Raw genomic sequence first — 113,707 nt, 5'->3', positions numbered from 1 at the left:
GTGGGGGAGCGGCGGCAAGAAGCCATAAATATAAGGAACAGGCAGAAAAAGAAGCTCTTGCTTGGTGTAATCAAGTAACTACAGATTGTAGAGTTTATTATTCAGATTGTTCTCGAGATCCACGTTATGTGGTAACAGATTAACGATAGATAGATTTTTCAGACGGCCTAAAGGCCGTCTGAAAATACATTGGGCTAAAGTTTTAAAAATAGTTATGAAATAAGCAATATAAAAAATGAGCAATATTATGATTGGAAAAATTTTATCATTTGTATGGTTTGCATTTGTTTCTGCTCTTTTATATGCGGCTCCATTGGGCGGAGATCCGACACAGGGTTATTGTCAAACGGTAGATGGTAGTGCGTGTGGTTGGGGGGTAACCAACCTAAAAAGGTAATCAATATCCCCAGCCGTTATGGGGCGGTGGCTTATGATTCCAGCAAAATAATTGTCGGTGCGACGGACAATAATCTGAAAAGTCTTCGTGCGGCCAAAAAAGAAGCGGTGCAAAGATGCATCGGGTATGGCGGCAGCAAGTCTTCATGCAAAGTGGTTGCGGCGACACGGAATGGTTGTAATGCCCTTGCTCTAGGGGGGGCAAAACTGGAGGTGGGATATATGTCGGCAAGGTTGGTCTGCTTCAGCAAGAAGCCGAGGACTTGGCTATGCAGAGATGTCGAGAAATGGGTGGGCAGAAATGCTTTATCGCCTATTCCAAATGCTCCCGCGATCCGCGCTATCAAGTAGACAGAGCTATTATGGAATAAGATGGAAGTTTTTCAGACGGCCTAAAGGCCGTCTGAAAATATATTTGGCCAAAGCTGCACAGGCGCGGTGCGCGAGTGGCTGAACGGGAATATCAAAGATAATATCGCGCGGATGATTTCGGGCAGCGAATACGGCTCACCCGAAGCGATGGTAGATGCTTCGCTGATGATGATGCACATGGTAACGGCGATGTTCGGCGGGCTGCATACGGCGGTGGGTACCGAAAGCGGCGGAGCCAGCGCAATGACAACATTTATCACTATGAGCGGAGTGGGGCAGGGCGCACCGGCGGTGGTGGCGGGTTCGCTACTGCTGCTCAACCAGATTGCAATTTCGTTGTGTATCCTGACAGCACCGGCATTTATTTTGTGTCTGCTGTACGAGCCGACAAAGCAGTATTTCCAAGGCTGGCTGAAATTCTTTTTGGGCGCGCTGCTGACGCTGGGCGTGCTGTCGGCGATGGTAGTGATCGGATTGAAAGTAACGCTGGCCTATGGTGCGGGGGTATTGGCACAATATGCCACATCGCAGGCGTTGGGATCGGGCGGCAGCGGTATAGCGCAAACGGCGATGACGCAGGGCGGATTGGGTTTGATGATGAGCACGCTGATGATAACGGCGCCGATGATGGTTGGGCAGTTGGTGAGCAGTTCTTTGGGTTTCAATGCGTATTCTCCGTTTAATCCAAATGCAGGAGCGAGAAGTGCGGACGGTACACCGCAGGGCGGGAATACTTATGTGAATCAGCAGAATGCACATAATGAGAGAGAGGTAACTAGTGCTTTATCAAGCTCAAATAACACAGCTGTAATTGCTAAACAACAAGTGGTTAACAATGAAAATGTAGTAAAACGAATCGGTGAATCGCAGCATGGAGCTGCTTCATAAAGAAATTTTCCTTAAGAAGGAGTTTTGGCGTGAAAAAAATGCTATTGATCATGTGTTCGATATTTATTTCTTCTGTAATATATGCTTCCCCATTAGGAGGAGATCCAACTCAAGGTTATTGTCAAACCGTTGATGGTAGTGCGTGTGGTTGGGGAGGAGGTTCGAATCAACCAAGGAAAATTATCAATATACCAAGCCGTTATGGATCAATTGCACTTGATAAAGAAAAATTAATTTTAGGTGCTTCGGAGCATAATTTAAAGAGTATGCGTGCCGCAAAAAAAGAGGCGGTACAAAGTTGTATAAATATGGGAGGCAGCAAGAATTCATGTAAAGTACTTGTATCTACCCGAAACGGATGTCTTGCATTGGCGCTGGGTAGTAAGGGTTCTGGGTCAATAATTTCTAGTTCTGCAAGAGATACTTTACAACAAGCAGAAAATGAAGTTATGCACACATGCAGGGAAAATGGTGGAAAAAAATGCCATATTGCCTATTCCAAATGCTCCCGAGATCCGCGCTATCAGGTAGGCAGGTAGTTTGGAATAAGAGGGAAGTTTTCAGACGGCCTAAAGGCCGTCTGAAAGTATATTTGGCCAAAGCTGCACAGGCACGGTGCGCGAGTGGCTGAACGGGAATATCAAAGATAATATCGCGCGGATGATTTCGGGCAGCGAATACGGCTCACCCGAAGCGATGGTAGATGCTTCGCTGATGATGATGCACATGGTAACGGCGATGTTCGGCGGGCTGCATACGGCGGTGGGTACCGAAAGCGGCGGAGCCAGCGCAATGACAACATTTATCACTATGAGCGGAGTGGGGCAGGGCGCGCCGGCGGTGGTGGCGGGTTCGCTACTGCTGCTCAACCAGATTGCAATTTCGCTGTGTATCCTGACAGCACCGGCATTTATTTTGTGTCTGCTGTACGAGCCGACGAAGCAGTATTTCCAAGGCTGGCTGAAATTCTTTTTGGGCGCGCTGCTGACGCTGGGCGTGCTGTCGGCGATGGTAGTGATCGGATTGAAAGTAACGCTGGCCTATGGTGCGGGGGTATTGGCACAATATGCCACATCGCAGGCGTTGGGATCGGGCGGCAGCGGTATAGCGCAAACGGCGATGACGCAGGGCGGATTGGGTTTGATGATGAGTACGCTGATGATAACGGCGCCGATGATGGTTGGGAATATGATAGGTGCTTCGTTGGGTGGATTCAGCGGCTTCAATATGTTTAGCAGGACTGAGACACCGCGTGATGCGAATGGGAATGTGATGCCGCAGACCCGGACACAACAAAATATTACTCAGGGCGCAGATAGCTCTTTAGTAAATCCGGGTAATCAATCTCTGACAACCAAGCAATCATTAATTTCAAATGGTAATTTTGTTAAACAGGCAGGGGAATCTCAGCGTGGAGTTGCTTCTTAAATTTGTATGGAAAGGAGTATATTATGCAAAAAAGATTCATGAAAAGAGTTGTTTGGATATTCGTTTGGCTTGTATGTACGCAAGTGAATGCGGGGGAGTTGAATGCAGCTAATAATCCAGCAATGAATCCGTGTATTCAACGTCCGGAGTTATCCGGTTGTGGTGCTAATGGTAACGGGCAAGCTATTACTAATATTATAAATATCCCAAGTCATTATGGTGCAATTGCTCTTGATGGAAGCAAGATGATTCTTGGGTCATCTGAAAATAATCTGAAGAGCCTTCGTGCAGCAAAAAAGGAAGCAGTACAAGACTGTATCAATCTCGGTGGTACTAAAACCTCTTGTAAAGTAATTTCATTTACCAGAAATGGTTGTATTGCTTTGGCATTGGGAGGTAAAGGTGCAGGAACACAGTCTTTCAGCTCTTCAAGAGCTACAGCCCAAGAAGCCGAGAGTGCTGCATTACAAGGGTGTCGCAGAGATGGAGGGCAGAAGTGTTATATAGCCTATTCCAAATGCTCCCGCGATCCGCGCTATCAGGTAGACAGAGCTGTTATGGAATAAGATGGAAGTTTTTCAGACGGCCTAAAGGCCGTCTGATTCGGATTGGAAGTGCAACTTTTCACAATAGAAAAAGGCCGGTATGGAGTGGTATACCGGCCTTTCCTGATAAGAAAGATTGGTATGAGCTACACGCAACCTAACCCAAGATGAATGATACCACATCCAATGTTTCTACCGTCACCATGCCATCATCGAAGTTACAAAACAGCGTAACCACCACCAAAGCACTATCAGTCGCGAAATGTCAGACGACATTTCGCCCAAGGGCTGTAATACAACGCTGAAAATGCCCAATGGGTTCAAGATGAGCTGAACCACCGGCTAAGAAAAACACTTGGCTGTGAAATACCAAGTGTTTTATTCTTACAATCTGTCCCAACCGTTACAGCTTGAGTGTTGTACTTGAAATTCCAATCTAAGGCCGTCTGAAAATATAGTGAATTCAAATAAAAACTCCGAAATGAAATAACTGCATTCAAACTTGCAATTGGGCGATATGCTAAAGAATCGTTTTACCCTACTTCGGCATTCTTATTTTAATCCACTATATTTAAATGAGTTGTTAACGTGTTAAGATTTTGGAAATTAGGGATTTTTAGAAGTAAAGGGATTTTAAGAAATGGTATAATAGTGCGAACTGGTTGGATTTTGAGTTTTGAAATGCTGTAACTATATCGTTTGTTGGTTAATTTAACCGTTGGGTAAAATGGTTTCTTCTGTAGCTGGAATGGTAATATAATGGTCGACACTTATTTCTTATGCATTTTGCATTTTATTAATTGGGTGGCCTGAAATTTAGTTATGCCTGTTACAGAGGTGATTTGAAGATGTCGAAATGGTTTTTAGGAGTTTTTAAATGATGGGCAGAAGAAGTGGGAAATATTGCATGCTCCGTATAGTTGGTTTATTTGCCGGAGGTGTTTTTATTTTGGCTGGTTGTAACTCTACCCCTAAGCCGAAAGATTTTCCGTCAAACTGGCAGGCTGTGAATCAGCTTTCTGATGATATACAGGCGATTCCTTTGTTTAAAAGGTATACATATACGGTTATGCCGATTGATGGAACTTTGAAAAACCTGCTTACCCGTTGGGCAGCTGATAGTAAGTTGAAACTCCAATACAATCACTGTTTGGATTTTACTTTGTCGAAAGGAGCTGCAAAAATTAAAACAGTAAATTTGGATCAGGCGCTTATGGATTTGAATGAGCTATATATGAATCAGAATATAGCGATTGTAAGATCAGGAAATTTACTGATTGCAGAAAGCGGCTATGTGAGAACTCAAGATAACCAAATGATTTGTAGTTGATTTTTATTATAGCGAGAATGTTTATGTTCAAAAAGAAAGAAAAAACGCCCAAAGTTGCGGAGAGTGTGGCAAAAGCTAGAAGCTTTGAACTTTCTGTTTCGGAGGCAGCTAAAAAAAGCGAAAAGCGTGCATGGGTAATCACAGTATTTAGTTTGGTACTTACGCTGATTTTCGGTGCGGCCATTATGCTGATGCTGCCGCTAAAGCAAGAAGTTCCTTATGTTGTTTATGTTGATCACACATCGGGAACAAGCACGGTATCACGTCTTCAGGGTGATTTTAAAAATAATAAGATAACAGGTAGTGAGGCGGTGAATAGGAGTAATATTGCCCAATTTGTAATGGCCAGGGAATCATATGATTGGGATCTCACTAATATCAGTAGTTGGAATAAAGTCTTGGCTATGTCTGCCGGTAATGTAGGCTTGGCGTATCGGAATCAATTTGCGGAAAATAATCCCAATAATCCTAATAAGATTTATGGTAAAAATTTATCTATACGGACCAAAATCAGGAATATTATTTTAGTGCACGGTAATGGTAATCAACAAGATCCTACTGGTGCAACGGTATATTTTGACAGATACGTTTACAATAAAGAAAAGCATACTTTGCAGCCGTTAGACAAACAAGTTGCAACGATGACTTTTGCTTATCAGCCTAATCTGAAAATGGCTGAGCAATATCGTTATGATAATCCTTTAGGTTTCCAAGTTACCCATTATCAAGTGGATACTGATATTATCGGTAAACCAGCAGAAGAGCCTGCCGGTAATTTCCCAATCGTCTCGCAGCCTGAAGCACAAGTGGGACAAATTGAGAGTACGCAGGAAGAGCAACAGGTTGAAAATGTAGATGAAGGGGCAGCAGCTAGTACGCCCAGTCAGTAACAAGTGGGTTTAATGACAATATATCTCGGGATGTTAATAATGAAAATTAATTATCACAGGTTGCAATTGTGGTCAGTAATCGGTATGGCTGTATTCTCTTCCGGCACGTTGAATGCCCAAACGATTACTGAATATACTTATGGTGCTGATAAAGTTTATCCTGTAAGAACAGGATTGGGCTTGGTTACCCAAATTGAAATTAGTCCCTTAGAGGATATTAAAGATTACAGCACAGGTTTGAGTAGTGGTTGGGATTTGGCTAGAAGAGGTAATGTTTTTTATATCAGGCCAAAGGGTGAAAAAGTCGATACCAATATGACGATTAGAACCTCTGTTCATAACTATCTATTTGATTTGAAAGTTGTTAGTAAAAATTGGAAGTCTTTAACAGCAGCCAAGCAGCAAGGTGTGCAATATAAGATTAAGTTTAATTATCCACAAGGAACTTCTTTTTCGGCACAGTCGGTTAGAAATTCTGATAGTGGTATGAGTACCGTTTTAAACGGGCATGTTGGTTATTTCACCAATTATGATTATGCTGCGGATAGGCGCTCAAATTGGCTTGTTCCTATCAAGGTTTATGACGATGGTAATTTTACTTATATACATTTGAAAAACAATAGGTTTATGACTACTGGTAATTTTCCAACTGTAACTGCGCGTAAAACCCGTGACGGTGAGGAGCTTATTCTTAATACGAATGTGCAAGGAAATATAATTATCGTTAATGGAACATATCCGTTTTTAGTATTGCGTCATGATAACGATGTGGTTGGAATAAGAAGGAACTATCAATGAGTGAAGATCAAAAAAACCAATTACTTGACGAAACCGTTAAAGATTCCGAAACAAAATTGCCTGGTGATCATTCATCTTTACCTTTGGAGGAAGATATTGGCAGTGTTTACCAGCGAAAAGGGGTTGAAGATGTTAACTTGGAAAAAGATATACCTGATTTAAATTCAGGTATAGGCCAGCGGATCAATCGTAAAGCTATGGTATTTATACTGTTATGTGCGGGACTTGCTGTGGCTTTCTTGGCTTATGCTTTTTCCTTTTTTTCTGCGGGAAAAAAAGAGGCAGCGGAGGAAACTTCACGCGAGCAGGTGGTAGAAATTCCAAGTTCCCCCATACCAGCAGCACCTGTTGTATCTGCGGAGGCGGCAGTACAGCAACAAGCACAGCCTATTAATATGGCAAGCCAGCCCGGCTTGCCTAAGGCTCCGGAATTAACGGTTCCCGAAGTCCCGGCGATTGCTAGTATGCCGGTTCAATCTCTTTCAGATGCCACTACTTCAGCTCCTGCGGTTGATGATTTGGTTGCCAGCAGAACAGGTGACGGAGGCGGTAATTTCATTACGTCTGAAGATGAGAAACAGGCTGCATCCGGTGCTGTAGGTGGTGTTGACAGATTAAAGGCACAGAAAGTGCTTAATCCGGATTTTTTGCTTATCCAGGGTACTTACATCCGTTGTGTTTTGTCATCTCGGATTGTTAGTGACATTCCGGGCAATGCTTCGTGTGTTGTTACGGAGCCTGTTTATTCTAGTTCTGGAACCAAGTTATTGATACCTAAGGGTTCTAAGGTGCTTGGGAATTATGCATCGGGTAGTAGTGTCGGTAATCGAATTGGTGTTATTTGGAGCCGCATTATTACACCTGATCAGGTTGATATCAGAATGCAAAGTCAAGGTACTGATTCAATGGGCGGTGCAGGCCATCCCGGGCATTACAGAAGTCATTGGCAATCAAGACTGGGTACAGCTCTTTTGATCAGTTTGATTGGTGATGGTGTTGACTATGCGGGACAAAAGAGTATGCCTGAAACTGTTGTTTCGACAAGTACAAGTACAACAATTACACCGACAGAGACCCGTACTGCCAGAACTTTAGAGAGGGTAGCAACAGAAGAACTGAACCGTTTGGGTATGAGACAGCCTACTGTAACGATTAATCAAGGCCAGATTCTGAATATTTTTGTATCTCAGGATATTGATTTTGAGGATGTTATAAAGAACTAATATGAATAATTTGGTAGATGAGCCGGTTTCGGATATTTCTGTAGATTTTCTAGAATATCAGTATAAGGTGTTAGGTATTGATCAGTTTTTGAAACGGAAAGATGTAACGGAAATCTGTATCAATAAACCGGGTCAGATTTATCTGGAAACTAGAAATGGGTGGGAATTAATTCAAGTTGATTCCCTTACCTATGATAGGGCTAGGCAATTTTGTACTGCGATTGTGAATGAAAGTAATACGGGTCAGCGGATTACGGATAAGGAGCCAATGGTTTCTTTAACTTTTCCGACTGGGCAGCGTGCACAATTTGTCATTCCACCAGCTTGTGATGCAGGAAATATTTCCATTACAATCCGATTGCCTTCCACATATACGAAAACGCTGGAGGAATATGAGAAAGATGGTTTTTTCAATGATATTATCTTAGATAGCAGGCAGTTAACGCCCCATGATATTGAATTAAAAGAACTCCTTTCATCTAAAAATTATGGACTGTTTTTTCAAAAAGCAGTTTCATTTAAAAAAAATATTGTGGTGGCTGGAGCTACAGGCAGTGGTAAAACGACTTTTATGAAGTCGCTAGTTAACCATATTCCTGATAATGAGCGCTTAATTACTATTGAGGATGCACGGGAGCTATTCATTTCACAGCCGAACGTTGTTCATCTCTTGTATTCTAAAGGTGGGCAAAGTGCAGCTAATATTACGGCAAAAACCTGTATGGAAGCTTGTTTAAGGATGAAGCCGGATAGAATTATTTTGGCGGAGCTGCGTGGCGATGAATCTTTTTATTTTATCCGTAATTGTGCATCCGGGCACCCAGGATCTATTACAAGCTGCCATGCCGGAAGTACAGCACAAGCTTGGGATCAATTGGCATTAATGATTAAAGCTTCGCCGGAGGGGTCAGGTTTAGAGTTTGAAGTAATTAAACGGTTATTGATGCTTACTATTGATATAGTAGTGCATATTCAAGCACATGCGGGTAAACGTTATATTACAGGAATAGATTTTAACCCAGAAAGAAGAGTTTCATTGCAATAAATAAATCCAATTTGGATATTTGTGGTAATAAATTAATATTATAAATATAGCCGTCTGAATAATTATCGGGCGGCTTTTTTATAAATTTGTAAAGCTTAGGATTTTACATCTTTGTTATTTAAATAGAATTTTATATGGGAACATTTTTAAGATATGAGTTGACGTCATCACAGTTGGAAGTCCTGAAATGGATAGCAGTAGTAACTATGACGTTAGACCACGTAGGTGTTTTTTTTCTTGATGGAAATATATTATTTACTCCATTCAGAATCATAGGAAGAATGGCATTCCCTATCTTTGCATTTTTAGTAGCTTACCACCTTTATTATTATTCATTAAACAAAATGAGTAATTATATTAAAAGAATGTTTTGGTTCGCTGTTATTTCTCAAGTTGCTTTTATATTTGCATACGGAGTAAAAGGGTTTCCCATTTTACTCAATATTCTTTTCCAATTTCTTGCATTTTCGGTTTTAATTTATTGTATTCGTTCTGCAAACAATATGAAACAGGCGCAAGATAAACAACATAAGTGGAGGTGGTTAGGGATTTTTACCGGTTTGTTTTTAATATTTATTATTTCTTCTGCGGCTGAGTATGGTTTGGGCGGGATCATTTTATGCAGCACATGTTACGCATATTTTTATCTTGCCGAATCTTTTAAAAAAATTGGAAAGATAATAGGTGCGTTATTGATTTTGCTGTCTTCCATAGCTGTAAATTTCGGTATCGTTTTTTATGGAGCCAATGCCTTTTGGAGTATGTTGGTTACACTTGTTTTTACAGTTGTAGTACTAGTTTTTATGCCATCGGTCAAATTGAAAATACAGATAAAGCGCATGCCCAAATATTTTTTTTATATTTATTACCCTGTACATCTGATATTGCTTTCAATGTCGGCAAAAGTGATTAATTAGAATATCTGGATTTATATTGAACCGATTCGAAAATACATTGTCTTAAAACACAATGCTGATAATTATTAGGAGCAACATAAATGGAACTTTCATTCGGGCGTTCCCAAAGCCTGAGCCAAGAGCAGCAATTACAGCAGCAGATGGAGCGGCAGCTGCAGCGGGAGCAGGAAATAGAGCAAAGCATACCGAAGCTGAAGCAGGAAGCGGCAGGGCTATTTAAAAGCAACGAAGAAGTCCGCAGCGCAGTTTCCCGCTATACGCCCGAACAGCAGGAAGCACTGAGCAGCGCGGTTGGAGAGGCTGCGGCCAGGGCGGGTGCCCGCAACCCCCATATCACCGGCATACGGGTAGACGAAGACAACAACATCGTTGGTAGGGTAAACAAGCATTTTCCATTTAAAACCAATATCGACAGCGTTATTGAATCCAGCCGCAGCAAAACCATGTCGGAGTATACGGATTTGCGCGTTCTACGCCCCGGTATCGATACTCCTGCGGAATACACTATTCGAAAAGGCGACAGCCTTTCGCGCATAGGCCACCATTTTTCCCCAAACGACAAAGAATTGGCCTCGGCTGTTTCTATGTTTGCCTACCACGAGCTGCACGGGCAGAAAAATGCCCGTTACCATCGAGGGGAAAACCGCGTTGTTCTCACGCCGGGCGACAAATTTACAGTGGATCTCTCCGATTTGAGCCAAGACCAAATCAAACAATTGGCACGTGCTTTTAATCGTTATCAAACCCAAGAACATAAAACGGACATAGCACGTGAACAACAGGAGCAGGCACGGCAGGCAGCCGCTGCGGCAAGGCGGGAGCAGGCCGGTCGGGAACAGGCCGCGCTTCATGGAGAAAGCGGACAGGCAGCCCGGCAGCATCCGCAGTTTGCCCCGTTTTTGAACGGCACGCTGGGGCGGTACGACTTCGGGCAAAGCCGCCATAGTGGGCAGATACAGGTGCCTTACCGGCCTGGTGCAGAGCCGCAGCAGAAGCGCACCGAGTCCGGAGAGGCGGCTGAGCAGGCTTTGAAAGTATTGCGGAACGCCGATTTAAGCCCCCTATCGGAAGCACGCAGGAGCAACCGAGAATATTGGGACGAAGTTGCCGACAACGGAGTGAAAGAGCAGAACCCCGCCAAATATTTTGCAGGCAGGATAATGGGCGGCATAGGTCAAGGGGTTTACGGTGCACTGGAAACCGGCCGAGGCATGGCCGATCACCCAGAAGCAGCGTTACGGGGTGCGGCCAAAGGCGTGGGTAATTTGGTTTCCGATATCCCCAACACGGTCGTTAATCTGGCCAAAACCAGTGCCGACGGCTATACGCATCTGGCGGAGAGCCTGCCGGGCGTAAAGCGCGGGGCGTTTGAAGATTTCCGCCGCAGCACCCCATTTAATTTCGAGCGGCCTTTTCCATATCGCGACAATGCAGAAGAGGGTGGGGCGGCATTGAGCCAGACGCTGGCCACGATGGGTGCAGCGGCGGGCGGGCGCAAAATTGCGGATGCGGCGGTTGATTTGCAGAGGGGATTGGAAAGCGCCCAAGCTCTGCACCGCAGCCGCGCGCAGATTAACCGGCTGGCAGAAGAAGCAGCGGAGACCAACCGCGAACTCTACCGCAGCCGTGCCTTGTCGCGCGACGAACCGTATATCGCCCCTGTGCACCGTGAAATGGCTGGGGAGTTTCAGACGCATGGGATTGAATTGGAACGGGTTCCTAAGCATATCCGAAATAATATGTATGATAATTTCAGCCAACAGAAATATGCAAAAGAAGCAATTAAGTCCGGTGACGATATGCCGATTCCGCGCATGATGAATCCGGATGAGAAGCTGTATAAGCTGGTGGACAATTTGGAAAACGATGCGGTAGTCAGCCCTTATACACCGTACTGGATTGATGAAACACAGTTAAAGACCATCAGAAACAATCCCGAATTGGCCAACAGTATTTTAGGATTGCCTGAAAGTTCCCAAAGTACGCGTTTTAAGGTTTTTGAAATACAGGCAAAAACGGGAGAACACCCGACAGTTTACCAATCCACAATAGCAACGGTTTCCAACAAACTGCCCGACGGAACGGTAACGGTGGACGTGGGTAAAGGCCAACAGATATTGGTACCGCAAAGGGGATTGTGGACCGAACCGAAAGAAATCGGGGAAATTTTCATTGAAGAAAGGAAGCGGTAATGGCGCAGCAGGAATATGAATTTAATTTGGATTTGGATGCCATTGCCGAAGCGGCGGCGGCATTGGAAAAACAACTCATTGCCCGGAGAGACTATTACAAAGAAATCGGGCGGAACAGAAGGGCAGAAATGTTCGACTGGATAATCTATGTTCTCGAGCCTGTAATCAAAGTGTGCAAGGATCGGGAAATAGACCAGCCATTTGAGTTGGTAGGTTTTTTTATTAGTAGAACGGGAATAGCGGCCTCCGATATTATTTGGGATCCAAGAGAGGGGACTGATAAACTATATGTCAAATTATCCGAGTTGTTACAAGGTGGAATCCCTTTCAGAGAATTTGATGAAACCCCATATGCCCGAAGCGATAGTTATCCCGAAAAACTTCTCCCTCTGCTGAAAGCCCAAGCAGCCAAGGAAAGGCAGGAGCGCGAGCAGCGTGCCAAAGAACAGGCACAACAACCGGAAGCGGGAACGCAGCCGCAGGAAAAAGCAGTCGAAAGTACATTTATCCCCAATCCTGATTATTCAGACCCCAAGCAAAACATTTATATGCAGAATTCGGATCTGTTTCAGCCAAACAAAGAGCCGCTGGCCTTCAGAATCGGCCAATGGCTTGCCCGTCTGTTGGGCAGGTAGATCGGCATTGGAAGGCCGTCTGAAAGGTTTTCAGACGGCCTTTGCTAAATGCAGGTGTCGGAAACCATGCGGGCAAGGAATAAATAATGATGGAAACTAAAACATACGAATTTAATTTGGATTTGGATGCCATTGCCGAGGCGGCTGCAGCATTGGAAAAACAGTTGCAGATTAGACGGGACTATTATAAAGATAGGGGTTCTGACTGGATGAGCGGTATGTTCGACTGGCTGATTTATACCCATACCCCCATTTTTACCGTTTGTAAAAATAAGGAAATCGACCAGCCTTTTAATTTAGATGGCTTTTTAGTCAGGCGTTCTAGAGTTGCCGCTTCGGAAATTATGATGGATCCGAATGAAGGAACTGAAGAATTATTTTCCCGTTTAGCTGATTTGTTACAAGGTGGAATCCCTTTCAGAGAATTTGATGAAACCCCATATGCCCGAAGCGATAGTTATCCCGAAAAACTTCTCCCTCTGCTGAAAGCCCAAGCAGCCAAGGAAAGGCAGGAGCGCGAGCAGCGTGCGAAAGAACAGGCGCAGCAACAGGAAGCAGGAACGCAGCCGCAGGAAAAAGCAGTCGAAAGTACATTTATCCCCAATCCCGATTATTCAGACCCCAAGCAAAACATTTATATGCAGAATTCGGATCTGTTTCAGCCAAACAAAGAGCCGCTGGCCTTCAGAATCGGCCAATGGCTTGCCCGTCTGTTGGGTAGGTAGATCGGCATTGGAAGGCCGTCTGAAAGGTTTTGTTTCGCATAAACCTGCTTTGCTTGCTTTCAGACGATATTCACTGCCTGCGGCGGACATACGGTGCGGCCGTTTGAACACAAAGCGTATAAATCCATTTGACACCGCCTGCCGAACTACCTAAAATTCAACTCCGACAAACACCTTGTCATTCTTTCTGCCGCATCGGCAATCGAATCCCTAAAATATCTTTAGCATTCAGACGGCATGCCGCCGCCTGCCTGATTTTCCGTTCTTACCCATCCACTTAACAAACTATCCTATTATTTATGCACGTTTCCGAACTACAAACCCAACACATTTCCCAACTGGTGGAAATGGCCGAACAGCACGGCATTGAGAATGCCAACCGCTTCCGCAAACAAGACCTGGTTTTTGCCATTGTGCGCCAGATGATGAAGCAGGGCGAATCGTTTACCTGCTCCGGCACGCTCGAAATCCTGCCCGACGGTTTCGGCTTTTTGCGCAGCGCCGACACTTCTTATCTGGCCGGACCCGACGATATTTATGTGTCGCCCAGCCAAATCCGCCGCTTCAACCTGCACACCGGCGACACCATCGAAGGCAGCGTGCGCGTGCCGAAAGACAACGAGCGCTATTTCGCGCTGGTGCGTTTGGACAGCATCAACGGCGATAACCCCGAAGCGTGCAAACACAAAATCCTGTTTGAAAACCTCACCCCGCTTTTTCCCACCAAACAATTCAAACTCGAGCGCGACATCAAGGCCGAAGAAAACATCACCGGCCGCGCCATCGATTTGGTTTCGCCCATCGGCTTCGGCCAGCGGGCGCTGTTGGTGGCACCGCCGAAAACCGGTAAAACCGTGATGCTGCAAAACATCGCCCATGCCATCACCGCCAATTATCCCGAGGTGGAGCTGATTGTTTTGCTGATTGACGAGCGCCCCGAAGAAGTAACCGAAATGTCGCGCAGCGTGCGCGGCGAAGTGGTGGCTTCCACCTTCGACGAACCGGCGCAGCGCCATGTGCAGGTGGCCGAAATGGTGATTGAGAAAGCCAAGCGCATGGTTGAGCACAAAAAAGACGTGGTGATTCTGCTCGATTCCATCACCCGTCTGGCGCGTGCCTACAACACTGTGGTGCCGGCCTCGGGAAAAATCCTCACCGGCGGCGTGGACGCCAACGCGCTGCACCGCCCCAAACGCTTTTTCGGCGCGGCGCGCAATGTGGAAGAGGGAGGTTCGCTCACCATTATCGCCACCGCGCTGGTGGACACCGGCAGCCGCATGGACGACGTGATTTTTGAAGAATTCAAAGGCACGGGCAATATGGAGCTTAACCTCGACCGCCGCATCGCTGAAAAACGCGTGTTCCCCGCCATCAACATCAACAAATCCGGCACGCGCCGCGAAGAGCTGCTGGTGCCCAACGACCAGCTCCAGCGTATGTGGCTGCTGCGCAAGTTCCTGCACCCGATGGACGAAATCGAAGCCACCGAATTTTTGGTGGGCAAGCTCAAAGATTCCAAAGACAACAACGAGTTTTTCGAATTGATGCGCGGCAAATGATATACAGGCCGTCTGAAAACTTTCAGACGGCCTTCTGACAACAAAGGCTCGATGGTTTATGCAAAAAATGAACTGGCAGCAACTGCTTTCCACCCAACGCTTCCGTTTGAAAGACGGTGAAATCGTGCCCACGGTTACGCCCTCTACCCAAGAAGGCGCCGACGCGCTGCGCACCGATTTCCATATCGACTACGACCGCGTGGTGTTTTCGGGCGCGTTCCGACGTTTGGGGCGCAAAACGCAGGTGCATCCGTTTGCCGAACACGACCACACCCACAACCGCCTCACCCACAGCGTGGAAGTGGCAAGCGTGGGCCGCAGCTTGGGCAACCGTGTCGGCGTGATGTTGCAGGCCGGCGGTTTTCTGCCGCAGGGCAACACCCCGGGCGACATCGGCGCGGTGGTGCAGGTGGCGTGTCTGGCACACGATTTGGGCAACCCGCCGTTCGGCCACACCGGCGAAGACGCGCTGCGCGACTGGTTCCGCCACCCCGCCCACAGCCGTTATCTCGACACTTTGAGCGAAGCCGAGCGCAATGATGTGCAAACTTATGAAGGCAATGCCCACAGCCTGCGGATTCTGGCGAGTTTGGAAATGTATCGCGGCAAAGGCGGTATGCGGCTGACGGCGGCCACCATCGGCGCGCTGCTGAAATACCCGTGGACCACGCTCGACCCCAACGGCCGCAAAAAATTCAATATCTACCAAACCGAGCTGCCGTTTATCCGCCGCGTGGCCGACGAATTGGGATTAATCGGGCAGGGCGGCGACCGCTGGGCGCGCCATCCGCTGTCTTACCTGATGGAAGCCGCCGACGACATCTGCTATGCCTTGCTTGATTTGGAAGACGCGGTCGAAATCGGCCTGCTCGGCGATGCCGAAGTGGAAAGCATTTTGGCCGAACTCACCTTCACCGAAACCGCCGGCGCATGGCAGGCGCAAAGCAGCCTGCAACGCTGCGCCATGCTGCGCGGCATGGCCATCGGGCGGGCGATTGAAGACGTGGCGCAAACCTTTATGACGCACCAGCAGGATTTGCTGTCCAACCGTTTCCAAGGCAGGGATTTGCTCGCCCTGTGCAGCCCCGAAGTGCAGAATACGCTCGAAAAAGCCAAAGAGTTGGCGCGCACACGCATTTTCCGCCACCAAAGCAAGCTGATGACCGAAATCGCCGCCTTCCCCTGTTTAGGCTCGATTCTCGACCTGCTCGTGCCCGCCGCTTATGCGCTGATTACGCAGGGGCAGGTGAGCGCGCGCCAGTCGCTCGCGTTGGAGCTGCTGAAAAACGGCGACCCGGTTACCCGCAACGACAGCCTTTATGAAGCCTATATGAAGATTCTCGATTTCGTCGGCGGGATGACCGACAACGCCGCAGCCAAAATGGCGCGGGAAGTGTCGGGCATCGGCATGGTGTAGCGTGTTTTCAGACGGCCTTAGTTAATCAGCTTGATATAAAGTACACACGTCATACCCGGGCTTGGCCCGGGTATCTTTTTGAGACCTTTGCAAGTTGTTTAGGCACCTTAAAACACTTGCGTCATGCTCGGGCTTGAACCGAGCATCTTTTTGTTTTATAGTGGATTAAAATAAGAATGCCGAAGTAGGGTAAAACGATTCTTTAGCATATCGCCCAATTGCAAGTTTGAATGCAGTTATTTCATTTCGGAGTTTTTATTTGAATTCACTATAGAAGAAAAAGAGATACCCGGGTCAAGCCCGGGTATGACGGAATCGTTGCTAAGTAAGCAGTCTGACTATATTCAGGCCAATACGCCCAAAATCACGCTGCCGGCTTTGAATATCGCGGTTGCTTTTTGGCCGGGGCGCAGATCGAGCTGCTCGGTGCTCTGCATGGTGATGCCCGCCGTTATCAGCGTGCCGCCGCCCACGTCGAGCGTTACCACCGAGTTCACCGCGCCGCGTTCGATATCGCTGATGATGCCGTTTAACTGGTTGCGGGCGGAAAGTTTGATGTGGTCCAAACCGGTGGCGATAACGATGTGGGTGGATTTAATCAAGGCGATTACGGGGCTGCCTGCCGCCAGGCTCAGGTTGTCGCAGCTGCTGCGGGTGATGGCGGCCACCAGTTCCTGCCCGCCGGGCAGGGTGATGGTTACTTCGCTGTTTACCGTGTTTTGTTTGATGGCTTTAACGGTGCCGGCGAATTGGTTTCTTGCGCTGGTTTTCATTAACGGTTTCCTTTTTTCAGACGGCCTTTGCCGTTTGAAACGCATTTCAGGCTAGATTTTGATTTTGGCATAAGTGGTACGGACCATATCACGCGTATCAACGGTGATCTGTATGCCTGTTTCATTGCCCAAAGCCTGCCGCACGGCATCGCATAAGGCTTGGCCGAGCGCGTGTTTCACCGCTTCGCTGCGGCCGTCGAGCAGAAACAGGGTAAGGTGGACGAAGCCTTCGGCCGCCGAGCCGCCGGTGAGATAATCATCATATCGGCGGGCGCGCACTTTGATGTGGTCTTCTTCGAACTGGCCGCTGGCCAGCAGCACGCCGTGCAGGGTGTGTAAAAGGGGCTGCGCGGGCAGGTTGAGGTTGTTGCTGTATTCTACAATCAGGTGCGGCATGGCGGTTCCTTTCTCGAGGCCGTCTGAAAAACACGATTTTAAAGCAAAGCAAAAGCTGCGCCGAGTGCGGCCGCTGCCGACGCCAACAGCCAAGCGGGCACTCTGCCCGACATCAGTATGGCAAATGCCGTGATGGCAAATGCGGCATCAGACCATTGGTGCACGGCATCGGTAAACACAGGGCGGTATAAAGCCGCCAGCAGAATGCCGACCACTGCGGCATTAACGCCGGCCAACATGGCACGGGCGCGCGGGCGGCGGGCGATATCCGACCAAAACGGCAGCAGGCCGAACACCATCAAAAACGAAGGCAGAAACACGGCGGCAGTGGCAACAGCGCCCCACAACCAAGCCTGCTGAGGGTTTGCCGCCGCGCCGAGAAACGCCGCCAGCGTAAACAGCGGGCCGGGCACGGCCTGCGCCGCACCGTATCCGGCCAGAAAAGTGTGGTTGTCGAGCCAGAGCGGAACGGTTTGCGACTGCAACACGGGCAGCACCACATGGCCGCCGCCGAACACCAGCGCACCGGTGCGGTAGAGCGCGTCGGCCAGCGCGGCCAAGCCTGCGGGGCTGCCTGCCGCCAGCCACGGCAACACGGCAAACAGGGCGGCAAACAGCGCGATCCAAGCCAGGCCGGCCTTGCGTCCCGGTATGTTGGGCAGCGCATCGCGGTTTGCGGCAGCCGCATCTTTATCCATCCACACCGCACCGGCCGCCGCGGCCGCCAGCATCACCATGATTTGCGGGGCGATGCCGTGAAACAGCAGCGTAACCGCGCCAGCGGCAAACATCAGTATCCAGCCTGCCGCATAACGGCAAAACTGCCTGCCCATCTGCCACACCGCCTGCGCCACCACCGCCACCGCCGCAATTTTGAGGCCGTGCACCGCGCCGTTTAATACGCTGCCCTGCCATTGCGCCAAACCGAGCGCAAATAAAACCATCAGGCAGGCGGAAGGCAGGGTAAACCCCAACCATGCCGCCAGCGCACCGGCGTAACCGCCGCGCAGCAGGCCGACCGACAAACCGACCTGGCTGCTGGCCGGGCCGGGCATAAACTGGCATAAGGCGATTAAATCGGCGTATTGCTGCTCGGTGAGCCACTTGCGTTCGTTCACGAAGGCTTGGCGGAAGTAGCCCAAATGGGCGGCCGGCCCGCCGAACGAAGTGCAGCCGAGATAAAGAAAAACCAAAAACAGGCGCAGGTTGGCGCGCAGGGAAGTTTCAGGCATCGCGGTTGATTTCGGTTTCCAGACGGATAAAAGCCTCGATCATGGCGCGCCAAACGGCCTCGGCCACATCGGGCGACAAACCAGCCGCAGCGGCCTGCTCGCGGCGGGTGTGGATTACCTGCGCCACCCGTTCGGTCGCAGCCACGGCGCGGGCGTCGTTTTTCGGTTTCAGACGGCCTGCCTGCTCCACCAAAACCTGCCTGCGGGCGAGCAGGCCGATTAATTGGCGGTCGATGCCGTCGATGGCCAGGCGTACTTCGGTTAAATCCATATTTGCTTTCCTGTGCTGTTTATAGCGAAACAAAATAAAAGGGGGCAAGGCGGGCAACGCCGCATCATTTTTATTTTGTTTTGCTGTATTCGGGTATCAGCCGCCTGCCGAAGATATGCAGCAGCAGGCCGCAGACAACCGTTATGATACCCAACCAGTGCCAAATGCCCAAACGTTCGTCGAGCACCACATAGCCGGCCAACAGGGCAACCACGGGAACCAGCAGCGCAAACGGGGTGATTTTGCCCGCCGGATGCCGCGAGAGCAGCGCGCCCCAGCCGCTGTAACCGATCAGGCTGGCTGCGTAGGCCAGAAACAAAATACCGCTGATGCCTTGCCAGCTCAGGTTGGCAAGGTGTTGCCGCACACCGCCGAAGCCGTATAGTGCGAACGAAACCGCCGTAAAAGCGAGTAGCGCCGAAAAACTGCCCCAAATCACGAGCGACAAGGCGTTCACGTTTCCGATGCGTTTTACCACAATATTGCCGCAGGCCCACGAAGCCGCCGCACCGAACACCGGCAACAAAGCACTAAACGGCAGCGTGCCCTGATAATGGCCGATGCCGATCAGCGCCAAACCCGCCGCCGCCGTAAACATCCCCCACAAGTGGTTGGCCAACACCGGCTCGCGCAACAGCACGCCCGCAATCAGCACGGTGAAAAACACTTGGGTTTGCAGCATCAGCGCGGCCAGGCCGGTGGGCAGGCCCAAATCCAGCGCGGTAAACATCAGCCCGAACTGGCCGAAACTGATGGTTAGGCCGTATAAAGCGAGCAGATGCCACGGCACGGCAGGCCGTTTGAAAAACAACACCGCCGGAAAAATCACGCACAAAAAGCGCAGCATGCCCAAAACCATGGGCGGCACTTCGTTAAGGGCGATTCTCATAAACAGAAAGTTTACGCCCCAGATGGCGATAACCAGAAAAATCAGGCAGAAGTCTTTAGCGTTCATAAGCGTTGTGCGGCAAACGGGCGGATTTCCGTTTCAGACGGCCGGTGTAGGATATTGTATTGTAGTTTGATGAAACCGATTGTGTATAAAAAACTTTTTTCAGACGGCCTGTTACAGGTTAACGGTTTCAAACTATGGATTATTCCCGCGATTAATGGTATTTTCGCCTTAACTTTGCCGCAGCAGCCGCAGCAGAGCACAATGAGAAAAAAATTTTAGGAGAATCCAATATGGCATACAACTACACCCGCGCCGCCGGTTTGCAGGTAGACAACCATCTTCACCAGTTTGTAGAAGAAGTGCTGGCCAAGCATCCGAATGTGGAATCAGCCGCATTCTGGCAGGGTCTTACCGATTTGGTGCGGCAATTCGCCCCGCGCAACCGCGCCCTTTTGGAAAAGCGCGACCGCATTCAGGCCGAAATCGACGCTTGGCACAAACAAAACCCCGGTGCCGTGAAAGACGAAGCGGCCTACCGGGCATTTTTGAAAGGCTTGGGTTATCTGGTTGACGCGCCCGCAGAATTCAAAATCGCCACCGCCAATGTCGACCGCGAGCTTTCCGAACAGGCCGGGCCGCAGCTGGTGGTGCCGATTAACAACGCCCGCTACGCACTCAACGCCGCCAACGCCCGCTGGGGCAGCCTTTACGACGCGCTTTACGGCACCGACGCCATCGATCAGAGCGGCGATTTGGCGCCCGGCAAAGGCTACAACCCCAAACGCGGCGATGCCGTGATTGCGTTTGCCCGCGAATTTCTCGACAGCAGCATTCCGCTGGCGCAAGGCAGCCATAAAGACGTTGCGGCCTACACCGTTTCGGAAGGCCGTCTGAAAGCCAAATTAAACAACGGCAGCGAGAGCGGTTTGGCCTCGCCCGAACTCTTCGCAGGCTACAACGGCAGCGCCGATGCACCTTCTTCGCTGCTGTTTCTGCACAACGGCCTGCACATCGACATTCTCATCGACAAAAACAGCCCCATCGGCAGCCAAGACCCCGCCGGCGTGAAAGACATCGTGCTCGAAGCGGCCTTGAGCACCATCATGGACTGCGAAGACTCGGTGGCTGCGGTTGACGGCGAAGACAAAGCGCTGGTGTATGCCAACTGGCTCGGCCTGATGACCGGTACGCTCACCGAAGAAGTGGAAAAAGGCGGCAAAACCTTCACCCGCAGCCTCAATGCCGACCGCGCCTACACCAAGCCCGACGGCAGCGGCAGCTTCAAACTGCCCGGCCGCTCGCTTTTGTTTATCCGCAACGTCGGCCATCTGATGACCACTCCCGCCGTACTCGATGAAGAAGGCAACGAAATCCCCGAAGGCATACTCGATGGCGTGATGACCGCCCTGATCGCCCCTTTCGACCTGAACCGCAGCGAAAACAAAAACAGCCGCTCCGGCTCGGTGTATATCGTGAAGCCGAAAATGCACGGCCCCGAAGAAGTGGCGTTTGCCAACGAATTGTTCGCGGCCTTTGAAGATTTGACCAAACTGCCGCGCAACACCCTGAAAATGGGCATTATGGACGAAGAACGCCGCACCTCCGCCAACCTTGCCGCCTGCATTCAGGCCGCCAAAGAGCGCGTGGTGTTCATCAACACGGGTTTCCTCGACCGCACCGGCGACGAAATGCACACCTCCATGCAGGGCGGCGCATTTATCCGCAAAGGCGATATGAAGTCGAGCAAATGGATTAACGCCTACGAATTAAACAACGTTCAAACCGGCCTGCAATGCGGCCTGCCGGGCAAAGCGCAAATCGGCAAAGGCATGTGGGCGATGCCCGATTTGATGGCCGAAATGCTCAAACAGAAAATTGGCCACCCCAAATCCGGCGCCACCACCGCTTGGGTGCCGTCGCCCACCGCCGCCACCCTGCACGCCCTGCATTACCATCAGGTGAACGTGTTCGACGTGCAGAAAACGCTGCTCGCGCAACCGCCGCAAAACCATACCGACGATTTGCTCACCATTCCGTTTGCCGCAGAACGCAACTGGTCTGCCGCCGACATCCAGCAGGAACTCGACAATAACTGCCAGGGCATACTCGGTTATGTGGTGCGCTGGGTGGAGCAGGGTGTGGGCTGCTCGAAAGTGCCCGACATCCACAACGTCGGACTGATGGAAGACCGCGCCACCCTGCGCATTTCCAGCCAGCACATCGCCAACTGGCTGCTGCACGGCGTGGTGAGCGAAGCGCAGGTGCGCGAAACGCTGGAGCGCATGGCCGGCGTGGTGGACAAGCAAAACGAAGGCGACGCCGCCTACACGCCGATGGTCGGCCGTTTCGCCACCTCGCCCGCTTTCCTCGCCGCCTGCGATTTGGTGTTTAAAGGCACAGAACAGCCCAACGGCTACACCGAGCCGCTGCTGCACCACTGGCGCCGCGTAGCCAAAGCAGGCTGAGCCGTTTAACGGTTTTGATATAGCCGGCAGGCCGTCTGAATGCTTTTTCAGACGGCCTGAGACCTTTGCAAAATTCAAATTGCTATCTAAAAAATCTGAACTCCGTCATTCCCGCGTAGGCGGGAATCCAGACGCTTGGCATTCAAGTATTTGTTTAATCAATGCTTCAATATTTCCATCTGGATTCCCGCCTACGCGGGAATGACGGTATTTAAGCATTTCAGACGGCCTTAAGGGTATTTTTGCAAAGGTCTCGGCCTGTTTCTTTTTCAAGAAGGCAATGCTATGATATTCAAATAATAATATAAGAGATAATAACATGAGTATCAAACAATGGCCTGAAGGGGAAAGGCCGCGTGAAAAACTGCTGGCGCGCGGCGCGGGGGCATTAAGCGATGCCGAGCTGCTCGCCGTTTTATTGCGGGTGGGCACGCGCGGCATGAGCGCGGTGGATTTGGCCCGCCATCTGCTCAACGAGTTCGGCAGTTTGGGGAAGTTGCTGAGTGCCGATGCCAAAACCCTGTCGGCACATAAAGGCATGGGTTTGGCGGGCTACACACAGTTTGCGGTGGTGCGCGAAATCGGCCGGCGCGTGTTGGGCGAAGAGTTGCAGGAAAACACCGTTTTCAACCGCCCGCAAGACGTAGCCGACCTGCTGCGCCTGCATCTGGGGCACGAGCGGGTGGAAGTGAGCGTGGCGCTGCTGCTTAACCGCCGCAACCAACTGATTGCCCTGCACGAACTGTCGCGCGGCACGGTGGCGGAAAACACGGTGTATGTGCGCGAAATCGTGAAGCTCTCGCTCGAACATTACGCCGCCGCCGTGATTATCGCCCACAACCATCCCGGCGGTTCGCCCGAGCCTTCGCAGGCCGACGTCGCCTTCACACGCCGCCTGGCACAGGCATTGGATCTGGTGGACGTGGTTTTGCTCGACCATTTCATTGTTACGGCACGGCAGGCGGTGTCGCTGCATGAGCGCGGTTTGATGGGTGGTAAATGAGACAGTATCTATAAGTAAATATTAAGTCCGGTGGTTAGTGGGGGCTTGTTAAAACATTATTAGGCCGTCTGAAGACCTTGAATTATCTAATAAATTTCAGACGCTGTAGTAAATCACTTCAAATGGCCTGAATCTATTTGATGTTGGAAATAGCCGCGTTGTTTACACAACGGGGTGGGGGAAAATGGGTTTACAACACCTCGAAAGGTATCCTCTTTACAGACTGCCATACGATTTGAGCGTGTTGTAATAATTAACAAGGGGCTTAGGAAGCAAAATTCATTTTAAAGGGTCTTCCCGCAACATTTTCAATAGCACTTTATACAAATCGGGACCTTTGCGAAATACCGGTTACCCCATACAAACGGTTACTTGATTGTTCAGGTAACCGTTTGTATGGGGTAACCGGTATTTCGCAAAGGTCTCAGCCTGTACCTGAAGTTGCGCCGGCGCTTAGCTGGCGAATGCGAACAGCACACGCCTTTCTACGGCATCGTAGAATTGGACGAATCCTATTTCGGTGCAAAGCACACCCGAGTAAACGCGGGTGTGGAGCGGGTGGTAAAACCATCGCTTTCGGTATCCTCAAACGAGGTGACAAGGTTTATACCGAAATCGTTCCCGATGCTTCCAAAGCAATGCTGCAAAAGGTTATCAGAGGCCGTATCACGGTCGAGAGTGTGATTCAATACCGATGGCTGGCGGGGCTATCATGGATTGGTCGACATGGGTTTGCGAAATATTTCAGAGTGCATCACGGCGACAATGAGTTTGTTCGAGGTATGCAACATATCAACGGTATCGAATCCTTTTGGAGCTATGCCAAGTATCGCTTGGTACAGTTTAACGGAGTGTCGAAGCATACCTTTTACCTGCATTTAAAAGAAACCGAGTTTCGCTTCAACCGCCGACATGATGATCTGTATAAATCACTATTGAAAATGTTGAGAGAAGGCTTTTTAAAATGTAGGAAATGATCGGGTTGTTTACACAACAGGTTGGGAATGAAGCCTGTAAAACCTCAAAAGGGGGGTCGCCTTTCAGGCTCTTGTGGGGCTTGACGGTGTTATAAAAGTTAACAAAACGACATAACTCTTTTTGCCGGAGCGCCGAATCCTTAAACGGATGCTTGTCATGCCACATTTCCATTAAGGTACGGATAACCCGCTCGGCTTTACCATTGGTTTGCGGCCGGGCAACACGGGTGAATTTTTGGCTTATGTTGTTTTGCACACAGGCAATGCCAAACGGGTGCTCCGCATTGCCACGATTTCCACACCGTTGTCGGAATAGGCGCATTCGATGGTATAGGGACAACAATCTATCACATCGCGCAAAAGAAATTTGGCTGCGCTGGCTGCTGTACGGTCCGGCAATATTGCAGCATACAGCTCGCGGGAAAAATCATCAATGGCAACAAACAGATAATCCCGAGGGTCGGTTGCTTTTTGGTTTTGTAGCAAAGGCAGCCGTTTGGTATCGAAATGAACCATTTCGCCGGGATAGGATTGGTTGTAACGCTTTGCCTGTTTTTTGAGTTTCTCTTCGATTTCCCGCTCAACTTTAGCCAGGCGTTTCATGCCGTATTTGGCTTGTTTAAAGCGGTTGTTGGTGCTTTTTTGCGGGGTGAGCAGCCGCAACCGGGCTGCTTTGAGTATGCGGTAAATCGTTACTCTGCTGACACGGTATTGTTGTGCCAACGAAGTTACACTGATTTTGTCTTGTGTATAAGCGCGCCAAATGGCCTGGCGGTTATGCGGGGTTAGCCGGGTATTTTTATGGATGTTCATGCAGTATTGTCTTTCAAATACTGTAAACAACGCTAGCTTTTCCTACACCTAATAATACTAATGCGATTAGGAGTTTGGTGGTTTCTTTGGGAATGGGAGCCGTTATCCTGTCAAAGACTAACTGTGAGGAACAGCTGCTTTTGACCGCTATCTGTACCGTTACCGACATTTGGTAGAAAACCGCTTTTTGAATTTCAAACGTTGGCGGTGCATTACCACGAGGTATGCGAAGAGATTGGCTTCATTGGTTGCGGTAATAGAAATCCGGATTATTGCGATGTGGTTGAAAATATTGTGACTACACTATCTAAGTTGACTCAACGTTTTTTTACACAGCAAAAATATTCGTTTTGGTTCATTTATTGATTGAAAAAGAAAATAAACCGGCGGTTTTGAATCTGAATTTTTCTATAAAGAACAAAACAGGCGCAAATTATGCGCGGAAGTGTTGCAGGCAGATTCAGGGCAATTTGCCAGCGGCACGGTTTGCTGATAGGATTTTGCATTAAGCAATGGATATTGCGGCGCAGTCCGAATGCCGCCCGAATATGGGCGGTTTGCCGCTAAAGTGTTAATATATTAATGACTTAGGCCGGCGGCGTGCAGGCGTTGCAGGTTACCCGCGTGTTTGCTCTGTTCAACCGCAAATACAGGGTTTTCATAAACGAAAACGGAAAGGCCGTCTGAAAAGGCCTGTTCTTACACTCAACAGAAGGGATAAATATGTCCACCCAAATTCAAGATGTTGACCCGATTGAAACCCAGGAATGGCTGGATGCGTTAAGCTCGGTGCTGGAAAGCGAGGGCGAAGAGCGCGCGCATTTCCTGCTGGAGCAGCTGGTCAAATACACCCGCCGCCGCAGCGTGCATATGCCGTTCGACGCCACCACCGCTTATTTGAACACCATTCCCGTGGGAAAAGAGCAGAAGTCGCCGGGCAATCACGAGCTGGAGCACCGCATCCGCTCGATTATCCGCTGGAATGCAGCGGCAATGGTGCTGCGGGCGGGTAAAAAGGATTTGGAATTGGGCGGCCACATCGCTTCGTTCCAGTCTGCCGCCACTTTGTATGACGTGGGTTTCAACCACTTCTGGCGCGCCAAGGGCGAGGGCGAAGAGGGCGATATGGTGTTTATCCAAGGCCACTCGGCGCCTGGTATTTATGCCCGCGCTTTTGTGGAAGGCCGTTTGACCGAAGAGCAGCTCGATAATTTCCGCCAAGAAGTCGAAGGTAAGGGCTTGTCTTCTTACCCCCACCCGCACCTGATGCCCGATTTCTGGCAGTTTCCCACCGTTTCTATGGGCTTGGGCCCGCTGATGGCGATTTATCAGGCGCGTTTCCTGAAATACCTCGAATCGCGTGGTTTGGCCAAAACCAAAGGCCGTAAAGTTTGGTGTTTCTGCGGCGACGGCGAAATGGACGAGCCGGAAAGCCAGGGCGCGATTTCCCTTGCCGCCCGCGAAGGCTTGGACAACCTGATTTTCGTGATCAACTGCAACCTGCAACGTCTTGACGGCCCGGTTCGCGGCAACGGCAAAATCATTCAGGAGCTGGAAGGCAACTTCCGCGGCGCAGGTTGGAACGTATTGAAAGTGATTTGGGGCGGCCGTTGGGACAACCTGTTGGCGGCCGACACCACCAACGCCCTGAAGCAGCGCATGAACGAAGTGGTCGACGGCGACTACCAAACCTATAAATCGAAAGACGGCGCCTATGTGCGCGAACATTTCTTCAATACGCCCGAATTGAAGGCCATGGTCGCCAGCATGACCGATGCCGAAATTTTCGCGCTCAACCGCGGCGGCCACGACCCGCACAAAGTGTATGCGGCTTATTATGAAGCGGTAAACAACCCGCAAGGCCGCCCGACCCTGATTTTGGCGAAAACCATCAAAGGCTACGGCATGGGCGCATCGGGCGAAGGCCAGAACATCGCCCACCAAGCCAAGAAAATGGACGTGGAATCGCTGAAAAAATTCCGCACCCGTTTCGGCATTCCCGTAACCGACGAACAAATCGACAGCGGCAACCCGCCTTATTACCGCTTCCCCGAAGACAGCGAAGAAATGCGCTACCTGCGCGAACGCCGCAAGGCTTTGGGCGGTTATCTGCCGCAGCGCAACCCCAACACCGAAGCCATTCCCGTGCCGACCTTGGAAGCGTTCGATGCGCAGCTGCAATCGAGCGGCGAGCGCGAATTCTCCACCACCATGGCGTTTGTACGCATTCTTTCCACCCTGTTGAAAGACAAACAAATCGGCAAACGCATCGTGCCCATCGTGCCCGACGAGAGCCGTACTTTCGGCATGGAAGGCCTGTTCCGCCAATACGGCATCTGGAACCCCAAAGGCCAGCAATACACCCCGCAGGATAAAGACCAGCTGATGTTCTACAAAGAATCGGTCGACGGCCAGGTTTTGCAGGAAGGCATCAACGAGCCGGGCGCGATGGCCGACTGGATTGCCGCCGCAACCAGCTACGCCAACAACCGTTTCCCCATGATTCCGTTCTACATCTACTACTCGATGTTCGGCTTCCAACGCGTGGGCGATCTGGCTTGGGCAGCGGGCGACATGCACGCGCGCGGTTTCTTGGTGGGCGGTACCGCAGGCCGCACCACGCTCAACGGCGAAGGCTTGCAGCACGAAGACGGCCACAGCCACATTCAGGCCGACCTGATTCCCAACTGCCTCTCTTACGACCCCACTTTCCAATACGAGCTGGCGGTGATTATTTCAGACGGCCTGCGCCGCATGTATGTGGAGCAGGAAGACGTGTTCTATTACTTGACCGTAATGAACGAAAACTATGCCCACCCGGCCATGCCGCAGCGTAAAGGCATCGAAGAAGAAATCATAAAAGGCATGTATCTGTTCCGCGAGGGCGGCAAAGGCGGCAAGAAAGTACAGCTGATGGGTTCGGGCGTGATTCTGAACGAAGTAATCAAGGCTGCCGATATGCTCAAAGCCGATTTCGGTGTGGAAGCCGATATTTGGTCTTGCCCGTCGTTCAACCTGCTGCACCGCGACGCCATCGAAGTAGAGCGCTACAACCGCCTGCACCCACTGGAAGAAAACAAAGTGCCTTTCGTAACCAGCCAACTGCAAGGCCGCGAAGGCCCGGTGATTGCTTCTACCGACTATATCCGCAGCTTTGCCGACCGTATCCGCGCCTATATCCCCAACGATTACCACGTTTTGGGCACCGACGGTTTCGGCCGCAGCGACAGCCGCGCCAACCTGCGCGACTTCTTCGAGGTCGACAGCCGCCACGTTGCCGTAGCCGCCCTGAGCGCGCTGGCCGACCAAGGTAAAGTTGAAAAAGCCGTGGTGCAGCAAGCCATTGAAAAATACGGCATTAAAACCGACACCGCACCGAGCTGGAAACGCTGATGCCGCTTTTCAGACGGCCTGTTGTTAAGGCCGTCTGAAAAACAGGCAGACATTTGAAACATTCAAGCCGCAGCGATCAAACTGCGGTTGATAAAGGAATATCACGATGAGTCAGATCGTAGAAATCAAAGTACCCGACATCGGCGGCCACAGCGATGTGGACGTGATTGCCGTTGAAGTGAAAGCGGGCGACACCATCGCCGTCGACGACACGCTGATCACGCTGGAAACCGACAAGGCCACCATGGACGTGCCGGCCGATGCCGCAGGCGTGGTGAAAGAAGTGAAAGTGAAAGTGGGCGACAAAGTGTCGGAAGGCAGCGTTATCGTGCTGGTGGAAGCCGCCGGTGCCGCAGCCGCACCCGCTCCGGCAGAAAAAGCGCCTGAGGCTGCCCCCGCCGCAGCCGCTGCCCCCGCAGCCGCCCAAACGGCCGCTCCCGCCCCTGCCGCACAAGCAGGCGGCGCAACCGTTAAAGTGGAAGTGCCCGACATCGGCGGCCACGATAATGTGGACGTGATTGCCGTGGAAGTGAAAGTGGGCGATACCGTAGCCACCGACGACACGCTGATTACATTGGAAACCGACAAGGCCACCATGGACGTGCCCAGCACCGCCGCCGGCGTAGTAAAAGCCGTTTATGTGAAAGTGGGCGACAAAGTTTCGCAAGGCACGCAGATTATCGAAGTAGAAACCGCCGGCCAAGCCGCAGCCGCCCCCGCGCCTGCCGCTCCCGCCGCAGAAGCGCCTAAAGCCGCGCCCGCTCCGCAGGCACCTGCCGCAGCGAAACCCGCAGCCGCCCCCGCCGCATCTGCCGCGCCCGTGGCCGCATTCGGCAACACGCCGATTAACGAAGCCGCGTTCGCCAAGGCGCATGCCGGCCCTTCCGCACGCAAACTGGCGCGCGAACTGGGCGTGGATTTGGGCTTGGTAAAAGGCAGCGGCGAAAAAGGCCGTATCGTCGGCGACGACATCAAAGCCTTTGTAAAAGCAGCCATGCAGGGAGGGGCAGGCAAAGCCGCGCCCGTTGCGGCTAGCGCACCGTCGCTCGGCGGCGGCCTCGACCTGTTGCCGTGGCCGAAAATCGATTTCAGCAAATTCGGCGAAATCGAAACCGTGCCGCTGTCGCGCATCAAGAAAATTTCCGGCCAGAATCTTTCGCGCAACTGGGTGATGATTCCCCACGTTACCGTGAACGACGAAGCCGACATGACCGATTTGGAAACCTTCCGCCAGCAGCTCAACAAAGAGTGGGAGCGCGAAGGCCTGAAACTGTCGCCGCTGGCATTTGTGATCAAAGCATCGGTGGTGGCGCTCAAAGCCTTCCCCGAGTTCAATTCTTCGCTCGACGGCGATAATCTGGTGCTGAAAAAGTTCTACAACATCGGTTTCGCCGCCGACACCCCCAACGGTTTGGTGGTGCCGGTGATTAAAGACGCCGATAAGAAAGGCCTGAAAGAAATTTCGCAAGAGCTGACCGAATTGAGCAAAAAAGCCCGCGAAGGCAAGCTCAAGCCCAACGAAATGCAAGGCGCAACCTTTACCATTTCTAGCTTGGGCGGCATCGGCGGCACCAGCTTCACCCCGATTGTGAACGCTCCCGAAGTGGCCATTTTGGGCGTGTGCAAATCGCAGATGAAACCCGTTTGGAACGGCAAAGAATTCCAGCCGCGCTTAATGTGCCCGCTGAGCCTGTCGTTCGACCACCGCGTAATCGACGGTGCGGCCGGTATGCGCTTTACCGTGTATATCGCCAACCTGCTGAAAGATTTCCGCCGCGTGGCGCTGTAAGGTTTTCAGACGGCCTTCAGATATTCGAGGCCGTCTGAAAAGAAACATTCAAAGGCCGCAGCAGGCGCCATGCCTGGTCTGCCGCATGATTTTTCAGACGGCCTGCCTTGAATCAGGCCGTTTTTGAAAGAAAGGTTCAAAATGAGCTTAATCGAATTAAAAGTGCCCGATATCGGCGGCCACGAAAACGTGGACATCATCGCCGTAGAAATCAAAGCGGGCGACACCGTGGCGGTTGAAGACACGCTGGTTACGCTGGAAACCGACAAAGCCACCATGGATGTGCCGGCCGAAGCCGCCGGCGTGGTGAAAGAAGTGAAAGTGAAAGTGGGCGACAAAATTTCGGAAGGCGGCGTGATTGCGGTGATTGAAGCTGCCGCAACAGAAGCGCCCAAAGCCGAACCCAAGGCCGATGCGCCGAAAGCCGAAGCAGCACCCGCACAACAGGAAGCATCTCCTAAAGCCGCTGCGCCGCAGGCCGCGCCATTCAGCGGCAAGGCAGATGCCGAATACGACGTTGTGGTGCTGGGCGGCGGCCCCGGCGGTTATTCCGCCGCGTTTGCCGCAGCCGACGAAGGCTTGAAGGTCGCCATCGTCGAGCGTTACGCCACCTTGGGCGGCGTGTGCCTGAACGTGGGCTGCATCCCCTCCAAAGCCCTGCTGCACAACGCCAACGTAATCGACGAAGTGCGCCATCTGGCCGCCAACGGCATCAAATATCCCGAACCCGAGCTGGATATCGATATGCTGCGCACCTACAAAGAAAAAGTGATCGGCAAACTCACCGGCGGTTTGGCCGGCATGGCGAAAATGCGCAAAGTCGACGTGATTCGCGGCAACGGCAAATTCGTCGGCCCCAACCACATGGAAGTGGCGCTGACCACCGGCAGCGGCAAAGACGAAACCGGCGAAAAACAAACCGTTGCGTTTAAAAACGCCATCATCGCCGCCGGCAGCCGCGTGGTGAACCTGCCGTTTATTCCCGAAGACCCGCGCATCATCGACTCAACCGGCGCACTCGCCCTCAAATCGGTGCCGGGCAAAATGCTGATTATCGGCGGCGGCATCATCGGCCTCGAAATGGGTACAGTGTACAGCACGCTGGGCACGCGCCTCGACGTGGTCGAAATGATGGACGGCTTGATGCAGGGCGCCGACCGCGACTTGGTGAAAGTGTGGCAGAAGCAGAACGAATACCGCTTCGGCAACATTATGGTCAACACCAAAACCGTGGCGGTGGAGCCGAAAGAAGACGGCGTTTACGTTACCTTCGAAGGCGCCAACGCCCCCAAAGAGCCGCAACGCTACGACGTGGTGTTGGTGGCAGCAGGCCGTGCGCCCAACGGCAAATTAATCGGTGCCGAAAACGCCGGCGTGGCCGTTACCGAGCGCGGCTTCATCGAAGTGGACAAACAGATGCGTACCAACGTGCCGCACATCTACGCCATCGGCGACATCGTCGGCCAGCCCATGCTGGCGCATAAAGCCGTGCACGAAGGCCACGTTGCCGCCGAAAACTGCGCCGGCCACAAAGCCTATTTCGACGCCCGCGTGATTCCCGGCGTGGCCTACACCGCTCCCGAAGTTGCGTGGGTGGGCGTAACCGAAACCGCCGCCAAAGAGCAGGGCATCAAAATCACCAAAGCCAACTTCCCGTGGGCAGCTTCCGGCCGCGCCATCGCCAACGGCTGCGACCAGGGTTTTACCAAGCTGATTTTCGACGCCGAAACCGGCCGCATCATCGGCGGCGGCATCGTCGGCCCCAATGGCGGCGACATGATCGGCGAAATTTGTCTGGCCATCGAAATGGGCTGCGATGCAACCGATATCGGCAAAACCATCCACCCGCATCCGACCTTGGGCGAAACCATCGGTCTTGCCGCCGAAGTGGCGCTGGGCGTGTGCACCGATTTGCCGCCGCAACGTAAGAAATAAAGCGGTTGCTGCTGTTGTGTTAACAGGCCGTCTGAAAGTTTTCAGACGGCCTGTCGTTATTGGAAAAGGCCGGATTGTTTGTTACGCCAAAATAAACGGTACGGTGTCGGCCTGCCTTATTTCGGTTTCCGGATTGAGGCGGCTGTTTTGGGGTGCTTTTGAAGAAATATACGGGCATCTTCCAAACCGCCCAAGTTTTTCACATCGGTATAGCCCATCGAAAGCAGCGTTTGGCGCGCACTTTCGGCGCGGTTGCCGCTGCGGCAATAGATATAAACCGTTTCCGCTTTATCGAGGGCAGCGGCGGAAATGCTGTTTTTCACCGTATCTACGGGCATAAGAACCGCATTTTTGATATGGGATCGGGCGTATTCTTCGGGCGAGCGCACGTCGATAAGTACGTCGGCAAAGGCTGCCTGCATCATTGCCATACCTATAGTGGATTAAAATAAGAATGCCGAAGTAGGGTAAAACGATTCTTTAGCATATCGCCCAATTGCAAGTTTGAATGCAGTTATTTCATTTCGGAGTTTTTATTTGAATTCACTATAAAATAAACGGAAGCAATTTGGTTTGCATCGGATTTTCTCTGTTTGAAGCCGGTAGATTTTCAATCCGTGCCGCGCGCGCGGTTTTCGTGGAACTGCGCCTGCCAATCGGCAAACCTGCCCTGTTCGATGGCTTCGCGCATTTCTGCCATGATCACCTGATAAAAATGCAGGTTGTGGATGGTGTTCAGTTGCGCGCCGAGGATTTCGCCGGCTTTGTGCAGATGATAAAGATAGGCGCGGCTGAAGTTTTTGCAGGCGTAGCAAGTGCAGGTTTCATCGAGCGGGCGCGTGTCGTGTTTGTGTTTGGCGTTTTTGATCTTGATGTCGCCGAAGCGGGTGAACAGCCAGCCGTTGCGGGCGTTGCGGGTGGGCATCACGCAGTCGAACATATCCACGCCGTGCGCCACGCCGTACACCAAATCTTCGGGCGTGCCCACGCCCATCAGGTAATGCGGTTTGTGCGCGGGCAGCATCGGGCCGACGGCGCGCAGCATACGGTACATTTCGGGCTTGGGTTCGCCCACGGAAAGGCCGCCGATGGCCAGCCCGGGAAAGTCGAACTGCTCCAACCCGCGCAGCGATTCTTCGCGCAGGTCTTCATACATCGCGCCTTGCACGATGCCGAAGAGGGCATTGGGGTTGTTCAAATCTTCAAACGCTTTTTTGCTGCGCTCCGCCCAGCGCAGGCTCATTTGCAGCGATTTTTTCGCCTGCTCGTGCGAGGCTTCGCCGGGCGTGCATTCATCGAGCTGCATCACGATGTCGGAATTGAGTACGGTTTGGATTTTCATCGAGATTTCGGGCGATAGAAACAGTTTGTCGCCGTTAATCGGGCTTTTGAAGGTGCAGCCCTCTTCGGTGAGTTTGCGCATATCGGAGAGCGAAAACACTTGGAAGCCGCCCGAATCGGTAAGAATCGGTTTGTCCCAGCCGATGAATTGGTGCAGGCCGCCGAATTGTTCGATCACTTCCAGTCCGGGGCGCAGCCATAAATGGTAGGTGTTGCCGAGGATAATCTGCGCGTTGATGTCGTGCAGGTTTTGCGGCGTCATCGCTTTGACCGAGCCGTAGGTGCCGACGGGCATGAATACGGGGGTTTCGATGGTGCCGTGGTTGAGTTCGAGCGTGCCGCGGCGGGCGTGGCCGTCGGTTGTGTGGAGCGTGAATTTGAGCATGGCAAAGCGGAAAAAATATAGTCAGGCCGCGATTATATAGCCTATCGCTTGGTGCGGTAAGGCCGTCTGAAACATTTCGGGCGGCCTTTCTTATATAATGGCACGGTTCGTTCACACCGTTTACGGAGCAGTTTATGCAAACCTGGCACGACGCCCTCGGCGCGGAGAAGCAGCAGCCTTATTTCCAACACATTCTGAGCACCGTTAAAGCCGAGCGCGCAAGCGGGCAGACGGTGTATCCGCCGGCGGCCGATGTGTTTAATGCGTTCAAAGCCACCGAGTTTTGCCAAGTGAAGGTGGTGATTTTGGGGCAAGACCCTTACCACGGTGCGGGGCAGGCGCACGGGCTGGCGTTTTCGGTGCGCCCCGAAGTGGATATTCCGCCGTCGCTGGCGAATATTTATAAAGAGCTGGCAACCGATATCGAGGGCTTTCACATTCCCAATCACGGTTATCTGCAACATTGGGCGGATCAGGGCGTGCTGCTGCTCAACACCGTGCTCACCGTGCGCGCGCATCAGGCGCATTCCCATGCCGCGCTGGGCTGGGAGCAGTTTACCGACCGTGTGATTGCGCAATTGAACGAACACCGCCGCAACGTGGTGTTTATGCTGTGGGGCAGCCACGCGCAGAAGAAAGGCGCATTTATCGACCGCAGCCGCCATCTGGTGTTGAGCGCGCCGCATCCATCGCCGCTATCGGCCTACCGCGGCTTTTTCGGCTGCCGCCATTTTTCGCAGGCCAACGCTTATTTGCAGCAGCACGGGTTGGGCGCGGTGGATTGGCAGGTGTAATGAAAACACTATCGCGGCCGTCTGAAACCGCAGCGGCATTTTCAGACGGCCTTAATCTTACAGCATGTATGATTGGCCGGATTCAAAAGGAAATTTATGAAAATCTTATTTATCGCCGACCCGTTGGCAACGTTCAAAACCTATAAAGACACCACCTACGCCATGATGCGCGAAATGGCCGCGCGCGGCTGGGCGCTGTTCCACACCCTGAGCAGCGAGCTTTCGGTGCAAAACGGCATCGTGGCCGCGCAGGCCGCACCGTTTGAGTTTGCCGGGGCGAAAAGCGATTACGATCACGAATGGTTCAGGGCAGAAGAAAAAATTCAGACGGCCTTGAAAGATTTCGATGCCGTGATTATGCGCACCGACCCGCCTTTCGATATGCAGTATCTCTACGCTACCCAACTGCTCACGCTGGCCGAAGGGCAGGGTGCGAAAGTGTTCAACAGCGGGCAGGCCATGCGCGACTTCAACGAAAAGCTGGCGATTCTGAATTTCGGCCGCTTTACCGCGCCCACGCTGGTGAGCACCCGCGCCGCCGATGTGCGCGCCTTTCTGCAAGAACACGGCGACATCATCGTGAAACCGCTCGACGGCATGGGCGGCATGGGCATCTTCCGTCTCACCGAAGCCGACCCCAACATCGGCAGCATACTCGAAACCCTGATGCAGCTCGACACGCGCACCATTATGGCGCAGCGCTATATCCCCGAAATCGTGCACGGCGACAAGCGCGTGTTGGTGATTGGCGGCGAAGTGGTGCCGTTTGCGCTGGCGCGTATCCCGCAAAACGGCGAAACGCGCGGCAACCTGGCCGCCGGCGGGCGCGGCGTGGCGCAGGAGCTTTCCGCGCGCGACCGTGAAATCGCCGAAACCCTCGCGCCCGAATTGAAACGCCGCGGCATTTTGCTGGCAGGCTTAGACGTAATCGGCGACTGCCTCACCGAAGTCAACGTAACCAGCCCCACCGGTTTTCAGGAAATCATGAAGCAGAAAGGCTTCGATGTGGCCGCCATGTTCGCCGATGCCGTTGCGGCATGGTCGAAACCGTAAGGCCGTCTGAAAGGATACCGTCATGACCGACCGAACCTATGCAGAAAAAATGAAAGGCAAGCGCGGTATCGCGCGCATTATCAACGCTGCGGGCTACTCGCGCGACGGCCTCGGCGCGGCTTACCGCCACGAAAGCGCGTTCCGCCAGTTGGTTTGGCTTAACATCATATTGGTTGCGCTGGCCTTTATTCTCGACTTCGGCCCCGCCACCCGCATGATGCTGATATTCGCATCGTTTTTGTCCTTAATCGTCGAGCTGTTCAACACCGCCATCGAAGCCGCCGTCGACCACACTTCCACCGCACGGCACGAGCTGGCCAAGCGCGCCAAAGACGCAGGTTCCGCCGCGCAGATGCTGGCGCTGCTGCTGCTGGCGCTGCTGTGGTTTATGTCGCTCTGGCGCGAATACGGCCTCAATCTTTTTTAAGCCGGTTTAGGGAGTGCCGTCGACCGCTTGCCCGGCATCTGCGGATTTTCCCTCAAAAAACCGCTTCGCAAGCCTTCTGACGACACTCCCTGACCCTAATCAAGTTTTCAGACGGCCTGTGCAAGCATAATGCGGCAAAAGCTTTTTTGATTTTTAACGGCAATCAATAAGGAGCAAACCATGAAAAAACTGTTAGGTGCGCTGATGCTGGCCGCTTTCTGCCAGAGCGCGGCGGCCGCCGGCATCACGGTAGGGCAACCGTGGGCGCGCGCCACCGTAGAAGGCATGAGCATGGGCGGTGCATTTATGAACATTAAAAACGATACCGCCAAAGACGATTTCCTGCTCGGCGGCAGCAGTCCTGTGGCCGATAAGGTGGAAGTGCACTCCCACGTGAACGACAACGGCGTGATGCGTATGCGCGAAGTGGCGGGCGGCATACCGCTGAAAGCCGGCCAAACCACCGAGCTGAAGCCCGGCAGCTACCACATTATGTTTATGGGTTTGAAAAAACAGTTGAAACAAGGCGATAAAGTGCCGGTTACTTTGCAGTTCAAACACGCCAAGCCGCAAACCGTTACCGTTGACGTGAACACTGCGCCGAAAGCCGGCGGCAACGCCCATAACCACGGTGTGAAACACGCGCATTAGGCAGAGGTTTTCGCAGCTTCTTTGCTTGGAAGCTGAAGCCGCAGGCCGTCTGAAAATATTTTCAGACGGCCTGCGGTTTTTGTATAAAAGCCCATATAGTTAATCAGCCTGAGACCTTTGCAAAATTAAAAAAACCATCACAAAAAATTTATTTCCCGTCATTCCCGCGTAGGCGGGAATCCAGATGGAAATATTAAAGTATCAATTAAACAAATACTTGAATACCGAACGCCTGGATTCCCGCCTACGCGGGAATGACGGGGTTTAAGCATTTCAGACGGTCTTAAGGTATTTTTGTAAAGGTCTCGGTTGGTTAAAATACGCTAAGCCCCCTCCCTAACCTTTTCCCACGGGAGAGGGGATGAGCGGCTGATGAAATAGCTTTTCAGACGGTAAAGCAGGTGCTTCGGCAAAACAATATCCGAAACACTTTGCCAAGACGGATATGACGAAACATAAATAAATTAAGGATTAAAAAGGATTTTTGCAAAAAGCCTCAACCTTTGCGCCAACGCTTTTTCAGCGATGCCGCCGTGTCTTTCAACCAGCCGAACCAGCTTAAACCGTTGCGGTATTTCGGCAGCAGCGCGCTGTTGTGCGGGTTGGCGAGAAAGCCACTTAAGGCGGCCTCGAAATGGGGCAGGTCGGCTTGGTATTGCGGCCATTTCAGGAAACGGGCGGCGTAGTAGTGGGCAATCAGGTCGGCCTGCTGTTCCATATTCAGATCGGCGATGCTGCGTATGCACACGGGGGGCGGGTAGGCGTAGCAGCAGCGTTGGCGGTAGCCGCCTTTCACGGCCAGCATCAGGCCGCCGAGCCAGGTGCGGTAGCCGTGTTGGTGCTGCCAAACATGGGTCAGCTCGTGTATCAGCCACACGGCGTAATGCGTTCCCGTGCAGGTAAAATCGTCGGGGCAGTTGCGGCGGGGGAAATAAATATGGCCGTTGGGTGCGACTGCCGTGTTGATGTTGGGCAGAAACGGTATGCCGCGGTAGATTTTGATGCGCGTGTAGTCGAGGCCGTCTGAAAAAACCAGTCGGGCCAATTCGGTTTCCTGCGCGGTTAAGCGCCGCCAGCGTGCCTCAGCCACGGCCGGCCTTCCGTTTCTGCCACAGGCGGGCGGTGCGCAGCCGCCAAAGGGCGAGTACGGCGATGTAGCCTGCTGCGGCCAAAACCGAACCCAAAACGGGCACGCCCACCAAGAGCGGTTTGCCCGCGCCCACCAGCCACGCCCATGATTCGGAAAGAAACTGCCCGCTGCCCCAAGAGGGGAATTCGAGCGTTGCAGCCGCTTCCACGCCTAACAGGCGGCTGCCGATTTTGTAGGCGGTGTAGTAGAGCGGCATATAGGTAACGGGGTTGGTGTAGAGGGTGGTGAACACGGCTACGGGCAGGTTGGTGCGCAAAAAGTAGGCCACAATCAGCGCAGTCATCATCTGGGTGGGGCCGGGCATCAGGCCGCAGAACATTCCCACGGCCACGGATACGGCTGCCTGACGGCGGTTGAGCGTCCAGAAATAGGGTTTGTCGAACAGCGGGGCAAAGGGCTTGCTCCAGCGGGCGGCGAAAATCTGTTCGCGTTTGGGCAGTTTGCTGCGCCAAGATGTGCGTTTGGTGTCGGTCATGCGGGTAGAGATTGGGGGTAATACGGCGGTTTCAACGGATGGGTTCGGGTTTGTTTCGGGAGTTGGGATTTGATGATTGCAGGGTAAAAAAAGTTTCAGGCCGTCTGAAAACATGAACCGTTCCGATGTGCGGGTTGGTGTTTCAATATGTTTTCAGACGGCCTGCGGGTGCGGTCAATCGGGGTTTATTCCGATTCGCCTTCGCCGTTTTTCTCTTTTTTGGGTGCCGGTTTTTTGGCGGCCAAGCCCAGCGATTTCTGCCATTGGGCGGGCTGTTTCACCAATTCGAGCGCTTTTCTCAACTGGTCGTCTTTGGCGGGGTTGGGAATGCGGCGCGAAGAGAGGTCTTCGTCTTTCTCTTTTTTGCTCTTGGTTTTCGGCTCTTCTTTCACGGTTTCAGACGGCACATATTCGCTGCCGTTCACTTCTTTGCCGCCCAGCGGGTTGCCGATGTGGCCGGCGAGGTCGGCTTCGCGGCTTTCAAACAGGCGGTCTTTGTCTTTTACTTCCACGTCGGGCACGATGCCCTGCGCCTGAATCGAGCGGTCTTTCGGGGTGTAGTAGAGCGCGGTGGTCAGTTTGACGGCGCTGCCGTTGGAAAGCGGCAGCACGGTCTGCACCGAGCCTTTGCCGAAGCTTTGCGTGCCCACCACCACGGCGCGGCGGTGGTCTTGCAGCGCGCCGGCCACGATTTCGGAAGCGGAGGCGGAGCCCGAATTGATCAACACGGTAACGGGTATGGTTTTCAGCTCGGCGGGCAGGCCGGAAAGCGGGTCTTTGCCGGACGAGAGAATATAGTCTTCGGGCACGGCTTTCAGGCTCATGCCGCCTTTGCCGTCGCGGCCTTTGGTGCTGACTACGGTGGCGTTGGCGGGCAGGAAGGCGGCGGACACGCCCACCGCGCCGTTAAGCAGGCCGCCGGGGTCGTCGCGCAAATCGAGCACCAGGCCTTTGAGCGGGCCTTTGTTTTGTTTCACCAGTGCTTGCGCCGATTCGTTGAGTGCGGGCACGGTGCGCTCTTGGAACTGGCTGATGCGGATATAGCCGTAGCCGGGTTCGAGCAGGTGGTGGCGCACGCTTTTCACTTTGATGATGGCGCGGGTGATTTTAACGGTGATGGGTTTGGCGGCGTCTTTGCGCGAGAGGGTGAGCACGATGTCGGTGCCGGGTTTGCCGCGCATTTTTTTCACGGCTTCGTTCACCGTCATGCCGCGGGTGGATACGCCGTTGATTTTCACGATAAAGTCGCCGCTTTTCACGCCGGCGCGCTCGGCGGGCGTGTCTTCAATCGGGGCAATCACTTTCACGAAGCCGTCTTCCGCGCCCACTTCCATGCCCAAGCCGCCAAATTCGCCGCTGGTGTTTTCTTTCAGGTCGGCATAATCTTTTTTGGTCATGTATTCGGAATGGGGGTCGAGGCCGGCCACCATGCCTTTCATGGCGCCTTCGATCAGGGCGTCGTCGGATTTGTCTTGGTAGTAATTGGCTTTAATCTGGCCGTACACTTCGGCCATTGTGCGGATAGACTGAACGGGCAGCGCTTCGTTTTTCTTTTCGCCGGCGGCAAAACTCTGCACGCTCAGGCTTAAGGCCACGCCGCTGAATGCGCCTAGTGTGTAGAGGGCGACTTTCTTTAAAGTGGAATTAGACATTGCCAAGCTTTCTCTTTCTTCTTGAGCGCAGGCTTTCAGACGGCCTGCACGGATAACGGTGGAACTTTATGTGATTTATCGTTTGCGGGCAACCGTATAGGGGTAAAAAAATGCTAAATAGGGCGGGTTTTGCAACGCTTGGCCGCCCGTTGCGGAAACAGGCCGTCTGAAAAGCGGGCGGGTGCGGTGTTTGCTTGAACGGCCCCGGCCTTAACGTGTGGCGTTTGCTGCCAACCGGTATCCGGCGGTAAACCGAGCCGGAAGCGCTTGCGCGGTTAGCGTATCCACGAAAGCGGGTTCATCGGCTGGCGGCGGTAACGGATTTCGAGATAAAGCCCCTGTTCGCCCGTGGGCAGGCTGCCGCTGGTGCCGATGGTGCGGCCCGCAGCCACGCTACTGCCCCCGCCCACCGACACGCTGCTTAAGCCGGAATACACGCTCACATAGCCGTCGCCGTGGTCGAGCACCACCATATTGCCGTAGCCGCTCAAAGGGCCGGCATAGGCAACGGTGCCGGCGGCGATGCTTTGCACGGGGGCGCCGGCGGTTGAGAAAAACACGCCTTTCCAAGTGCCGCCGCTGGGGCGCGCCTGGCCGAAGCGGCCGCTGATGGTGCCGCCGACGGGGCGGACGAGGCGGCCCTGCATACGGCTGAAGCTGTTTTTATATTCGGTGCTTTGGTCGGGAGCCTGCAAAGCGCGGTCTTCGGCGGTGAGGGTGGAGCGCGGGGTTTGCGGCTTGGGCGCGGGTGTTTTGGCGGTTTGCGCGGGTTTGCCGTCTTTTTGTTGTGCGGGTTTGGCTTTGCCTTTGGTTTTTTCTTTTTCGGCGCGCGCTTTTTCGGCGGCGGCCAGCCGTGCCTGGGCGGCTTTTTTGCGTGCTTCGGCTTCTTTGCGGCGGTTTTCGGCGTTGCGTTTGGCAATGTCGGCCAACAGCGCGTTGAGGCGCTGTTCGTTTTCACGCAGGTTGGCGATGCGTTGGGTTTGGCTGTCGATTTGGGCGGAAAGCTGGCGGCTTTCGGTTTGGGCGGCGGTGTTGGCGTGGCCGAGCTTACTCATGGCAGCCTGCCGTTGCGCCTTGATTTTGTTGAGGCGCGCCAGCTCGGCGTTGATGGCGGCTTCCTGTTTTTCCAGATCGGCCTGCTGGCGCACCAGGTCGTTCATCACTTTTTGGTTGGCTTCGTTGATGTAGCGGCTGTATTGCAGATAGCGTGCTTTCTGCCCGGGTTCGGCGTTTTTCAGAAACAGCACCACGGCGTTGGGCTGGCGGTTTTTGTATTGGCCGGAAAGCAGGCGCGCCACTTGGGCCTTGGTGCCGGTTACTTCGGTTTTCAGACGGCCCAGCTCGTTTTGCAGCGTTTGCATTTTCGCCCAAGCGTCGCGCTGCTGTTTGTTGACGGCGGCGAGTTCCTGCTGCGCTCTGGCCAGCGCGGCGCGGGTGCGCTCGAGCGTGGCGCGGGCGTTTTGCTGCGCGGCCTGTTTGCGTTTGAGGTCGGCCTGGGCGGCGCTGATGGCCTGGCGGATTTCCCGCAAATCGCTGCCGGCTTCGGCGGCATTGGCAGGCGCGGGTTCGGGTGCGGCAAAGGCGGTGGCGGAGCAGCAGAGCAGGGCGGTGAGCAGCAGCGGTTTGAACGGCATGGCGGTTAGGGCGGTTAGATTTATGAAAAGGCGATTATAACGGATAGGCAGGCCGTCTGAAAATCTGCGGGGCGGTGCGGGAAAAGACAAGTGCGGGGCGGGCGGTTATAATCCGCCCCGTTTCCATCTGTTTGCGGAGCCGTTTCAGACGGACTTTATCTGTTTATGCTTTATCTGATTGCCAGTATTCTTTGCAGCGTGGCCGTGTCGGTGCTGCTCAAACTCGCCCGCTCCCGAAAAATCGACATCGAACAGGCGGTGGCGGTGAACTATATTGTTGCCGTTACTTTGTGTATGCTGGTGTTGAAGCCGGATTTGGCTGCGTGGAAGTCTTATCTGCCCACCTGGTGGCTGTTTGCCGCGCTCGGGGTGCTGCTGCCTGCCGTGTTTGTGATTATGGGCAGGGCGGTGGAGCGGGCGGGAATTGTGAAATCCGATGCGGCGCAGCGCCTGTCGCTGTTTCTGCCGGTGCTGGCTTCGTTTGCCCTGTTCGGCGAGCAGCTCTCGCAGGGGCGTTTAATCGGGCTGGCGCTGGCGTTTACGGCTTTGTTCTGCCTGTTGTGGAAATCGGAGGGCGGCAAAAAGTCGGGCGGTTTCGCCGCTAATGCGGGCCTGTTGCTCGGTGTGTGGGCGGGCTACGGTGTGATTGATATTCTGTTCAAACAGGTGGCCAAAAGCGGCACGGCGTTTGCGGGCAACCTGCTGGTGGCGTTTTGCTTGGCGGCGGTGCTGATGTTCGGCTATCTGTTTTCAAAGTCGGTTAAATGGACGGCGGCGGGCATACTCGGCGGGCTGGTGCTGGGCTGCCTGAATTTCGCTAATATTTTCACTTATGTGCGCGCCCACCAAATCATGAGCAGCAACCCCACGCTGGTGTTTGCGGGCATGAACATCGGCGTGATTGTGCTCGGCACGCTGGTGGGGGCGCTGGCGTTTAAGGAAAAAATCAGCGCCGTTAATGCGGCGGGGATTGTGGTGGCGGTGTGCGCCATCGGCTGTTTGTTTTATTGGAACACGCTGGCAGGCTGGCTGGGGTTGTGAAGGGCTGCGCCGGCGCTGTTTTCTCGAATACCCGGGTTATGCCCGGGGATTTGGTTTGAGGCCATCTGAAAAGGTTTCAGACGGCCTTTTTAGTTTTGATTGATGGTTGGTGTGTTGGCAAAGCTTATTTCACGCGCCGAATGCTGCTGTTTAAACGGTATGAGCCATGAGCCAATAGTCCGTTTAAAAACTGCTCCAGTTCAATCAGGTTTTCTGTTACATAAACAATCGAATAGCAAATATCGCCGCTGGTTTTGTCCACGCTTTCCACATTCGGGTTTTGAATCAGCCAATGCTCGAAGGCTTGGAAATCCGTGTGCTTCATCATCACGCCGATGAAATGGCGCGACCGGTTTTCGCGTATGGTAAAACCATTGATGATGCCGTTTTCCTGCATTTGTTTCACGCGTTCGGCGGCCGCTTGCCCGCTCAAATGCACGGTTTTGCCTAATTCTTGCCAGCTGATGCGGCTGTTGCTGCGCAAAGTGTGCAAAATGGCGCGGCTGATTTTGTCGTCAAATTTTTTCATTTCTTACAATTTCTCTGTTTGGCGCAGTGATTTCGTGGATTTTACGCTGTAAACCAGCGATTGGCACGGCTAAAATTTTGTTTTTAAAATCAATCAGGAAACCGAAAAATGAAATTTGCACCAATCGCTTTTTCCGCTGTTTTGCTGTCTGGCAGCTTGAATGTGTGGGCCGACAGCTACCAACACATCCGCAACGCCACCGCCAAAGTGGAATATGCGGGACAAACCTTTTTGATCGACCCGTTTTTCGCCAAGAAAGGCGCGATGGCGGGGTTTGCCGGCACATTTAACAGCCACCTGCGCCAACCGCTCGTGGACTTACCCATGTCGGAGCGTGAAATCTTAAAAGGTGTGGATGCGGTAATTGTAACCCATACCCACGAAGACCATTGGGACAAAGCCGCGCAAAACGCCATTCCCAAGCACCTGCCGATTTTCACGCAGCATGAAGACGACGCGCAGTTAATCCGTTCACAAGGTTTTAAAAACGTGCAAGTCATCAACGGCAAAGCGGTGTTTAACGGTGTGGAATTACATAAAACGGGCGGCTCGCACGGCACGGCAGATATGTATGCCAATCCGGCTTTGGCCAAGTTGCTGGGTGAAGCAATGGGCGTGGTGATGAAAAAAGAAGGCCATGCCACCGCTTATGTAATGGGCGACACGGTTTGGACTGCCGAAGTCAACAAAGCCTTGCACAGATTCAATCCTGATTATTTGATTATGAATACGGGCTATGCGCGCATCAACGGCATCGCCGAAAGCATCATCATGGGCTTGCCGGATGTGTTGAAAGCCGCGCAAGTTGCGCCTAAAGCGAAAATCATCACGGTGCATATGGACACAGTGAATCACGGCGGCGTAACGCGTGATGATATGCAGAAATTTGTGTTGGGCGAGAAACTTTCGGAAAAAGTCATCATTCCGAAAGATGGTGAAACGGTGCTGCTCAAATAAAGAGCTTGGCTAGGTATGGCGTAATGAAAAGGCCGTCTGAAAGTTTCAGACGGCCTTTTTGATGATTCAAGCGAAAGCAGGATTATTCCGCAGCGGTTTGGTTTTCAGCAGTTTCCGTTTCCGCAGCAGCGGCTTCCGGTGCGGCTTCGCCTTGCTCGGCGGCTTTAGCGGCTCGGCGTTCTGCTTGCGTGGCCAGTGCCTGTTGCACGGCGGGGTGCTGTTGGGCGATGGCCTGCTCTTCGGGGCTGACTTCGCCTTTGAAGCGGTTGTTCAAATCGAAGCGTTTGCCGCCGCGGGCGAGCGCTTTAAGGTAGCGCGGGCGGCGGCAGTGGTTGGCCAAAACGCGCGCAATCAGGGCGGGGTCGAACTGGGGCAGTTCGGCAACCAAATCTTGGTCGATGCCTACGGCCAGCGGTTTGAAGCGTTTGAACACATCGTATTTGTTGTAGATGTGGTCGGCAATCATGTCGGTCTGTTTCTTTTTGCTCATGGTTTGCACGGCGGATTTCAACGCTGCGCCCAAAGCGGTTTCCTTCGTCATGTTTGTGTTCCTAAAAAGCTTATCTGAGTGGAGTAAAGTTCGCGGCATTTTAGTATAAAGCCTGTGTTTTGGCTAAGGCTTTGTGGTTTTATTCAAGGCCGTCTGAAAAAAACGTTGCCCGATTGCGGCGGTTTGTGTTTTCAGACGGCCTGATTGCGGGCGTTACCGCCGCTCAATATCGGGCGTATCCACCTTTATATCGGCATTCTGCGCGCGGTGGCGCAGGGCGTGATCCATCAGCACCAAGGCCAGCATGGCTTCGGCAATCGGCGCGGCGCGCAGGCCGACGCAGGGGTCGTGGCGGCCGTGGGTGGCGATTTCCACGGGATTGCCGTCGATGTCGATGGATTGACGCGGCGTGGCGATGGAGCTGGTGGGTTTGATAGCGAAATTGGCGGTAACGGTCTGCCCTGTGGAAATGCCGCCGAGTATGCCGCCGGCGTGGTTGGATTTGAAGCCTTGCGGCGTGAGTTCGTCGCCGTGGTAGCTGCCGCGTTGCGCCGCCACGCCGAAGCCGTCGCCGATTTCCACGCCTTTGACGGCGTTGATGCCCATCAGCGCGTGGGCAATGTCGGCATCGAGGCGGTCGAACACGGGTTCGCCCAAGCCCACGGGTACGTTGCGCGCTTCGATGTGCAGTTTCGCGCCCACGGAATCGAGCGATTTGCGCACGCTGTCCATATAGGCTTCAAGTTCGGCGATTTGGCTTTGATTGGCGGCGAAAAACGGGTTTTGTCCGATAAATTGTTCACCCTCAAAGGCGATTTCGACTTCGCCCACTTGGCTTACCCAACAGATGATTTCGGTGTTGAATTTTTCTTTCAGCCATTTTTTGGCCACCGCGCCTGCCGCCACGCGCGCGGCGGTTTCGCGGGCGGAAGAGCGGCCGCCGCCGCGGTAGTCACGCGTGCCGTATTTGTGCCAGTAGGTGTAGTCGGCGTGGCCGGGGCGGAATTGGCGGGCGATGTTGCCGTAGTCTTTGCTGCGCTGGTCGGTGTTGCGGATAAGGAGCGCGATGGGTGTGCCGGTGGTTTTGCCTTCGAACACGCCCGATAAGATTTCCACTTCGTCGGCTTCGCGGCGTTGGGTAACGTGGCGGCTGGTGCCGGGTTTGCGGCGGTCGAGGTCGGCTTGAATGTCGGCTTCGTCCAACTCCAGCCCGGGCGGGCAGCCGTCGATGATGCAGCCTAAGGCCGCGCCGTGGCTTTCGCCGAAGGTGGTTACGGTGAAGAGTTGTCCGAAAGTATTGCCTGCCATGGTGTTGTGCTTTGGAAAGGAGTTGGGGGAACGGGCGGCCAGTTTAGCATAAAGGCCGTTTGAAAGGCTTGGGGAATTTTATAGTGGCTTAAATTCAACACGTACAGCGTTGCCTCGCCTTAGCTCAAAGAGAACGATTTTGTAAGCCGCTGAAGCGGCAACAGAATCGGTTCCGTACTATCTGTACTGTCTGCGGCTCGGCGCCTTGTCCTATTTCGAATTTAAGCCACTATATTTATTTTTGAAACGGGCGGCGTTCAGAACGGCGGTGCCGAGAATCAGCGTGATGCCGAGATATTGCCAGCCGTTTAACTGTTCGTTTAAAAACAGCGCGGCCAGCACCACGGCGGTGAGCGGTTCGAACACGGTAAATATCGAAGCTTTGGCGGCGGGCATTTTTTGCAGCCCTTTCACAAACAGGCCGTAGGCGGCGATGGTGCCGACGCAGGCCAATGCCAGCGCCGAGAGCCAGGCAACGGCACTTTGCTGCGGCAGTTTGGCGAAAGCCGAATGGGTGTGGGGCATCAGCAGCAGCAACAGCGCGGAAAAGGCGATCGAGGTGAAAAACACCAGCATCGGCGGGTTGCCCTGCATGGCGCGTTTGCCGAGCACGCCGTAGAGCGCGTAGCAGATGCCCGAACCCAGACCGAACAGGATGCCGGCGGCGTTGGCCGTGCCGCCGCCCGCCATGGTCAGCCCCACGCCGGCGGCGGCAATCACGGTTAACAGGGCGGATTTGGGCGTGATGCCTTCACCCAGCAGAATGCGGGCGAAAATCAGGCTCCACACCGGCGCGGTGTAGAGCAGGGCAACCGCCAGCGACGAGCCGATGTGGGCGATGGCGGCGAAATAACACAGGCTCATGCCCAGCATACCGAGCAGGGATTGCAGCGCCAGCCCCGGCAGTTTGCGTATTTGCAGTTGTTTCAAATCGTTGAGGAACAGGGGCAGGGCGATTAATAAGATGCAGGCGGCGATCACGATACGCAGCGCCGCCACTTCGTTGCCGCCGAAGCCTACGCGGTTGAGCGTTGCGCCCAACAGGCCGAGCGAACCCCAGCAGAATGCGCCGGCGATGATTTGTAGGGTGCCTGTGGTTTGCGGGGTCATGGTGCGGGTGTTCGGAAAATTGTTAACAAAGGCGCTGTTGCAAAGGTCTCAAGCTGAAGCCGTTGTATCGCCACGCCACTTTAAAATTCACTGAGGCCGTCTGAAAGTTTCAGACGGCCTTTATGATCAAACCGGCATCATCAGCCCAAAGCTTTGCGCGCGCCGGCAAACAGGCGGTACCAGCCGGAAAGTTCGCTGTTTTTCCATTCTTCAGGGTGCCAGCTCATTTGTGCGGTGCGGTACACGCGCTCGGGGTGCGGCATCATGATGGTTACGCGGCCGTCGGCATTGGTAACGCCGGCGATGCCTTGCGGCGAGCCGTTGGGGTTGAGCGGATAGGTTTGGGTAACTGCGCCCAAGCCGTCGATATATTGCAGGGCGATGTTGAGGCCGTCTGAAACATTGCGGCTGCCTAAATGGCTAAAGTCGGCGCGGCCTTCGCCGTGGCTGACAATCACGGGCAGGCTCGAACCCTGCATTTCTGCCAGAATCAGCGAGGGTGATTTGGCCACTTGCACCATGCTCAAACGCGCCTCGAACTGCTCGCTTTGGTTGCGCTTGAATTTAGGCCAGCCTTGCGTGCCGGGGATGATTTCGGCCAGATTGCTCACCATCTGGCAGCCGTTGCACACGCCCAAAGTGAGGGTGTTTGGGTTGGCGAAGAAGGCGGCGAACTGGTCGCGCAGTTCGGGGTGGAACAGAATCGATTTCGCCCAGCCTTCGCCCGCGCCCAGCACGTCGCCGTAGCTGAAACCGCCGCAGGCGGCGAGCATGTTAAAGTCGGCCAGTTTGACGCGGCCGGCCATCAGGTCGGACATATGCACGTCGTACGCGTCGAATCCGGCGCGGGTGAAGGCGGCGGCCATTTCCACCTGCCCGTTCACGCCTTGCTCGCGCAACACGGCGATTTTGGGTTGGGCGCCTGTGTTGATAAACGGCGCGGCGATGTCTTCTTTCAGGTCGAATTTCAGGTCGGCAAACAGCGCGCTGCGTTGGTTGTCGGCGAGCAGGGCGAATTCGCTGTCGGCGCATTCGGGGTTGTCGCGCAGACGTTGGATATGGTAGGAGGTTTGCTGCCAAGTTTTTTGCAGCTCGAGAATGTCATTGTCGAACAATACGGTTTGATTATCACGGATAAGCAACTGATTGCTGCCGGATACGACACAGATTTCTTGTGCTATGACGTCTAATTTATGTTGGAAGACTAATTTGTGTTGGAAGAACAAATTAATGACATCACCGACATCCTCTTTGCGAACTTGAATCACTGCGCCCAGTTCTTCATTAAATAAAGTCCGAATCAGAGCATCTTGCCATTCAGGAGACTGTTTGACAGCTTCGGGAGTTTGTTCTGCTAAGTTTCGGTAGAGGGTAATAAAAGTGCTGGCAGTGAGTAGCCCTACATCAACATCCAAACCGCATCTTGCCGCAAACGCCATTTCCGCCAGCGTGGCAAACAAACCGCCGTCGCTTCTATCGTGATAGGCCAACAGTTTGTCTTCGGCCACCAGTTGCTGAATCGCTTCGTAAAACGCTTTCAGACGGCCTGTATCAATATCCGGTGCTTCGCCGCTTAAATCGTTATACACCTGGCTCAAAGCCGAGCCGCCCATGCGGGCGCGGCCAAAGCCCAAATCAACAAACAGCAGCACGCTGTCGGCCACGTTTTTCAATTCGGGGGTAACGGTTTTGCGCACATCCTGAACCGGTGCGAAGCCGGTGATAATCAGGCTTAAGGGAGAAACCACGGCTTTTTGTTCGCCGTTTTCCTGCCACACGGTTTTCATCGAAAGCGAATCTTTGCCCACCGGAATGCTGATGCCCAATTCTTGGCAGGCTTGCGACACGGCTTCGACGGTGCGGTAGAGCTTTTCGTCTTCGCCCGCATTGCCGCAGGCGGCCATCCAGTTGGCCGAGAGCTTGATGTTGCCGATTTTGCCGATGTTGACGGCGGCCAGGTTGGTAAGGGTTTCGCCGATGGCTATGCGGCCGGAGGCGGGGGCGTCGAACAGCGCCACGGCGGGTTTTTCGCCCATCGCCATCGCTTCGCCCTTATAGGTGTTGAAGCCCATCATGGTAACGGCGGCATCGGCCACGGGGGTTTGGTAACGGCCGACCATTTGGTCGCGGTGGGTCATGCCGCCGACCGAGCGGTCGCCGATGGTGATCAAAAAGTTTTTGGCGGCCACGGTGGGCAGGCTCAATACGCGGTAGGCGGCTTCTTTAATATCGATATGGCTACCTGAAAACGCTTTTTCAGACGGCCTTATGGCGTTATCGCTGCGGGTGGTTTTGGGCGGTTTGCCGAGCAATACGTTGAGCGGCAGATCAACCGGATTGTTGCCGTAGAGATCGTCGCGCACTTGCAGATGGCCGTCGTCGGTGGCGGTGCCGACCACGGCAAACGGGCAGCGTTCGCGCTCGCAGATTCGGCGGAACAAATCCAAATGTTCGGGCAGAATCGAGAGCACATAACGCTCTTGCGCTTCGTTACACCAAATCTGCATCGGGCTTAAGCCGTGTTCTTCCAGCGGCACGTCGCGCAGTTTGAACACCGCGCCGCGGCCGGCATCGTTCACCAACTCGGGGAAGGCGTTCGACAGGCCGCCCGCGCCCACGTCGTGAATGGCGATAATCGGGTTGCCGCCGCCAAGCTGCCAGCAGCGGTCGATCACTTCCTGCGCGCGCCGCTCGATTTCGGGGTTGCCGCGCTGCACGGAATTGAAGTCCAGATCGGCGGCGTTGCTGCCGGTGTCCATCGAAGAAGCCGCGCCGCCGCCCAAGCCGATCAACATGCCCGGGCCGCCGAGCTGGATTAAGAGCGCGCCTTCGGGAATGCGGTCTTTATGGGTTTGCTGCGCCTGAATATTGCCGAGGCCGCCGGCAATCATAATCGGCTTGTGGTAGCCGCGCACCGTGCCTTCGTGCGCCTGCTCGAAAGTGCGGAAATAGCCCAACAGGTTGGGGCGGCCGAATTCGTTGTTGAACGCCGCGCCGCCGATGGGGCCTTCGATCATGATGTCGAGCGCGGAAGCGGTGTGGCCGGGTTTGCCATAGGGTTGCTCCCACGGCTGGGGTAAATCGGGCAGGTTGAGGTTGGACACCGAAAAGCCGGTCAAACCCGCTTTCGGGCGCGCGCCTTTGCCGGTGGCGCCTTCGTCGCGTATTTCGCCGCCCGCGCCGGTGGCCGCGCCCGCAAACGGGGCGATGGCGGTGGGGTGGTTGTGGGTTTCCACTTTCATGATGATGTGGGTGTCTTCTTCATGAAAACGGTAGCCTTGGTTTTCGGCGGCATCGGGGTAAAAACGCTCGATTTTCGCGCCTTCGATGATGGAGGCGTTGTCTTTGTAAGCCACCACCGTGCCTTCGGGGTGGGCGTTGTGGGTGTCGCGGATCATGCCGAACAGCGATTTCGGCTGTTTTTCGCCGTTTAAGATAAAGTCGGCATTGAAGATTTTGTGGCGGCAATGCTCGCTGTTGGCCTGCGCGAACATCATCAGCTCCACGTCGCTGGGGTTGCGCTGCAAAGCCTGATAGTTTTCCAAAAGATAGTCGATTTCGTCGGGTGAGAGCGCCAGGCCCAGCTCGCGGTTGGCGCGGATAAGGGCTTCTTTGCCTTCGGCGAGCACATCCACACCGGCGAAGGTTTGTGCTTCGGGGTGGGCGAAGAGGCGGGCGGCCGTCTGAAAATCGGGCAGCACGCTTTCGGTCATGCGGTCGTGCAGCAGCGCGGCCCACTGCTGTTTTTGTTCGCTGTTCAGGCTGCCTTCGAGCCAAACGGCCATGCCGCGTTCGATGCGCTCGATTTCAGACAGGCCGCAGTTGTGCGCGATGTCAGTGGCTTTGGATGCCCACGGCGAAATGGTGCCGATGCGCGGAGTGATCAAAAACAAATGCAGGCCGTTTGCAGCTTCAGGCGTGTTCCCGACACGTTCGGCTGCCAAAAGGGCCTGCAATTTTTCTGCGGATTCATCGTTCAGGGCGGATTCGCTGCTCACAAAATACCAGAATTCGCTGCTCAAACGCACTTCGGGCAGGCCGGCGGCGCGGGCTTTTTGCAAAAGTTTTTCAATACGGAAATCAGACAGGGCGGGTGCGCCGCGCAGGGGCAAAACAACGGACATGACGTGGCTCTCGGATGGCGGTTGGAAAAGCCGTAATTGTACGCGAAAGCGGGGTGGGCTGCTCGGGTATTTCGGTTTCAGACGGCCTCCTTAAAAGCCGCACGGGCCGATTGAATAATATCGGCCTTTATGCTAAAAACAGGCCGTCTGAAAGCCATTTGAAAACAAGCGAGCAAACCATGAAAAAAATCGAAGCCATTATCAAACCGTTCAAACTCGACGACGTGCGCGAAGCCCTTACCGAAATCGGCATCACCGGCATGACCGTTACCGAAGTGAAAGGTTTCGGCCGCCAGAAAGGCCACACCGAAATCTACCGCGGCGCCGAATATGCGGTGGACTTTCTGCCCAAAGTGAAGCTGGAGCTGGTGCTGGCCGACGCTGATGTGGAGCGTGCGGTCGAAACCATCGTAGAAACCGCGCGCTCGGGCAAAATCGGCGACGGCAAAATTTTCGTGCTGCCGGTGGAAGAGGCCGTGAGAATCCGCACGGGCGAGCGTTCCGACGCGGCGGTGTAGGCTGCGCCCGTGGCGTTAGAACGGCTTTCGCGCCGCTCAAACGGTGATTTTTTCCAACACAAAATCAATGTCTTTATCGCCTCGGCCGGACAGATTCACCAGCAGGCGTTTGCTGCTGTCGAGTTGGGCGGCGCGGCGCAGGGCGTAGGCCACGGCGTGTGAGGATTCCAGCGCGGGGATTATGCCCTCTTCGCGCGATAAGGCCATGAAAGCGTCCAAACATTCGGCATCGGTGGCGGTTTCGTAACGTGCGCGGCCGCTGTCTTTCAGATGGCAGTGTTGCGGGCCGACGCCGGGGTAATCCAAACCCGAAGCGATGGAATGCACGGCGGCGGGCGTGCCGTCGGCTTCTTGCAGGTAGTAGCAGTTGAAGCCCTGAATGTTGCCGAACTTGCCCAAGGTCATGGTGGCGGCGTGGCGGCCGGGTTTGTCCAAGCCTTCGCCGGCGGGTTCCACGCCCACCAGTTCCACGTTTTTATCGTCGATAAAGGCGTTAAACAAGCCCAGCGCATTCGAGCCGCCGCCCACGCAGGCAATCACTTCGTCGGGCAGGCCGCCGTAGGCCGTCTGAAACTGCTCGCGCGCTTCGTGGCCGACAATGGATTGGAAATAAGCCACCATTTCGGGATAGGGCGCGGGGCCGACCACCGAGCCGATGGCGAACATGCTGTCGTCCAGCTGCCCCATATACGATTCAAACGCGCTGTCCACCGCTTCTTTCAGCGTGCCCGCGCCCGCCGACACTGGCACGATTTTCGCGCCCAAAATCTTCATGCGCGAAACATTGGGGTGTTCTTTGGCGATATCGACCACGCCCATGTGGATTTCGCATGCCAAACCCAGCAGCGCGGCGGCGGTGGCCAAGGCAACACCGTGCTGGCCGGCGCCGGTTTCGGCAATCACTTTTTTCTTGCCCAGTTTTTTCGCCAGCAGCACTTCGCCGATGCAGTGGTTGATTTTGTGTGCGCCGGTGTGATTCAAGTCTTCGCGTTTCAGATAAATCTGCGCGCCGCGCTGCGACAGCGTACGGGCGTGGTAGATCGGGCTGGGGCGGCCGACATAAGTGGCTTGCAGGCGTTTCATTTCGCTGATGAAATCGGCGTCTTGAATAATGTTGCGGAAACCGGTTTCGATTTCGGCCAAGGCACGGGCCAATTCGGGGTGGCCGATTTTGCCGCCGTGTTTGCCGAAGTTGCCGTTTTCGTCGGGCAGAACCAGTGCGTTTAATTGTTCGTTTGCCATGTTGTTGTTCCCTGTAAAACAATAGTGATGTAAGAAAGTCGGAATGTTAGCAACAGCCGTTTTTCAGACGGCCTTTTCAGCCCAAAAACAGTTTGTATGCCGCATTGTGGGTTTCGTCTTCATAGGCATAATCCAAGCCGTCGAGAAAATCGGCAAAGGCTTGGCCGTCTTGCGGCGGCACGTCCACGCCCACCAGCACGCGGCCGTAATCGGCGCCGTGGTTGCGGTAGTGGAACAGGGTGATGTTCCAATCGGACTGCATACGGGTTAAAAAACGCGCCAGCGCGCCCGGCCGCTCGGGAAACTCGAAGCTGACCACGCGCTCGTTGGCCACTTTGTGCGTGCGCCCGCCGACCATATAGCGGGTGTGGATTTTCGCCACTTCGTTATCGGTCAAATCGGTGTTGGGCAGGCCGGCGGCGGTGAGGTCGGCGCTGATTTTGGCCAAATCCTGCACGCCTGCCGTTTGGATGCCCACAAAAATATGAGCGGTTTCGTCGTCGCCGTAGCGGTAGTTGAACTCGGTGATATTGCGGTTGCCCAACACATTGATAAATTTTCGGAAGCTGCCCGGTTTTTCGGGTATCGACACGGCGAAAATGCCTTCGTTGCCTTCGCCCAGCTCGCTGCGTTCCGACACATGGCGCAAGCGGTGGAAGTTGATGTTGGCGCCGCTGGTTACCGCCACCAGCGTTTCGCCTTCGGCCTTCGTGCGGTTGATGTAGGCTTTCAAACCGGCCAGCGCCAATGCGCCGGCAGGCTCCATGATGCTGCGGGTGTCGTCGAAAATATCTTTGATGGCGCCGCAGATGGCGTCGGTGTCGACCGTGATGATTTCGTCGAGCAGGTCGCGGCAGATGCGGAACGTTTCTTCGCCCACCAGCTTCACGGCGGTGCCGTCTGAAAACAGCCCCACGTCTTTCAGCTCCACCCGCTCGCCTTTGGCAATCGACACTTTCATGCAGCAGGAATCGTTGGTCTGCACCCCGATCACTTTGATTTCGGGGCGCACCTGCTTGATAAATGCCGCCACGCCCGCAGCCAGGCCGCCGCCGCCGATGGGCACGAAAATGGCATGGATGCTTTCGGACGTTTGGCGCAGAATCTCCATGCCGATGGTGCCCTGGCCGGCAATCACGTCGGGATCGTCGAACGGGGCGATATAGGTGAGGCCCTCTTCTTCGGCGAGTTTCACGGCATAATCATAAGCATCGTTATACGACACGCCTTTAAGCACCACTTCGCCGCCGCGGTTTTTCACCGCATCGATTTTGATTTGCGGCGTGGTTTCGGGCATCACGATTACCGCGCGGCAGCCCAAACGCTGCGCCGACAATGCCACGCCCTGCGCATGGTTGCCCGCGCTGGCGGCGATGATGCCGCGCGCGAGCGCCTCTTTGGGCAGCTTGGCCATTTTGTTGTAGGCGCCGCGGATTTTAAACGAAAACACGGGCTGCAAATCTTCGCGCTTGAGCAAAATATTGTTATTGGCGCGGCGCGACAGGCCGCGCGCCTGCTCCAGCGGCGTTTCCACGGCAACATCATATACGGCGGCGGTGAGGATGCGGATCAGATAGTCGGAATAAGATGGTGTGTTCATGCGGTTTGGCTTCAGATGGGAAATCACACGCCCGCAGCGGCATAAAAGCCTGCGCGGGCAAAGGCAAAACCATACCCCGCAGGCCGTCTGAAAGCAAGAAAAATCTGAATCGAAACTTAGCAAAACAAGCATTAGCGGGTATAATGCCCGCTCTGCAAAAACCGGCTGCCGCCGAAAATGCTTTGCGGCCGGAGCAGATGCCGCCGAACCACCCGAACCGCGGCGGCGCCATACCCGGCATGGCGAAAACAGCTGTTTTGCAAATAGTTGTTTTTAAGTTGGTTTGCTATATTGATTGAAGCGATTAAGGCCGTCTGAAACAGGCAGACGGCTTTATTGTTCATAACCGCACCCCTGTTTTGACTGCTAAAAAGAAGTTATTAATGATGAAGAAAACCTTACTCGGCCTGCTGGCCGCCGCCCTGATTTCCGGCCAGGTCGCCGCCGCGCCGCAGGCCGCTTCGACCGAAGCCGCCGCACAAACAACCGCTGCGCCCACCGCTGCCGCCCTGCCTGCCGCATCCGCCGTGGCCGCGCCCGAAATCGCCGCCACCGCCTATCTGGTTAAAGACCTGCAAAGCGGCCAGGTGCTCGCGGGCAAAAACATCAACGCCCAAGTCGAACCCGCTTCGCTTACCAAACTGATGACCGCCTATTTAACCTTCAAAGCGCTCGACAACGGCACCCTCAAACCCGACCAAATGCTCACCGTGTCGCCCAAAGGCTGGCGCGCCGAAGGCTCGCGCATGTTTCTCGATCCGCAGAAACCCGCCAGCGTCAGCGATTTGATTAAAGGTCTGATTGTGCAGTCGGGCAACGATGCCGCCATCACGCTGGCCGAAGCCATCGGCGGCAGCGAAGAAGGCTTTGCCGCCATGATGGACGCCGAAGCCAAACGCCTGGGCATGACCCACACCCGCTACACCAACAGCACCGGCCTGCCCGGCGAAGGCCACTTAACCACCGTAAACGATTTGGCCATTCTGGCCGGTGCGATTATCCGCGACTTTCCCAAGTATTATCCGATTTACGCCATGAAATCGTTTAAATACAACAATATCGAACAGCCCAACCGCAACCTGCTGCTCTACCGCGATTCCAGTGTCGACGGCCTCAAAACCGGCCACACCAGTAGCGCGGGCTATAACTTGGTGGCCTCCAGCAAACGCAACGGCCGCCGCGTGATTTCGGTGGTGGTGGGCACCGAAAGCACCGAAGCGCGCGCTTCGGAAAGCAGCAAACTGCTCAACTGGGCTTTGCAATCCTACGACACGCCCAAACTCTACGACGCCAACCAAACCATTTCGCAGGTTAAGGTATACAAAGGCAGCGCCAATGCCGTGGGCGTGGGCTTTTTGGATGCCGCCTACGTGACCATTCCGCACGGCGAAGGCCAAAACATCAAACCCGTGCTCGAAACCGTGCAGCCCGTGCTCGCGCCGATTCAGAAAGGCCAGGTGCTGGGCAAGCTCAGAATCATGAACGGCAATACCGTTTTGGCCGAAAAAAACGTGGTGGCGCTCGATGCGGTTGACGAAGCGGGCTGGTTCGGCCGCGCTTACGACAGCATCGTGCTGTGGTTCAAGAGCCTGTTTTCCGAAGAATAAGCGTTCTTAAAATAAATATTCTTGCATAGATATGCGGCCAGGCCGTCTGAAAGTGTTTTTTTCAGACGGCCTGATGATTTTTGCAAAGCCTGTGCCGGTATCTTGAAACATCTGCAAACCTCTGCGTCATACTCGGGCTTGACCCGAGTATCTGTTATTTCTTTTGAAACAAAAAGATGCTCGGGTCAAGCCCGAGTATGACGGGGAAACAAATATTGAGACCTTGGCAAAAATACCTTAAAGCCGTCTGAAAGCATTTTTTCAGACGGCCCGGTTCAAACCAAACATTTCATTAAAACGTTTTACCCATTTCGATAAACAGGCGGTTTTTGCTGTGTTCGTAAAACACATCGTTGCTCGACGTGCCGTTGTGGCTGAACGTGAGGCGCGGGGTGATGCCGCCGAAGTGGAAGGCGCGGTGCCACAGGCTCACCGAAGCGTTCCATTCTTTATCGCGGCGGTTTTTATCATTGCTGAACAGGCTGGGCGTGTAATAAATGCGTTTGGCCGCACCCACCTGCACGCGGCTTGAGAGGCCGCCTTTCCATTCCTGCCCCCATGCGGCGCGCAGGCCGAAACGGTTGAAATTGTCGGAACGGTCGTCGCGGTTGCGTTCTTGGTAAAAATCCTGCCCCACCAGCCAATATTGCCGCGCATTGCGGTGGAACACCAATGAAGCGCTGGCCAAACGGTGCCCGATATCGGCGCGCGGCCGCTGCTGGTTGTTCAGACGGCCTGTTTCCAATGCGGCGAAACTTTGCAGCTTGGGCAGCCACCAGTGGTTCCAATAAAGGCGCACGCCGTTGGTGTAGCTATAAGCATCGTTGCCGTAGAAACGGCGTTCGTGAAACACGGTCGCGCCCGTGTCGTTGCGCTGGCCGGCGCGGCCGAAACCTGCCGACAGCCGCGCGGAGGCATCGTTGTATCGCGAATAAGAGCGGTAAACCTTGCCCCACACATCTGCGCCCGCCTTGGCGTAAAAGCCGTTTTTCAGCGACTGTTTCTTCTCCGCCCCCGCCTGATAGGTCAGGCTGGTGGCATCGATGGGCGGGTTGAAACGCCAGCCCACAAAACAGTCGTTGTCAGGCTCGTTGATTCTTTGGCGGTATCGTTCGCATTCCGCCCCTTCGAGCTGCTCGCCCAAGCGCTGCTGCTTCGGCGCCTGGTTGATGTTTTGCTCGCGGGTGAGGTTCACGCCGGCATAAAGCTGCCACGAGTCGCGTTGGCGCAAGGCTTCGCGGTAGGCTTCGATACGCTGCACCACCGCTTCGGGCAGCCGCTCGGTTTTCAGGCGGTCGAACTGGTCGGCGGCGGCTTCGTTTTGCTGGTCTTCAAACAATGCCTGCGCAAGCTGGAGGCGGATAACGGGCGAATCGGGCTGCGCCGCAATCAAAATGCGGTAGAGTTTCACCGCTTCGGCCGCCCGCCCCTCGTGTTGCAGCACCAGCGCGCGGCCGAACATGGCCAGCTCTTTATCGTGTTGCGGCCATTTTTCATAAATCGGCAGCAGCACCTTGATGCCCGCCACGTTCATCGTAACCACGGCGGAATACATCGCCCGCGACAATAATTCCGTGTCGGCCAGCAGCAGCGTTTCGTCCACTTCCAACACTCGGCTCCGGCTGTTTTCCACTTCGGGCGCGGTTGGTTCCGCCGTGCGCACGGGCGGCTCGGCGGTGTGGATGTTCAATTCCAGCTCGGGTTTGGGTTGGGGCAGCGGCGGGGCGGCGGCAGGCTCGGGCGGCGTGTCGGCACGTGCGTGTGCAAGCGCACCGGTTAAGGCTATAAAAAATAAGACGTTTTTCATTAAACTTATCGTTATTAAAGTTTGTTTACAGAATAAAAATAAATTTTAACACAAAGCGTTTTAAAAGCCAGCAAAGCCGCACACGATTTCACACGGCCCGCACGCCCGCTTTACGGTAAAATACGCCCGTTTGCCGCCGCAAGGCCGTCTGAAAGCACTGGAATTTATGACCGACATCACCTCTTTTGCCAACCGTTTGGGCAAAAACATCAAACACTACCTGAAATGGGCGCGGCGCAACGGCATCGAAGCGTGGCGTATGTATGACCGCGATATTCCGCAGTTTCCGTTTGCCATCGATATTTACGGCGACCAAATCCATTTGCAGGAATACGACACCGGCTGGCTGATGCAGCCCGAAGCATACGAAGCATGGCTCGCCGAAGTGCTCGAAGCCGTTGCCTTCGTAACCGGCTTTACGCCCGCACAAATCCACTTCAAACGCCGCGAGCGCCAGAAAGGCTTGCAGCAATACGAGAAAACCGGCAAAGAGGGCGGCGACTTCACCATTGGCGAAAACGGGCGGCGGTTTTGGGTGAACCTCTACAAATATCTCGACACCGGCCTGTTTCTCGACCACCGCAACACCCGCAAAAAAGTGGGCGAAACCGCCGGGGGCAAGCGCTTTCTCAACCTGTTTGCCTACACCGGCAGCTTCAGCGTTTACGCCGCCACCGGCGGCGCGGCCGGCAGCGAAACCGTGGATTTGTCGAACACTTATCTCGATTGGGCGAGGCGCAATTTCGAGCTTAACGGCATCAACACCGAACAGCACCGCATCGTGCGCGCCGATGTGTTCCAATACCTGCAAACCGCGCAGGCGGAAGGCAAAACGTTCGACTTGATCGTGATGGATCCGCCCAGCTTTTCCAACAGCAAAAAAATGCTCGATATTCTCGACATCCAGCGCGACCACCCCAAACTGATAGACGGCGCCATGCGGCTGCTCGCTTCAGACGGCCTGATGTATTTTTCAAACAACCTGCGCAGCTTCGAGTTGGACGGCGGCATCACGGAACGCTACCGCGTGAAAGATATTTCCAAACAATCCGTTCCCGAAGACTTCCGCAACAAAAAAATCCACCAATGCTGGGAAATCCGCCATCAGGCCGTCTGAAAGAATATTTTCATGAAAAAAACATTATTTATCCTGCTCGCGCTGCCCCTTGGCGGCTGCTTCTACGCCGAAACCCCATACGGACGCGCGGCGGCGGTGGATTTGCCGCTGCACAGCCAAACCACCGTCAACAAAAACATCACCATCAACGCACCGCCGGGCAGCACGGTGATTTATCAGGAAGCCCAACCGGTGATGCCCGCCTATCCGCGCTACCGCCGCTACTGAAGCCGGTGGGAAAATTTAGGGTGTGCAGTCCAGAAGACTGAATGAAGCGGTTTTTGAGGGAAAATACGCAGATGCCAGACAAAAAGCATAGCAAGATGGAGCATCTTGCGAACATTTTTAACGCCGCAGATGCGGATATTAACCAAAAATACCGCTCCTTGCGGTTAGTCTTTGGCGGGATAACGGGTATCCATCCCCAGAGCAGCTGCCCAATTCCTGCTCGCATCAGTCTCATAGGCCTTATCGACCAACAGATTGTCGGCTGCCATATCTACAATCAGCGCTTCGGCAAACAGACAATCTGCCGTACTGCCTTCGCTTAATACGAATTTTACTGATATCTCGTGGGCGTCCACCGCTAATGCAACTTGGTATTCAGCCTCCTTTTGTGTGGTTCATACCTTCATTGCCGTCGTTGGCTCCCGCCGCATGGAAATGAACTTTAGATATGGGCGGCATCAATCATCAACTACCACATATCTTTTTCTCCCGAACGGATGAGCATCAGTTTTGTCCAAGTGCTTTTGTTGCGCGAACGGATGAAGTGGTGCTGGGTGTTGCTCCAGCCGCTGTAATCGGGAGGCAGATCGCACGATGGAGCATCGATGCGCAGTATTTAGAAAACGGCATTGATGAATCGCCTGTTATCTACTAACTGACCGCCCCGGCTGCCTTGGTGTAGAAAAATTTAGCGTTGTTTACACTTTTCGTTTTTTTTTACTTGAGTACCCATTTTGGGATTTTTTAGGGTTGTCAAGAATACCGAAGGCACAGTGAAGCCGCGTAGTTCTGGAGAACATTCAAAAATCACGAAACAATCATCTTATAAAAAAGACATTTAGCATAAAAAGTGTAAACACCCCGACCTTTTACAACGCATTTTGAGATGGATGTGGGGGTAACGATAGCGAATCAACTTAACTCTGCTAACGGCGTTGCTGTGCTTTATTTTGTTCTGCGTTATTCCGCTATAAAAGGCCGAGACCTTTGCAAAATTCAAATTACTATCTGAAAAAACCTGAATTCCGTCATTCCCGCGTAGGCGGGAATCCAGACACTTGGCACCCAAGTATTTATTTAATCAATACTTCAATATTTCTATCTGGATTCCCGCCTACGTGGGAATGACGGGATTTAAGCATTTCAGGCGGCCTTAAGGTATTTTTGCAAAGGTCTCAGGCCGTCTGAAAAGTTTGAACTGCACCCCAAAAGTTGGACACCCCCTTCAACTTTAAAAGGTGCAGTTTTCTTATGTCCAAATATAACCTACACTTCAAATACCGAGCCGTACCCCATTACCACCAAGTGCACAGCCAACAGCGCACCGCAGAGCACTTCAACGTCTCACGCACCCACCTGCGCCGTTGGATAGCCGCCTACCGGCAAGGCGGTATCGCCGCACTCCAACACCCGCAGGCTGCCTCTATGAAGACCAAACGCAAAAACCCGTTTATCGCCGACAAACCCGACCACGAAAAAACCCGGGCGGAACTGATTGAAGAGTTACGTTACATGAGGGCGGAGAACGACTACCTAAAGCACATGAAAGCCCTCAACGAAAAGAACGCCGCCAAAGCTGCGAAACCGTTCAAACGTTGAGGGCGAAGCACCCGCTGAAATATCTGCTGCATAGTGCCGGCATTCCCAAAAGCAGCTTTCATTACCATATCGGCAAAGCCGATCCCGATGCGGCGGCCAAAACCGCCGTGAGTGAAGTCTATCGCCGACACAAAGGCCGTTACGGTCATCGGCGGATTGCCGCCGTATTGTCGTGGAACAAAAAGAAAGTGCGGCGCATTATGGGTTTGTTGGGACTAAAAGCCAAAGTCCGCAGTAAAAAAACCTACCGTCCGCAAGCAGTAGGAGAGGCTTCGGACAATATTCTCAATCGAGAGTTTACCGCCGGCAAACCGGCAGACAAATGGCTGACCGATGTGACGGAGTTCAAATGCACAGACGGGAAGCTGTACTTATCGCCGATATTGGATGTGTTTAATCGGGAGATTGTGGCCTATTCTTTAGGCCGCAGAGCAAACAGTAAAATGGTGGCGCAAATGTTGGACCAAGCATTCGGCCGTCTGAAAGGCCAAACGCCGCTGCTGCATTCCGACCAAGGTGTGCTTTACCGCACCGAGGCTTATCGAACGAAATTGGCTGAGAAAGGGATTGTGCAAAGTATGTCGCGCAAAGGCAATTGTTGGGACAATGCGCCGATGGAGAGTTTCTTCGGTATACTGAAAACGGAGAGTTTCTATCAGGAAGGTGCGCTGTCGGTGGCGGAGTTGACAGAGGTAATAGATGATTATATACATTACTACAATCATGAACGGATTAGTTTAAACTTGAAAAAGCTGAGTCCTGTCGGCTACAGAACCCAGCTTGAAAAGGCTGTTTGATAAAGATTCTTAACTTGTCCAAGTATTGGGGGACAGTTCACAGCGGCGGCGTGGCCTTGGTGTCCAGATTTTCCGGCACTTTCAGCACAAAATCTTCGGTAACGGTGATTTGTTCGGAATAGCCGCCGTAAGTCATCAAACCGTCGCGGCGGTCGGGACTGCCGTAAGTCATGGTATTGCCTTCGAGGCAGTATTGTTCCAGCCCGTGCCGGCAAGGCTTGCAGACGCGGCAACTGTCGACCATGCAGCCGACGCCCACCAAATCGCCCACTTTAAATTTGCTGACCTTACTGCCGACATCGCGCACCCGTCCGACGATTTCATGCCCCGGCACGATGGGGAAAACCGAAATGCCCCAATCGTTGCGCGCCATATGCAAATCGCTGTGGCACACGCCGGTGTAGAGAATATCGATTACCACATCGTCTTCGCGCTTTTCGCGGCGGGTGGCTTGGAACGGTGCCAACGGGCTTTGGGCATTCTGGGCAGCAAAACTTTTTACGGTATAAGTCATTTTTCATTCCTAACTATTTACTATTTAATTAAACACACTTATTTCAATTTTCCATAATCGGCGTCGGATACCGGCTCCAGCCATTCGCTGCGGGTGTTTTCGCCCGGCACTTCAATGGCCAGATGTTGGAACCATTCCGTCGGCGCGGCGCCGTGCCAGTGTTTTACACCGGCGGGGATGTGCACGATGTCGCCGGCTTTCAGCTCTTGCGCGGGTTTGCCCCATTCCTGGTAATAGCCGCAGCCGGCGGTAACCAACAGCATCTGCCCGCCGCCTTTGGCGGCATGGTGGATATGCCAGTTATTGCGCGTGCCCGGTTCGAAGGTTACGTTGCCCACCACTACTTGGTCGGTAGAAAGCATGTTCAGATAACTTTTGCCGGCAAAATATCGGGCATAAGCGGTGTTTTCTCCGCCCGCCGGAAACTGGCTCATTTCCGGTTTGCTTATGCGGGTAATCTCTGCGATTTGCTCGTCGCTGATGCCGTGTTTTTTGCTGACGTTGATGTGCGAATTCAATTGGCCATCCACGCCCTGCATACTGCTTAAGGCGGCAATGGTAATAATTTCGCGCTCCTGCCAGTTCAACAAATCATTGGCAAAAACATCACCGAACAAATGGGTTTTCAGGTAGCGGTCGATATCGGGCGAAAGTGCGGAAAGGTCAACGGCCTGCCCGACCAGCTCGGTTTGCGTTTGCGTGCCCAGCGCCAATAAGTCGGCATGTTCGGGCAACGGGCGGGCGGAGCGGCCTTGTTCCGCTTTCAAGCCTTGCGCCCGCCGCGCCTGCACGCGTTCGGACAGGGCGGATAAGGCATTCAAACTGCGCGGAAAGCCCGCATAGGCATAAAGCTGCACCATCGCGGCCTGAATTTCGTTTACGGTTAAGCCCTGATCCAAAGCGCGGTCGATAGCATCTTTCAGACGGCCTGTGTCGCCGTTGGCGGTAAAAGCGCCGATTTGGGCAAGACTGTATTGTTTGTTGGAAAGTGCCATTTTTGCGGCTCCTTGTCGGTGGGTGGTTTGCGTTTGGGCGGAGCGTGGGGCTGCTACGGTTTCCGTTGCCATGCCCAAAGCCCATAATGCGGTTAAAACAGCAAAGGTTTTCTGATGGTTTTTCATAAGACAGACCCTATGAACGGCGGTTGGTTTGACGCTTTCATTGTAGCCCTGTCTGAATCTCGATAAAATGAATAAATTCAGAATAAACAATTCCGAAAAATGAGATTATGAACCGATTAGACGCTTTGAAATATTTTGTCGTGGCCGCGGAAACCTTGAGCTTTCGGGCGACGGCGGAGCGTTTTTCCGTTTCGCCGCAGGTGATTACCCGCGTGATGGGCGAATTGGAAAACGAATTGGGCGAACAATTGTTTAAGCGCAATACCCGCTCTGTCCGCCTCACCGATTTCGGCGTGCAATGGCTGCCCAAAGCCGAGCAGTTTTTGCGGCAGGAAACCGCCTTATTCGGCGCATCGGCCAAAGTAAGCGACAGCGAACTCTCCGGCATGGTGCGGATTACTGCGCCGCCTTCGGTTTACAGCGATTGGGTACTCAAACAGTTGCTGATTGCCCTCGCGCCGTATCCCGATATCCGCATTGATTGGCGCACGGGATTTGATGTGCTCAAAACGGTGGAAGACCAAATCGATATCGGCCTGCGGATTACGCAAACGCCCGACGACAACTGGGTTGCTAAGAAAATCCGCATGCTCAACGAGCCGGTAGTTGCTTCGCCCGCATTGGTTGAACGGCAGGGCCTGCCTGAAAATATTGAAGATTTAATCGCCCGCTTCCCCGTCGGCAGTTTATTAAACACCAAAACCAACCGGCCTTGGGCGTGGTATGTGAATGACGAATCGTTTCCCGTTTATCAAGCCCAAGTGGTAACAGACGACAATAAAGCCTTGCTGCAGGCGGCGTTGTCGGGGCGGATATTCGCCCAACTGCCCGATATGGATTGCCGGCATTATTTTGAAACGGGCGAATTGGTGAAAGTGTTCCCGCACAGCGGGTCGCAGAAATGGGCGTATTACCTATACCGCCCCAAACAAACCATTACCGCCAAACGGGTGTTGCTGGTGTATGAATTGTTGGAAAAGATTTATTTGAGCCATCGTGCGGTGTAAGTGGCTGGCAATATTGGAATTTTCTTTAGGCCGTCTGAAAACACAAACCGCCCGTTTTCAGACGGCCTTTTTCTATTCGTGAATTTTATTCACAAGCCCATGCGCGCCGGGCCGCTTAATCCGCCAGAAGAAAGCGCGTATAGTGGTGCTCTTTAAGTCGGTTTGAATGAGCAGATGATGGCTTTTACCTCTCCAGCCAAAGAAACTACGCTGATTTTGATTTTGGGTGCGCTGATGGCGTTCACCTCGCTCTCCACCGATATTTACCTGCCTGCCATGCCGCAGATGTCGCAAGATTTGCGCGGCAATGCGGAGCTGACGGTAACGGGTTTTTTGATCGGCTTCGCTATCGCGCAACTGTTTTGGGGGCCGGTGAGCGACCGCATCGGGCGCAAGCTGCCGCTTTATGCCGGTATGGTGTTGTTTGCGCTCGGTTCGGCGGGCTGTGCTCTGTCGGACGGCATCGGCGAAATCATGTTTTGGCGCGTGTTCCAAGCCGTCGGCACCTGCACCGCGCCGATGCTGGCGCGGGCGATGATACGCGATTTATACGGGCAAACCCGTGCCGCGCAGATGCTTTCTACCTTAACGCTGATTGTGGCGGTGGCGCCCATCGTCGGGCCGTTGCTTGGCGGCCAGCTGATCCGCTTCAGCACTTGGCACGCTATTTTCTGGCTGCTGGCGGCGGTGGGCGTGTTGATGTTTGCTGCACTTGTCAAACTGCCCGAAACCCATCCTTTGGAAAAACGCAGCAATAAATCTTTGTGGCACGCTTTTGCTGCTTACGGCAGTTTGTTGAAAAACAAGGCTTATATGCGCTATGTGATGTGCGTAACCCTGTTTTATGTGTCCGCCTATGCCTTTATTATCGGCTCGCCTTTTGTTTATATCGATTATTTCGGCATCGACCCGCAACACTACGGCTGGCTGTTTGCGCTGAACATCGTCGGACTGATGGGAGTGAGCGCGGCCAACCGCCGGTTGGTGGGGCGCTACCGCCTCGACACGCTGATTCGTGCGGCAACCGCCGTTGCAGCCGTTGCCGGCATCGTGTTGGCGGTTTGTGCCTACAGCGGCTTCGGCGGCATTTACGGCATTATCCTGCCCGTGTTGGTGTTTTTCGCCACCAACGGCATCATCGCCGCCTGCACCACCGCCGCCGCGCTCGACGGCGTGCCGCAGATCGCCGGCTCGGCTTCGGCTCTGCTCGGTTCGCTGCAATACGGCAGCGGCATCGTTTCATCGCTGCTGCTGGCTGCGCTTTCAGACGGCACGCCGCACGCGATGGCGTTGATTATCGCGCTGTTCGGCATCGGCAGCATGGCGATGGCGTTTCTTCCTTCCGCCGCGGCAGGTAAACGCAAGTAAAAACCGGCGGCTGCCTGCGGTTAACTGCCAAATTATGTTAACCGGCCGGTAGTTGATCGTTTTAAACATTTATAATACGGCACGGTTTTACCGGGTTTCCACCAATATTTTCACAACCAGCATATGAACATGAAAAACCGCTTTTCCGCAGCCGCACTGGCAGTATTGCTGGCCGCCTGCACCCACACCACGCCGCAAACCGCCGCCGGCGCAAGTTCCGACAGCCAAAGCCAAAGCCGGCGCGACGCTGCCCGCGCAGTGCTCGACCAAGGCATCAAAGCCTATCAGGCGCAGGATTACGCCGCCGCGCTGCCGCTGTTCAAACAGGCAGATCAGTTGGGACACATGAAAGCCGCCCGTTATCTCGGCCTGATGGTGCTCAACGGCAACGGCATGGCGCAAAGCAACGCACAGGCGTTTGCCTATTTCCAACGCGCCGCGAATGAAGGCGACATTACCGGCCAATATTGGCTGGGCTATTGCTACGAAAACGGCATCGGCACCACGCGGAACTATGCCCAAGCGATGAAGTGGTACACCCAATCCGCCAGGCGCGGCGACGTGATTGCCGCCCCTGCCATGGTAGCTTTGGGACATCTGTATGAACAAGGCAAAGGCGTGCCGGCTAACCGCAACCACGCCGCCGCCTATTACAAGCAGGCAATGGATGCCGGCTACGAAGCAGGCAAAACCGAATGGCAGCGCCTGCAAGCCGCGCAACTGCCTGAATAAATTACGGCCTAAGCATCGGGCAAATACCGTTTTCATTTCTAATCAGTAGGTCGGGCATAAATGCCCGACCTACGGTTTAGCTTATTTAAAATACGTTTATTTAAACCAGTTTTAGCCTTAATCAGGAGTTCATATGAAAAAATCCCTGCTCGTCCTCAGCCTGGCAGCGCTGCTTACCGCCTGCGCTGGCACAGCCCAAACCGCCGAACCTACCGCCACGCCCAAAGCCGTTTGGGACAAACAATACGGCGGCGCCGACAAAAGCTACGACCAAAACCTGCTCAGCCTGCGCGAGCAAATCGCCCCGCGCTTCCGGCAGCTTGAATTCAAAGACAGCGTAACCGGCAAAACCATGGCGTATAACCTTTACACGCCGAAAAACCTTGAGCCGGGCAAGAAATATCCGCTGGTGATGTTTATCGCCGATGCCAGCACCGTCGGCAAAGGCGTGAAAGCGCCGCTGATGCAGGGCTACGGCGGCATCATCTGGGCCACCGACGAATCGCAGGCCAAACATCCCGCCTTCGTATTGGTGCCTTCTTTCACCGGCCCGCAGTCGGCCGTTAACGACCAATGGCAGACCAGCGACGAAGTCGGCATTGCCTTGCGCCTGCTCAAACACACCATCAAAAACCAGGCCGTCGATGCCAAACGCGTGTACACCACCGGCCAGTCGATGGGCGGCATGATTTCGTTTTACCTGAATGTAACCGAACCCAAGCTGTTCGCCGCTTCGATGTTCGTCGGCAGCCAGTGGGACGTGAACGTGCTCGAGCCGCTGAAAAACGCCAAATTCATCTACACCGTATCCGCAGGCGATCCCAAAGCCTCTAAAGGCATGGCGGAGCTGGCGGCGATGTTCAAACAGAAAAACATCCCCTTCGCGCAAACCGAATTCGCCGCCAACGCCCCGAAAGTCGGGCAGGACGCCGCCGTTAACGCCTTGCTGCAACAGGGCAATCCGCATAACTTCATCATGTTTGCCAAAGGCACCACCTTGCCCGCAGGCGTAAACGGCAACAGCAAAGCCGGCGAACATATGTATTCGTTCGACTACGCCTATTTGCTCGAACCCGCGCGCGACTGGCTGTTTCAGCAGGTGAGGAAATAACGGCAGGTGAAGTAATCTGTTGAAATATTATGATAAAGGCCGTCTGAAAAGTTTTCAGACGGCCTTGCTTTATTTCGAACGGGTTAGCGCATCATTTCCGTTACTGCCCGAGACCTTTGCAAAAATACCTTGAGGCCGTCTGAAATGCTTAGATTCCGTCATTCCCGCGTAGGCGGGAATCCAGATGGAAATATTGAAGTATTGATTAAACAAATACTTAGATGCCAAGTGTCTGGATTCCCGCCTACGCGGGAATGACGGAATTCAGGTTTTTTCAGATAGTAATTTGAATTTTGCAAAGGTCTCTGCCCGTATCTGCCGCCGGCGGCAGACCGAAAAAGCGGCGGTATTCGCGCGAAAACTGGCTGGGGCTTTCGTAGCCGACGGCCGCCGCTGCCTGAGCGGCGGTGATGTGCTCGGAAAGCAGGAGCTGCCGGGCTTGTTGCAGGCGCAGTTGTTTTTGGTACTGCATCGGGCTGGTGCCGATCAGGCGGTGGAAATGCTGGCGGAAAGACGATTCGCTCATGTGCGCCATAGCGGCCAAATCGGAGAGCGAAGTTTTTTCACGGTAATGTTGCTTGAGCCATGCCGCCACGCGGCTGATTTGCTGTGAGCGGGCGGTCAGCATCCGGCGCAGGTGGGCGCGGCTGCCGCCCGAAAGCAGGCGGTAGGCGATTTCGGCTTCGATGAGCGGCGCAAGGTGCGGCAGCAAATCAGGCTCTCCGGTAAGCTCAAGCAGGCGGGCGACTGCGGCCAGCAGCTTTTCATCGGCGGGCACGATGGCCAACGGGATGCCACCGTGCCCGTTTGCGCCGCCATCCGGCAGCTCGGCGGCGGCACGGGCGAGCAGATGCCAATCCAGTTCGATAACCAGCCCTAGATAAGGTTGTGCCGGGCTGCATTCGGGCACGTAGGAGAGCGTCGACAAATCGGCACCGGCAAACAAACATTCGCCCACGCGGTAGGTCAGCGAATCTTGGCCGCAGCACACCGTTTTACTGCCCTGCAAAGCCAGCACCAAGCCTTGCGGGTAGAGGCAGGGCAGCGAGTAAACCGGAGTGCTGTGGCGGTAAACGCTGAGCGAGGAAACGGCGGTGGCGGTTTTGCCGTCATTTCGGGCAATCTTTTCCGCGAGGCGGGCAAGCGTTTGATAGGCCGCAGCCATGCTTGGGGAGAGAGAAGGTTCGGGGGGGGTTCATGATTTATCGGGCAGTTTGCAAACAACGGCAGTTTAACCGTTTCCGTGCGCCATGTGCCGTGCCGGTGCCGGAATTTGTCAATTCAGGCAAGAAACGCACCGTTTCGGGCAAGCGTGAAGGATGGCGGATTGTTTATAATGCCGGACATTGCAACCCTCAAACCGGAGACAACATGAGCGAATTGAGCAAAACCCCCGTACCCGACCGTGCCGAATACAACGCCTTTTTTCCGTCGGAATATTCTTTGAGCCAATACACTGCGCCGAAAACCGATTTCGACGGCGTAAAATTCGACCGCCCCTACACCGGCGGCCGCTACAAAGTGCTGATGATCGCCACCGACGAGCGTTATCTGCAAATGCAAAACGGCAAACTGTTTTCCACCGGCAACCACCCGGTCGAAACCCTCTTGCCCATGCTGCACATTCACGAAGCCGGTTTTGAAATCGACGTTGCCACGCTGTCGGGCAATGCCGCCAAATTCGAAATGTGGGCGATGCCGCAGGAAGATTCAGCAGTGCAGGGCATTTTCCAAACCTACCTGCCCAAGCTGCAAAAGCCGCTGAAGCTGGCCGATGTTATCGAGCAGGCCACCGCTCCCGATTCGCCCTATCTTGCCGTTTTGATTCCCGGCGGCCACGGCGCGTTCAACGCCATTCCCGAAAGCCGCGAAGTGGCGCGTATTCTGCATTGGGCGCTGGATAACAACCGCTACATCATCACCCTTTGCCACGGCCCCGCCGCATTGGCCGCTACCGCCCGGCACGGCAGTTTTCCGTTTGCTGGCTATCAGTTGTGCGTGTTCCCCGACGCGCTCGACGAAGGCGCCAATATCGACATCGGCTATATGCCCGGCCGCCTGCCGTGGCTGGCAGCCGAACGCCTGCAACAATTGGGCATGAACGTGGTAAACGAAGGCATCAGCGGCCAAGTCTGCCATGACCGCCAACTGCTTACCGGCGACAGCCCGCTGGCCGCCAATAATCTGGGCATACTCGCCGCCGATGTGTTATTGAAAGCGGCAGCCGAGTAACCGTTGCGCCGACAATTTGAAGGCCGTCTGAAAAATCACTGGAGCGGATTTTCAGACGGCCTTTCGGTTATTTTCAGACAGGCATCCTATCTTTCAGAAAGGTTTTTGTTATGTATCACAGCAATATATCCCTATGCTGTTTTTATTGATAAAATATTTAGTATGCGGGCATTCATTAAGTTTGTATCTGCTTATCCTAATTATTGATATGCTGTAGCAAGCGTGGTAGCTCAGTTTGCCAAAAACAATTCTGTTCAATTTCTTTAATTAGTTTGGTAAATTTCATCGTCGTTCTCGGAGGCATCTGATTAGGTTCAAAAAGATATTCTGTGAAACAAGTGTGCTGATTAAGGTGAATCAGTAATTCTTCTAAAGAAATTTTCAGATGGCCACTAATATATTGATGATCAAATTCTAATGTAGTATCCACAATCCACGAATGTAGGGTCATATTTTCGGTGGTGTAACCCAATTTCGGTAATAAAGTATTTTGTACATAAGCACATTTTCGAGAAAGTTGGTAAGCCGCTTTGTTCAATACAAAATACTTGTATTCATAAATTTCGCGCACGCTTTGTTTGATAAAACTGGACTTTAATTCAATAACCAAAACGTGATTATCAGCAATGACGATTATATCGATTTCACCGACTGAATTGTTTTCAGGATTATGCTGTGTAAAAACTTGCCAGCCTTGCTTTTGAAATAAGTTGCCCAATTGCTGTTCCATATTGCTGGTTTCTTGGGTTAATGTTGCACGGTTTTTGTTCAATTTACGGAAATGGTTGATAACCGCAGTATGCAGATTCTGTGATGCAAAGCGGTGAGGAAGTGATAAAACCATGTTGTCGATTTGATAATAAGGTAGCTCTTGAAAAGAACCTTTGCATAATTTGCGCAAATCCTGTGACCAAAAGTCCAAAATTTCAGCAGCTCTTTTCTTTTTTGCTGTTTTGCTTCCGGATAAAACCCAGTCAGACATTCGATCTGCTTTACGTTTTTTATCTGTAAAGGTGATGGGTAAACGGTTTTCGCCTGTCATCATGCCGTCTGCCAGCAATAGAAATAGTGCTTGAAACGGTGGAATGCCTCGTTCGCGCATAACTGTAAACGGCTGAATAAAATATTGCCAATAAAACTGTTGTGATAGCATGAGCGATAAAACTGCTTCAAACAAATCAAATTGTTGTTGGTTGGAAATATGTTCATATATTCCGAATACCTCTTGTAAACGGGAAATAACGGCTTGTGTGCTAGATAGGGCAATCAGATTTCCTTCAAAATTTTTTCCTCTATCCATACGGTAAACGTAGGGTGTTTCTTGGCATTCCAACATTCCTCGCCATTGCCAGTAAGCTTCAATAATGCTGAATTTTTCATGGAAATATTCATTGCTGTTTTCTTTCTCGAGGTTATTAAGATGTAATTCTCCATTACTGAGACAGTATTCTGTATTTTCTTGATAACTATATGAATAAAATACGAAGTTTAAATATAAATCCAGTTCAACCCGTAGAGCAACTAGTTGTTTAAATTGCTCGTATTCTTGTATTAACAAAGGAGTTAAACCTTCACCCAATAAAAATGGCATTAATTTATTGCGGCATAACAGGGCAATACTTTTCTCAGTAACCGTTTTTTGGGTGGGAAAGGTTTGGTGGATAATGGTATCGAAGGTCTGCCATAATTTATCGCTTGTAACCGGGCAGGCCGAATCTATTTGGTAAGGTATACGAATGCCGTGAGAGCCAGAGTCTGGATCGGGTAACAAATATTCGTAGGTGTATAGGCTGCTGTACAACATAATGGTTAATTGGCTAAGATTCAGTTTGTATTTCAAACTGTTATACATCTTTAACCGTTGCTGGTATTCATGGCGCAAGCGTTCGGCTACGGCAATAAAATCCTGTAGCACGTCATGTTTGCTGGTGTGGCACAGTTCGGTAATTGTTTCCCAATCGGTATATTGGCTATTGCTGATAATTCCCGACTTTCTTACTGCTGAAATAAAGCTTTCTGTGCAAGTATCCGCAAATTTTTCGCATAACTCTCGTGAAATGTTGCCGTAAGGCAGATATTGGGCGAATGCGATACGGTAGTTTTCATGCTGCAGATGAACGGAGGTAAGCTCGGCAATAAAGCAGGATTGCCAAAATATTTGGAATTTATTGGTGTTTTCAGGGAGCTTTGGAGGTGTGCTTTGATAAAGCAAAATCTCAACAATTTGGAATAGAGCACTCGAATGATTGATATCTAAAGTCTGATATCTTTTTTCATAATAGTTCAGCATAGTATTTCTCATTTTTATATCGTTTTCAGACAAGACTTATCTACAGTTACACCCTCAGCGCATCCGCCACCGCTTTGAGGGCGGGCGAGATATTGCGGTGGGGATAGTAAAGATACAGTGCGGGCATACGGTCGCTGTAAGGCTGCAACACGCGGATCAGCCGGCCGTGGGCGAGGTCGTCTTCCACCAAATCGAGCGGTACATAGGCCAGACCCAGCCCGGCGCGGGCGGCGGCGGTTTCCATATAGCTGTCGGCAAACGCCCATTGTCCTTGCGGCGTATGCTTGACGATGTGGCCGTTTTGCCGGAATTCCCATTGGTAATGGCTGCCGTCGGCAAACTGGTAGGCGATGCAGGGATGGGCGGCGAGCGCCTGCGGGGTTGCGGGAAAGCCGTAGCGGCGGAAATGCTCGGGTGTGCCGACCACCGCCATTTCGGTTTCCAAACCGATGCGTACGGCGACCATGCCTTCGCCCACATCGCCGCCCAACCGCACGCCGGCGTCGAAGCGCTCTTGGATGATGTCGACAAAGCGGCTTTCGTTAATCAGTTCCAGCCGCACGTCGGGGTAAAGCCGTCTGAAAGCGGCGAGCTTGGGCAGCAGGATTTTGTCGATGGCGTGCAGGCTGGCGTTGATGCGCATGGTGCCGGAAGGGGTGTCGCGGTAGTGGGCGAGTAGGTTGAGGCCGTTGTCGAGATGCGCGAAGCTCTCTTGTGCGGTGCGGTAAAGCTGTTCGCCCGCCTGCGTGAGTGCGAGGCGGCGCGTGGTGCGGGTAAGCAGTTGCACGCCGAGGCGCTCTTCCAAGCCGCGTATGCTGCGGCTCACACCCGATTGCGCCATGCCCAGCCGTGCGGCGGCTTTGGTAAAGCTGCCCTCGTCGGCAACCAGCATAAATAGGTATAAATCATTATAGTTTTCGCGCAGATTCATCGGTTTTCCGTTTTATTCATAACAATAGGGTATAAGTATTATGCAGTTGCGCCGTCTAATCAAGCGGCGGGGCAGGGAGTAGAATGCACGGCATCGTACTGCAAACAAACAAGGACACGCATCATGAAACACTTTCCCCGTTCGTTAAAAACCCTTGCCGCCGCGCTGCTGCTGGGCGCGGCCTTAACCGGAGCTTCCGCCATGACTTACGCACAAACCGCCGACCCGACCGCCGCCGTTTCGATGGTGCGCGAGTGGGACAAAATCTTTCCTAAATCCGACAAGGTAACCCACCGCAAAGTATCATTTAAAAACCGCTACGGCATCACGCTGGTAGGCGATTTGTATCTGCCGAAAAACCGCGCCGGCGGCAAGCTGCCCGCCATTGCCGTTTCCGGCCCCTTCGGTGCGGTAAAAGAGCAATCGAGCGGCCTGTATGCGCAAACGCTGGCCGAGCGCGGCTTTGTTACTTTGGCGTTTGACGGTTCCTACACCGGCGAGAGCGGCGGCCAGCCGCGCAACATGCCGTCGCCCGACATCAACACCGAAGATTTTTCCGCTGCCGTGGATTATCTTGGCCTGCTGCCCGAAGTGAACCGCGAGCGCATCGGTATTCTGGGCATTTGCGGCTGGGGCGGATTTGCGCTCAACGCCGCCATCAGCGATACCCGCGTTAAAGCCGTGGCCACCAGCACCATGTACGACATCACCCGCGTGGCCGCCAAAGGCTATAACGACAGCACCGATGCCGAAGCCCGCTACAAAATGAAGCAGGAAATCAACGAAGCTCGCTGGAAAGCTGCGAAAAACGGCTATGCCGATTTGTTGCCGCCCAATAACCTGACCGCCGAGCAGATTACTGCCGAAACGCCCAAGTTTATCGCCGATTATTCCAATTTCTATACCACCAAACGCGGCTTCCACCCGCGTGCCGTAAACTCCAATCCGGCAGGCTCATGGGCGACCACCGGCATGCTGTCGATGATTAATATGCCCATTTTGCAATACGCCGCCGAACTGCGCGCCCCTGCCTTGGTGGTGCACGGCGAAAAAGCCCATTCGCGCTACTTCAGCGAAGATGCGTTCAAGGCTTTGGGCAGTAAAAACAAAGAGCTGTATATTGTTCCGAATGCTAGCCATGTGGATTTGTACGACAACCAAGCGGGCAAAATCCCGTTTGATAAATTCGAGCAGTTTTTCCAAGCGAATTTGAAATAAACGGCAAATGCCTGTCTGAAAAACTCTTTCAGACAGGCATTGCACCTTTCAGACGGCCTTAAGGACACATCATGCAAAGCTTTCCGCCCAACCGTATCATCGCGCCCGATTCGCCCGAGTTTGCCGAAATCCACCGCATCGTGGCCGAAAACGCGCCCAAAATCGCCGAACTTTCCGGCGCATACAAAACGCAGGAACAAATCCGCGCCTTGTTGGCCGACATCACCGGCACAGAGATTGACGACAGCCTGCACGTCAACCTGCCGTTTTACAGCGACTTCGGCCGCCATATCCGCATCGGTAAAAACGTGTTCATCAACTCGGGCGCCATGTTTACCGATTTGGGCGGCATCACGCTGGAAGACAACGTATTAATCGCCCCGCGCGTCAACATCCTTAGCGTTAATCATCCTGAAAACCCTGCACAGCGGCGCGGGCTGGTTCTCAAACCCGTAGTGATTCGGAAAAACGCCTGGATCGGCGCGGGCGCCACCATTCTGCCCGGCGTGACCGTGGGTGAAAACAGCATCGTGGCCGCCGGTGCCGTGGTGGCCAAAGACGTGCCGCCCAACAGCATCGTCGGCGGTATTCCTGCCCGCGTGCTCAAAAACATCGCCACAGCATAAGGAGCCGCCATGAAAACCGTCCGCCTGCTGATACTTGCCGCTCTGTTGTGCAGCGCCTGCACACCCGCCGACAGCCGTGCCGAACCGCCTGCCGCTTCCGCACGCAGCCAACAAACCCAAGGAGCCGCTATGCAACTGACCATCAACAACCGCAGCTTCACCGCCGATTTGGCCGATACCGCCGCCGCGCAAGAGCTGCGCCGCCTGCTGCCCTTAACGCTGACCCTGCAAGACCACCTCGGCAACGAAAAACACGCGCCGCTGCCGCGCAGCCTGCCGCGCAACGACAGCCGCCCCGGCCGTATCGAAGCGGGCGACGTGATGCTGTGGCAGGGCGATACCATTGTGGTGTTTTATGAAAGCTTTGATTCCGCCTACAGCTACACCCGCTTGGGAAAAATCCGCGATATTGAAGGTTTGAAACAAGCCGTCGGCAAAGGCGCGGTGGATATCCTCTTTGCCGCGGAGTAAATACAGGCTACCTGAAAACTTTCAGGTGGCTTTTTTGTCAGGCGCCTGTTGTATTGCAGTGCAACAATATCATGGTGACAAAATTTCTCACAATTAGGCGCCTATGGCGGGAATTTTTACCATCATAAGAGCTTTGTATTGAGAAAAAATACCCATATTTTCCTGATTAATGCAACAACCACCCGGCATCATTCGGGCGGTTGTGTTTCAGGTCGCCTTCAAAAGCCCGACAAGGTGATTTTTCCGATGGTTTGCCCGCTTTCCAGCAGCGCATGGGCTTGGCGCAGGTTGGCGGCGTTGATGGTGCCCAGCGGGCATGGGCGGCTGCCGCCAGACGCAAGAAGCGCGCAGCGGCCTGATGTGCGCACAGGCACGCTGCGGGAGCCGTTGCAACGCATCGCCAAGGCGGCCGTCCCGGACTGGACAGCTGTCTAGGCATCTTGTAGACTAGACAGCTGTCCAGTCTTTTGTGAGTGCTTTGGAAATGTCTTTCCATGCCAAGGAAAAGTTTATTCAAGCAGGTTTAACCCTTTATCCCCAAATGGGTTATCGCAAGCTGTCTGTCCGCGTTCTGGCGGCAGAAGCGGGCTTGAGTTCGGGCTTGTTCCATCAGCTGTTCGCCAATAAAGACGTTTTCTTTCTGGCACTGTTGCAAGCGCACCAGTCAGCGCAGGTCTTTTGGCAAGAGGCTGATGCGGCCACGCCACCCGATGAGGCCTTAAGGCAGTTCATGCTGGCATTCGCCGCAAGTTTGCGCGCAGATTTGCCCTGGTTTTTGCGCATGATGGATGACTGCGCAGAGCAGGTGGATGTGGTGCGCGCTCATGTGAAATTGATGCTGCAAGGCTATTTTGATCGCATTGAATTTCTGCTGCGCCAGAGCCTGCCGGAAGGCACGGAGGCGGATTATCACCTCAGGCGCAAGTTCCTGATTTTGACGACACTGGCGCCGATTCTGCTGGGGCAGCGTTTTTCATCCATGGGCATTTTGCCGCTAACAGAGGGTCAGATGAAGCGCAGCAGTGATGCCGCCGCGCAGCAGCAATGGATGGACTGGGTTTTTTCTGCCGTGTTGGACAAGCATGAAAAAGGATAACAGGAATATGGGACACAAATGGTTGAAAGCCATTCATTTGCTGGGCTTTGCGCTGCTTATCAGCGGTTTGTTCGCCCAGTTGTTGGGTGCGCCTGCCGGAAAGGCCAAAGTGGTGTTATTGGCGGGGTTCTGGGGACTGACGCTTTCCGGCATAGCCATTGTTGCGCGCAGCAAAGGCGCATTGCTTCGTCAGCGGTGGTTGCAAGTGCATTTGCTGGTAGCGGTTTTGGGCGCAGTGCCCGCAATCATCGTGATCGATCATTTCATGGGCGAGGGTTTTATGGACAACCCGCACGGCCAGTTGGCCGTGACGGCCATGCTGTTGCTGCTGATGGCCAGCGTCATTGGAATGGTTAAACCGCGCTTTTCTTTTCCACATTTATCACTGCATTCCGGAGAAAATGCCATGCGCATGTTCAGCAGGCCGTTTTTGTATGGCATGAGTTTTGTGGCCGCATTCACCATTTTCATCACGACTTTCATGGATGTAAACAGCAGCCATATGACCAACCCGATGTGGCCGCCCCACGCACGCTTTCATTGGGCTGCGCAGTATTTCGCGACCTTGGCGGCCTGTGCGGCCACGCTGTTTGCCTTGTGGGGGCGCTATGCCGACAAGGGCAGCCGCCTGTCCGTATGGGTGGCGGGATTGAGTCCCTTGCTTTTCTGGGGGATGTTCATTCCGGCGCTGCTGATGCCCGGCACCAGCACCATGCCGGATGGGTTTGTTGTGCCTGATGGTTTTCCGGAAATATTGACCGTCATTCACCCCAACTTCATCATTTCTTGCCTGATGAGTATCGCGGCCCTGGTTTTGACCGTGCGCGAACAGCGCAGGATGGGGCTGAAATAATATTTTCATCTTCAATTTGCTGAAAAATGCCGATACTTTCTCAGCAAATCAAAGCGTGGCCGGCGCATTTCCGGGAATCCCGCTCCATGCGCAAACATTTAAACAACCCTGATACAAAGCCGTTTGCACCCGCAAGTGCGATTCAGGCCGCCAAACCATACACAGCGGCTGCTTGCCCGGAAGATGGCCCCGCGTCCGGCGCGAAATGGCAGAAAGCAAATGATAAAATTTCCCACCCATAAGCGCTTGTGGTGGGAATTTTTATCGCCACAAGCGCTTTGTATTGAGAAAAAATACCTGTTTTTCCTAGGTGAAAACGGTTGCACGGGAAATACAATTACCTTCACACCCGAAGCTGGCAAGGATTATGAAGTCGCACCCATCAGTACCGGCAGAAATTGCGGCGTAAGCGTTTACGAAATTCATTAGAACGGTAGGTCGGGCATTGATGCCCGACACCACCCAAGCACCAGACTGCCTGTTGTGAAATAAGCTGGCATTCGCCCAACAAGTGTGCAACTTTCCATCAACAGAAAAGGCCAGTATGCGGCAGCATGCTGCCTTTTCTGACAAGAGAGGTCGATATGCATGTGCCATTGAGCAAGATACTCAATTTATCTGATTGATAAAATTCTACAAAAGGTACTTGTTGGAGGTTCGCAATCATGTCGCGTTATTTTTTTTCTCTGCTTGTGTTCATGTTCGTTTTTTGTATAGGAGGCATTATGTTCAATGGATTTGACACAAAGGATGGTACTGCGACGACAATTCTAATTTCTTTATTGATAGGATTTGCTGCATACTTTTTAGGGCCTGTTGACAATCGACCGGCGAAGTAGTTTTTTGAGGAAAAAACGCGCATATCAGACAAAAAGCGCAGTAAGACTGGCCATTTTGCAAGCATTTTGAACGCAGCAGATGGGGGACTTTGACCCAAAACACCACCGTTGCGTTAATTATAGTGAATTCAAATAAAAACTCCGAAATGAAATAACTGCATTCAAACTTGCAATTGGGCGATATGCTAAAGAATCGTTTTACCCTACTTCGGCATTCTTATTTTAATCCACTATATCAACAGACCCTAGTTAATGCAACAACCGCCCGGCATCATGCAGGCGGTTGTTTTTTCAGGCCGCCTTCAAAAGCCCGACAAGGTGATTTTGCCGATGGCCTGCCCGCTTTCCAGCAGCGCATGGGCTTGGCGCAGGTTGGCGGCGTTGATGGTGCCCAGCGAGCGGGTGCGGGTGCTGATGATTTTGCCCTGCTCGGCCAAATGCGCCACTTGCCGCAGAATGTCCTGCTGCCGCGCCATGTCAGCGGTTTGCAGCAACGGGCGGGTAAACATGAATTCCCAGTGCACGGACAGGCTTTTGCGTTTGAGCGGCACGATGTCCAGCGTTTGCGGATCATCAATCAGGGCGATGCGCCCTTGCGCGGCGATGAAGTCGGTGATGTCGGTCAGATAGCGGTCGGTATGCGTAGTAGAAAACACGAAAGCAGGTGCCCCCAGCCCCAAGGCCGCAATTTGCGGGGCAAGCGCCTGCCGGTGGTCAAGCACATGGTGTGCACCCATCTGCTTCACCCATTCGATGCTTTGCGGTCGCGAAGCGGTGGCGATCACCACAAGGTCGGTCAAGGCGCGGGCCAATTGAATGGCGATGGAGCCGACACCGCCGGCACCGCCGATGATCACGATGGCCGGTGCGGCGCCGGCAACGGCTTGGCCGACACACAGGCGCTCAAACAGCGTTTCCCATGCGGTGATGGCGGTCAGCGGCAGGGTGGCGGCCGCTTCGTCGTCCAAAGTGGCGGGCGCATGGGCGGCAATGCGCGCGTCCACCGCCTGCCATTGCGCATAACAGCCGGGGCGGTCGATGGCGCCGGCGTAATACACCCGATCGCCGGTGCAAAAACCCTTCACCTGCGCGCCCACCGCCTTGACCACGCCCACAGCATCCCAGCCAAGAATGCGCCAACTGCCCGCAGGCGGGGTGGCGTTGGCACGCACTTTGGTGTCGGCGGGGTTCACGGCAATCGCCTGTACTTCCACCAATAGATCCTGCTCGCCGTATTCCGGCACGGGCAACTCGATATCCTGCAAGGATTCGGTTTGGGTAATGGGCAAAGGATGGTTGAATCCGACGGCTTTCATACAAGGCTCCTGTTGATTTTGTGAAAAAGAGCCGGTATTTTGATGAGCAACAGCAATTCCCGCAAGAATGCACATATCGTGCACATAGTGTCAAAAAAGGAACCAACATGCCGAAAATACCGCATGAAAGCTTCACCTGTGCCGCCGGTTGCACCGTGGAAGCCACACTCACGCTGATCGGCGGCAAATGGAAAGGGGTCATCCTCTACCGCCTGCTCACGGAAAACGTATTGCGTTTCAACGAATTGCGCCGCCTGCTGCCCAATATCACCCAGCGCATGCTCACCAACCAATTGCGCGAGCTGGAACGCGACGGCCTGATTGCGCGCCACGTGTATGCCGAAGTACCGCCCAAAGTGGAATACCGCCTGACCGACTACGGCCAAACCCTCGCCCTGGTGATTTTCGCCCTGAAAGCATGGGGCGATGCGCATGTGCGGCAAGCAAATACAGAAACGCGACCGGCGTAAACAACACGATCAACTCCCACACATTATGTTTGGTCAAAAATCCCTGTCTGCGGCGGTAAAAATACTCGCACAGTATTTAACCTTGCTACGCATTCTGCGGTGCATGTGTGGTTTCTGTCTCAATCAACTACCTCATTGTTCAATTATCAACATGTCATAGAGATTTGTTTTTTCAAAAGTTGAAAAATATAACTATGCAATTTTTTGATTCTAAATATAATGGGATCCTTACCCCCGGATGTGGGTACAGCTCAAGGCGTAGCAACACAGTGAGCGCGGCGCAGACATATCAAGCAGATAAGCTAAGCGAGTGAGCAGCATACACGCAGGAATGCGCTACAGATGGAGGTTTTGCAAAGGCCTCATAATCATAATATGATGTGGGTTGTATGATTGATTATGTAGCGGAAAATGTCCGCACTTTGGAGCATGGAAGTGAAAGCAGACAAAGCCATCGCGATCTATCGGCGCATGCGGGCGCAGCCGCTGTGGCGGCTGCTTGCCTCGACTACCGGACCCACTGTTATTGGCCTGCTTCAATCTCATTTGTATGAAAGTGAGCGAAGCCTTCCGGCCTCCATTTTTCACGAACGCATCGCCAGGGATCTCGAAGAGCTGCGCGCCCGAGGTGAAGACTTCCCACAAACGGCACAGGCGTATGTTGCCAGCTGGCTCACCGATGGTTTTTTGGAACGGCGCTTCCCGGCCGGTGCTTCGGAAGAAGAATATGAACTCTCCACGGCAGCTGTTGAAGCCATTCGGTTTGCTTCTGGTTTGGCACAGCCGCACTCTGCCGCGACCGAAAGCCGTTTGACGCTCGTTATCGATGCTTTGGCCCGGCTTGCAGAGGATACCGACACCGACAAATCCAGCCGCATCGACCGGCTGATGGCCGAGCAAGCCAGCATCGACAAGGAGATTGAGGCCATCCACAAGGGGCAGATGCGTGTGCTGCACCATGAAACAGCATTGGAGCGCACGCGGGAGATCATCACCTTGGCCGACGATCTGGCCGGTGATTTTCGCCGCGTCCGCGATCAATTCGAGCAACTCAATCGCGAGCTCCGTGAGCGTATTCTGGATAACGATGGCAACCGTGGCGAGGTGCTGGATTCGCTGTTTGCCGGCATTGATCTGATTTCAGAGAGCGAAGCGGGAAGAACTTTCTCCGCTTTCTGGCGACTGCTTACGGATCCGGAACAGACGGCCACGCTTGAACAAGCGCTGGATAGCGTGATGTCGCGGGAATTTGTGGGGCAGCTTGAAGCCAAAGAGCGGCGATTCCTTCTCCGGCTCACGCGCACCCTTCTCGAACAAGGCGGCATGGTTCATGAAGTGTTGCAAACGTTCGCGCGCAGTCTGAAGTATTTCGTCCAGAGTAGCGAATATCTTGAGCAACGCCGACTCAACCACTTGCTGAAAGATGCGCAGCGCGCAGCACTAGCGCTTAAGGACGAAGTCAAGGCCACAGAAACCCTTCAGTACACGCTGGCGCTGACGAGCAGCCGCTTGCGCTCCTTGTCCCAATGGGTGTTGCATGACCCCTCCCTGCAAGCATTGCCTACACAGATGGCGGAAGGAGATGCGCTGCCTATTGATCTGGCGTCTGTGAGTGAATTGGTTGCCCAGTCCGAGATTGATTTCCGCACTCTGAAAGCCAACGTGCGTGCCGTTTTGGCGCACCGCTCCCAGGCATCGATTGCCGATGTACTGGAACAATTCCCTGCGGCGCAGGGGTTGGGCAGTATCGTTGGCCTACTGGCGTTGGGCAGCCGGCATGGATTCAAGGCTGACCATAGTGAAACCGTGACTTGGGTTGGTGGCGACGATAAGCGCCGCAGCGCTAAAATCCCCAAAATTTTCTTTTTGCAGGAGCGGATCAATGAACTGGGATGAGCATGACGAAGCGGCAATGCCAGCCGAAGCACAAGCACCCGATGCCGCTCCAGCACCCGCCAACACTCTGTTTATGGGCGACAGCGGCGAGTTGCCGCTGGATACCCGGCGTGTCTTGGTGCAGTTACTGGCAGGGCCATCGCTTGACGGAAGCCGGTATTCAAAGCTCTGGCCGATTTTGGTGCGCGACGAAGCGGTGATCCGCAAGCGCCTTGCCGAGTTGTTTCTCGAGCTGGTTATCGATAAAGACGTTCAGGTAGCCTTTACGCGCCAGGCAGATACCGGCGAGCTTGAGGTACCTCTCCTGCTGCGTCGCGCCCAACTGACCTTCATCGACTCCATCCTGCTGCTTCACCTTCGCCAACGATTGTCCCAGGCAGACTCACAGGGCGACCGTGCCGTGGTGTCAACGGAAGAAATCACGGAATTTCTCTCCCTCTATGAGCGCGCTGCCAATACCGACCATGCGGGATTCGTGAAACGGGTTCATGCCTCCATTGAGAAGATCAAGAAGCACAGCATCCTGCAGAAAATTCGCGCAAGCGAGGATCGCTTCGAGATTTCGCCGACGCTGAAGCTTCTTTTCTCGGCAGAGGAAATACAAGCGCTGACGCATTTGTATCAGTGCATGGCGGCCGGAGAAATGCCGGCACAATTGGTGCAAACGGAAGATGATGAGGGGGCTGACTTATGAATCCCAACACGCAAACCGCTTTCTTGTTCACCCGTGAACAGTTTCGGATGGCTCACCTGCAGGTTTACAACTGGGGTACTTTCTCCGGTCTGCATGACATACCGATCAGCGAGCGCGGCTTTTTGTTTGTCGGTCGCTCCGGCACGGGGAAATCGACACTGCTCGATGCATTTTCAGCGTTACTGACGCCGCCGCGCTGGGTCGATTTCAACGCAGCGGCACGCGAGGAAGATCGCAGCGGCAGGGATCGCAACCTTGTCACTTATATACGGGGTGCGTGGGCCGAACAGAAAGATGGGGAATCAGGAGAGATCGCCACCCGCTACCTGCGCACCGGAACAACTTGGTCAGCCTTGGCGTTAACCTATCAAAATGCTTTGGGTCAGTCTGTGGTGCTGGTTCAGGTATTTTGGCTGCGCGGCAATGCAAACGGCAGTGCCGATGTCAAACGCCACTATCTGGTCATGCAGCGCGCCTTTGATTTGCGCGAGCTGGAGGAATTCGGCCAATCCAACTTCGATATTCGCAAGCTCAAGCAGTCCTTCCCTGATGCGTTTGCCCGCGACGAATTCCGTCCCTATGGCGAACGCTTCTGTCGTTTGCTCGGCATCGAGAGCGAAATGGCGCTGCGTTTGCTGCACAAAACCCAGTCGGCCAAAAATCTCGGCGACCTCAATACTTTCCTGCGTGATTTCATGCTCGACAAACCCGATACTTTCGAGGTGGCGGATCGCTTGGTCAGCGAATTCGGTGAACTCAATGCGGCCCACCAAGCGGTCGTTACGGCTCGCGAGCAGGTTCAAACGCTCGCACCGGCGCGGGAGCAATATCAGCGCAGGGACTCCTTGATGTTGCAGCGCAATGGGCGGGAAGCGCTTCGGCTGGGGGTGGATGGCTACCGTGAGACTCGCCGTATGGCTTTGCTTGAGGAGTATCTTGCCGCTTTGGAGGTACAAGTCCTTGGTGCAGAAGGTGAAGCAAGACGGTGTCAAAGTACTCTGGATAACCACTCCACCACTTTGCGCGACTTGGAACGGCAGCACCGTGAAGCAGGCGGTGATCAGATTGAGCAATGGGAGGCTGAAAAATCAGGGCTGGAGGGCCAACGCATAGAACGTCTGCGCAAACGTGATCAAGCCGAAGAAGCGTGCAAGAAGCTGGGCTGGAATCTGCCGGATTCGCCGCAAGCCTTCGCAGAACTATTGGGCAACGCACGGCAGGAAGTCGAAAATTGGGAGCAGCACAGCAACGATAGCCGCGCCGAGCAATTCCGTCTGGACAGAGAAAAAAAGGATGCCGAAAGCGCGTTTTCGCAAACGGTGAAAGAGGTGGAGGCACTGCGGCGTCAGCCATCGAATATTCCGGCGGACATGCTGGACATGCGCCGAAATATTGCCGCCGCCATCGGGGTTTCGGAATCGGCGCTGCCTTTTGTGGGCGAACTGATTGAAGTAAAGCCTGACGAGGCCGAATGGCAAGGTGCCATTGAGCGCGTATTGCATGGATTTGCACTCTCGCTTTTGGTAGACGAGCGTCAGTATGCGGCCTTGGCTAATCACATCAACAACACCCATCTTGGCCAGCGCTTGGTGTATTACCGGACTGGCCGTCCGGAGAGCTGGCAGGCCAAGCCCATCGGCACCAATTCGCTTGTTCTCAAGCTAAATGTTAAGAAAGGGGCGTATGCCGATTGGTTGCAGGCCGAACTGCGACAACGCTTCGATTACGCATGTGTCGATTCCATTCAGTCGTTCAGAAGCGCCGATCGCGCCATCACCCGTGAAGGCCAAGTTAAGCACAACAAAACCCGGCACGAAAAAGACGACCGCAGAAGTGTCTCCGACCGGCGAAACTGGGTGCTCGGATTTGACAACCGCGAAAAACTTGCGCTTTTCCAAGCGCAGGCACAGGAGCTGGCTGACATCATTGCACGCCTCGGCAGGGAGATCGGCACACTCGCCGCGCAGGACAAAAACCGGCAAACACGAGTGATGCAGTGCCAGACGCTGGTGAACCTCCAATGGCAGGAAATCGATCTGCTCCCCTTGCTGGATCGCATCGCCACCATTGAGCGGCAAATCCGCGAGGCGCGTGAGGGCAATACCACTTTGCTGCAACTCAGCGCGCAAATTGAGAAGCAAAAGAAGCGTGTTGAAGATGCCGAGCAGAATCTCCGCCAGGCAATACGCAAGCACGACTCGATTGTTGAGCAGATCAAAACCAGCAATCAGAAACTGGCATCTCTCCGGCAGGACGTATCCATCGTTCCATTAACACCCGGACAGGTGTCGGGTCTGGACGAGCGCTTCGCCCAGCAGCCAGATACAGTGCGGCTCGACAACCTCGACAAGGTGACCATTTCGGTAGAACGCGCACTCAATGCGGAAATCGAAGCGCTCCATCGCGACATTGGCGGCTGCGAGAAGGCGATAGAAACCTGCTTTGCCGATTTCAAACGGCAATGGCCGATGGACGCGGGCGACACGGACACGAGCCTTGCCAGCGCACCGGACTTCTTTGCCAAACTGGAACGGCTGGAGATAGATGGCCTGCCCGCTTATGAACAGCGGTTTTTTGAGTTGCTGCAAAACCAAAGCCATCAGAATCTGGCGGCGCTGTCCACCTACTTAAACGATGCGCGTAAAGCGATTCTGGAACGGATGGATCTGGTCAACGACAGTCTTGGCCAAGTACCTTTCAACCAGAGCGCCAACCAACGCACCTATCTGCATATCGACGCCAGCGACCGGCAGCTTGCCGACGTCAAAGCATTCAAGCAGGAAATCCAGCAGGCACTAAGCCATGCCTGGACAGAGGATCGCGCGTTTGCCGAGGCACGATTCCTGGCCTTGCAACGACTTGTTGATCGACTCGCCAGTCAGGAACCCGAGCAGAAACGCTGGCGTGAAACCGTGCTCGATGTTCGCCAGCATGTGGAGTTTATTGGCCGGGAGATCGACGAAAGCGGTGTTGAGGTCGAGATTTACCGCAGTGGAGCAGGCAAGTCGGGCGGTCAACGGCAGAAGTTGGCCACCACTTGCTTGGCCGCCGCCCTGCGCTATCAACTGGGCGGGAACGACCACGGTGTACCGATGTATGCACCTGTCGTGCTGGATGAAGCCTTCGATAAGGCGGATAACGAATTCACCGCGTTGGCGATGAACATTTTTACCAATTTCGGCTTTCAGATGGTGGTCGCCACACCGCTGAAATCCGTCATGACCCTTGAACCTTTCATCGGTGGCGCCTGCTTTGTGGACATCAGCGATCGGCGCGTGTCAGGCGTCTTACTCATTGAATACGACGATGATCACCAACGCTTGAAACTGCCGGAGCACGTTCGCGAGGAGGTTCGTGTTGAGGCTACCTGAAGATGTGCGGCAATGGCTTGACCGCCGCTTTCACAATAAAAAGCGCGAATGGTTGCGCGATGATACCGGCGAGGATCAATGGCCGCTGGAAGTGCCGCTCGGTGTGCCCACGGAGCAAGCGGCACTCAAGCAAATTGATGGCGTTCGTGCATGGGTGAGTGCATGGCAAAGCTGGCAAGGAATCGGCACATTATCGTGGTGTGAGCGGCGGTGGAAAGCGCTTGGTGTCCAGCGACTGCCAGAGAAACTGACGTTACGAAACGCTGATGAGGTGTCGTTGTGGATTGGGGCATCCACACGGTGGGAACGAGCGCAATCCCGTTACCAAACACTTACCACCCGCTGGCCAATGCTGGCACAGCCGTTGCCGAAATACTTTGATATTCTCGCCGATTACAGCGAGGCTGATTTCCGCCGACTGGCAGACATACTGGATTGGATTCATTGCCATCCACAATCAAATCTCTATCCGCGCCAAATTCCGGTAGCCGGTATCGACAGCAAATGGCTGGAGTCGCGAAAAGCGCTTATCGCCGACTTGATGGCAACACTGCAGGGTGAGCCGACAGGAGAGCGTGATTTCTTCAGGCGCTGCGGTTTGAGGGCACAACCGCAGTTATTGCGCATGCGCGTTCTTGATCCGAGCTTAAGAGCCCGTTTAGGTGGCCTTGGCGATATCTCTGCGCCCTGTGAGGAGATCGCCGGCCTTGATATACAGCCTAAACAAGTTTTTATTGTAGAGAACCTGCAAACCGGCCTTGCCTTTACTGATCTACCCGGGACAGTAGTCATCATGCGGTTGGGATATGCCGTTGACGTTCTGGGACGACTTCCCTGGCTGCAACAGGCACAATGTATCTACTGGGGAGACCTGGATACGCATGGCTTTGCCATTCTTCATCGGGCCAGAACATACCTCCCCCACTTGAAGACCGTGCTGATGGACGAATCCACGCTGATGAGTCATCGCGATTTATGGGGCGAAGAAAAAGCGCCGCACCCGGCCACAGAACTTTCTCTACTCACCCACAGCGAACAACAGCTCTACCAATCGATTAAAGAAAATACTTTGGGTCAACACATCCGCCTCGAACAAGAGCGGATCCGCTGGGATGTGGCGTGGGATGTCATAAAGGCCAGTATTCGCTGATCCCCAATCAGAACGATCCGTATAATGCCTCCAGCATTAGAGCATTTTCGATTTGAATGACTACAGAATCCTCAGGTACAAAAGTTATAGAATATCTCTCCTTTTCTATTGTCTGAAGTTCTCTTTCACGAGATATATAGTGGGCCCCCCGAAAAATGGCATAGACAACCCTTTGAACAAAGCTCTTTGTTCAAAAGCTTAGAGAAAAATACTATGCCATTTTTTGGGGAAGCGGCTATAGCCGCTTCCCCAAAAAAACATATAAGGAAGTATTTGTAAATTGTTGAATAAATATCCTTATTCAACATACCGCTTGTCCAATTTTTTGGGCCCCGCTATAACGTTCAAACGGCAAACGCCGCCAATTCCTCGGGCGCGGTGTGCAGGCCGGGGTGTTGCGATAAGTGTGCAAACAGGTGTTCGGCCACCACGCGCACGCGCGGGGGCAGGTTGCGGTGGGCGTATTGCAACACCAGCCGGTAGTCGCCGGCATGGTGGCAATCGCCAAGCAACACTTTCAGACGGCCTGCCTGCAAATGCGGCAGCGCCAGATAAATCGGGATTTCGGCGATGCCGCTGCCGTCCAGCGCCGCCAGAGCGCAGGCTTCGGGGTCGGAGAACGTTAATACGTGCCGCGCGGCTTCGAAGGGCAGCAAAGTGCCGTCTTGCCGGAAATACCAAGGCGAATACCTACAGCTCGCAAAACGGCGGGCAATCAGGCGGTGTTGCGGCAAATCTTCGACACGGCGCGGTGTGCCGTATTGCGCCAGATAGCCGGGGCTGGCCGCGAGGCAGAGGTGCAGCGGCGAGAGCGCGCGCGACACCAGCGAAGATTCGGCGATATGGCCGCCGCGGATTACCAAGTCGAAGCCGTCTTTCACAAAATCGATGATTCTGTCTTCAAAATCCAGCTCGATATCCAGCAAAGGGTGGCGCTGTTGCAAGGCGTGCAGGCAGGGCAGCACCAAGTTGCGGCCGATCACGTTCGACACCGACAGCCGCACGGTGCCGGCATATTGCCGCCCGCTGCCGCTGATATGCTCGGCCGCCTGCTGAAGCAGGGCGAGCGCCGTTTCGGCCTGGGTGAAAAAATGCTCGCCTTCGGCGGTGAGACTCAGGCTGCGCGTGGTGCGGCTGAACAGGCGTGTGTTTAACGACTGTTCCAGCTGCCCGACGCTTTTGCTGACGGCGGCGGGCGTTAATCCCAAGGCTTGTGCGGCGGCGGTGAAGCTGCCGTGCCGTGCGGTGTGGATAAAGGCGTTGAGGGTTTTGAAATCGTTATCAAGCATTTTCAATTTTAAGTTGAGAGTGTTTTTACGATTATCGTATTTTTCTTTGATAAAAGAAACGGCACAATGGCGCCATGTTGAATATCGCCATAGGAAATGATTTATGCAAAAGAATATTTTGATCGTTGCCGGCCACCCCGATTTGAGCCGTTCGCTGGCCAACCGCACCATTTTGGACGAAGTGGCGGCGCAACTACCCCAAGCCGAAATCCGCAAATTGAGCGAACGCTATCCCGATTACCGCATCGACGTGGCCGCCGAGCAAGCCGCCCTGCAAAACGCCGATGTCATCGTGTGGCAGTTTCCCTTTTCATGGTATGCGCTGCCCGGTTTGATGAAGGTGTGGCTCGACGAAGTATTCCTGCACGGTTTTGCGCACGGCTCCAAAGGCGTGCTGGGCGGCAAAAAGCTGATCTTGTCGTTTACCACCGGCGCGCCCGAAGCCGCCTATGCGCGCGACGGTTTGATGCGGCACACGATAGAAGACTATCTGGCTGCGTTTGAATCCACCGCCATTCTGTGCGGCTTGGATTTGCAGCCTGCGGTTTACACCTGCGGCATCGGCTACACCACCCGCAACAACGAAGCGGCGATTGCCGCCCAACGCGAAGCCGCCAAAGAACATGCCCGGCGCCTGTTGGCTGCCATTGAGGCCGTCTGAAAGGATAACGCCATGTATTTAATTGATATTACCCTCAAAACCGACATCATCCCCGCCGGGCAAAACGAAACCCTGCTGGCCGGCCACCGCGCATGGTTTGCCAAGTATTTTGAACAAGGCAAATTTTTAATGCTTGGGCCGTACCGCGACCAAGCAGGCGCGGGCATGATTATTGCCCAAACCGGCAGTCGGGAAGAGTTAGACGCCATGCTTGCCGAAGATGTGTATTGGGCCAACAAACTGGCCGATTACCGCGTGCGCGAATTCCAAGCCAATTTGATTGCCAAATCATTACCCGAATGGGCAGGAAAATAAAATGATCAGAAAATTATTGCGCGTATTTGTGATGAGTGCTGCCATGATGAGCGCCACCTTAAGCCATGCCGAACCGATTATCCGCATTTTTGAAATGCAGGTGCACCCCGAAAACCTCGAGTCGTTCAAGCGGCTGGGCGAGGAAAACATCCGCCGGTCAGTGAATACCGAAACCGGCGTGCTGGGCATGTATGTGATGACCGACAAACAAGACCCAAGCCGTTTTTATATCGTCGAAGCCTATGCCGATGAAGCCGCCTATCAGGCCCACCGTGCATCGCCGCATTTTCAGAGCTGGCTGAAGGGCGCAAAAGACATGATTGTGTCGCGCAAAATGATTGAAACCCATCCGGTGGTGTTCGGCTCGAAAGCCGTGCCGGTTAAGTGAACACCGCCTCGACAACGAAAAACATGCACCACTGCCGCAAAGCCTGCCGCGTAGCAACAGCTGCCCCGGCTTTGTCGAAGCGGGCGATGTGATGCTGTGGCAGGGCGATACCATTGTGGTGTTTTACGAGCGCTTCGATTCCGCTTACAGCGATACCAGCTTGGGCAAAATCTGCGAAACGGAGAAACTGAAAGCTGCGGTGTCAAATGTGAGGTGAAAGTGCGTTTTGTGGCGGAATAAATTGAGGTGGGATAAACCATCAGCGGTAAATAAATATTTTAGGTTTAAAAGATAAAGGCCGAGACCTTTGCAAAAAAACCAAAACTCCTCTAAATTCTCCTAAAGAATTCAGAGGAGTTTTTTATGAACAGCTTTTTCCACCAACAAGCCCAAATAATGATGAGCAAACATATCGACAGCTACCCGTTGCTCAAAATTAACCAGCTACTCGATTGGCAGCCCATCGAACAACTTCTCAACCGGCAAAAGACCCGTTACATCCGCGACCACCGCGGTCGCCCCGCCTATCCGCTACTGCCCATGCTCAAAGCCGTATTGCTCGGCCAATGGCACAGCCTTTCCGATCCGGAATTGGAACGCTGTTTAGCCACCCGTCTGGATTTCTACTTCTTCTGCGGGTTTGATGAGGTCTCCTTACCTGACCACAGCACCCTCTGCCGTTTCCGCAATTGGCTGGCACAGGATGACACCTTAGCCCGGCTTCTCGAACTGATTAACTGCCAGCTGACCCAAAAAGGCTTAAAAATAGAGAAAGCCCCGGCGGCAGTAATTGACGCCACCATCATCCAAACTGCCGGAGGCAAACAGCGTCAGGCTATCGAAACCGATGAAAACGGCATCACCGCCGAAACCTTGCCCAGCAAAGATAAGGATGCGCGCTGGGTGAAGAAAGAGGGCAAATTCACCTTGGGCTACAAACAACACACCCGCACCGATTCAGAAGGCTATATCGAGAAACTGCACATCACTCCGGCCAACGCCCATGAATGCAACCATTTCGAACCGCTGTTGGACGGCATCGCACCCGGAACAACCGTCTATGCCGATAAAGGGTATGACAGTAAAGCCAACCGGGAACATCTGCAAAGCAAACAGCTATCCGACGGCATTATGCGTAAGGCACACCGGGGCAAACCTTTAACGGAGCATGAGAAACAGCGCAATACGCAGCTGTCGAAAGTGCGTTATGTGGTCGAGCAAACCTTCGGTACGCTGCACCGGAAGTTCGGCTGTAAAAGAGCGCGTTATTTTGGCTTACGGAAAGTGCTGGCGCAAAGCCATTTGAAAGCGGTGTGCCTGAACCTGCTAAAGGCAGCCAACAGGCTTCGTGTGCCTGCTGCTGCCTGAAAAGGCAATGGACACCCCGATAAAGGGGCTAATTGAGGGAAATATGGACGAGAAACACGTCTGAAAATGCAAAAACGGTTACCTTGATTGTTCAGGTAACCGTTTGGATGGAGTAGCTGGTATTTCGCAAAGGTCTCAGGCCGTCTGAAAAAATCTTTTCAGACGGCCTCTTGCGTCGCAGCCGGGCTTACAGCCGCACTTTCTCGATGCCGCCGTTATTGGCTTTTTCAACGAATTCGTTTTGCCAGTTGTCGCCGAGGATATGTTTGGCCATTTCTACTACGATGTAGTCGGCGGGCAGTTGGTTGTCGTCGGTGTAGCGGCTTAAGCCTTGCAGGCAGGCTGGGCAGGAGGTGAGCATTTTCACCGGCTCGCCCTGCGGTAGTTGGTTGAGGTTTTTCTCGATTTCTTCCTGCTTGCGGAATTTCACCTGCGTGGCGATGTCGGGCCGTTTGACGGCAAACATGCCGCTCTCACCGCAGCAGCGGTCGCTCAACACCACTTCTTTACCCATCAGCTCGCTGGTCATTTTGGTGGCGTTCATGGTTTTGATCGGGCTGTGGCAGGGGTCGTGGTAGAGGTATTGCTGACCGCTCACGCCGTCGAGCTTGATGCCTTTTTCGAGCAGAAACTCGTGGATGTCGATGATGCGGCAGCCGGGGAAGATGTCTTCGAAGCGGTATTCGGCCAAGGCGTCGTAACAAGTGCCGCAGCTTACCACCACGGTTTTGATGTCGAGATAATTCAAGGTGTTGGCCATGCGGTGAAATAGCACGCGGTTTTCGGTCACCATTTGGTCGGCCTTGGCCTGGTTGCCGCCGGCGCTTTGCGGATAGCCGCAGCAGAGGTAGCCGGGCGGCAGCACGGTTTGCACGCCGGCGTGCCACAGCATGGCTTGGGTGGCCAGCCCCACTTGGCTGAACAGGCGCTCGGAGCCGCAGCCGGGGAAGTAGAACACGGCTTCGGCGTCTTCGCCGGTTTGCGGGCTGCGGATAATCGGCACGGTTTTGGCGTCTTCGATGTTCAGCAGCGCACGGGCGGTTTTAATCGGCACGTTGCGCGGCAGCGGGCGGTTGATAAAGTGCACCACTTGCTCTTTTACCGGGGCTTTGCCGGTGGTGGCTTTGGGGGCGGCTTTCTGGCGGCCTGCGCCGATGTGGAGTTTTTTGCCCCATTGGTAGCCGAGGTTTTGCAGCTTGAAGCCGGCTTCTACCACGCCTTTGCGCAGAATATTGATGGTGCGCGGGTCGGTGGCGTTGAGAAAGGCCATGCCTGCGGCCACGGCGGGGTTGAATTTGCGTTTGCCGGATTTGTGCAGGTAGTTGCGGATGGCTACGGTAACGTCGCCGAAGTCGATGTTGACGGGGCAGGGTTTGACGCAGCGGTGGCAGACGGTGCAATGGTCGCCCACGTCGTTGAGTTCGTCGAAATGCTTGATCGACACGCCGCGGCGGGTTTGTTCTTCGTATAAAAACGCTTCGGTTAACAGGCCCACGCCGAGGATTTTGTTGCGCGGGCTGTAGAGCAGGTTGGCGCGGGGAACGTGGGTGCTGCACACGGGTTTGCATTTGCCGCAGCGCAGGCAGTCTTTCACCGATTCGGCGATGGTGCCGAGGGCGGACTGCTCCATAATCAGCGATTCCACGCCCAATAATTCGAACGAAGGCGTGTAGGCGTTGCGCAAGTCGGCGCCTTTCATCAGTTTGTGGCGGTTGAAGCGGCCTTGCGGGTCGATTTTGGCTTTGTAGTCCCAGAAGGGCTGCATTTCTTCGTCGGTGAGGAATTCGAGCTTGGTGATGCCGATGCCGTGTTCGCCGGAAATCACGCCGTTGAGGCTGCGGGCGATGGCCATGATGCGCTCCACGGCTTTATGGGCCGTCTGAAGCATATCGTAATCGTCGGAATTCACAGGGATATTGGTGTGCACGTTGCCGTCGCCCGCGTGCATATGCAGCGCCACAAACACGCGCGAGCGCACCACTTTGGCATGGATGTTCGCCAAGCCCTGCATGATTTTGGTGTCGGTTTTGCCGCTGAAAATTTCAGACAGGGGTTTCATCACGTCGGCTTTAATCGATACGCGCAGGCGGAAATCGCGGAAGGCGGTAAAGCTGCTTTCGCTGTCGTTCGCTTCGGGTGCGGCGTGCACGGCGGTGCCGTAGCGCTGTTTGTAGTCGGCCAGCGGCGCGTCGAGATTGGCGAGCAGCCATTGCCAGCGTTCCTGCACGGCCTCTACATGCGCGAGCGCGTGGTTGGCGCGTTCGCCCAGCAATTCGCTTTTGGGCAGGTCGGTGCCCATCTGCTCAACGGGCAGGTTGCCTTGCAGGTATTGGATCAGCGCTTCGCACAGGGCGAGTTTGTTTTTAATCGACAATTCGATGTTGATGCGTTCGATGCCGTCTGAATACTCGCCCAAACGCTCCAGCGGAATCACCACGTCTTCGTTGATTTTGAAGGCGTTGGTGTGTTTGGCGATGGCGGCGGTGCGGCTGCGGTCGAGCCAGAAGGTTTTGCGCGCTTCGGGGGTAACGGCGATAAAGCCTTCGCCGTCGCGCGCCTGTGCCAGCTTCACGATGTGGTCGGCCGCTTCGTTTACGGCGGCTTCGTCGTCGCTGACGATGTCGGCAATCAGCACCATTTTGGGGCGGCCTTTGCCCGCCGCTTTGGTGGCGTAGCCGACGGCGCGCACATAGCGCCAGTCGAGGTGTTCCAAGCCTGCCAGTTGCACGCTCCCGTGGCCGAGCAGGTAGTCGCGGATTTCGACGATGGAAGGGGTGGCGTTGGCGACGGTGCCGAAAAATTCCAAACAGATGGTGCGGGTGTGCTTGGGCATGGTGTGCAGCACGAACGCGCAGCTGGTGATGATGCCGTCGGTGCCTTCTTTCTGCACGCCGGGCAGGCCGCTTAGGAATTTGTCGGTAACGTCTTTGCCGAGGCCGACTTTGCGGAATTTGTGGCCGGGGATTTCCAAACGCTCGGTTTTCACGGTGTTCAGGCCGTCTGAAGTGAGCGTGTGCACGTCGAATATGGCGGTGTCTTCGTCGTGGATTTTGCCGAAATTGTGGCGCACGCGCTCGATTTTCAGCCATTCGCCCTGCGGGTTGACCATTTTCCAATAGGCGAGATTATCCAGCGCCGTACCCCACAGCACCGCTTTTTTGCCGCCGGCGTTCATCGCCACGTTGCCGCCCACGCAGGAAGCGTCGGCGGAAGTGGGGTCGACCGCAAACACCAGTTTGGCGGCGGCGGCGGTTTCTTCCACCCGCCGAGTTACCACGCCGGCGCCGCAGTGGATAATCGGATGCGTGCCCTCGAGGCCGGGCAGCTCCACATATTGCACGCCGTTGTGTTTGTCGAGTTTTTCGGTGTTGATTACCGCGCTCATCGCATCGAGCGGCACCGCGCCGCCGGTGTAGCCGGTGCCGCCGCCGCGCGGAATAATGGTTAAATCCAGCTCGATTAAGGCGCGCACCAGCGGCGCGATTTCGTCTTCGCTGTCGGGGTTGACCACCACAAACGGATATTCCACGCGCCAGTCGGTGGCGTCGGTAACGTGGCTCACGCGGGCGAGGCCGTCGAACATGATATTGTGTTTGCGGGTGATTTTGCTCAAACGCGCCAGAATCTGCTCGCGCTTTTGGCGGGTGGTTGCAAAACTTTCGTCAAACCGTTTAACCGCCGCTTCGGCCGCCAGCAGCAGCTCGGCCACCTGCTCGTTGTTGTCGCGCCGCTTCTGGATTTCGCCCAAACGGTGGCGCATTTCCTGCACCAGCGCGGCCTGGCGGGCGGGGTGTTCGAGCAGGTCGTCCACCAAGTAAGGGTTGCGCACCACCACCCAGATGTCGCCGAGCACTTCAAACAGCATACGCGCCGAACGCCCCGTTCTGCGCTGGCCGCGCAGTTCCTGCAACACATTCCAGGCGTGTTCGCCCAACAGGCGGATAACGATTTCGCGGTCGGAATAAGATGTGTAGTTATAAGGGATTTCGCGGATACGTTGGGTGGCGGTGGCAGTCATAAGCGGGCGGTTCCGAAATATTGTTGTGTTTGCGGATTTTTGTTTTCAGACGGCCTCTAAATCCGGCTAAGGCCGCTTGAAAGCATAAAACAAGGGGGCTTAATGTAATGTAATTCCTGCCTTTTTTCAATGGAAAAATATGGGCGTGCAATATGCAGGCCGTTCATGCAGGCAGGTAGTTTTGTTGACAATCCTGTTGTTTTTGCAGGCGGCAGGCGCAATTAGCGCTTGGTTTGCGCGGTTAAAGCGGATATAATACGCAGCTTACGGCGGGTCTCCCCGCATGGTAATTCGGAACAACGGGTCAGGGGCGGAAGCCAGCAGCCCACTCTGATGCGCCAGTGCCGGGGGTTTGGCTCGCCGCCCCGGATTTGAAAAACACCGACTGCTGTTGATGCGTCGGTGTTTTTGTTTGCAGGCCGTCTGAAAAATATGCTGCTAATATTTGTTTTCAGACGGCCTTTCACGCTGTAACTTATAACTTGCCGGAAGAACCCATATGTCGGTTAACCACTACGAAAACTTTCCCGTCGGCTCCATTGTGCTGCCGCGCCGTTTGCGCAAGCCCACCCATGCCGTTTATGCCTTTGCCCGCACCGCCGACGATATTGCCGACGAAGGCGGCGCAACCGATGCCGAACGCTTGCAGGGTTTGGGCGATTTGCGCGCCGAATTAGACAGAATCGGCCGCGGTGAAACGCCGCAAACCGCTTTGGTGCAGCGTTTGCAGGCCGAAGCGCTGCAACCGTTCGGCCTGCCTTTGCAGCCGTTTTACGACCTGCTTTCTGCATTCGGGCAGGATGTGCGGCAGAAGCGTTACCAGAATTTCGGCGAGCTGGTCGACTATTGCCGCCGTTCCGCCAATCCCGTGGGCCGCATCATGCTCCACCTTTACGGCGAACACGACCCTTTGAGCACGGCGCAGAGCGACGGCATCTGCACCGCGCTGCAACTGATTAATTTTTGGCAGGACGTGGCCGTGGATTGGCAGAAAGGGCGCGTGTATATCCCGCAGGACGATTTGCAGAAATTCGGCGTGAGCGAGGCGCAGATTGCCGAGGGCAGGGCGGATTTCGCTTTTCAGCGGCTGATGGCCTATGAATGCGAACGCGCCCATAAAATGCTCAAAGCCGGCTCGCCGCTGGCCAAAACGCTTAAAGGGCGGATGGGGCTGGAATTGCGCATGATTGTTCTCGGCGCGCAGCAGATTCTGCACAAACTCGAAACCAACCGCTACGACGTGTTCAACCGCCGTCCCGTGCTGGAAGCCAAAGACTGGTGGGTGGTGGTGAAGCGGGCAGTGTTGAAGAAATAATGTGGTAGTGCCGAGAAGCAGCAGCACGTTTTATTTTTGATTATTATTTTTGGAGAGAGTAGTGGAACTCAAAAAACGGTATCTTGTGAAAAAGATACCGTTTATCGGAGAAAATAATACTGTCTATCAAGCGGGGTGCATAAAGTTTTCAACTTCTTCCAGGCTGATTTCGGGGGTGGCGCCGTGATGCGATGCCACCAGCGCGCCCAGCGCGCAGGCGAATGAAACGGCTTCCTGCGGCGGAGTGTTGTTCAGCAGCTTGTAGGTGAGGCCGGCCAAGAAGCTGTCGCCGGAGCCTACCGTGTCGGCCACTTTGACGCGGTAGCCGCAATGGCGGTAAAGCTCGCCGTTTTCAAAATAAACGGCTCCGTGGCTGCCGAGGGTAACGCAGATACGCGGCGTGCCGCTCAGGTTGGCGAGAAACTGGATGTTTTGCTCGATGGAGTTATGTTTGGAGCCGTAGGCTTTCGACAATTCATACAATTCGTCGTCGTTGAGCTTGATGAGGTCGGCTTTTTTCATCATTTCGAGCAGGCGGCCGGTGTCGTAGTGCGGCGGGCGCAGGTTAACGTCGAAAATTTTGAATTTGGCTTTTTCCACCAATTGCTCGAGCGTTTTGCGGGAAACTTCGTCGCGGGTGGAAAGGCTGCCGTAAATGAAAGCGTCCGACTCGGCCACGCGTTGCAGGGCGGCTTCTTCCACTTGGATTCTGTCCCACGCGCAGGGGTAAACGATTTCGTAGGAAGCGCTGCCGCAGGCATCGAGATGCACTTTCACCAGGCTGGTGGCTTGGTCTTTGCACACTTGCAGCAAATCGGTGTTGACGTTTTTGCTTTCGATTTGGCGCAGCAGCTCTTCGCCGTCGGCATCGTCGCCCCTGCTGCTGATCATGCTGGTATCGACGCCGAGCGAGCGCAGGCGCACGAGCACGTTGAGCGGTGCGCCGCCGAGCACTTTCCCGCCGGGAAAGTCGTCCCATAATACTTCGCCGAAGCTGGTTACTTTCATTATGAATCTTCCTTGATTAACGATTTGGACAATTCTTCCAATGGCACGCCTTTGGTTTCGGGCATCATAAACATCACGAACAGCAGCTGCAAGACCATCATGGCGGTAAAGCCCACAAACACCCAAGCGGCGCCGATGCTGCCGAACAGCAGCGGAATCATGGCGGGAATGGCCGCGGCGAGCACCCAGTGGGTGGAGCTGCCGAGCGATTGCCCTTGCGCGCGCAGGTGGCTGGGGAAGATTTCAGAAATAAACACCCAAATAACCGTGCCCTGGCCGATGGCGTGGGCGGCGATGAAGAGGAAGAAGAAGAGGGGAACGGCCATGCCTTTCCAGCCGAGGAAGAAGGCCACGGATACCAAGCCGAGCGAAATAATGTAGCCGAAAGAGCCGATATACATCAGTTGGCGGCGCCCGAACTTGTCGATTAAGGCCAAGCCTACGAAAGTGAAAATCAGGTTGACGATGCCGATGCCCACACTGCTGAGCATGGCGGCGCTTTTTTCCAAACCGGCGATTTCGAAAATGCGCGGGGCGTAATACAGAAACGCGTTGATGCCCGACATTTGGTTGAAGAAGGCGATTAGAAAGGCCAGCAATACGGGCAGGCGGTATTTTTTCAGCCACAGGCTTTCTTTTTTATGCTCGCTGTCGGCTTTGGCGGCGGCCAGCATTTCTTCCATATCGGCGCCGGGGTTGATTTGTTTCAATACGGCGCGGGCTTCGTCGTAACGGCCCTGCATCATCAGCCAGCGCGGCGACATCGGGATGCCGAACACCATAAAGGTGTAAATCACGGCCGGCACCACTTGGATGCCGAGCATCCAGCGCCAGGTGTTTGCGCCCAAATCCAGGCTGCTGAAGAGGAAGTTGGAAAGATAGGCCATCAAGATGCCGAACACGATATTAAACTGATACATCGCCACCAAACGGCCGCGTTGTTCGGGTGGTGCGATTTCCGATACGTAGGCGGGTGCGGCGATGGTGGATGCACCCACGCCCAAACCGCCGACAAAGCGGAAAATCGCAAAGAGGTAGGGGTCGGAAACGAGCGCGGAACCCAATGCGCCGATGATGTATAAGAAGCCGATGATAATCAGCGTTTTTTTGCGCCCCAGCTTATCGGTGGGGATGCTGCCGAACAGGGCACCGATAACCGTGCCCCACAAGGCCGAAGCCATCACCACCAAACCGTGGAAGGCATCGGAGCTGTTCCACAATTTTTGCAGGGCTTGGTCGGCACCCGAAATCACCACGGTGTCGAAGCCGAACAGAAAACCTGCCAGCGCCACCGTAATCGACCAGAAGAGAAGTTTAGACTGGTTCATAAAGCGTCCTTTTCTTTTGAAAGTTAAAAGAATTGCCTCTGATAAAAACTGCCTGAAGGGGCAGGCAGTGCGTGAAAAGCGCTTCTGAACCGGAGACCCGGGCAGCAACACTTTCTTAAACTTCTGTTTTTCCGGTAAGTGATCGGCGGGAGCCTGTGTGTAATATTATTATGCTCAATGTAATAAAACACAAAAATGCTGGCGGTTATTATGTTTTAAAACGCAAGGGCAGGCAAGCGCGGGCGGCGGGCTTGTGGCTGAAGTTTGATTCATGGCAAAACCCTGTAAAAAAACTGTCATAATTGGAGTGGGGCGGGGCGTTAAGGTTCCGTTTTGCGGCGGCGGGCAGACGGCTGGCGGCGCTAAGGTGTTGTGGCAAACAGAATGTAATTAACTTACAAAACAAATGAGCTATATCAATGAGGCCGTCTGAAATGCCGCTATAATAACGTTGTTTAATTACGCATTGCAGGTAACAGCATGAGCGATTTGTATCCTGAGCAGATTTTGCAGGCAACGGTTGAAAAAGGCGTGGCGAAGGTAAAAGGGAGCACGTTAACCTTAAGCCTTTTGGGCTTTCTCGGCGGCATGTATATTTCGCTGGGCTATTTGGCCTATATCCGAGTGGTGGGCGGCATGCCGCACGACTGGGGCAGCCTGGCGGTGTTTATCGGCGCGGCGGTGTTCCCCATCGGGCTGGTGTGTATTCTGATAGGCGGCGGTGAACTGATTACCGGCAATATGATGGTGGTGCTGGTGGCGTGGCTGGCGAAGCGGATTTCGCTGGCGCAGTGGGGGCGCAACTGGCTGATTGTTACGCTGGCCAATCTTGTCGGCGCTTTTTTTGTGGCGTGGTTTTTCGGCCATTATGTCGGCTTAACCGAAGGCGCGGTGCTGGAAAAAACCATTTCGGTGGCCGAGGGCAAGGTGGCGGCGGATTTCGGCCGCGCGCTGGTGTCGGGCATAGGCTGCAACTGGATGGTGTGCATGGGCGTGTGGCTTTGCTACGGCGCGCACAGCTTTTCGGGCAAGATTCTGGGCATTTGGTTTCCGGTGATGATTTTCGTGCTGGTGGGCTTTCAGCACGTGGTGGCGAATATGTTTGTGATTCCCGCCGCGATTTGGGCGGGCGCCGATATTTCGTGGGCACAGTTCGGTTGGAACATGGTGTCGGTGTATCTGGGCAACGCCATCGGCGGCGCGGTGTTTGTGGGCGCGGTGTATTTCTATGCCTACCGCGGCAAGCTCGGTTTGAAGGCCTGATGCGCTGTTTGTTCCGTTTCGCAGGCCGTCTGAAACTTTCAGACGGCCTGCGGCCTTTTCAAAACTCCTTTCACCATCTTACAATCTCTGCGTCATGCTCGTGCTCAACCCGGGCATCTTTTTGTTTCAAAAGAAATAACAGATATCCGGGTCAGGCCCGGGTATGACGGGATACAGGCATGTTCAGGAGTGAACCGGCCTTTTGCAAAGGTTCCGGCCTTATTTTGTGTACAATAACGGCCTGATTGTTTAACCGTTTTCAGGCCGTCTGAAAGGCAGAAAGGGAATTGATTGATATGAATATCCGCATCGGGCAGGGTTATGATGTCCACCAACTGGTCGAAGGCCGCGAACTGATTCTCGGCGGCGTGGCCATTCCGTTTGACAAAGGGCTGCTCGGCCATTCGGATGCCGATGCGCTGCTGCACGCCGTTACCGATGCCCTGCTGGGAGCAGCGGGTTTGGGCGATATCGGCAGCCACTTTCCCGACACCGCTGCCGAATTCAAAGACGCCGACAGCCGCGTGCTGCTGCGCGCAGCCTATAAAAGCGTGCAGGCGGCGGGCTGGCGGGTGGTGAATGTGGACAGCACCATCATCGCCCAGCAGCCCAAACTCGCCCCGCATATCCCCGCCATGCGCGCCAACATCGCCGCCGATTTGGGCTTGAGCGAAACAGCCGTTAACATCAAAGGCAAAACCAATGAAAAATTAGGCTATCTGGGCAGGCAGGAAGGCATCGAAGCGCAGGCCGCCGTGCTGTTGCAGGCCGTCTGAACAGCGGATACTGCGCGGTTTGGTAAAAGCTGTTACTATATTTATGTAATGTTTAACCCGTTTCATTTTTTATGGAGAGAGAAAGCATGGCATCGCAAGACGAACTCAAACGCATGGCCGCCGAAAAAGCCGTGGAATTCGTAAACGAAAACGAATACATCGGCATCGGCACCGGCTCCACCGTTAATTTGTTTATCGAAGCATTGGCCAAAAGCGGCAAAAAAATCAAAGGTGCGGTTTCCACCTCGAAAGGCACTTCCGAAATGCTGGCGCGTTACGAAATCCCCGAAGTGCAGATGAACGAAGTGTCGCACCTGTCGCTTTATGTGGACGGCGCCGACGAAGTGAACCACTCGCTGCAAATGATTAAAGGCGGCGGCGGCGCGCATCTCAACGAAAAAATCGTGGCCAGCATCGCCGACAAATTCGTGTGCATCGCCGACGAAAGCAAATATGTTTCGCGTTTGGGCAAGTTTCCGCTGCCGGTGGAAGTGATTCCGATGGCGCGTTCCATGGTTTCCCGCAAATTGGTGGCTTTGGGCGGCCAGCCCGAGCTGCGCATGGGCTTCATCACCTTTAACGGCCACCAGATTGTCGATGTGCACGATCTGAACATCACTCTGCCGGTTACGCTCGAAGACGAAATCAACAAAATCCCCGGCGTGGTGGAAAACGGCCTGTTCGCCCACAACGCCGCCGACGTGCTGGTGTTGGGCACTCAGGAAGGCGCCAAAGTGATCACGCCGAACTAAACCGCAGAGATTGTTAACAATAGGCCGTCTGAAAACAGTTTTCAGACGGCCTTTCGCATATTGCCCTGCCAAGCCGGCAGCCATTGCACGCGTTTCGCCGCACTTCTGATATTTCTCAAAATTCCGGCCGTTTTGCGGTTTTCATCTTTTGTGAAAAAGCGTAAGATTAACCCTGATTTTTTCCGCAGTTTTCCTTCCACATTTCAGAAAGGTAGCATCATGTTTTTCGACAAAATCGAAGCCGCGCCGGCCGACCCGATTCTGGGCCTGGGCGAAGCATTCAAAGCCGAAACCCGCAGCAACAAAGTGAATCTGGGCATCGGCGTGTATAAAGACGCCCAAGGCAAAACCCCGATTGTGAAGGCCGTGAAAGAGGCCGAAAAACGCCTGCTGGAAACCGAAAACACCAAAAACTACCTTACTATCGACGGCGTGGCCGACTATAACGAGCAAACCCAAGTGCTGCTCTTCGGCGCCGACAGCGAAATCATCGCTTCCAAACGCGCCAAAACCGCGCAAAGCCTGGGCGGCACCGGTGCCTTGCGCGTGGCCGCCGAATTCATCAAACGCCAAACCGGCGCCAAAAACGTGTGGATTTCCGCCCCCACCTGGCCCAATCACAACGCCATTTTCAAGGCCGTGGGCATCAATATCCGCGACTACCGCTATTACGACAAAACCACCCACGCCCTCGATTGGGACGGCCTGATTGAAGATTTGAGCCGGGCCGAAGCGGGCGACGTGGTGCTGCTGCACGGCTGCTGCCACAACCCCACCGGCATCGACCCCACGCCCGAACAATGGGAAACTTTGGCCAAAATGTCGGCCGAAAAAGGCTGGCTGCCGCTGTTCGACTTCGCCTATCAGGGCTTTGCCAACGGCTTGGAAGAAGATGCCTACGGCCTGCGCGCGTTTGCCAAACTGAATAAAGAATTGCTGGTGGCCAGCTCTTATTCGAAAAACTTCGGCATGTATAACGAGCGCGTGGGCGCGTTTACCATCGTGGCCGCCGACGTCGAAACCGCCAACCGTGCCTTCAGCCAGGTGAAATCCATTATCCGCACCCTGTATTCCAACCCCGCTTCGCACGGCGGTGCCACCGTGGCGCTGGTGTTGAAAGACGAAGCCCTGAAAGCGCAATGGATTGCCGAGCTTGACGAAATGCGCGCGCGCATCAAAGAAATGCGCCGGCAGTTTGTGGATTTGCTGAAAGAATACGGTGCCGGGCAGGATTTCAGCTTTATCGTGAAACAAAACGGCATGTTTTCGTTTTCGGGCTTAAACCCCGAACAGGTTGACCGCCTGAAAGACGAATTCGCCATCTACGCCGTGCGCAGCGGCCGCATCAACGTGGCGGGCATCACGGCCGACAATATCCGCTATCTGTGCGAAAGCATTGTGAAAGTGTTGTAAACCCGTTTCGCTTGCAACATAACAGGCCGTCTGAAATATTGTTTTCAGACGGCCTGAGTGTAGCGGGTGCCGTTACAACCCGATTAGTATTTGCGTACCGTCATATTCGGGTCAAGCCCGAGTATGACGCAGGTGTTGAACGGGTATGACGCAGGTGTTTAAAATATCTGCATGATTTTTATAAAGGCTTGAGGCCGTCTGAAAATCTTTTTCCGACGGCCTCGGTTTATTGATAATTGATAAATGGTTGGTTTGCCTGCTGCATCAGCCGTAAGTCAGCGTGGTGGCTTTGCCCCTGAACGCCCAGTAAGAAAAGATGCTGTAGGCGATGATGCACGGCACGGTGATGCCGACGCCGATCAGGGTAACCACCAGAGTGGGCACGCTGGCGGCGGCCTCCCAAACAGTGAGTTGGCCGATAACGGCATAGGGGAATACGCTGATGCCCAAGCCGAGGGCACACAGTATCAAAGTGGCGGTTGAAAGGGCAAACGGCTGCCACACACCCTGCCGCAACACGCTTTCACGGCCGAGCAGCAGCTTGGCGCGTATCAGGCAGAATGCACTCAGCAGCGGAATCGGCGCCAGCCAAAACAGGTTGGGCAGGGTGAACCAGCGCTGGAAAATGCTGCCGCTCACAAACGGCGTGGCCAGCGAAATCAGCAGCAGGCAGCCCACCACCGGCCACCAGGCCTGGTTGGCCCATTTGCGCGCTTTTTGCTGCAACTCACCTTCGGTTTTGGCAATCAGCCAGCAGGCGGCAAGCAGCACATAAACCGCCGGCACGGTGGCCATGATGCCGAGCGAAAACAGATAATCCAAAGGATGCGTGCCGAAGGCGGTAACGTAACGGCCGAGCATCCAGCCTTGCGTGAGCGCCATGCCGGCCGAGCCGAGCATAAAGGCGATGTTCCACAAATCTTTATGGTTGTCGTCGGCCTTCACGCGGAAGTCGAATGCCGCGCCGCGCACAATCACGGAAAACAGCATAAAGGTAACGGGCAGGTAGAGGTGGCCCAAAATGATGTTGTGCGCTTTGGGGAACACGATAAACAGCACGCCCACGCCCAGCACCAGCCAGGTTTCGTTGGCATCCCAAAACGGGCCGATCGAGCCGACCATCACGTTTTGCTCGTCGGCCTTGGCGCGCGGCATCAGCATACCCACACCTAGGTCGAAACCGTCGAGCACCACATACACGGTCATCACGAAACCGAGTAAGCCCAAAAATACGAGGGGCAGCCAGTAATTCCAGTCCATTATCGTTCCTCCGCTTTCAGACGGCCTGTTTCGTGCGCATCATGCTCGGGGTGTTCGGCCATATATTTCAAAACCATGATATAAGAGAGCAGCATGGCGCTGTATAACACCAGATACATCACCAACGTGAGGCCGATGTTTTCAGACGGCACCATTTTTGTTACCGCATCTTCGGTGCGCAACACGCCGTACACCAAAAACGGTTGGCGGCCGATTTCGGTAACATACCAGCCCGAAAGCGTAGCCACCCAGCCCGAAAACGTCATGCCGGCAAAGGTATAGAGCAGCCATTTGGGCAGTTGCTGCGGCTGCCAGCGGGTTTTGCGGAAACGGTACCAGCCGTACCAGCTCACCAAGAGCATCAGCACGCCCACGCCCACCATCACGCGGAAGGCGAAAAACACCGGCGCAACGGGCGGTTTGTCGGCAAATTCGCTCAAGCCTTTGATTTCGCCGTCCATGCTGTGGGTGAGAATCAGCGAGCCGAGATAAGGCACTTTCACCGCATAATCGGTTTGTTGGGTTTGTTCGTTGGGCCAGCCGATTAAGGTGAGCGGCGCCGGTTTTTCAGTGTGCCACACCGCTTCGATGGCGGCCAGTTTGGCCGGCTGGTATTGATGCGTGTTCAAACCGTGCGCGTCGCCTGCAAACACTTGCAGAACAATGGCCACGGCGGCAACCGTGAGGCCGGTTTTCAACACTTTCGGCGTGGCGCTGTTGGCGGTTTTTTTCAATATCTGCCAAGCCGACAAACCGATAATCAAAAACGAAGCGGTCAGCGCCGAAGCCAGCAGCTTGTGGGTTAAACGGTAGGGGAACGAGGGGTTGAAAATCACTTCGAGCCAGTTTTTCACGTGCATCACGCCTTCGGCGTCTATCCAATGCCCCTGCGGCGTCTGCATCCACGAATCCAACGCCAAAATCCAAAACGCCGAAATCGATGTGCCGACGGCCACGATAACGGAAGCCGTCATATGCACTTTTTGGCTGACCCGTTCGCGCCCGAACAACATGATGCCGAGAAAGCCCGCTTCCAAAAAGAACGCGGTCAACACTTCATAGCCGAGCAGGGGGCCGGCGATGTTGCCCGCCTTTTCCATAAAGCCCGGCCAGTTGGTGCCGAACTGGAAACTCATGGTTACGCCCGACACCACGCCGATGGCAAAGGTAACGGCGAAAACCTTTGTCCAAAAACGGTAGGCGGCCAACCAGCCCGCATCGCCCGTTTTGCCGGCCTTGTAACGGAAATACACCACAAACCAAGCCAGTGCGATATTGATCACCGGAAAGAGAATGTGGAAACTGACATTCACCGCAAACTGTATGCGGCTGAGGATTAAAGCGTCCATAAAAAAATCTTTATGTATTAGTACAAAATCTATTTTGTACCGTGTATTAAATAGATGTAAGCAGACGTTGTCAAGGTTGCTGCGCCAGCAACCAAATACTTTTCAGACGGCCTCAAACCGGATAAGTTGCAGAAAACAGCCTGTGGTAAAGCGGGCTGAACCGGGAACAGGCCACGCGCAAGGGCGGATTGTACACCCGTCCGTTTAAAGTTAAATCAAAGCAAGTGTAAAGCCGTTTTTGTGCGCTATAGTTAACCCGCTTACCTAGTAAGCATTCAGTCATACCCGGCTTGACCCGAGTATCTCCTTTTCTTAAAAATTTCCGAAGCCCAAAAAAGATACTCGGGTCAAGCCCGAGTATGAAGTGTGTTTTTTTATATCTGTCCGGCAATTATTGGAAAAGGCTGATAATGCCCATCACCGCTAACGTGAACACGATGGTGAGCGCGCAGCCCACTTTGGCAATCACGCCCACGATAAAGCCGGCAAACGTGCCCAGGCTCACTTTTCCTGCCGACCACAAATCCTTGCGCGCCCAAAATTCGCCCGCGCCTGCGCCGATTAACGGGCCGAGCAGCAAACCGGGCAGCGAGAAAAACGCCCCGACGATACCACCGATTAACGCCCCCCAAATGGCGGTTTTACTGGCTCCGGTGAATTTTGCCCCCAACATGCCCGCCACATAGTCGGTAGCCATGCCCAAAGCGGCAACGATGCCGAGAAAAATCAGCGTGTTGGTGCCTATGATTTGATAACCGTCGGCATGGGCCAGCAGCCATGCGCCGGCGAACATCAGCCCGAGGCCGGGAATGGCGGGATAAATCGTGCCGAGCAGGCCGACGAGCAGGGCAATCAAACCGAGAATAATCAAGATAGCGGTCATGAAGTTCTTTCTTAAACAAATAGATAAGTGAAAATAAGCAGGCCGTCTGAAATACGGGCGGATTCGGTTTTCAGACGGCTTGGTTTCCGATGGCGGCACGGACAATATGGCTGCAATCATGCGGATAATCAAGCAGAAAACGGTAAATCTGCGGGGCCGTCTGAAAACCTTTCGGCGATTAACCGCGTTCGCTGATTTTGTCGGACAAACCCACTTCGTGCGGATTGATGCGCGCCCGGTCTTCCTGACCCAAACCCACCAGTTTGCGCAGGCGCGTCATATAGGCGTTAACGTCCAGCCCGCGCCCGAAGCGTTGCGCTTCCCAAATCGTTTCCGCCAGCGCGTCGGCCATTTCGTGTTCGGCCTGCACCCAGTCGCCGTGTTTGGCGCACAACTGTTCGTGTATCGCGCGGATGCCCGGGGGTTGGTCGATGGCGGCCTGCTCTTGCAGCGAAAGGTGCAGCGACATATGCAGAAACGGGTTGCTTTCGCCTTCTGCGGGCGTCCAGTTTTTATCGAGGTAGTCGTCGATGTTTTCCAGATAGCGGTGGTATTCGGGGTGTGCTTCGATAATCCGCAACGCTTTCTGCTGCAAGGCATCGAGCTGCAAGGGCAGCATGCGCTGCCGCCACACTTCGGCAAAAAAGCGGCGCACATCGTGTGTGTTGACGTCATACATAAATTTTTGCCCGTATTGTTTTTCAGACGGCCATTATAGTGGATTCAATTAATTTTCGGTACGAGGCAGCAAGCCGCAGACAGTGCGGATAGTACGGAACCGATTCTGTTGCCGCTTTAGCGGCTTACAAAATCGTTCTCTTTGAGCTAAGGCGCAGCAACGCTGTAACGGAGTAAGTGGATTCACTATATAACCGATAAGGCCGCCTGAAAAGAAAAAGCGACGCTGGCAATTTATGCCTTAACTGCGTATAATCCGCCTTTCCTATCTGGGGGCGATCTTGGTTTCGACGGGGGTTGCGAAGCAGATGCGGGCATACCGGGGTCTCAGATTCCCGTAAAACACTGAACCAAAATAGTCGCAAACGACGAAACTTACGCTTTAGCCGCTTAAGGCTAGCCGTTGCAGCAGTCGGCCGATGGGCTGTGTAGGGTAACACCTACGGCAACGTCATCTTACATTGGCTGGTTTTCTGTCGGGTTACTTGGCAGGAAATAAGATTTAAGGTAACTGGCCTCCAAACAGCCCGTCTGCCGGCGGAATGGGGGCAAGATTCCAAGTTGGCAAGACTAAGTATGTAGAACGCTTTGTAGAGGGCTTTCGGACGGGGGTTCAATTCCCCCCGCCTCCACCAGAATTTACTTTAAATATCATTTGGTTATTGATATTTTATCAATGCTTGGCACATTTTCGGCACAAAACAGGGTTTCTATTTTGGACTTTTCGCGCTGTTTGTCTGCCGAGTCTATCCATCTTGAATAATTCTCAAGCAGCATTTTCATACTGGTGTGGCCTAGTTGTCTGGCCACCCACATAGGGTTAGCTCCAGCCATCAGATTGAGCGTGGCAAATGTGTGCCGTGTGTTGTAGGGTTTGCGGTATCGAACGCCTGATAGCCTTACTGCCCGCTGCCAAGGCCGCCATGCCGTCTTGTCGTTTTCAAACTGTTTGCCCGTTTTGGGGTTGATGAAAATCAAACCGTTCTTCAATCCCGTTATCATGCGTTGGCGTTTTAATGCGCTTTCTGCCCGCGTATTTAGCTCTATATCGCGGTATGAATGCGTTTTAGTACCTTTGGTTGCCCCGCTTACAAAAGCCTTGTTCACGCGCAATACGGCGCGGTTAAAGTCAACGTCTGCCCATTCCAAGGCGATTAGTTCGCTGGTTCTCAATCCCGTGAAAAATGCAAGCTCGAAGTAGTTGTGAAAAACAGGCTCGCCTTTCAGGTGTGAAAGTATCTGCTCTGCTTCGGCTATGGTGAACGGGTCAGGCGGTTCTTTCTGTACTCTGGCCGCTTGCAGGCGTTCGGCGGGGTTGGTTTCTATCAGGCCGTCTATAAATGCCAGTTCAAACGGTTGGCGGATTACGGTTAGTATGTTATTATGTGTTTTCGCCCCGCATTTCATTTCTGAAAGCAGGGCGGCAAGGCGGCTGTATTTGATGGCGTTGATGGGGATATGGCCGATAGCGGGCAAGACGTGGTTATTCAGCATTTTGCGGTAGCCTGCTAATGTTGAATCGGCCAAATGGTTTGATGTTTGCAGCCAAAGGGCGGCCATTTGTTCAAACGTCGGCACGGTTTTAGCCTGCTCTGATTCGGGGAAGTATTCGGCGTAATCGAAAATGCCAATTTTGATTTTGCCAATTATTTCTGCCCGCATCTTGGCGGCGTATTTGAGGTTAGCGGGCGTTGGCGGGATTTTGAGCGTTTCCCACCTCCGCCTGCCTTGATACATGAACCATATCTGTATTGAACTTTCGCGCGGCCTTATGCCTGTTTGCGCTGCCATTTTTCCACCTCGGCAATGTTGATGATGATGTGGCGGTCGGGTGCGCGGTAGTAGTGAATACCTTCAGCCCATACGCCTTTATGTATCTTCTCACGGATTGCCTTTTCTGTGTAGCCGCTTAACTTGGCATACTCTTTCAACAGTAACTGATTAAGCATTTCGTTTTTCCTTTTCTGATGATTTCATTAATTCATCTATTTGTTCTCTAGATGTTATGCGTTTCATGCGTTTTAAATTGCTTAGAACAAATAACTTTCTATTCTTTATCAAGTAATCCAATCTGCCAGTATCCTTAAGATAAGGCTGTGCGGATACCATTAATCTTTTTTTAATCTGATTCAACTTAAGACTGTTTTCCTTATCTACCTTTTCTATGTATTGTTTCTTGTATTGGATAAACTCACATTCCGTGAATCCACCTAAAATCTGCATTGGTATTTATGGTCGGTTTTGTTTTCAATCATGGTTTAATTTACACTTTCAATAAATTTCATTTTTCATAAAAATAACCAATTCCATTTCACACGCCATAGCAACAATAGAATGCGTTCGTCGCGTTTGGCTTTCTTGGCGGCGCGTTGTGCGGCGATGATGGCTTTTGCACTGGTGTGTTTGGTTGTTGCTGTTTGCATGGATTGCTCCGTGTTTTTTTAAATTCCGCTATCGTTTACGGATAACGGCTTGCCAGTTGTTTTGTCGGCGGCGGTGTTGGTGTTTAGTCATCGGCTTGCTCTTCGGAGATGGCAAAATCTATTGCATCTCTTAAATATTCAAAACTGAATTTGCTGTCGGGATATTTAACTTCCCACTCGCCTAAATAATCGTCCCACTCAATCAACGGACATTGGTCGTTAATTTCACAAATTTCAACCCAATCAAGACGGATAGTGTCGGGGTGAGGAATTGGTCGCAATGTGTCATTTAAAAATTGGGCTTTTTTTCCACATTGGTCAGTTACAACAGCAATGCCGCCCTGTCTGTTATGGAGAAACATCTGCACACTCATATCAGGGCATTGAACTTTATCTCCGAATTTAAATTTACTCATTTCTTCATCTCCATCACTTTATTCACTATATGGCGTTGTACTTTGTTTTGCCGTAAAACTTTGGCTACGTTGTTGCGCCAGTTCTTTAATCTTTCAAGTTCCAATTATGTTGTTCGTGCGTATATCCGCCTAACTTTTTGATTATCCAATTTTCATTTTTGTTCCGTTTCTTTATTGAGAGGGTGTGCAGGGCAAGGCATCCAATGTGTAACACGATTATCAGGTTCTTCATCGTAAAACCAAAAAACACCATCCTCATCAGATGCCCATGTACTCCAGACATTGCCTCTCTGGTCTGCAACGATTACGGTTGTTTCAACAGGTGGTACATCATCTTTAATGTCAATCCAGTTTTGAAATTTGTTCATAATTAATACTTTCGCTTAATGTTCCCCGCCGTTTCGTGCGGGTGTTTCTGTAAAATGTAACCCAACAATAGCCGTCGCAGGCTGGGCGCGTTTTCCAGTTTCTGCATAGCGTGTTTCAAATCTGCCTCTGCTTTTTTGAACTGGTTCACGCGCTGTCTGAATAAGAGTAATGCAGTCATTTGATTTGCAGGTTTTGACGGGTTTCTAGTTTCGCCCCTGCCACTTCCCGGCCTGATTCGATGGCCTTTTTAATGGCCGTTTTATCGGGCGTGTAGCTGATTTTTTCGCGCATAAATTCGGCTGGGATTTGCGCCTCGTCAAAAACTGCTACGGCAGTTGATTTGCGGAAGCTGGCTTTAAACAGGCCGTCTGAAGATTCGATTTTCTGAATGCCTGTGCGCTGCATGGCTTCGCTGATGGCATGGCGGATTGAGTCGTGCAATGCCTTTTCTCTCTTCAGGTTTTCGGCGGCCTGTTTGATACGGCTTTCTGCTGATTCGGCCATGGCTTCGCGGTTCAGCAGCCATGCGATAACGGACTGACTGTCTACTTCAAACTGGCCTTGCACGGCGGCGATGGTGTCGGCAGCTTCCTTATCGTTTTCAAAATATCCGTTGGCGGCTGCTTCCAGCGCGTCGGTTACGTTGGCTGCGGATTGATACAGCATAAGTTTATGATTCATTTTCGATAATCACTTTTGGTTGGTTATTCCAATAATTACGGCAAAGGCCGCAATCGGCCTCTTGCTTGTCTCCGTCTGATAAAGCCCAATAACTTTGTCTGAACGGATTTGGCTTTGCGGTTGCCCGATAGCAGGTTTTTTTTATCAGGGCATTCTTGGTATTGGCACATCATGATGTCTGCCATCTTTCTACTCCAAAAAAAATCCCTATCGGCCTTTCAGAACGGAATATCGTCGTCGATATCATCAACAGGCGCGGCTTGTTGCGGTGTTTGGCGTTGCGGCGGTGGCGGTGTTTGGCCGTATGCCTGCTGTTTGGTTTCGCGCTCGTCTTTGTCGGAAAGGGTTGTTAAGATTTTCCCTACGCGTTCGGCGGATTCCTGCTCTACCTTTTCTTTCAACGTTTGGCGGGTTTGAGGGTGGAAAGGTACAATTATTTCAAATTTGTATGTATCGCTTCCGTCCTGTTTGGTGCGCAAAACTTTTTGCAGTACGAGGCCAATCTGTTTTTCTTTCAGCTCTTGGCAGATATAATCATTGCCCCGTTGTACGGCGGTAAGATTTTGCAATCCCAAAATGCCCATGATGGCGTTGATGTGGGCTTGGCCGTATTGGTTGGGGCTGCCGTCGATTTTGGTGTGGAAAATAGTAATGTAGTTTGCTTTAAGGCCTTCGTCGGTTTCAATTGAAAGTTCAAGGCCTTTTGCGCCGTTTTGTGTTTTTGCCCACTTTGCATAAGTGATGCGGCCTGTGTATGCGCCGCTTTGGCTGATGTAGCCGCCTTCGCCTGAAGTTACTGCCTGTTCTTGGTTATACTGAAAAACTACTGTCATGATTCGCCTCCTTGTCGGATTGAGTAAAATTCACAAATTGCCATGTCTACTTCGTTAAGGTCGTTTCCAATCTGAATGTCATCAAACATTCCCATCGGGCTTTTCACGGTGTCGTTGCCGCTGTTTTGGGTGCGGAATGAATAGTTCCCGTTGGCTGCTTCGGTGCGTAACACAATGCTGAACAAGCCTTCCAGTGTGATTTTTTCGTCAAGCAGCTTGCCGATGGTTTTTACTTTGGTTTTTCCAAAATCATCTGTTTGAGTATGCGCCAAAACATAAACGCGCTTTTCATCTGATGTTTTTGCTGCCGCATTGATTACGTCCCATGTGTTCTTGGCAATACGGTTAAACTTCATAAATTGCTCGTTTCCTTTGGCTTCGGTTGTCACGCCGCGCATAAATTCGTTTGCCATCAGGTATTGGAAGTCGTCGATTACGATGATTTCTTTCGTTGTTTTCTGCAAGATATGTACTATCTCGCCAGCGTTATCGGTGATGTAGATGTTGCCCGATTCGGCGGCTTTCTTTAATCCGCCGCCGTCATTTTCCGCCGCTACGCTCCAACCCTTCGGCTTAAACGGCAGGGGCTTTTTTACAATCTGTATCAGGGCTGTTTTTTCGGGCGGCAGATTGCGCAAAGACGATGTTTTGCCCGTTCCGCTCTCCCCCAAAATCATTGTCATAATTCCCATTTTCAAAATCCTTTTCGTGTAATTCCTGCATTACCTGCGCATAAAACATTTGTTCACACATTTTTAATACCCCAAAATCTAGGCCGTCTGAAACCCTATCAGGCGGCGGCTTGGGCGATAACGATTAGCAGCATGGAAAGAATCAGGGCGGTTGCTGCGCCTGCGTAGAACTGCGCCCGTTTCATGGTGCGGCGGGCGGTTGCGCTCAATTGAAGCGCGTCTTTGCAAAGCTCTATTGTGCCGTCTTTCAGTTGGCGGTGCTTCTCGTAGTTCGCAGCCCGCCATTCAAGGTCGGCAAGGTTCAGGTTTTCGCCGATTTCTTTCATGGTGATGGTTTTGGGTTGTTTTTTCATGATGCTATCCTTTATTTGTAGGCTTCCGCGTCGCCGCGTACCCATTCAAAATCTGTTTGTTCGTATTGCTTCAGGGCTGTTAATTGCGCTTCGATGGCCGCGTTTTCCGCGGCTCTCATGCGCTCTTTGGTGTTGTCTTTCGGCTGTGGACTGATTAAGGCGTAATAACTGGCTGCATCTTCTTTAATCTTGCTGCCTACCGATTCCGCGCTACACTTGCCAGCAATAACAGCTACACCAAAAACCATCACCGCCGCGTATAAAAATACAGACGTTTTCACTTTGCTAATCATTTTCCGATTCCTTTTCTGTAACTTCGTCCCAGCCGCCTGTAATGCCTTTCTCAATCACATCTTGCTGCAAGGCTTCTGCTGCGGCTCTTACCACTTTTGCATAACGGGTTTTGTTTTCGCGTTTGGCTTTTGAGCAAAATTCATCGAGCGAGCCTTTAAAACAGCCTGCTCGAATTAAAATTCCGTCGGTATGAACGATTACTTGGATTTTTCTGCCGGAACCGTCCACATTGCTCATGCACATCAACGCTAAAACTTTCACCCCTTCCATTTGTAAGCGTTTGCCGAATTTTAAGCAGTCGCCCAGCGTGTTGCTGTTGCCCAGCATGTTGTCGTCGC

The 113,707-nt window shown here is 53.6% G+C and carries 108 protein-coding genes, 2 other RNA genes and 4 pseudogenes (2 of these 114 running past the window's edge); 67 read left to right on the top strand and 47 right to left on the bottom strand.

Annotation, left to right across the window (positions count from 1 at the left end; all coding sequences use genetic code 11):
• From H3L92_RS07650 to H3L92_RS07565, 19 genes and pseudogenes are all read left to right on the top strand, one after another.
• Positions 1–143: the end of a DUF4189 domain-containing protein gene (locus tag H3L92_RS07650; protein WP_085367013.1), read on the top strand. Its footprint begins 373 nt before the window's first position; 143 of the gene's 516 nt are visible here — the last part of the coding sequence; the start codon falls outside the window, past its left edge; it ends in the stop codon at positions 141–143.
• A gap of 92 nt (positions 144–235) precedes the next feature.
• The gene (locus H3L92_RS07645) at positions 236–397 is read left to right on the top strand and encodes a hypothetical protein (protein ID WP_174222524.1); all 162 of its coding nucleotides are present in this window, start codon (positions 236–238) and stop codon (positions 395–397) included.
• Positions 364–747: a DUF4189 domain-containing protein gene (locus tag H3L92_RS13610; protein WP_085366735.1), complete on the top strand. Its 384-nt coding sequence runs from the start codon at positions 364–366 to the stop codon at positions 745–747. Before H3L92_RS07645 ends, H3L92_RS13610 begins: the two co-directional genes overlap by 34 nt.
• Before the next feature lie 87 nt (positions 748–834).
• The gene (locus H3L92_RS07635; RefSeq protein ID WP_245945408.1) at positions 835–1,656 is read left to right on the top strand and encodes a type IV secretion system protein; all 822 of its coding nucleotides are present in this window, start codon (positions 835–837) and stop codon (positions 1,654–1,656) included.
• Between the two features lie 38 nt (positions 1,657–1,694).
• On the top strand, positions 1,695–2,195 hold the full coding sequence (locus H3L92_RS07630) for a DUF4189 domain-containing protein (protein ID WP_085366737.1): 501 nt from the start codon (positions 1,695–1,697) through the stop codon (positions 2,193–2,195).
• A 76-nt stretch (positions 2,196–2,271) separates the two neighbouring features.
• On the top strand, positions 2,272–3,084 hold the full coding sequence (locus H3L92_RS07625) for a type IV secretion system protein (RefSeq protein ID WP_245945407.1): 813 nt from the start codon (positions 2,272–2,274) through the stop codon (positions 3,082–3,084).
• A 23-nt stretch (positions 3,085–3,107) separates the two neighbouring features.
• Positions 3,108–3,650: a DUF4189 domain-containing protein gene (locus H3L92_RS07620; protein WP_085366739.1), complete on the top strand. Its 543-nt coding sequence runs from the start codon at positions 3,108–3,110 to the stop codon at positions 3,648–3,650.
• A gap of 297 nt (positions 3,651–3,947) precedes the next feature.
• A pseudogene (locus H3L92_RS13720) lies at positions 3,948–4,056 on the top strand (IS30 family transposase); the annotation flags it as partial.
• Between the two features lie 450 nt (positions 4,057–4,506).
• Positions 4,507–4,959 (top strand): hypothetical protein, encoded by a 453-nt coding sequence (locus tag H3L92_RS07615; protein ID WP_085366740.1) that lies wholly within the window; start codon positions 4,507–4,509, stop codon positions 4,957–4,959.
• A 23-nt stretch (positions 4,960–4,982) separates the two neighbouring features.
• On the top strand, positions 4,983–5,849 hold the full coding sequence (locus tag H3L92_RS07610; RefSeq protein ID WP_158088172.1) for a VirB8 family type IV secretion system protein: 867 nt from the start codon (positions 4,983–4,985) through the stop codon (positions 5,847–5,849).
• 39 nt (positions 5,850–5,888) lie between these two features.
• The gene (locus tag H3L92_RS07605) at positions 5,889–6,647 is read left to right on the top strand and encodes a TrbG/VirB9 family P-type conjugative transfer protein (RefSeq protein ID WP_085366757.1); all 759 of its coding nucleotides are present in this window, start codon (positions 5,889–5,891) and stop codon (positions 6,645–6,647) included.
• On the top strand, positions 6,644–7,870 hold the full coding sequence (locus H3L92_RS07600) for a TrbI/VirB10 family protein (RefSeq protein WP_085366742.1): 1,227 nt from the start codon (positions 6,644–6,646) through the stop codon (positions 7,868–7,870). The genes H3L92_RS07605 and H3L92_RS07600 overlap by 4 nt, the downstream gene beginning before the upstream one ends.
• 1 nt (position 7,871) lies before the next feature.
• On the top strand, positions 7,872–8,915 hold the full coding sequence (gene virB11 / locus H3L92_RS07595) for a P-type DNA transfer ATPase VirB11 (protein WP_085366743.1): 1,044 nt from the start codon (positions 7,872–7,874) through the stop codon (positions 8,913–8,915).
• Between the two features lie 134 nt (positions 8,916–9,049).
• Positions 9,050–9,832: a TraX family protein gene (locus H3L92_RS07590; RefSeq protein WP_085366744.1), complete on the top strand. Its 783-nt coding sequence runs from the start codon at positions 9,050–9,052 to the stop codon at positions 9,830–9,832.
• Positions 9,833–9,912: 80 nt separating this feature from the next.
• Positions 9,913–12,024, top strand: a complete 2,112-nt coding sequence (locus tag H3L92_RS07585) for a hypothetical protein (RefSeq protein ID WP_085366745.1) — start codon at positions 9,913–9,915, stop codon at positions 12,022–12,024.
• Positions 12,024–12,659, top strand: coding sequence for a hypothetical protein (locus H3L92_RS07580; protein WP_085366746.1), 636 nt, complete (start codon positions 12,024–12,026; stop codon positions 12,657–12,659). Before H3L92_RS07585 ends, H3L92_RS07580 begins: the two co-directional genes overlap by 1 nt.
• A gap of 86 nt (positions 12,660–12,745) precedes the next feature.
• On the top strand, positions 12,746–13,384 hold the full coding sequence (locus tag H3L92_RS07575) for a hypothetical protein (RefSeq protein ID WP_085366747.1): 639 nt from the start codon (positions 12,746–12,748) through the stop codon (positions 13,382–13,384).
• 299 nt (positions 13,385–13,683) lie between these two features.
• On the top strand, positions 13,684–14,943 hold the full coding sequence (gene rho / locus H3L92_RS07570) for a transcription termination factor Rho (protein WP_085366748.1): 1,260 nt from the start codon (positions 13,684–13,686) through the stop codon (positions 14,941–14,943).
• A gap of 67 nt (positions 14,944–15,010) precedes the next feature.
• The gene (locus H3L92_RS07565; protein ID WP_085366758.1) at positions 15,011–16,360 is read left to right on the top strand and encodes a deoxyguanosinetriphosphate triphosphohydrolase; all 1,350 of its coding nucleotides are present in this window, start codon (positions 15,011–15,013) and stop codon (positions 16,358–16,360) included.
• A 344-nt stretch (positions 16,361–16,704) separates the two neighbouring features.
• Here H3L92_RS07565 and H3L92_RS07560 read toward each other — a convergent pair whose 3' ends face one another.
• From H3L92_RS07560 to H3L92_RS07540, 5 genes are all read right to left on the bottom strand, one after another.
• Entirely contained in the window at positions 16,705–17,133 is a 429-nt protein-coding gene (locus tag H3L92_RS07560; RefSeq protein ID WP_085366749.1) for a TOBE domain-containing protein, read from the bottom strand.
• A 51-nt stretch (positions 17,134–17,184) separates the two neighbouring features.
• Entirely contained in the window at positions 17,185–17,529 is a 345-nt protein-coding gene (locus H3L92_RS07555) for a 5-carboxymethyl-2-hydroxymuconate Delta-isomerase (protein WP_085366750.1), read from the bottom strand.
• Between the two features lie 38 nt (positions 17,530–17,567).
• Positions 17,568–18,761, bottom strand: a complete 1,194-nt coding sequence (gene chrA, locus H3L92_RS07550) for a chromate efflux transporter (protein ID WP_085366751.1) — start codon at positions 18,759–18,761, stop codon at positions 17,568–17,570.
• A complete protein-coding gene (locus H3L92_RS07545) occupies positions 18,754–19,032 on the bottom strand; it encodes a chorismate mutase (RefSeq protein WP_085366752.1) in 279 nt (92 codons plus the stop codon). Before H3L92_RS07545 ends, chrA begins: the two co-directional genes overlap by 8 nt.
• A gap of 70 nt (positions 19,033–19,102) precedes the next feature.
• Positions 19,103–19,987, bottom strand: a complete 885-nt coding sequence (locus H3L92_RS07540) for an EamA family transporter (RefSeq protein WP_085366753.1) — start codon at positions 19,985–19,987, stop codon at positions 19,103–19,105.
• Between the two features lie 230 nt (positions 19,988–20,217).
• Between H3L92_RS07540 and H3L92_RS07535 the strand changes: the two genes are divergently transcribed.
• The 3 genes from H3L92_RS07535 to H3L92_RS07525 all read left to right on the top strand — a co-directional run bounded on the left by H3L92_RS07535 (position 20,218) and on the right by H3L92_RS07525 (position 24,372).
• The gene (locus tag H3L92_RS07535; RefSeq protein WP_085366754.1) at positions 20,218–22,392 is read left to right on the top strand and encodes a malate synthase G; all 2,175 of its coding nucleotides are present in this window, start codon (positions 20,218–20,220) and stop codon (positions 22,390–22,392) included.
• A gap of 319 nt (positions 22,393–22,711) precedes the next feature.
• Entirely contained in the window at positions 22,712–23,395 is a 684-nt protein-coding gene (radC, locus tag H3L92_RS07530; protein WP_085366755.1) for a RadC family protein, read from the top strand.
• Between the two features lie 464 nt (positions 23,396–23,859).
• On the top strand, positions 23,860–24,372 hold the full coding sequence (locus H3L92_RS07525; protein ID WP_085366756.1) for an IS1595 family transposase: 513 nt from the start codon (positions 23,860–23,862) through the stop codon (positions 24,370–24,372).
• Here the strand turns inward: H3L92_RS07525 and H3L92_RS13515 are convergent.
• Positions 24,296–25,185 (bottom strand): annotated as a pseudogene (locus H3L92_RS13515) (integrase core domain-containing protein). The gene H3L92_RS07525 and the pseudogene H3L92_RS13515 sit on opposite strands and share 77 nt — an antisense overlap.
• A 139-nt stretch (positions 25,186–25,324) precedes the next feature.
• Here H3L92_RS13515 and H3L92_RS13605 point away from each other — a divergent pair.
• From H3L92_RS13605 to aceF, 3 genes and pseudogenes are all read left to right on the top strand, one after another.
• A pseudogene (locus H3L92_RS13605) lies at positions 25,325–25,417 on the top strand (IS5/IS1182 family transposase); the annotation flags it as partial.
• Between the two features lie 491 nt (positions 25,418–25,908).
• Positions 25,909–28,578: a pyruvate dehydrogenase (acetyl-transferring), homodimeric type gene (gene aceE / locus H3L92_RS07515; protein WP_085367191.1), complete on the top strand. Its 2,670-nt coding sequence runs from the start codon at positions 25,909–25,911 to the stop codon at positions 28,576–28,578.
• 106 nt (positions 28,579–28,684) lie between these two features.
• Entirely contained in the window at positions 28,685–30,367 is a 1,683-nt protein-coding gene (aceF, locus tag H3L92_RS07510) for a dihydrolipoyllysine-residue acetyltransferase (protein ID WP_115336193.1), read from the top strand.
• Between the two features lie 5 nt (positions 30,368–30,372).
• On the opposite strand, the gene H3L92_RS13290 is transcribed toward aceF, so the two are convergent.
• On the bottom strand, positions 30,373–30,507 hold the full coding sequence (locus H3L92_RS13290; RefSeq protein ID WP_259345773.1) for a hypothetical protein: 135 nt from the start codon (positions 30,505–30,507) through the stop codon (positions 30,373–30,375).
• Position 30,508: 1 nt separating this feature from the next.
• On the opposite strand from H3L92_RS13290, the gene lpdA reads away from it, so the two are divergent.
• Entirely contained in the window at positions 30,509–32,302 is a 1,794-nt protein-coding gene (lpdA, locus tag H3L92_RS07505; protein ID WP_085366499.1) for a dihydrolipoyl dehydrogenase, read from the top strand.
• 116 nt (positions 32,303–32,418) lie between these two features.
• On the opposite strand, the gene H3L92_RS07500 is transcribed toward lpdA, so the two are convergent.
• Together H3L92_RS07500 and tgt are read right to left on the bottom strand one after the other, a co-directional pair.
• Entirely contained in the window at positions 32,419–32,727 is a 309-nt protein-coding gene (locus tag H3L92_RS07500; RefSeq protein ID WP_158088164.1) for a rhodanese-like domain-containing protein, read from the bottom strand.
• A gap of 185 nt (positions 32,728–32,912) precedes the next feature.
• Positions 32,913–34,028, bottom strand: a complete 1,116-nt coding sequence (tgt, locus tag H3L92_RS07495) for a tRNA guanosine(34) transglycosylase Tgt (RefSeq protein ID WP_085366502.1) — start codon at positions 34,026–34,028, stop codon at positions 32,913–32,915.
• A gap of 128 nt (positions 34,029–34,156) precedes the next feature.
• Between tgt and ung the strand changes: the two are divergent.
• The 4 genes and pseudogenes from ung to H3L92_RS07475 form a co-directional block, all read left to right on the top strand.
• A pseudogene (gene ung, locus H3L92_RS07490) lies at positions 34,157–34,822 on the top strand (uracil-DNA glycosylase); the annotation flags it as partial.
• 96 nt (positions 34,823–34,918) lie between these two features.
• The gene (gene gshB / locus H3L92_RS07485) at positions 34,919–35,875 is read left to right on the top strand and encodes a glutathione synthase (protein ID WP_085366506.1); all 957 of its coding nucleotides are present in this window, start codon (positions 34,919–34,921) and stop codon (positions 35,873–35,875) included.
• A gap of 22 nt (positions 35,876–35,897) precedes the next feature.
• On the top strand, positions 35,898–36,302 hold the full coding sequence (locus H3L92_RS07480) for a diacylglycerol kinase (RefSeq protein ID WP_085366508.1): 405 nt from the start codon (positions 35,898–35,900) through the stop codon (positions 36,300–36,302).
• A gap of 180 nt (positions 36,303–36,482) precedes the next feature.
• Entirely contained in the window at positions 36,483–36,953 is a 471-nt protein-coding gene (locus H3L92_RS07475) for a copper chaperone PCu(A)C (protein ID WP_085366510.1), read from the top strand.
• Between the two features lie 496 nt (positions 36,954–37,449).
• On the opposite strand, the gene H3L92_RS07470 is transcribed toward H3L92_RS07475, so the two are convergent.
• The 4 genes from H3L92_RS07470 to H3L92_RS07455 form a co-directional block, all read right to left on the bottom strand.
• Positions 37,450–38,043, bottom strand: a complete 594-nt coding sequence (locus H3L92_RS07470) for a type IV secretion protein Rhs (RefSeq protein WP_176579718.1) — start codon at positions 38,041–38,043, stop codon at positions 37,450–37,452.
• Positions 38,036–38,578 (bottom strand): DUF2062 domain-containing protein, encoded by a 543-nt coding sequence (locus H3L92_RS07465; protein WP_085366512.1) that lies wholly within the window; start codon positions 38,576–38,578, stop codon positions 38,036–38,038. The genes H3L92_RS07470 and H3L92_RS07465 overlap by 8 nt, the downstream gene beginning before the upstream one ends.
• Before the next feature lie 185 nt (positions 38,579–38,763).
• Complete coding sequence (locus H3L92_RS07460) at positions 38,764–40,230, bottom strand: S41 family peptidase (protein WP_085366513.1); 1,467 nt, start codon at positions 40,228–40,230, stop codon at positions 38,764–38,766.
• Positions 40,231–40,505: 275 nt separating this feature from the next.
• Positions 40,506–41,864 carry a murein hydrolase activator EnvC family protein gene (locus tag H3L92_RS07455; RefSeq protein WP_085366515.1) on the bottom strand — a complete coding sequence of 453 codons (1,359 nt, stop codon included), beginning with the start codon at positions 41,862–41,864 and terminating at the stop codon, positions 40,506–40,508.
• 165 nt (positions 41,865–42,029) lie between these two features.
• Here H3L92_RS07455 and H3L92_RS07450 point away from each other — a divergent pair, with 165 nt between their 5' ends.
• Positions 42,030–42,905, top strand: a complete 876-nt coding sequence (locus H3L92_RS07450; RefSeq protein WP_085366517.1) for a DMT family transporter — start codon at positions 42,030–42,032, stop codon at positions 42,903–42,905.
• Between the two features lie 124 nt (positions 42,906–43,029).
• Here the strand turns inward: H3L92_RS07450 and H3L92_RS07445 are convergent, their stop codons facing one another.
• Positions 43,030–43,434, bottom strand: coding sequence for an Lrp/AsnC family transcriptional regulator (locus H3L92_RS07445; RefSeq protein ID WP_085366519.1), 405 nt, complete (start codon positions 43,432–43,434; stop codon positions 43,030–43,032).
• A gap of 108 nt (positions 43,435–43,542) precedes the next feature.
• On the opposite strand from H3L92_RS07445, the gene H3L92_RS07440 reads away from it, so the two are divergent.
• Positions 43,543–44,391, top strand: coding sequence for an MBL fold metallo-hydrolase (locus H3L92_RS07440; RefSeq protein ID WP_085366521.1), 849 nt, complete (start codon positions 43,543–43,545; stop codon positions 44,389–44,391).
• A gap of 82 nt (positions 44,392–44,473) precedes the next feature.
• On the opposite strand, the gene H3L92_RS07435 is transcribed toward H3L92_RS07440, so the two are convergent.
• The 4 genes from H3L92_RS07435 to purL all read right to left on the bottom strand — a co-directional run bounded on the left by H3L92_RS07435 (position 44,474) and on the right by purL (position 51,423).
• Positions 44,474–44,932, bottom strand: a complete 459-nt coding sequence (locus H3L92_RS07435) for a ProQ/FINO family protein (protein ID WP_085366523.1) — start codon at positions 44,930–44,932, stop codon at positions 44,474–44,476.
• Between the two features lie 162 nt (positions 44,933–45,094).
• Complete coding sequence (gene aroC, locus H3L92_RS07430) at positions 45,095–46,189, bottom strand: chorismate synthase (RefSeq protein ID WP_085366525.1); 1,095 nt, start codon at positions 46,187–46,189, stop codon at positions 45,095–45,097.
• A 210-nt stretch (positions 46,190–46,399) separates the two neighbouring features.
• A complete protein-coding gene (locus H3L92_RS07425; RefSeq protein ID WP_085366527.1) occupies positions 46,400–47,299 on the bottom strand; it encodes a DMT family transporter in 900 nt (299 codons plus the stop codon).
• A gap of 140 nt (positions 47,300–47,439) precedes the next feature.
• Positions 47,440–51,423 carry a phosphoribosylformylglycinamidine synthase gene (gene purL, locus H3L92_RS07420; RefSeq protein ID WP_085366529.1) on the bottom strand — a complete coding sequence of 1,328 codons (3,984 nt, stop codon included), beginning with the start codon at positions 51,421–51,423 and terminating at the stop codon, positions 47,440–47,442.
• A 179-nt stretch (positions 51,424–51,602) separates the two neighbouring features.
• Here purL and H3L92_RS07415 point away from each other — a divergent pair, with 179 nt between their 5' ends.
• Entirely contained in the window at positions 51,603–51,941 is a 339-nt protein-coding gene (locus H3L92_RS07415; protein WP_085366541.1) for a P-II family nitrogen regulator, read from the top strand.
• A gap of 36 nt (positions 51,942–51,977) precedes the next feature.
• On the opposite strand, the gene trpB is transcribed toward H3L92_RS07415, so the two are convergent.
• Both trpB and ilvA read right to left on the bottom strand, forming a co-directional pair.
• Entirely contained in the window at positions 51,978–53,183 is a 1,206-nt protein-coding gene (trpB, locus tag H3L92_RS07410) for a tryptophan synthase subunit beta (RefSeq protein WP_085366530.1), read from the bottom strand.
• A gap of 76 nt (positions 53,184–53,259) precedes the next feature.
• Entirely contained in the window at positions 53,260–54,783 is a 1,524-nt protein-coding gene (gene ilvA / locus H3L92_RS07405) for a threonine ammonia-lyase, biosynthetic (RefSeq protein WP_085366532.1), read from the bottom strand.
• 386 nt (positions 54,784–55,169) lie between these two features.
• On the opposite strand from ilvA, the gene H3L92_RS07400 reads away from it, so the two are divergent.
• Entirely contained in the window at positions 55,170–56,390 is a 1,221-nt protein-coding gene (locus H3L92_RS07400; RefSeq protein ID WP_085366543.1) for a D-alanyl-D-alanine carboxypeptidase family protein, read from the top strand.
• Between the two features lie 292 nt (positions 56,391–56,682).
• On the opposite strand, the gene H3L92_RS07395 is transcribed toward H3L92_RS07400, so the two are convergent.
• Positions 56,683–58,197: a surface lipoprotein assembly modifier gene (locus H3L92_RS07395; protein WP_085366534.1), complete on the bottom strand. Its 1,515-nt coding sequence runs from the start codon at positions 58,195–58,197 to the stop codon at positions 56,683–56,685.
• Between the two features lie 166 nt (positions 58,198–58,363).
• Between H3L92_RS07395 and H3L92_RS07390 the strand changes: the two genes are divergently transcribed.
• The 6 genes from H3L92_RS07390 (at position 58,364) to H3L92_RS07365 (ending at position 61,938) form a co-directional block, all read left to right on the top strand.
• Positions 58,364–59,314 (top strand): class I SAM-dependent methyltransferase, encoded by a 951-nt coding sequence (locus H3L92_RS07390; RefSeq protein ID WP_085366545.1) that lies wholly within the window; start codon positions 58,364–58,366, stop codon positions 59,312–59,314.
• 12 nt (positions 59,315–59,326) lie between these two features.
• Positions 59,327–59,542: a methionine-binding protein gene (locus H3L92_RS07385; RefSeq protein ID WP_085366536.1), complete on the top strand. Its 216-nt coding sequence runs from the start codon at positions 59,327–59,329 to the stop codon at positions 59,540–59,542.
• Between the two features lie 41 nt (positions 59,543–59,583).
• The gene (locus tag H3L92_RS07380) at positions 59,584–59,865 is read left to right on the top strand and encodes a hypothetical protein (RefSeq protein ID WP_158088165.1); all 282 of its coding nucleotides are present in this window, start codon (positions 59,584–59,586) and stop codon (positions 59,863–59,865) included.
• A gap of 125 nt (positions 59,866–59,990) precedes the next feature.
• Positions 59,991–60,197 carry a hypothetical protein gene (locus tag H3L92_RS07375; protein WP_115336192.1) on the top strand — a complete coding sequence of 69 codons (207 nt, stop codon included), beginning with the start codon at positions 59,991–59,993 and terminating at the stop codon, positions 60,195–60,197.
• A gap of 596 nt (positions 60,198–60,793) precedes the next feature.
• Complete coding sequence (locus H3L92_RS07370) at positions 60,794–61,141, top strand: helix-turn-helix domain-containing protein (RefSeq protein WP_085366539.1); 348 nt, start codon at positions 60,794–60,796, stop codon at positions 61,139–61,141.
• The gene (locus H3L92_RS07365) at positions 61,138–61,938 is read left to right on the top strand and encodes an IS3 family transposase (protein WP_085366649.1); all 801 of its coding nucleotides are present in this window, start codon (positions 61,138–61,140) and stop codon (positions 61,936–61,938) included. The genes H3L92_RS07370 and H3L92_RS07365 overlap by 4 nt, the downstream gene beginning before the upstream one ends.
• Positions 61,939–61,975: 37 nt before the next feature.
• Here the strand turns inward: H3L92_RS07365 and H3L92_RS07360 are convergent, their stop codons facing one another.
• Both H3L92_RS07360 and H3L92_RS07355 read right to left on the bottom strand, forming a co-directional pair.
• Positions 61,976–62,452 carry an alcohol dehydrogenase catalytic domain-containing protein gene (locus H3L92_RS07360; RefSeq protein WP_085366647.1) on the bottom strand — a complete coding sequence of 159 codons (477 nt, stop codon included), beginning with the start codon at positions 62,450–62,452 and terminating at the stop codon, positions 61,976–61,978.
• 38 nt (positions 62,453–62,490) lie between these two features.
• A complete protein-coding gene (locus H3L92_RS07355) occupies positions 62,491–63,573 on the bottom strand; it encodes a carboxymuconolactone decarboxylase family protein (protein WP_211276423.1) in 1,083 nt (360 codons plus the stop codon).
• A 107-nt stretch (positions 63,574–63,680) separates the two neighbouring features.
• On the opposite strand from H3L92_RS07355, the gene H3L92_RS07350 reads away from it, so the two are divergent.
• The 4 genes from H3L92_RS07350 (at position 63,681) to H3L92_RS07335 (ending at position 67,791) form a co-directional block, all read left to right on the top strand.
• Positions 63,681–64,580 carry a LysR family transcriptional regulator gene (locus tag H3L92_RS07350; RefSeq protein ID WP_085366645.1) on the top strand — a complete coding sequence of 300 codons (900 nt, stop codon included), beginning with the start codon at positions 63,681–63,683 and terminating at the stop codon, positions 64,578–64,580.
• Between the two features lie 174 nt (positions 64,581–64,754).
• Positions 64,755–65,948 (top strand): multidrug effflux MFS transporter, encoded by a 1,194-nt coding sequence (locus tag H3L92_RS07345; protein ID WP_174222526.1) that lies wholly within the window; start codon positions 64,755–64,757, stop codon positions 65,946–65,948.
• 129 nt (positions 65,949–66,077) lie between these two features.
• Positions 66,078–66,680 carry a tetratricopeptide repeat protein gene (locus H3L92_RS07340; RefSeq protein WP_085366641.1) on the top strand — a complete coding sequence of 201 codons (603 nt, stop codon included), beginning with the start codon at positions 66,078–66,080 and terminating at the stop codon, positions 66,678–66,680.
• 133 nt (positions 66,681–66,813) lie between these two features.
• Positions 66,814–67,791: a carboxylesterase family protein gene (locus H3L92_RS07335; RefSeq protein ID WP_085366640.1), complete on the top strand. Its 978-nt coding sequence runs from the start codon at positions 66,814–66,816 to the stop codon at positions 67,789–67,791.
• Positions 67,792–68,065: 274 nt separating this feature from the next.
• On the opposite strand, the gene H3L92_RS07330 is transcribed toward H3L92_RS07335, so the two are convergent.
• On the bottom strand, positions 68,066–68,956 hold the full coding sequence (locus tag H3L92_RS07330) for an AraC family transcriptional regulator (protein ID WP_085366638.1): 891 nt from the start codon (positions 68,954–68,956) through the stop codon (positions 68,066–68,068).
• 206 nt (positions 68,957–69,162) lie between these two features.
• Between H3L92_RS07330 and hchA the strand changes: the two genes are divergently transcribed.
• Positions 69,163–70,023, top strand: a complete 861-nt coding sequence (gene hchA, locus H3L92_RS07325) for a glyoxalase III HchA (protein ID WP_085366636.1) — start codon at positions 69,163–69,165, stop codon at positions 70,021–70,023.
• A gap of 196 nt (positions 70,024–70,219) precedes the next feature.
• Here the strand turns inward: hchA and H3L92_RS07320 are convergent, their stop codons facing one another.
• The gene (locus tag H3L92_RS07320) at positions 70,220–72,313 is read right to left on the bottom strand and encodes a nuclease-related domain-containing protein (protein WP_158088169.1); all 2,094 of its coding nucleotides are present in this window, start codon (positions 72,311–72,313) and stop codon (positions 70,220–70,222) included.
• A gap of 46 nt (positions 72,314–72,359) precedes the next feature.
• Positions 72,360–73,244 (bottom strand): LysR substrate-binding domain-containing protein, encoded by an 885-nt coding sequence (locus H3L92_RS07315; RefSeq protein ID WP_085366632.1) that lies wholly within the window; start codon positions 73,242–73,244, stop codon positions 72,360–72,362.
• A gap of 123 nt (positions 73,245–73,367) precedes the next feature.
• On the opposite strand from H3L92_RS07315, the gene H3L92_RS07310 reads away from it, so the two are divergent.
• From H3L92_RS07310 to H3L92_RS07300, 3 genes are all read left to right on the top strand, one after another.
• Positions 73,368–74,462, top strand: coding sequence for an alpha/beta hydrolase (locus H3L92_RS07310; protein ID WP_085366630.1), 1,095 nt, complete (start codon positions 73,368–73,370; stop codon positions 74,460–74,462).
• A gap of 71 nt (positions 74,463–74,533) precedes the next feature.
• On the top strand, positions 74,534–75,088 hold the full coding sequence (locus H3L92_RS07305; protein WP_085366628.1) for a DapH/DapD/GlmU-related protein: 555 nt from the start codon (positions 74,534–74,536) through the stop codon (positions 75,086–75,088).
• Between the two features lie 9 nt (positions 75,089–75,097).
• Positions 75,098–75,559, top strand: coding sequence for a cyclophilin-like fold protein (locus H3L92_RS07300; RefSeq protein ID WP_211276422.1), 462 nt, complete (start codon positions 75,098–75,100; stop codon positions 75,557–75,559).
• A 218-nt stretch (positions 75,560–75,777) separates the two neighbouring features.
• Here the strand turns inward: H3L92_RS07300 and H3L92_RS07295 are convergent, their stop codons facing one another.
• On the bottom strand, positions 75,778–75,957 hold the full coding sequence (locus H3L92_RS07295) for a hypothetical protein (protein WP_085366627.1): 180 nt from the start codon (positions 75,955–75,957) through the stop codon (positions 75,778–75,780).
• Between the two features lie 71 nt (positions 75,958–76,028).
• On the opposite strand from H3L92_RS07295, the gene H3L92_RS07290 reads away from it, so the two are divergent.
• Positions 76,029–76,655: a TetR/AcrR family transcriptional regulator gene (locus tag H3L92_RS07290; RefSeq protein ID WP_143824361.1), complete on the top strand. Its 627-nt coding sequence runs from the start codon at positions 76,029–76,031 to the stop codon at positions 76,653–76,655.
• A gap of 7 nt (positions 76,656–76,662) precedes the next feature.
• Positions 76,663–77,508: a DUF6640 family protein gene (locus H3L92_RS07285; protein WP_085366623.1), complete on the top strand. Its 846-nt coding sequence runs from the start codon at positions 76,663–76,665 to the stop codon at positions 77,506–77,508.
• A 1,141-nt stretch (positions 77,509–78,649) separates the two neighbouring features.
• Here the strand turns inward: H3L92_RS07285 and H3L92_RS07280 are convergent.
• Complete coding sequence (locus tag H3L92_RS07280; protein ID WP_085366619.1) at positions 78,650–79,663, bottom strand: zinc-binding alcohol dehydrogenase family protein; 1,014 nt, start codon at positions 79,661–79,663, stop codon at positions 78,650–78,652.
• A gap of 107 nt (positions 79,664–79,770) precedes the next feature.
• On the opposite strand from H3L92_RS07280, the gene H3L92_RS07275 reads away from it, so the two are divergent.
• The 5 genes from H3L92_RS07275 to H3L92_RS07255 all read left to right on the top strand — a co-directional run bounded on the left by H3L92_RS07275 (position 79,771) and on the right by H3L92_RS07255 (position 87,244).
• Positions 79,771–80,133 (top strand): winged helix-turn-helix transcriptional regulator, encoded by a 363-nt coding sequence (locus tag H3L92_RS07275; RefSeq protein ID WP_085366618.1) that lies wholly within the window; start codon positions 79,771–79,773, stop codon positions 80,131–80,133.
• 429 nt (positions 80,134–80,562) lie between these two features.
• On the top strand, positions 80,563–82,029 hold the full coding sequence (locus H3L92_RS07270; protein ID WP_245945404.1) for a DUF3375 domain-containing protein: 1,467 nt from the start codon (positions 80,563–80,565) through the stop codon (positions 82,027–82,029).
• On the top strand, positions 82,016–82,723 hold the full coding sequence (locus tag H3L92_RS07265; RefSeq protein WP_085366616.1) for a DUF4194 domain-containing protein: 708 nt from the start codon (positions 82,016–82,018) through the stop codon (positions 82,721–82,723). Before H3L92_RS07270 ends, H3L92_RS07265 begins: the two co-directional genes overlap by 14 nt.
• On the top strand, positions 82,720–86,094 hold the full coding sequence (locus tag H3L92_RS07260) for an ATP-binding protein (protein ID WP_085366614.1): 3,375 nt from the start codon (positions 82,720–82,722) through the stop codon (positions 86,092–86,094). The genes H3L92_RS07265 and H3L92_RS07260 overlap by 4 nt, the downstream gene beginning before the upstream one ends.
• On the top strand, positions 86,081–87,244 hold the full coding sequence (locus tag H3L92_RS07255; RefSeq protein ID WP_085366612.1) for a Wadjet anti-phage system protein JetD domain-containing protein: 1,164 nt from the start codon (positions 86,081–86,083) through the stop codon (positions 87,242–87,244). The genes H3L92_RS07260 and H3L92_RS07255 overlap by 14 nt, the downstream gene beginning before the upstream one ends.
• A 344-nt stretch (positions 87,245–87,588) precedes the next feature.
• On the opposite strand, the gene H3L92_RS07250 is transcribed toward H3L92_RS07255, so the two are convergent.
• Positions 87,589–88,533, bottom strand: coding sequence for a LysR family transcriptional regulator (locus tag H3L92_RS07250; protein WP_158088167.1), 945 nt, complete (start codon positions 88,531–88,533; stop codon positions 87,589–87,591).
• Between the two features lie 103 nt (positions 88,534–88,636).
• Between H3L92_RS07250 and H3L92_RS07245 the strand changes: the two genes are divergently transcribed.
• From H3L92_RS07245 to H3L92_RS07225, 5 genes are all read left to right on the top strand, one after another.
• Positions 88,637–89,194 (top strand): NAD(P)H-dependent oxidoreductase, encoded by a 558-nt coding sequence (locus H3L92_RS07245; protein WP_085366608.1) that lies wholly within the window; start codon positions 88,637–88,639, stop codon positions 89,192–89,194.
• A 12-nt stretch (positions 89,195–89,206) separates the two neighbouring features.
• Positions 89,207–89,509 (top strand): YciI family protein, encoded by a 303-nt coding sequence (locus tag H3L92_RS07240; RefSeq protein ID WP_085366606.1) that lies wholly within the window; start codon positions 89,207–89,209, stop codon positions 89,507–89,509.
• Between the two features lies 1 nt (position 89,510).
• Positions 89,511–89,897, top strand: coding sequence for a putative quinol monooxygenase (locus tag H3L92_RS07235; RefSeq protein ID WP_085366604.1), 387 nt, complete (start codon positions 89,511–89,513; stop codon positions 89,895–89,897).
• Positions 89,848–90,114: a cyclophilin-like fold protein gene (locus tag H3L92_RS07230; protein ID WP_143824360.1), complete on the top strand. Its 267-nt coding sequence runs from the start codon at positions 89,848–89,850 to the stop codon at positions 90,112–90,114. The genes H3L92_RS07235 and H3L92_RS07230 overlap by 50 nt, the downstream gene beginning before the upstream one ends.
• Before the next feature lie 146 nt (positions 90,115–90,260).
• Positions 90,261–91,265 carry an IS5 family transposase gene (locus tag H3L92_RS07225; protein ID WP_174222525.1) on the top strand — a complete coding sequence of 335 codons (1,005 nt, stop codon included), beginning with the start codon at positions 90,261–90,263 and terminating at the stop codon, positions 91,263–91,265.
• Between the two features lie 187 nt (positions 91,266–91,452).
• Here H3L92_RS07225 and H3L92_RS07220 read toward each other — a convergent pair whose 3' ends face one another.
• Positions 91,453–95,283 carry a DUF3683 domain-containing protein gene (locus H3L92_RS07220; RefSeq protein WP_085366030.1) on the bottom strand — a complete coding sequence of 1,277 codons (3,831 nt, stop codon included), beginning with the start codon at positions 95,281–95,283 and terminating at the stop codon, positions 91,453–91,455.
• 268 nt (positions 95,284–95,551) lie between these two features.
• Between H3L92_RS07220 and ffs the strand changes: the two genes are divergently transcribed.
• Together ffs and hpnC are read left to right on the top strand one after the other, a co-directional pair.
• An RNA gene (gene ffs, locus H3L92_RS07215) (signal recognition particle sRNA small type) lies at positions 95,552–95,648 on the top strand.
• A 134-nt stretch (positions 95,649–95,782) separates the two neighbouring features.
• Positions 95,783–96,598: a squalene synthase HpnC gene (hpnC, locus tag H3L92_RS07210; RefSeq protein WP_085366029.1), complete on the top strand. Its 816-nt coding sequence runs from the start codon at positions 95,783–95,785 to the stop codon at positions 96,596–96,598.
• A 126-nt stretch (positions 96,599–96,724) separates the two neighbouring features.
• Here hpnC and H3L92_RS07205 read toward each other — a convergent pair whose 3' ends face one another.
• Both H3L92_RS07205 and H3L92_RS07200 read right to left on the bottom strand, forming a co-directional pair.
• On the bottom strand, positions 96,725–97,606 hold the full coding sequence (locus tag H3L92_RS07205) for a carbohydrate kinase family protein (protein ID WP_085366028.1): 882 nt from the start codon (positions 97,604–97,606) through the stop codon (positions 96,725–96,727).
• On the bottom strand, positions 97,606–98,934 hold the full coding sequence (locus H3L92_RS07200; RefSeq protein WP_085366027.1) for a sugar porter family MFS transporter: 1,329 nt from the start codon (positions 98,932–98,934) through the stop codon (positions 97,606–97,608). Before H3L92_RS07200 ends, H3L92_RS07205 begins: the two co-directional genes overlap by 1 nt.
• A gap of 480 nt (positions 98,935–99,414) precedes the next feature.
• Here H3L92_RS07200 and H3L92_RS07195 point away from each other — a divergent pair, with 480 nt between their 5' ends.
• The 4 genes from H3L92_RS07195 to H3L92_RS07180 all read left to right on the top strand — a co-directional run bounded on the left by H3L92_RS07195 (position 99,415) and on the right by H3L92_RS07180 (position 103,138).
• Positions 99,415–100,197 (top strand): formate/nitrite transporter family protein, encoded by a 783-nt coding sequence (locus H3L92_RS07195; protein WP_085366026.1) that lies wholly within the window; start codon positions 99,415–99,417, stop codon positions 100,195–100,197.
• Positions 100,198–100,493: 296 nt separating this feature from the next.
• Positions 100,494–100,973 carry a 2-C-methyl-D-erythritol 2,4-cyclodiphosphate synthase gene (gene ispF, locus H3L92_RS07190; protein WP_085366025.1) on the top strand — a complete coding sequence of 160 codons (480 nt, stop codon included), beginning with the start codon at positions 100,494–100,496 and terminating at the stop codon, positions 100,971–100,973.
• Positions 100,974–101,059: 86 nt separating this feature from the next.
• Positions 101,060–101,725: a ribose-5-phosphate isomerase RpiA gene (gene rpiA, locus H3L92_RS07185; RefSeq protein ID WP_085366024.1), complete on the top strand. Its 666-nt coding sequence runs from the start codon at positions 101,060–101,062 to the stop codon at positions 101,723–101,725.
• A 219-nt stretch (positions 101,726–101,944) separates the two neighbouring features.
• Positions 101,945–103,138, top strand: coding sequence for an amino acid aminotransferase (locus H3L92_RS07180; RefSeq protein ID WP_085366036.1), 1,194 nt, complete (start codon positions 101,945–101,947; stop codon positions 103,136–103,138).
• Between the two features lie 264 nt (positions 103,139–103,402).
• Here the strand turns inward: H3L92_RS07180 and H3L92_RS07175 are convergent, their stop codons facing one another.
• The 4 genes from H3L92_RS07175 to H3L92_RS07160 form a co-directional block, all read right to left on the bottom strand.
• Positions 103,403–104,398, bottom strand: a complete 996-nt coding sequence (locus H3L92_RS07175; RefSeq protein ID WP_085366023.1) for a cytochrome d ubiquinol oxidase subunit II — start codon at positions 104,396–104,398, stop codon at positions 103,403–103,405.
• Positions 104,398–105,747 carry a cytochrome ubiquinol oxidase subunit I gene (locus H3L92_RS07170; protein WP_085366022.1) on the bottom strand — a complete coding sequence of 450 codons (1,350 nt, stop codon included), beginning with the start codon at positions 105,745–105,747 and terminating at the stop codon, positions 104,398–104,400. Before H3L92_RS07170 ends, H3L92_RS07175 begins: the two co-directional genes overlap by 1 nt.
• A gap of 391 nt (positions 105,748–106,138) precedes the next feature.
• Positions 106,139–106,630, bottom strand: a complete 492-nt coding sequence (locus H3L92_RS07165; protein ID WP_085366021.1) for a DUF456 domain-containing protein — start codon at positions 106,628–106,630, stop codon at positions 106,139–106,141.
• A gap of 178 nt (positions 106,631–106,808) precedes the next feature.
• Positions 106,809–107,309 carry a DUF1841 family protein gene (locus H3L92_RS07160; RefSeq protein ID WP_085366020.1) on the bottom strand — a complete coding sequence of 167 codons (501 nt, stop codon included), beginning with the start codon at positions 107,307–107,309 and terminating at the stop codon, positions 106,809–106,811.
• A 270-nt stretch (positions 107,310–107,579) separates the two neighbouring features.
• Between H3L92_RS07160 and ssrA the strand changes: the two genes are divergently transcribed.
• Positions 107,580–107,943, top strand: a transfer-messenger RNA (tmRNA) gene (gene ssrA / locus H3L92_RS07155).
• Between the two features lie 16 nt (positions 107,944–107,959).
• Here ssrA and H3L92_RS07150 read toward each other — a convergent pair.
• The 11 genes from H3L92_RS07150 to H3L92_RS13280 all read right to left on the bottom strand — a co-directional run.
• Positions 107,960–109,099 carry a tyrosine-type recombinase/integrase gene (locus H3L92_RS07150; protein ID WP_085366019.1) on the bottom strand — a complete coding sequence of 380 codons (1,140 nt, stop codon included), beginning with the start codon at positions 109,097–109,099 and terminating at the stop codon, positions 107,960–107,962.
• Entirely contained in the window at positions 109,078–109,257 is a 180-nt protein-coding gene (gene xisR, locus H3L92_RS07145; protein ID WP_085366018.1) for an excisionase family protein, read from the bottom strand. The genes H3L92_RS07150 and xisR overlap by 22 nt, the downstream gene beginning before the upstream one ends.
• Before the next feature lie 339 nt (positions 109,258–109,596).
• On the bottom strand, positions 109,597–109,731 hold the full coding sequence (locus H3L92_RS13285) for a hypothetical protein (protein WP_259345772.1): 135 nt from the start codon (positions 109,729–109,731) through the stop codon (positions 109,597–109,599).
• An 83-nt stretch (positions 109,732–109,814) separates the two neighbouring features.
• Positions 109,815–110,147: a hypothetical protein gene (locus tag H3L92_RS07140; protein ID WP_085366016.1), complete on the bottom strand. Its 333-nt coding sequence runs from the start codon at positions 110,145–110,147 to the stop codon at positions 109,815–109,817.
• 152 nt (positions 110,148–110,299) lie between these two features.
• Positions 110,300–110,515, bottom strand: a complete 216-nt coding sequence (locus H3L92_RS07135) for a DUF551 domain-containing protein (protein ID WP_085366015.1) — start codon at positions 110,513–110,515, stop codon at positions 110,300–110,302.
• A 175-nt stretch (positions 110,516–110,690) separates the two neighbouring features.
• On the bottom strand, positions 110,691–111,197 hold the full coding sequence (locus tag H3L92_RS07130; protein ID WP_085366014.1) for a siphovirus Gp157 family protein: 507 nt from the start codon (positions 111,195–111,197) through the stop codon (positions 110,691–110,693).
• Between the two features lie 218 nt (positions 111,198–111,415).
• Positions 111,416–112,030, bottom strand: coding sequence for a hypothetical protein (locus H3L92_RS07125; protein WP_085366013.1), 615 nt, complete (start codon positions 112,028–112,030; stop codon positions 111,416–111,418).
• Positions 112,027–112,722, bottom strand: a complete 696-nt coding sequence (locus tag H3L92_RS07120) for an AAA family ATPase (protein WP_085366012.1) — start codon at positions 112,720–112,722, stop codon at positions 112,027–112,029. The genes H3L92_RS07125 and H3L92_RS07120 overlap by 4 nt, the downstream gene beginning before the upstream one ends.
• Positions 112,723–112,820: 98 nt before the next feature.
• Positions 112,821–113,075, bottom strand: coding sequence for a hypothetical protein (locus tag H3L92_RS07115; protein WP_085366011.1), 255 nt, complete (start codon positions 113,073–113,075; stop codon positions 112,821–112,823).
• A gap of 11 nt (positions 113,076–113,086) precedes the next feature.
• The gene (locus H3L92_RS07110) at positions 113,087–113,368 is read right to left on the bottom strand and encodes a hypothetical protein (protein WP_085366010.1); all 282 of its coding nucleotides are present in this window, start codon (positions 113,366–113,368) and stop codon (positions 113,087–113,089) included.
• A protein-coding gene (locus tag H3L92_RS13280) for a hypothetical protein (protein ID WP_245945402.1) crosses the window boundary here: on the bottom strand, positions 113,361–113,707 show its 3' portion. The gene runs 322 nt beyond the window's last position; only the last 347 of its 669 coding nucleotides appear in the window; the start codon falls outside the window, past its right edge; the stop codon is at positions 113,361–113,363. Before H3L92_RS13280 ends, H3L92_RS07110 begins: the two co-directional genes overlap by 8 nt.

The sequence above is a fragment of the Neisseria dentiae genome, from assembly GCF_014055005.1.
In the GTDB taxonomy this organism is placed as follows: domain Bacteria; phylum Pseudomonadota; class Gammaproteobacteria; order Burkholderiales; family Neisseriaceae; genus Neisseria; species Neisseria dentiae.
This window is presented reverse-complemented; position numbering and strand designations above follow the sequence as displayed.

Excerpts from the sequence above, each read along its gene's own strand:
- purL (WP_085366529.1), bottom strand. The coding sequence starts at position 51,423 with ATGTCCGTTGTTTTGCCCCTGCGCGGCGCACCCGCCCTGTCTGATTTC.
- H3L92_RS07205 (WP_085366028.1), bottom strand. The coding sequence starts at position 97,606 with ATGAAAGTAACCAGCTTCGGCGAAGTATTATGGGACGACTTTCCCGGC.
- H3L92_RS07400 (WP_085366543.1), top strand. The coding sequence starts at position 55,170 with ATGAAGAAAACCTTACTCGGCCTGCTGGCCGCCGCCCTGATTTCCGGC.
- H3L92_RS07385 (WP_085366536.1), top strand. The coding sequence starts at position 59,327 with ATGAAAAAAACATTATTTATCCTGCTCGCGCTGCCCCTTGGCGGCTGC.
- radC (WP_085366755.1), top strand. The coding sequence starts at position 22,712 with ATGAGTATCAAACAATGGCCTGAAGGGGAAAGGCCGCGTGAAAAACTG.
- H3L92_RS07560 (WP_085366749.1), bottom strand. The coding sequence starts at position 17,133 with ATGAAAACCAGCGCAAGAAACCAATTCGCCGGCACCGTTAAAGCCATC.
- H3L92_RS07360 (WP_085366647.1), bottom strand. The coding sequence starts at position 62,452 with ATGACTTATACCGTAAAAAGTTTTGCTGCCCAGAATGCCCAAAGCCCG.
- H3L92_RS07465 (WP_085366512.1), bottom strand. The coding sequence starts at position 38,578 with ATGACCGACACCAAACGCACATCTTGGCGCAGCAAACTGCCCAAACGC.
- H3L92_RS07200 (WP_085366027.1), bottom strand. The coding sequence starts at position 98,934 with ATGAACCAGTCTAAACTTCTCTTCTGGTCGATTACGGTGGCGCTGGCA.
- lpdA (WP_085366499.1), top strand. The coding sequence starts at position 30,509 with ATGAGCTTAATCGAATTAAAAGTGCCCGATATCGGCGGCCACGAAAAC.
- H3L92_RS07110 (WP_085366010.1), bottom strand. The coding sequence starts at position 113,368 with ATGATTAGCAAAGTGAAAACGTCTGTATTTTTATACGCGGCGGTGATG.
- H3L92_RS07645 (WP_174222524.1), top strand. The coding sequence starts at position 236 with ATGAGCAATATTATGATTGGAAAAATTTTATCATTTGTATGGTTTGCA.
- aroC (WP_085366525.1), bottom strand. The coding sequence starts at position 46,189 with ATGGCAGGCAATACTTTCGGACAACTCTTCACCGTAACCACCTTCGGC.
- H3L92_RS07605 (WP_085366757.1), top strand. The coding sequence starts at position 5,889 with ATGAAAATTAATTATCACAGGTTGCAATTGTGGTCAGTAATCGGTATG.
- H3L92_RS07415 (WP_085366541.1), top strand. The coding sequence starts at position 51,603 with ATGAAAAAAATCGAAGCCATTATCAAACCGTTCAAACTCGACGACGTG.
- H3L92_RS07350 (WP_085366645.1), top strand. The coding sequence starts at position 63,681 with ATGAACCGATTAGACGCTTTGAAATATTTTGTCGTGGCCGCGGAAACC.
- H3L92_RS07425 (WP_085366527.1), bottom strand. The coding sequence starts at position 47,299 with ATGACCCCGCAAACCACAGGCACCCTACAAATCATCGCCGGCGCATTC.
- H3L92_RS07620 (WP_085366739.1), top strand. The coding sequence starts at position 3,108 with ATGCAAAAAAGATTCATGAAAAGAGTTGTTTGGATATTCGTTTGGCTT.
- H3L92_RS07240 (WP_085366606.1), top strand. The coding sequence starts at position 89,207 with ATGTATTTAATTGATATTACCCTCAAAACCGACATCATCCCCGCCGGG.
- H3L92_RS07580 (WP_085366746.1), top strand. The coding sequence starts at position 12,024 with ATGGCGCAGCAGGAATATGAATTTAATTTGGATTTGGATGCCATTGCC.
- H3L92_RS07140 (WP_085366016.1), bottom strand. The coding sequence starts at position 110,147 with ATGAGTAAATTTAAATTCGGAGATAAAGTTCAATGCCCTGATATGAGT.
- virB11 (WP_085366743.1), top strand. The coding sequence starts at position 7,872 with ATGAATAATTTGGTAGATGAGCCGGTTTCGGATATTTCTGTAGATTTT.
- H3L92_RS07460 (WP_085366513.1), bottom strand. The coding sequence starts at position 40,230 with ATGTCTAATTCCACTTTAAAGAAAGTCGCCCTCTACACACTAGGCGCA.
- H3L92_RS07165 (WP_085366021.1), bottom strand. The coding sequence starts at position 106,630 with ATGACCGCTATCTTGATTATTCTCGGTTTGATTGCCCTGCTCGTCGGC.
- chrA (WP_085366751.1), bottom strand. The coding sequence starts at position 18,761 with ATGCCTGAAACTTCCCTGCGCGCCAACCTGCGCCTGTTTTTGGTTTTT.
- H3L92_RS07565 (WP_085366758.1), top strand. The coding sequence starts at position 15,011 with ATGAACTGGCAGCAACTGCTTTCCACCCAACGCTTCCGTTTGAAAGAC.
- gshB (WP_085366506.1), top strand. The coding sequence starts at position 34,919 with ATGAAAATCTTATTTATCGCCGACCCGTTGGCAACGTTCAAAACCTAT.
- H3L92_RS07435 (WP_085366523.1), bottom strand. The coding sequence starts at position 44,932 with ATGACGAAGGAAACCGCTTTGGGCGCAGCGTTGAAATCCGCCGTGCAA.
- xisR (WP_085366018.1), bottom strand. The coding sequence starts at position 109,257 with ATGCTTAATCAGTTACTGTTGAAAGAGTATGCCAAGTTAAGCGGCTAC.
- H3L92_RS07375 (WP_115336192.1), top strand. The coding sequence starts at position 59,991 with ATGGGCGGCATCAATCATCAACTACCACATATCTTTTTCTCCCGAACG.
- H3L92_RS07330 (WP_085366638.1), bottom strand. The coding sequence starts at position 68,956 with ATGGCTGCGGCCTATCAAACGCTTGCCCGCCTCGCGGAAAAGATTGCC.
- aceF (WP_115336193.1), top strand. The coding sequence starts at position 28,685 with ATGAGTCAGATCGTAGAAATCAAAGTACCCGACATCGGCGGCCACAGC.
- H3L92_RS13285 (WP_259345772.1), bottom strand. The coding sequence starts at position 109,731 with ATGCAAACAGCAACAACCAAACACACCAGTGCAAAAGCCATCATCGCC.
- H3L92_RS07610 (WP_158088172.1), top strand. The coding sequence starts at position 4,983 with ATGTTCAAAAAGAAAGAAAAAACGCCCAAAGTTGCGGAGAGTGTGGCA.
- H3L92_RS07220 (WP_085366030.1), bottom strand. The coding sequence starts at position 95,283 with ATGACTGCCACCGCCACCCAACGTATCCGCGAAATCCCTTATAACTAC.
- H3L92_RS07280 (WP_085366619.1), bottom strand. The coding sequence starts at position 79,663 with ATGAAAGCCGTCGGATTCAACCATCCTTTGCCCATTACCCAAACCGAA.
- H3L92_RS07195 (WP_085366026.1), top strand. The coding sequence starts at position 99,415 with ATGAGCGATTTGTATCCTGAGCAGATTTTGCAGGCAACGGTTGAAAAA.
- H3L92_RS07500 (WP_158088164.1), bottom strand. The coding sequence starts at position 32,727 with ATGATGCAGGCAGCCTTTGCCGACGTACTTATCGACGTGCGCTCGCCC.
- H3L92_RS07535 (WP_085366754.1), top strand. The coding sequence starts at position 20,218 with ATGGCATACAACTACACCCGCGCCGCCGGTTTGCAGGTAGACAACCAT.
- H3L92_RS07130 (WP_085366014.1), bottom strand. The coding sequence starts at position 111,197 with ATGAATCATAAACTTATGCTGTATCAATCCGCAGCCAACGTAACCGAC.
- H3L92_RS07225 (WP_174222525.1), top strand. The coding sequence starts at position 90,261 with ATGAACAGCTTTTTCCACCAACAAGCCCAAATAATGATGAGCAAACAT.
- tgt (WP_085366502.1), bottom strand. The coding sequence starts at position 34,028 with ATGCTCAAATTCACGCTCCACACAACCGACGGCCACGCCCGCCGCGGC.
- H3L92_RS07540 (WP_085366753.1), bottom strand. The coding sequence starts at position 19,987 with ATGAACGCTAAAGACTTCTGCCTGATTTTTCTGGTTATCGCCATCTGG.
- H3L92_RS07315 (WP_085366632.1), bottom strand. The coding sequence starts at position 73,244 with ATGAATCTGCGCGAAAACTATAATGATTTATACCTATTTATGCTGGTT.
- H3L92_RS07285 (WP_085366623.1), top strand. The coding sequence starts at position 76,663 with ATGGGACACAAATGGTTGAAAGCCATTCATTTGCTGGGCTTTGCGCTG.
- H3L92_RS07180 (WP_085366036.1), top strand. The coding sequence starts at position 101,945 with ATGTTTTTCGACAAAATCGAAGCCGCGCCGGCCGACCCGATTCTGGGC.
- H3L92_RS07300 (WP_211276422.1), top strand. The coding sequence starts at position 75,098 with ATGAAAACCGTCCGCCTGCTGATACTTGCCGCTCTGTTGTGCAGCGCC.
- H3L92_RS07235 (WP_085366604.1), top strand. The coding sequence starts at position 89,511 with ATGATCAGAAAATTATTGCGCGTATTTGTGATGAGTGCTGCCATGATG.
- rpiA (WP_085366024.1), top strand. The coding sequence starts at position 101,060 with ATGGCATCGCAAGACGAACTCAAACGCATGGCCGCCGAAAAAGCCGTG.
- rho (WP_085366748.1), top strand. The coding sequence starts at position 13,684 with ATGCACGTTTCCGAACTACAAACCCAACACATTTCCCAACTGGTGGAA.
- H3L92_RS07250 (WP_158088167.1), bottom strand. The coding sequence starts at position 88,533 with ATGCTTGATAACGATTTCAAAACCCTCAACGCCTTTATCCACACCGCA.
- H3L92_RS07440 (WP_085366521.1), top strand. The coding sequence starts at position 43,543 with ATGAAATTTGCACCAATCGCTTTTTCCGCTGTTTTGCTGTCTGGCAGC.
- H3L92_RS07170 (WP_085366022.1), bottom strand. The coding sequence starts at position 105,747 with ATGGACGCTTTAATCCTCAGCCGCATACAGTTTGCGGTGAATGTCAGT.
- H3L92_RS07120 (WP_085366012.1), bottom strand. The coding sequence starts at position 112,722 with ATGGGAATTATGACAATGATTTTGGGGGAGAGCGGAACGGGCAAAACA.
- H3L92_RS07370 (WP_085366539.1), top strand. The coding sequence starts at position 60,794 with ATGTCCAAATATAACCTACACTTCAAATACCGAGCCGTACCCCATTAC.
- H3L92_RS07265 (WP_085366616.1), top strand. The coding sequence starts at position 82,016 with ATGAACTGGGATGAGCATGACGAAGCGGCAATGCCAGCCGAAGCACAA.
- ilvA (WP_085366532.1), bottom strand. The coding sequence starts at position 54,783 with ATGAACACACCATCTTATTCCGACTATCTGATCCGCATCCTCACCGCC.
- H3L92_RS07135 (WP_085366015.1), bottom strand. The coding sequence starts at position 110,515 with ATGAACAAATTTCAAAACTGGATTGACATTAAAGATGATGTACCACCT.
- H3L92_RS07480 (WP_085366508.1), top strand. The coding sequence starts at position 35,898 with ATGACCGACCGAACCTATGCAGAAAAAATGAAAGGCAAGCGCGGTATC.
- H3L92_RS07335 (WP_085366640.1), top strand. The coding sequence starts at position 66,814 with ATGAAAAAATCCCTGCTCGTCCTCAGCCTGGCAGCGCTGCTTACCGCC.
- H3L92_RS07395 (WP_085366534.1), bottom strand. The coding sequence starts at position 58,197 with ATGAAAAACGTCTTATTTTTTATAGCCTTAACCGGTGCGCTTGCACAC.
- H3L92_RS07345 (WP_174222526.1), top strand. The coding sequence starts at position 64,755 with ATGATGGCTTTTACCTCTCCAGCCAAAGAAACTACGCTGATTTTGATT.
- H3L92_RS07600 (WP_085366742.1), top strand. The coding sequence starts at position 6,644 with ATGAGTGAAGATCAAAAAAACCAATTACTTGACGAAACCGTTAAAGAT.
- H3L92_RS07260 (WP_085366614.1), top strand. The coding sequence starts at position 82,720 with ATGAATCCCAACACGCAAACCGCTTTCTTGTTCACCCGTGAACAGTTT.
- H3L92_RS07380 (WP_158088165.1), top strand. The coding sequence starts at position 59,584 with ATGAAGCGGTTTTTGAGGGAAAATACGCAGATGCCAGACAAAAAGCAT.
- H3L92_RS07275 (WP_085366618.1), top strand. The coding sequence starts at position 79,771 with ATGCCGAAAATACCGCATGAAAGCTTCACCTGTGCCGCCGGTTGCACC.
- H3L92_RS07445 (WP_085366519.1), bottom strand. The coding sequence starts at position 43,434 with ATGAAAAAATTTGACGACAAAATCAGCCGCGCCATTTTGCACACTTTG.
- H3L92_RS07175 (WP_085366023.1), bottom strand. The coding sequence starts at position 104,398 with ATGGACTGGAATTACTGGCTGCCCCTCGTATTTTTGGGCTTACTCGGT.
- H3L92_RS07320 (WP_158088169.1), bottom strand. The coding sequence starts at position 72,313 with ATGCTGAACTATTATGAAAAAAGATATCAGACTTTAGATATCAATCAT.
- H3L92_RS07310 (WP_085366630.1), top strand. The coding sequence starts at position 73,368 with ATGAAACACTTTCCCCGTTCGTTAAAAACCCTTGCCGCCGCGCTGCTG.
- H3L92_RS07475 (WP_085366510.1), top strand. The coding sequence starts at position 36,483 with ATGAAAAAACTGTTAGGTGCGCTGATGCTGGCCGCTTTCTGCCAGAGC.
- H3L92_RS07295 (WP_085366627.1), bottom strand. The coding sequence starts at position 75,957 with ATGCGTTGCAACGGCTCCCGCAGCGTGCCTGTGCGCACATCAGGCCGC.
- H3L92_RS07630 (WP_085366737.1), top strand. The coding sequence starts at position 1,695 with ATGCTATTGATCATGTGTTCGATATTTATTTCTTCTGTAATATATGCT.
- H3L92_RS07555 (WP_085366750.1), bottom strand. The coding sequence starts at position 17,529 with ATGCCGCACCTGATTGTAGAATACAGCAACAACCTCAACCTGCCCGCG.
- ispF (WP_085366025.1), top strand. The coding sequence starts at position 100,494 with ATGAATATCCGCATCGGGCAGGGTTATGATGTCCACCAACTGGTCGAA.
- H3L92_RS07160 (WP_085366020.1), bottom strand. The coding sequence starts at position 107,309 with ATGTATGACGTCAACACACACGATGTGCGCCGCTTTTTTGCCGAAGTG.
- H3L92_RS07125 (WP_085366013.1), bottom strand. The coding sequence starts at position 112,030 with ATGACAGTAGTTTTTCAGTATAACCAAGAACAGGCAGTAACTTCAGGC.
- H3L92_RS07245 (WP_085366608.1), top strand. The coding sequence starts at position 88,637 with ATGCAAAAGAATATTTTGATCGTTGCCGGCCACCCCGATTTGAGCCGT.
- H3L92_RS07455 (WP_085366515.1), bottom strand. The coding sequence starts at position 41,864 with ATGCCGTTCAAACCGCTGCTGCTCACCGCCCTGCTCTGCTGCTCCGCC.
- H3L92_RS07545 (WP_085366752.1), bottom strand. The coding sequence starts at position 19,032 with ATGGATTTAACCGAAGTACGCCTGGCCATCGACGGCATCGACCGCCAA.
- trpB (WP_085366530.1), bottom strand. The coding sequence starts at position 53,183 with ATGGCAAACGAACAATTAAACGCACTGGTTCTGCCCGACGAAAACGGC.
- aceE (WP_085367191.1), top strand. The coding sequence starts at position 25,909 with ATGTCCACCCAAATTCAAGATGTTGACCCGATTGAAACCCAGGAATGG.
- hpnC (WP_085366029.1), top strand. The coding sequence starts at position 95,783 with ATGTCGGTTAACCACTACGAAAACTTTCCCGTCGGCTCCATTGTGCTG.
- H3L92_RS07615 (WP_085366740.1), top strand. The coding sequence starts at position 4,507 with ATGATGGGCAGAAGAAGTGGGAAATATTGCATGCTCCGTATAGTTGGT.
- hchA (WP_085366636.1), top strand. The coding sequence starts at position 69,163 with ATGAGCGAATTGAGCAAAACCCCCGTACCCGACCGTGCCGAATACAAC.
- H3L92_RS07270 (WP_245945404.1), top strand. The coding sequence starts at position 80,563 with ATGGAAGTGAAAGCAGACAAAGCCATCGCGATCTATCGGCGCATGCGG.
- H3L92_RS07390 (WP_085366545.1), top strand. The coding sequence starts at position 58,364 with ATGACCGACATCACCTCTTTTGCCAACCGTTTGGGCAAAAACATCAAA.
- H3L92_RS07115 (WP_085366011.1), bottom strand. The coding sequence starts at position 113,075 with ATGAAAAAACAACCCAAAACCATCACCATGAAAGAAATCGGCGAAAAC.
- H3L92_RS07340 (WP_085366641.1), top strand. The coding sequence starts at position 66,078 with ATGAAAAACCGCTTTTCCGCAGCCGCACTGGCAGTATTGCTGGCCGCC.
- H3L92_RS07355 (WP_211276423.1), bottom strand. The coding sequence starts at position 63,573 with ATGAAAAACCATCAGAAAACCTTTGCTGTTTTAACCGCATTATGGGCT.
- H3L92_RS07150 (WP_085366019.1), bottom strand. The coding sequence starts at position 109,099 with ATGGCAGCGCAAACAGGCATAAGGCCGCGCGAAAGTTCAATACAGATA.
- H3L92_RS07585 (WP_085366745.1), top strand. The coding sequence starts at position 9,913 with ATGGAACTTTCATTCGGGCGTTCCCAAAGCCTGAGCCAAGAGCAGCAA.
- H3L92_RS07525 (WP_085366756.1), top strand. The coding sequence starts at position 23,860 with ATGCGAACAGCACACGCCTTTCTACGGCATCGTAGAATTGGACGAATC.
- H3L92_RS07450 (WP_085366517.1), top strand. The coding sequence starts at position 42,030 with ATGCTTTATCTGATTGCCAGTATTCTTTGCAGCGTGGCCGTGTCGGTG.
- H3L92_RS07575 (WP_085366747.1), top strand. The coding sequence starts at position 12,746 with ATGATGGAAACTAAAACATACGAATTTAATTTGGATTTGGATGCCATT.
- H3L92_RS07305 (WP_085366628.1), top strand. The coding sequence starts at position 74,534 with ATGCAAAGCTTTCCGCCCAACCGTATCATCGCGCCCGATTCGCCCGAG.
- H3L92_RS07590 (WP_085366744.1), top strand. The coding sequence starts at position 9,050 with ATGGGAACATTTTTAAGATATGAGTTGACGTCATCACAGTTGGAAGTC.